Source organism: Spirillospora sp. NPDC049024, assembly GCF_040649235.1.
In the GTDB taxonomy this organism is placed as follows: Bacteria; Actinomycetota; Actinomycetes; order Streptosporangiales; family Streptosporangiaceae; genus Spirillospora.
The window spans coordinates 167,004-279,379 of sequence record NZ_JBEZFD010000008.1 but is presented as its reverse complement, the minus strand read 5'-3'; the positions used below and the strand labels follow the sequence as shown (position 1 = coordinate 279,379).

At 72.8% G+C, this 112,376-nt stretch carries 101 protein-coding genes and 1 pseudogene (2 of these 102 cut by a window edge); 48 read left to right on the top strand and 54 right to left on the bottom strand.

The window, feature by feature from the left end; translation table 11 throughout:
* Positions 1-1,930, bottom strand: partial view of a sensor histidine kinase gene (locus AB0C21_RS17735; RefSeq protein ID WP_500205244.1) — the 5' portion only. 401 nt of this gene lie to the left of the window's left edge; the window shows 1,930 of its 2,331 coding nt (coding positions 1-1,930); its start codon is at positions 1,928-1,930; its stop codon lies off the left edge, out of view.
* Positions 1,931-2,332: 402 nt separating this feature from the next.
* Here AB0C21_RS17735 and AB0C21_RS17730 point away from each other — a divergent pair, with 402 nt between their 5' ends.
* The 3 genes from AB0C21_RS17730 to AB0C21_RS17720 are packed head-to-tail and all read left to right on the top strand — an operon-like array spanning position 2,333 to position 3,773.
* The gene (locus AB0C21_RS17730; protein ID WP_500205242.1) at positions 2,333-2,728 is read left to right on the top strand and encodes a rhodanese-like domain-containing protein; all 396 of its coding nucleotides are present in this window, start codon (positions 2,333-2,335) and stop codon (positions 2,726-2,728) included.
* On the top strand, positions 2,725-3,333 hold the full coding sequence (locus tag AB0C21_RS17725; RefSeq protein ID WP_500205241.1) for a carboxymuconolactone decarboxylase family protein: 609 nt from the start codon (positions 2,725-2,727) through the stop codon (positions 3,331-3,333). Before AB0C21_RS17730 ends, AB0C21_RS17725 begins: the two co-directional genes overlap by 4 nt.
* A 23-nt stretch (positions 3,334-3,356) precedes the next feature.
* Positions 3,357-3,773, top strand: coding sequence for an LppU/SCO3897 family protein (locus tag AB0C21_RS17720; protein ID WP_500205239.1), 417 nt, complete (start codon positions 3,357-3,359; stop codon positions 3,771-3,773).
* 71 nt (positions 3,774-3,844) lie between these two features.
* Here AB0C21_RS17720 and AB0C21_RS17715 read toward each other — a convergent pair whose 3' ends face one another.
* From AB0C21_RS17715 to AB0C21_RS17705, 3 genes are all read right to left on the bottom strand, one after another.
* A complete protein-coding gene (locus AB0C21_RS17715) occupies positions 3,845-6,337 on the bottom strand; it encodes an ATP-binding protein (protein ID WP_500205238.1) in 2,493 nt (830 codons plus the stop codon).
* Positions 6,338-6,378: 41 nt separating this feature from the next.
* Entirely contained in the window at positions 6,379-7,896 is a 1,518-nt protein-coding gene (locus tag AB0C21_RS17710) for an acyl-CoA synthetase (RefSeq protein ID WP_500205236.1), read from the bottom strand.
* Positions 7,897-7,958: 62 nt separating this feature from the next.
* Positions 7,959-8,699 carry an amidohydrolase family protein gene (locus AB0C21_RS17705; RefSeq protein ID WP_500205234.1) on the bottom strand — a complete coding sequence of 247 codons (741 nt, stop codon included), beginning with the start codon at positions 8,697-8,699 and terminating at the stop codon, positions 7,959-7,961.
* A gap of 211 nt (positions 8,700-8,910) precedes the next feature.
* On the opposite strand from AB0C21_RS17705, the gene AB0C21_RS17700 reads away from it, so the two are divergent.
* The 3 genes from AB0C21_RS17700 to AB0C21_RS17690 all read left to right on the top strand — a co-directional run bounded on the left by AB0C21_RS17700 (position 8,911) and on the right by AB0C21_RS17690 (position 11,049).
* A complete protein-coding gene (locus AB0C21_RS17700; RefSeq protein WP_500205232.1) occupies positions 8,911-9,369 on the top strand; it encodes a MarR family winged helix-turn-helix transcriptional regulator in 459 nt (152 codons plus the stop codon).
* Positions 9,370-9,423: 54 nt separating this feature from the next.
* Positions 9,424-9,897 (top strand): HIT family protein, encoded by a 474-nt coding sequence (locus tag AB0C21_RS17695; protein WP_500205231.1) that lies wholly within the window; start codon positions 9,424-9,426, stop codon positions 9,895-9,897.
* Between the two features lie 345 nt (positions 9,898-10,242).
* Positions 10,243-11,049: an SAM-dependent methyltransferase gene (locus AB0C21_RS17690; RefSeq protein ID WP_500205229.1), complete on the top strand. Its 807-nt coding sequence runs from the start codon at positions 10,243-10,245 to the stop codon at positions 11,047-11,049.
* Between the two features lie 21 nt (positions 11,050-11,070).
* On the opposite strand, the gene ligA is transcribed toward AB0C21_RS17690, so the two are convergent.
* The 3 genes from ligA to AB0C21_RS17675 all read right to left on the bottom strand — a co-directional run bounded on the left by ligA (position 11,071) and on the right by AB0C21_RS17675 (position 14,700).
* Positions 11,071-13,062, bottom strand: coding sequence for an NAD-dependent DNA ligase LigA (gene ligA / locus AB0C21_RS17685; protein ID WP_500205227.1), 1,992 nt, complete (start codon positions 13,060-13,062; stop codon positions 11,071-11,073).
* 79 nt (positions 13,063-13,141) lie between these two features.
* On the bottom strand, positions 13,142-14,287 hold the full coding sequence (locus tag AB0C21_RS17680) for an RNA polymerase sigma factor (protein WP_500205343.1): 1,146 nt from the start codon (positions 14,285-14,287) through the stop codon (positions 13,142-13,144).
* Between the two features lie 5 nt (positions 14,288-14,292).
* On the bottom strand, positions 14,293-14,700 hold the full coding sequence (locus AB0C21_RS17675) for a YciI family protein (protein ID WP_500205225.1): 408 nt from the start codon (positions 14,698-14,700) through the stop codon (positions 14,293-14,295).
* 178 nt (positions 14,701-14,878) lie between these two features.
* On the opposite strand from AB0C21_RS17675, the gene AB0C21_RS17670 reads away from it, so the two are divergent.
* From AB0C21_RS17670 to AB0C21_RS17655, 4 genes are all read left to right on the top strand, one after another.
* Positions 14,879-15,631 carry an AraC family transcriptional regulator gene (locus AB0C21_RS17670; RefSeq protein ID WP_500205223.1) on the top strand — a complete coding sequence of 251 codons (753 nt, stop codon included), beginning with the start codon at positions 14,879-14,881 and terminating at the stop codon, positions 15,629-15,631.
* A 49-nt stretch (positions 15,632-15,680) separates the two neighbouring features.
* The gene (locus AB0C21_RS17665; protein ID WP_149256934.1) at positions 15,681-16,061 is read left to right on the top strand and encodes a VOC family protein; all 381 of its coding nucleotides are present in this window, start codon (positions 15,681-15,683) and stop codon (positions 16,059-16,061) included.
* A gap of 95 nt (positions 16,062-16,156) precedes the next feature.
* Positions 16,157-16,699: an NUDIX hydrolase gene (locus AB0C21_RS17660; protein ID WP_500205220.1), complete on the top strand. Its 543-nt coding sequence runs from the start codon at positions 16,157-16,159 to the stop codon at positions 16,697-16,699.
* A 108-nt stretch (positions 16,700-16,807) separates the two neighbouring features.
* On the top strand, positions 16,808-17,359 hold the full coding sequence (locus AB0C21_RS17655; RefSeq protein ID WP_500205218.1) for a dihydrofolate reductase family protein: 552 nt from the start codon (positions 16,808-16,810) through the stop codon (positions 17,357-17,359).
* Between the two features lie 107 nt (positions 17,360-17,466).
* Here the strand turns inward: AB0C21_RS17655 and AB0C21_RS17650 are convergent, their stop codons facing one another.
* The 8 genes from AB0C21_RS17650 to AB0C21_RS17615 form a co-directional block, all read right to left on the bottom strand.
* On the bottom strand, positions 17,467-18,321 hold the full coding sequence (locus AB0C21_RS17650; RefSeq protein WP_500205217.1) for an alpha/beta fold hydrolase: 855 nt from the start codon (positions 18,319-18,321) through the stop codon (positions 17,467-17,469).
* Between the two features lie 297 nt (positions 18,322-18,618).
* A complete protein-coding gene (locus tag AB0C21_RS17645) occupies positions 18,619-19,980 on the bottom strand; it encodes a dihydrolipoyl dehydrogenase family protein (protein ID WP_500205215.1) in 1,362 nt (453 codons plus the stop codon).
* A complete protein-coding gene (locus tag AB0C21_RS17640; protein WP_500205214.1) occupies positions 19,977-20,960 on the bottom strand; it encodes a carbamate kinase in 984 nt (327 codons plus the stop codon). The genes AB0C21_RS17645 and AB0C21_RS17640 overlap by 4 nt, the downstream gene beginning before the upstream one ends.
* Positions 20,957-21,892 (bottom strand): ornithine carbamoyltransferase, encoded by a 936-nt coding sequence (gene argF / locus AB0C21_RS17635; protein WP_500205212.1) that lies wholly within the window; start codon positions 21,890-21,892, stop codon positions 20,957-20,959. The genes AB0C21_RS17640 and argF overlap by 4 nt, the downstream gene beginning before the upstream one ends.
* Positions 21,889-23,118 (bottom strand): arginine deiminase, encoded by a 1,230-nt coding sequence (locus AB0C21_RS17630; protein ID WP_500205211.1) that lies wholly within the window; start codon positions 23,116-23,118, stop codon positions 21,889-21,891. The genes argF and AB0C21_RS17630 overlap by 4 nt, the downstream gene beginning before the upstream one ends.
* Positions 23,119-23,132: 14 nt before the next feature.
* A complete protein-coding gene (locus AB0C21_RS17625) occupies positions 23,133-24,557 on the bottom strand; it encodes an amino acid permease (RefSeq protein ID WP_500205209.1) in 1,425 nt (474 codons plus the stop codon).
* Positions 24,558-24,961: 404 nt separating this feature from the next.
* The gene (locus AB0C21_RS17620; protein ID WP_500205208.1) at positions 24,962-26,206 is read right to left on the bottom strand and encodes a PucR family transcriptional regulator; all 1,245 of its coding nucleotides are present in this window, start codon (positions 26,204-26,206) and stop codon (positions 24,962-24,964) included.
* A 16-nt stretch (positions 26,207-26,222) separates the two neighbouring features.
* Positions 26,223-26,873, bottom strand: coding sequence for a TetR/AcrR family transcriptional regulator (locus AB0C21_RS17615; protein ID WP_500205206.1), 651 nt, complete (start codon positions 26,871-26,873; stop codon positions 26,223-26,225).
* A gap of 101 nt (positions 26,874-26,974) precedes the next feature.
* Here AB0C21_RS17615 and AB0C21_RS17610 point away from each other — a divergent pair, with 101 nt between their 5' ends.
* Positions 26,975-28,588 (top strand): carboxylesterase/lipase family protein, encoded by a 1,614-nt coding sequence (locus AB0C21_RS17610; protein ID WP_500205204.1) that lies wholly within the window; start codon positions 26,975-26,977, stop codon positions 28,586-28,588.
* Between the two features lie 130 nt (positions 28,589-28,718).
* Here the strand turns inward: AB0C21_RS17610 and AB0C21_RS17605 are convergent, their stop codons facing one another.
* Together AB0C21_RS17605 and AB0C21_RS17600 are read right to left on the bottom strand one after the other, a co-directional pair.
* Positions 28,719-28,964: a DUF2630 family protein gene (locus AB0C21_RS17605; RefSeq protein WP_500205202.1), complete on the bottom strand. Its 246-nt coding sequence runs from the start codon at positions 28,962-28,964 to the stop codon at positions 28,719-28,721.
* Between the two features lie 34 nt (positions 28,965-28,998).
* Positions 28,999-29,310, bottom strand: a complete 312-nt coding sequence (locus AB0C21_RS17600) for a hypothetical protein (protein ID WP_500205200.1) — start codon at positions 29,308-29,310, stop codon at positions 28,999-29,001.
* A 300-nt stretch (positions 29,311-29,610) separates the two neighbouring features.
* Between AB0C21_RS17600 and AB0C21_RS17595 the strand changes: the two genes are divergently transcribed.
* The 6 genes from AB0C21_RS17595 to AB0C21_RS17570 all read left to right on the top strand — a co-directional run bounded on the left by AB0C21_RS17595 (position 29,611) and on the right by AB0C21_RS17570 (position 36,902).
* Entirely contained in the window at positions 29,611-30,444 is an 834-nt protein-coding gene (locus tag AB0C21_RS17595; protein WP_500205198.1) for an alpha/beta fold hydrolase, read from the top strand.
* Positions 30,445-30,480: 36 nt separating this feature from the next.
* Positions 30,481-31,488: a zinc-dependent alcohol dehydrogenase family protein gene (locus AB0C21_RS17590; protein WP_500205196.1), complete on the top strand. Its 1,008-nt coding sequence runs from the start codon at positions 30,481-30,483 to the stop codon at positions 31,486-31,488.
* 153 nt (positions 31,489-31,641) lie between these two features.
* Complete coding sequence (locus AB0C21_RS17585; RefSeq protein ID WP_500205194.1) at positions 31,642-34,452, top strand: ATP-binding protein; 2,811 nt, start codon at positions 31,642-31,644, stop codon at positions 34,450-34,452.
* Between the two features lie 113 nt (positions 34,453-34,565).
* On the top strand, positions 34,566-35,303 hold the full coding sequence (locus AB0C21_RS17580) for an SDR family oxidoreductase (RefSeq protein ID WP_500205192.1): 738 nt from the start codon (positions 34,566-34,568) through the stop codon (positions 35,301-35,303).
* Between the two features lie 174 nt (positions 35,304-35,477).
* The gene (locus AB0C21_RS17575) at positions 35,478-36,026 is read left to right on the top strand and encodes a TlpA family protein disulfide reductase (RefSeq protein WP_500205190.1); all 549 of its coding nucleotides are present in this window, start codon (positions 35,478-35,480) and stop codon (positions 36,024-36,026) included.
* 3 nt (positions 36,027-36,029) lie between these two features.
* Positions 36,030-36,902 carry a cytochrome c biogenesis CcdA family protein gene (locus AB0C21_RS17570; protein WP_500205188.1) on the top strand — a complete coding sequence of 291 codons (873 nt, stop codon included), beginning with the start codon at positions 36,030-36,032 and terminating at the stop codon, positions 36,900-36,902.
* 1 nt (position 36,903) lies between these two features.
* Here the strand turns inward: AB0C21_RS17570 and AB0C21_RS17565 are convergent, their stop codons facing one another.
* Positions 36,904-40,344 carry an ATP-binding protein gene (locus AB0C21_RS17565; RefSeq protein ID WP_500205186.1) on the bottom strand — a complete coding sequence of 1,147 codons (3,441 nt, stop codon included), beginning with the start codon at positions 40,342-40,344 and terminating at the stop codon, positions 36,904-36,906.
* 208 nt (positions 40,345-40,552) lie between these two features.
* On the opposite strand from AB0C21_RS17565, the gene AB0C21_RS17560 reads away from it, so the two are divergent.
* Both AB0C21_RS17560 and AB0C21_RS17555 read left to right on the top strand, forming a co-directional pair.
* Positions 40,553-41,941, top strand: a complete 1,389-nt coding sequence (locus tag AB0C21_RS17560; protein WP_500205342.1) for an FAD-binding oxidoreductase — start codon at positions 40,553-40,555, stop codon at positions 41,939-41,941.
* Positions 41,942-42,478: 537 nt separating this feature from the next.
* Positions 42,479-43,309, top strand: a complete 831-nt coding sequence (locus AB0C21_RS17555; protein ID WP_500205184.1) for a hypothetical protein — start codon at positions 42,479-42,481, stop codon at positions 43,307-43,309.
* Between the two features lie 10 nt (positions 43,310-43,319).
* Here the strand turns inward: AB0C21_RS17555 and AB0C21_RS17550 are convergent, their stop codons facing one another.
* Entirely contained in the window at positions 43,320-43,724 is a 405-nt protein-coding gene (locus AB0C21_RS17550; RefSeq protein ID WP_500205182.1) for a hypothetical protein, read from the bottom strand.
* Positions 43,725-43,924: 200 nt separating this feature from the next.
* On the opposite strand from AB0C21_RS17550, the gene AB0C21_RS17545 reads away from it, so the two are divergent.
* Genes AB0C21_RS17545 through AB0C21_RS17530 form a run of 4 tightly spaced genes read left to right on the top strand, consistent with a single transcriptional unit; the run spans position 43,925 to position 49,010 of the window.
* A complete protein-coding gene (locus tag AB0C21_RS17545) occupies positions 43,925-44,626 on the top strand; it encodes a response regulator transcription factor (protein ID WP_149256956.1) in 702 nt (233 codons plus the stop codon).
* A complete protein-coding gene (locus AB0C21_RS17540) occupies positions 44,623-46,020 on the top strand; it encodes a sensor histidine kinase (RefSeq protein WP_500205180.1) in 1,398 nt (465 codons plus the stop codon). The genes AB0C21_RS17545 and AB0C21_RS17540 overlap by 4 nt, the downstream gene beginning before the upstream one ends.
* Positions 46,021-46,056: 36 nt before the next feature.
* Positions 46,057-46,809: an LmeA family phospholipid-binding protein gene (locus AB0C21_RS17535; RefSeq protein ID WP_500205179.1), complete on the top strand. Its 753-nt coding sequence runs from the start codon at positions 46,057-46,059 to the stop codon at positions 46,807-46,809.
* A complete protein-coding gene (locus AB0C21_RS17530; protein WP_500205177.1) occupies positions 46,803-49,010 on the top strand; it encodes an MMPL family transporter in 2,208 nt (735 codons plus the stop codon). Before AB0C21_RS17535 ends, AB0C21_RS17530 begins: the two co-directional genes overlap by 7 nt.
* 13 nt (positions 49,011-49,023) lie before the next feature.
* On the opposite strand, the gene AB0C21_RS17525 is transcribed toward AB0C21_RS17530, so the two are convergent.
* Both AB0C21_RS17525 and AB0C21_RS17520 read right to left on the bottom strand, forming a co-directional pair.
* A complete protein-coding gene (locus tag AB0C21_RS17525; RefSeq protein WP_500205175.1) occupies positions 49,024-50,667 on the bottom strand; it encodes an AMP-binding protein in 1,644 nt (547 codons plus the stop codon).
* 80 nt (positions 50,668-50,747) lie between these two features.
* Positions 50,748-51,179, bottom strand: coding sequence for a type II toxin-antitoxin system Rv0910 family toxin (locus tag AB0C21_RS17520; protein ID WP_149256961.1), 432 nt, complete (start codon positions 51,177-51,179; stop codon positions 50,748-50,750).
* 81 nt (positions 51,180-51,260) lie between these two features.
* Here AB0C21_RS17520 and AB0C21_RS17515 point away from each other — a divergent pair, with 81 nt between their 5' ends.
* On the top strand, positions 51,261-51,926 hold the full coding sequence (locus tag AB0C21_RS17515) for a TetR/AcrR family transcriptional regulator (protein WP_500205174.1): 666 nt from the start codon (positions 51,261-51,263) through the stop codon (positions 51,924-51,926).
* Here the strand turns inward: AB0C21_RS17515 and AB0C21_RS17510 are convergent.
* The gene (locus tag AB0C21_RS17510) at positions 51,902-52,747 is read right to left on the bottom strand and encodes an SDR family NAD(P)-dependent oxidoreductase (protein ID WP_500205172.1); all 846 of its coding nucleotides are present in this window, start codon (positions 52,745-52,747) and stop codon (positions 51,902-51,904) included. The genes AB0C21_RS17515 and AB0C21_RS17510 overlap by 25 nt on opposite strands.
* A 20-nt stretch (positions 52,748-52,767) precedes the next feature.
* Complete coding sequence (locus tag AB0C21_RS17505; protein ID WP_500205170.1) at positions 52,768-53,955, bottom strand: lipid-transfer protein; 1,188 nt, start codon at positions 53,953-53,955, stop codon at positions 52,768-52,770.
* Positions 53,956-54,085: 130 nt separating this feature from the next.
* Here AB0C21_RS17505 and AB0C21_RS17500 point away from each other — a divergent pair, with 130 nt between their 5' ends.
* The 4 genes from AB0C21_RS17500 to AB0C21_RS17485 are packed head-to-tail and all read left to right on the top strand — an operon-like array spanning position 54,086 to position 58,206.
* Positions 54,086-55,264, top strand: coding sequence for an acyl-CoA dehydrogenase family protein (locus tag AB0C21_RS17500; RefSeq protein WP_500205168.1), 1,179 nt, complete (start codon positions 54,086-54,088; stop codon positions 55,262-55,264).
* 40 nt (positions 55,265-55,304) lie between these two features.
* Positions 55,305-56,480, top strand: coding sequence for an acyl-CoA dehydrogenase family protein (locus AB0C21_RS17495; protein WP_500205166.1), 1,176 nt, complete (start codon positions 55,305-55,307; stop codon positions 56,478-56,480).
* Positions 56,477-57,322: a MaoC/PaaZ C-terminal domain-containing protein gene (locus AB0C21_RS17490; RefSeq protein WP_500205164.1), complete on the top strand. Its 846-nt coding sequence runs from the start codon at positions 56,477-56,479 to the stop codon at positions 57,320-57,322. The genes AB0C21_RS17495 and AB0C21_RS17490 overlap by 4 nt, the downstream gene beginning before the upstream one ends.
* Before the next feature lie 20 nt (positions 57,323-57,342).
* Complete coding sequence (locus tag AB0C21_RS17485) at positions 57,343-58,206, top strand: SDR family oxidoreductase (RefSeq protein ID WP_500205162.1); 864 nt, start codon at positions 57,343-57,345, stop codon at positions 58,204-58,206.
* A gap of 88 nt (positions 58,207-58,294) precedes the next feature.
* On the opposite strand, the gene AB0C21_RS17480 is transcribed toward AB0C21_RS17485, so the two are convergent.
* Complete coding sequence (locus tag AB0C21_RS17480; protein ID WP_500205160.1) at positions 58,295-60,199, bottom strand: TolB-like translocation protein; 1,905 nt, start codon at positions 60,197-60,199, stop codon at positions 58,295-58,297.
* Positions 60,200-60,372: 173 nt separating this feature from the next.
* Between AB0C21_RS17480 and AB0C21_RS17475 the strand changes: the two genes are divergently transcribed.
* Positions 60,373-62,274, top strand: a complete 1,902-nt coding sequence (locus AB0C21_RS17475) for a carboxypeptidase-like regulatory domain-containing protein (protein ID WP_500205159.1) — start codon at positions 60,373-60,375, stop codon at positions 62,272-62,274.
* A gap of 73 nt (positions 62,275-62,347) precedes the next feature.
* On the opposite strand, the gene AB0C21_RS17470 is transcribed toward AB0C21_RS17475, so the two are convergent.
* The 7 genes and pseudogenes from AB0C21_RS17470 to AB0C21_RS17440 all read right to left on the bottom strand — a co-directional run bounded on the left by AB0C21_RS17470 (position 62,348) and on the right by AB0C21_RS17440 (position 69,327).
* Positions 62,348-63,328, bottom strand: coding sequence for a DUF4190 domain-containing protein (locus AB0C21_RS17470; protein WP_500205157.1), 981 nt, complete (start codon positions 63,326-63,328; stop codon positions 62,348-62,350).
* A gap of 301 nt (positions 63,329-63,629) precedes the next feature.
* The gene (locus tag AB0C21_RS17465) at positions 63,630-64,601 is read right to left on the bottom strand and encodes an ABC transporter substrate-binding protein (RefSeq protein WP_500205155.1); all 972 of its coding nucleotides are present in this window, start codon (positions 64,599-64,601) and stop codon (positions 63,630-63,632) included.
* 36 nt (positions 64,602-64,637) lie between these two features.
* A complete protein-coding gene (locus AB0C21_RS17460; RefSeq protein WP_500205154.1) occupies positions 64,638-64,982 on the bottom strand; it encodes a 4Fe-4S binding protein in 345 nt (114 codons plus the stop codon).
* Positions 64,979-66,547, bottom strand: coding sequence for an FAD-dependent oxidoreductase (locus tag AB0C21_RS17455; protein WP_500205152.1), 1,569 nt, complete (start codon positions 66,545-66,547; stop codon positions 64,979-64,981). The genes AB0C21_RS17460 and AB0C21_RS17455 overlap by 4 nt, the downstream gene beginning before the upstream one ends.
* 191 nt (positions 66,548-66,738) lie before the next feature.
* Positions 66,739-67,461: pseudogene (locus AB0C21_RS17450) on the bottom strand (ABC transporter ATP-binding protein); the annotation flags it as partial.
* A complete protein-coding gene (locus tag AB0C21_RS17445; protein WP_500205150.1) occupies positions 67,434-68,282 on the bottom strand; it encodes an ABC transporter permease in 849 nt (282 codons plus the stop codon). The pseudogene AB0C21_RS17450 and the gene AB0C21_RS17445, both read right to left, overlap by 28 nt.
* An 814-nt stretch (positions 68,283-69,096) precedes the next feature.
* Positions 69,097-69,327 (bottom strand): hypothetical protein, encoded by a 231-nt coding sequence (locus AB0C21_RS17440; RefSeq protein WP_500205148.1) that lies wholly within the window; start codon positions 69,325-69,327, stop codon positions 69,097-69,099.
* A gap of 389 nt (positions 69,328-69,716) precedes the next feature.
* Between AB0C21_RS17440 and AB0C21_RS17435 the strand changes: the two genes are divergently transcribed.
* Positions 69,717-69,926, top strand: a complete 210-nt coding sequence (locus tag AB0C21_RS17435) for a DUF397 domain-containing protein (protein ID WP_353818869.1) — start codon at positions 69,717-69,719, stop codon at positions 69,924-69,926.
* A gap of 87 nt (positions 69,927-70,013) precedes the next feature.
* Here the strand turns inward: AB0C21_RS17435 and AB0C21_RS17430 are convergent, their stop codons facing one another.
* The 4 genes from AB0C21_RS17430 to AB0C21_RS17415 all read right to left on the bottom strand — a co-directional run bounded on the left by AB0C21_RS17430 (position 70,014) and on the right by AB0C21_RS17415 (position 77,954).
* Complete coding sequence (locus tag AB0C21_RS17430) at positions 70,014-70,223, bottom strand: DUF397 domain-containing protein (RefSeq protein WP_353818868.1); 210 nt, start codon at positions 70,221-70,223, stop codon at positions 70,014-70,016.
* Between the two features lie 350 nt (positions 70,224-70,573).
* Positions 70,574-75,025: an FxSxx-COOH system tetratricopeptide repeat protein gene (gene fxsT / locus AB0C21_RS17425; RefSeq protein ID WP_500205340.1), complete on the bottom strand. Its 4,452-nt coding sequence runs from the start codon at positions 75,023-75,025 to the stop codon at positions 70,574-70,576.
* Between the two features lie 20 nt (positions 75,026-75,045).
* Positions 75,046-75,957: an AAA family ATPase gene (locus tag AB0C21_RS17420; RefSeq protein ID WP_500205147.1), complete on the bottom strand. Its 912-nt coding sequence runs from the start codon at positions 75,955-75,957 to the stop codon at positions 75,046-75,048.
* Between the two features lie 416 nt (positions 75,958-76,373).
* Positions 76,374-77,954, bottom strand: coding sequence for a VMAP-C domain-containing protein (locus tag AB0C21_RS17415; protein WP_500205146.1), 1,581 nt, complete (start codon positions 77,952-77,954; stop codon positions 76,374-76,376).
* A gap of 211 nt (positions 77,955-78,165) precedes the next feature.
* On the opposite strand from AB0C21_RS17415, the gene AB0C21_RS17410 reads away from it, so the two are divergent.
* A complete protein-coding gene (locus AB0C21_RS17410; RefSeq protein WP_500205144.1) occupies positions 78,166-79,170 on the top strand; it encodes an effector-associated domain 2-containing protein in 1,005 nt (334 codons plus the stop codon).
* An 11-nt stretch (positions 79,171-79,181) separates the two neighbouring features.
* On the opposite strand, the gene AB0C21_RS17405 is transcribed toward AB0C21_RS17410, so the two are convergent.
* The 7 genes from AB0C21_RS17405 to AB0C21_RS17375 are packed head-to-tail and all read right to left on the bottom strand — an operon-like array spanning position 79,182 to position 85,968.
* Positions 79,182-80,339 (bottom strand): cytochrome P450, encoded by a 1,158-nt coding sequence (locus AB0C21_RS17405; RefSeq protein ID WP_500205142.1) that lies wholly within the window; start codon positions 80,337-80,339, stop codon positions 79,182-79,184.
* Positions 80,336-81,049, bottom strand: a complete 714-nt coding sequence (locus AB0C21_RS17400; RefSeq protein ID WP_500205140.1) for a TcmI family type II polyketide cyclase — start codon at positions 81,047-81,049, stop codon at positions 80,336-80,338. Before AB0C21_RS17400 ends, AB0C21_RS17405 begins: the two co-directional genes overlap by 4 nt.
* A 58-nt stretch (positions 81,050-81,107) precedes the next feature.
* The gene (locus AB0C21_RS17395) at positions 81,108-82,607 is read right to left on the bottom strand and encodes a methyltransferase (protein WP_500205138.1); all 1,500 of its coding nucleotides are present in this window, start codon (positions 82,605-82,607) and stop codon (positions 81,108-81,110) included.
* On the bottom strand, positions 82,604-82,879 hold the full coding sequence (locus tag AB0C21_RS17390; RefSeq protein WP_500205137.1) for an acyl carrier protein: 276 nt from the start codon (positions 82,877-82,879) through the stop codon (positions 82,604-82,606). Before AB0C21_RS17390 ends, AB0C21_RS17395 begins: the two co-directional genes overlap by 4 nt.
* Before the next feature lies 1 nt (position 82,880).
* Entirely contained in the window at positions 82,881-84,215 is a 1,335-nt protein-coding gene (locus AB0C21_RS17385) for a ketosynthase chain-length factor (RefSeq protein WP_500205135.1), read from the bottom strand.
* Positions 84,212-85,495: a beta-ketoacyl-[acyl-carrier-protein] synthase family protein gene (locus AB0C21_RS17380; protein WP_500205134.1), complete on the bottom strand. Its 1,284-nt coding sequence runs from the start codon at positions 85,493-85,495 to the stop codon at positions 84,212-84,214. The genes AB0C21_RS17385 and AB0C21_RS17380 overlap by 4 nt, the downstream gene beginning before the upstream one ends.
* Positions 85,492-85,968 (bottom strand): cupin domain-containing protein, encoded by a 477-nt coding sequence (locus tag AB0C21_RS17375; protein WP_500205132.1) that lies wholly within the window; start codon positions 85,966-85,968, stop codon positions 85,492-85,494. Before AB0C21_RS17375 ends, AB0C21_RS17380 begins: the two co-directional genes overlap by 4 nt.
* An 804-nt stretch (positions 85,969-86,772) precedes the next feature.
* Between AB0C21_RS17375 and AB0C21_RS17370 the strand changes: the two genes are divergently transcribed.
* The gene (locus AB0C21_RS17370; RefSeq protein ID WP_500205131.1) at positions 86,773-87,576 is read left to right on the top strand and encodes an SAM-dependent methyltransferase; all 804 of its coding nucleotides are present in this window, start codon (positions 86,773-86,775) and stop codon (positions 87,574-87,576) included.
* Between the two features lie 108 nt (positions 87,577-87,684).
* Here AB0C21_RS17370 and AB0C21_RS17365 read toward each other — a convergent pair whose 3' ends face one another.
* Positions 87,685-88,299 carry a DUF305 domain-containing protein gene (locus tag AB0C21_RS17365; RefSeq protein ID WP_500205130.1) on the bottom strand — a complete coding sequence of 205 codons (615 nt, stop codon included), beginning with the start codon at positions 88,297-88,299 and terminating at the stop codon, positions 87,685-87,687.
* A 76-nt stretch (positions 88,300-88,375) separates the two neighbouring features.
* Positions 88,376-88,813, bottom strand: a complete 438-nt coding sequence (locus AB0C21_RS17360) for a DUF6153 family protein (protein ID WP_500205128.1) — start codon at positions 88,811-88,813, stop codon at positions 88,376-88,378.
* Positions 88,814-89,082: 269 nt separating this feature from the next.
* Here AB0C21_RS17360 and AB0C21_RS17355 point away from each other — a divergent pair, with 269 nt between their 5' ends.
* Both AB0C21_RS17355 and AB0C21_RS17350 read left to right on the top strand, forming a co-directional pair.
* Positions 89,083-89,553: a ribosomal protein L7/L12 gene (locus AB0C21_RS17355; RefSeq protein ID WP_500205126.1), complete on the top strand. Its 471-nt coding sequence runs from the start codon at positions 89,083-89,085 to the stop codon at positions 89,551-89,553.
* A 164-nt stretch (positions 89,554-89,717) separates the two neighbouring features.
* Positions 89,718-91,202, top strand: coding sequence for an OmpA family protein (locus AB0C21_RS17350; protein ID WP_500205124.1), 1,485 nt, complete (start codon positions 89,718-89,720; stop codon positions 91,200-91,202).
* A 77-nt stretch (positions 91,203-91,279) separates the two neighbouring features.
* Here the strand turns inward: AB0C21_RS17350 and AB0C21_RS17345 are convergent, their stop codons facing one another.
* A complete protein-coding gene (locus tag AB0C21_RS17345) occupies positions 91,280-91,924 on the bottom strand; it encodes a maleylpyruvate isomerase family mycothiol-dependent enzyme (RefSeq protein WP_500205123.1) in 645 nt (214 codons plus the stop codon).
* A gap of 59 nt (positions 91,925-91,983) precedes the next feature.
* Positions 91,984-92,106 (bottom strand): hypothetical protein, encoded by a 123-nt coding sequence (locus AB0C21_RS17340; RefSeq protein ID WP_500205121.1) that lies wholly within the window; start codon positions 92,104-92,106, stop codon positions 91,984-91,986.
* 166 nt (positions 92,107-92,272) lie between these two features.
* On the opposite strand from AB0C21_RS17340, the gene AB0C21_RS17335 reads away from it, so the two are divergent.
* On the top strand, positions 92,273-92,878 hold the full coding sequence (locus tag AB0C21_RS17335) for a TetR/AcrR family transcriptional regulator (RefSeq protein WP_500205120.1): 606 nt from the start codon (positions 92,273-92,275) through the stop codon (positions 92,876-92,878).
* A gap of 3 nt (positions 92,879-92,881) precedes the next feature.
* Here the strand turns inward: AB0C21_RS17335 and AB0C21_RS17330 are convergent, their stop codons facing one another.
* Genes AB0C21_RS17330 through AB0C21_RS17320 form a run of 3 tightly spaced genes read right to left on the bottom strand, consistent with a single transcriptional unit; the run spans position 92,882 to position 96,169 of the window.
* On the bottom strand, positions 92,882-94,228 hold the full coding sequence (locus AB0C21_RS17330; RefSeq protein ID WP_500205118.1) for an oxygenase MpaB family protein: 1,347 nt from the start codon (positions 94,226-94,228) through the stop codon (positions 92,882-92,884).
* Positions 94,229-94,264: 36 nt separating this feature from the next.
* On the bottom strand, positions 94,265-94,618 hold the full coding sequence (locus AB0C21_RS17325; protein ID WP_500205116.1) for a twin-arginine translocase TatA/TatE family subunit: 354 nt from the start codon (positions 94,616-94,618) through the stop codon (positions 94,265-94,267).
* A gap of 15 nt (positions 94,619-94,633) precedes the next feature.
* On the bottom strand, positions 94,634-96,169 hold the full coding sequence (locus AB0C21_RS17320; RefSeq protein ID WP_500205114.1) for a flavin-containing monooxygenase: 1,536 nt from the start codon (positions 96,167-96,169) through the stop codon (positions 94,634-94,636).
* 68 nt (positions 96,170-96,237) lie between these two features.
* On the opposite strand from AB0C21_RS17320, the gene AB0C21_RS17315 reads away from it, so the two are divergent.
* The 6 genes from AB0C21_RS17315 (at position 96,238) to AB0C21_RS17290 (ending at position 101,160) form a co-directional block, all read left to right on the top strand.
* Complete coding sequence (locus tag AB0C21_RS17315; protein ID WP_500205113.1) at positions 96,238-96,822, top strand: TetR/AcrR family transcriptional regulator; 585 nt, start codon at positions 96,238-96,240, stop codon at positions 96,820-96,822.
* Between the two features lie 127 nt (positions 96,823-96,949).
* Complete coding sequence (locus AB0C21_RS17310; RefSeq protein ID WP_500205111.1) at positions 96,950-98,818, top strand: hydroxysqualene dehydroxylase; 1,869 nt, start codon at positions 96,950-96,952, stop codon at positions 98,816-98,818.
* 89 nt (positions 98,819-98,907) lie between these two features.
* Positions 98,908-99,621 (top strand): hypothetical protein, encoded by a 714-nt coding sequence (locus AB0C21_RS17305; protein WP_500205110.1) that lies wholly within the window; start codon positions 98,908-98,910, stop codon positions 99,619-99,621.
* A 107-nt stretch (positions 99,622-99,728) separates the two neighbouring features.
* Positions 99,729-100,064 (top strand): ArsR/SmtB family transcription factor, encoded by a 336-nt coding sequence (locus tag AB0C21_RS17300; RefSeq protein WP_500205108.1) that lies wholly within the window; start codon positions 99,729-99,731, stop codon positions 100,062-100,064.
* Complete coding sequence (locus AB0C21_RS17295; RefSeq protein WP_500205107.1) at positions 100,061-100,537, top strand: SRPBCC domain-containing protein; 477 nt, start codon at positions 100,061-100,063, stop codon at positions 100,535-100,537. Before AB0C21_RS17300 ends, AB0C21_RS17295 begins: the two co-directional genes overlap by 4 nt.
* Entirely contained in the window at positions 100,534-101,160 is a 627-nt protein-coding gene (locus AB0C21_RS17290; RefSeq protein WP_500205106.1) for a dihydrofolate reductase family protein, read from the top strand. The genes AB0C21_RS17295 and AB0C21_RS17290 overlap by 4 nt, the downstream gene beginning before the upstream one ends.
* A gap of 13 nt (positions 101,161-101,173) precedes the next feature.
* Here AB0C21_RS17290 and AB0C21_RS17285 read toward each other — a convergent pair whose 3' ends face one another.
* Together AB0C21_RS17285 and AB0C21_RS17280 are read right to left on the bottom strand one after the other, a co-directional pair.
* Positions 101,174-102,247 (bottom strand): L-type lectin family protein, encoded by a 1,074-nt coding sequence (locus AB0C21_RS17285; protein WP_500205105.1) that lies wholly within the window; start codon positions 102,245-102,247, stop codon positions 101,174-101,176.
* A 199-nt stretch (positions 102,248-102,446) separates the two neighbouring features.
* A complete protein-coding gene (locus AB0C21_RS17280) occupies positions 102,447-103,478 on the bottom strand; it encodes a hypothetical protein (RefSeq protein WP_500205104.1) in 1,032 nt (343 codons plus the stop codon).
* A gap of 159 nt (positions 103,479-103,637) precedes the next feature.
* Here AB0C21_RS17280 and AB0C21_RS17275 point away from each other — a divergent pair, with 159 nt between their 5' ends.
* The 4 genes from AB0C21_RS17275 (at position 103,638) to AB0C21_RS17260 (ending at position 107,403) form a co-directional block, all read left to right on the top strand.
* Positions 103,638-104,159, top strand: coding sequence for a MarR family winged helix-turn-helix transcriptional regulator (locus tag AB0C21_RS17275; protein WP_500205103.1), 522 nt, complete (start codon positions 103,638-103,640; stop codon positions 104,157-104,159).
* Between the two features lie 2 nt (positions 104,160-104,161).
* On the top strand, positions 104,162-105,499 hold the full coding sequence (locus tag AB0C21_RS17270) for an MFS transporter (protein ID WP_500205102.1): 1,338 nt from the start codon (positions 104,162-104,164) through the stop codon (positions 105,497-105,499).
* Positions 105,500-105,633: 134 nt separating this feature from the next.
* Positions 105,634-106,116, top strand: coding sequence for a cation:proton antiporter regulatory subunit (locus tag AB0C21_RS17265; protein ID WP_149257001.1), 483 nt, complete (start codon positions 105,634-105,636; stop codon positions 106,114-106,116).
* Positions 106,117-106,125: 9 nt separating this feature from the next.
* Positions 106,126-107,403: a cation:proton antiporter gene (locus AB0C21_RS17260; protein ID WP_500205101.1), complete on the top strand. Its 1,278-nt coding sequence runs from the start codon at positions 106,126-106,128 to the stop codon at positions 107,401-107,403.
* Between the two features lie 95 nt (positions 107,404-107,498).
* Here AB0C21_RS17260 and AB0C21_RS17255 read toward each other — a convergent pair whose 3' ends face one another.
* Positions 107,499-108,791, bottom strand: coding sequence for a cytochrome P450 (locus AB0C21_RS17255; RefSeq protein WP_500205338.1), 1,293 nt, complete (start codon positions 108,789-108,791; stop codon positions 107,499-107,501).
* A gap of 152 nt (positions 108,792-108,943) precedes the next feature.
* Here AB0C21_RS17255 and AB0C21_RS17250 point away from each other — a divergent pair, with 152 nt between their 5' ends.
* Both AB0C21_RS17250 and AB0C21_RS17245 read left to right on the top strand, forming a co-directional pair.
* Positions 108,944-109,594, top strand: a complete 651-nt coding sequence (locus AB0C21_RS17250; protein ID WP_500205100.1) for a TetR/AcrR family transcriptional regulator — start codon at positions 108,944-108,946, stop codon at positions 109,592-109,594.
* 117 nt (positions 109,595-109,711) lie between these two features.
* Positions 109,712-110,608, top strand: a complete 897-nt coding sequence (locus AB0C21_RS17245; protein ID WP_500205099.1) for an RNA polymerase sigma-70 factor — start codon at positions 109,712-109,714, stop codon at positions 110,606-110,608.
* 15 nt (positions 110,609-110,623) lie between these two features.
* On the opposite strand, the gene AB0C21_RS17240 is transcribed toward AB0C21_RS17245, so the two are convergent.
* Both AB0C21_RS17240 and AB0C21_RS17235 read right to left on the bottom strand, forming a co-directional pair.
* Positions 110,624-111,094 (bottom strand): CBS domain-containing protein, encoded by a 471-nt coding sequence (locus tag AB0C21_RS17240; protein WP_200841634.1) that lies wholly within the window; start codon positions 111,092-111,094, stop codon positions 110,624-110,626.
* 33 nt (positions 111,095-111,127) lie between these two features.
* Complete coding sequence (locus AB0C21_RS17235) at positions 111,128-111,460, bottom strand: histidine kinase (RefSeq protein WP_500205098.1); 333 nt, start codon at positions 111,458-111,460, stop codon at positions 111,128-111,130.
* Between the two features lie 223 nt (positions 111,461-111,683).
* Between AB0C21_RS17235 and AB0C21_RS17230 the strand changes: the two genes are divergently transcribed.
* Positions 111,684-112,376: the 5' portion of a universal stress protein gene (locus AB0C21_RS17230; RefSeq protein WP_500205097.1), read on the top strand. The gene runs 246 nt beyond the window's last position; the window shows 693 of its 939 coding nt (coding positions 1-693); it begins with the start codon at positions 111,684-111,686; its stop codon lies off the right edge, out of view.

Below are 112,376 nucleotides of genomic sequence, written 5' to 3'. Positions count from 1 at the left end.
GCTCGCCGGAGCCGTCCTCGGCGCTTCCCTCCCCCATGGCGGGCGGTTCGACGACGAGCTCGTGCGGGATGAGCACGATCGCGACGACGCCCCCGTAGGGCGAGGAGCGCAGGACCACCCTGATGCCGTGCCGGGCCGCGAGCCGCGCCACGACGAACAGCCCCAGCCGGACCGAGTCGTCGAAGTCGAGCTCGGGATCGGTGGCGAGCAGCCCGTTCAGCCGCTCCAGTTCCTCGGCGGAGAGCCCGAGCCCGCGGTCCTCGACCTCGATCGCGAAACCGTGCGCGGCCTCCCCGCCGGTCACCCGGATCCTGGTGGTGGGCGGGGAGAACACGGCGGCGTTCTCGATCAGTTCGGCCAGCAGGTGGATGGTGTCGGCGACGGCGCGGCCGGACAGGGCCGTGCGTCCCATCGGCACGACCTCGACCCGGGTGTAGTCCGCCACCTCCGACGCCGCCGCGCGCGCGACGTCCATCAGCCGGACCGGGTGGCGCCAGCTCCGCCCGGACGGCCGTCCGGACAGGATGACCAGGCCCTCCGCGTGCCGGCGCATCCGGGTCGCCAGGTGGTCGAGCTCGAAGAGGGCCGCCAGGGCGTCCGGGTCCTCGGTGTCGCGCTCCATCCCTTCCAGGAGGCCGAGCAGGCGCTGCAGCAGGGACTGGTTCCGCCGCGCGAGGGTGAGGAACACGTCGTTGATGCGCTTGTGCGCGGCCGCCTCGCTCTCCGAGGCACGGACGACGGCCATGCGCGCCTCGGTGAACGCGGCGTCGATCCTGCCGATCTCGGTGACGGCGAACTCGGTCGCCGGCCCGGGTTCCTCCCCGGGCACGGGCTCCCCGCGGCGGGCCCGCTCGCTGATCGCCGGGATCCGGTCCCGGGTGAAGGCGGCGACCGCGTCGGCGATGCCGCGGCTCTCCCGGATCAGCCGGTGCCCCATCCGGACCGCGATGACGATGGCGGCCACCACGGCGAGGAGCCCGACGCCGCCGGCGAGCGCGAGGCGGAGCAGCACCGCGTCCGCCTTGTCGGCCGCCCGCGCCGCGGTGGCCGTGCGGATCCGGGACGAGAGCTCGGCCAGCTGGATGTCCACCGCCTCCGTGGAGGTGTGCCAGGCTCCGACGTCCACCGGCGGGCGCCCCTCGGTGGGGCCCACCTGGATCAGCCGGCTCTCCAGCTGCTGGAACAGGGTGAACTCGGGCCCGGCGATGATCGCCTCGTACCGCCGGCGGTCGCCGTCGGCCAGGGCCCCGGTCGAGTCGCCGTAGAGGAAGCGCCGGGTCCCGGCCAGCTCCACCAGCCACCGGTGCTCGTCCTCGCTCAGCCTTCCCGCCGTCAGCGCGCCGGTGATCAGCGCGTCCTCCCGCGACAGGCTCTCCCTCGCCCGCTCCAGGAGGTCGAGGACCCGCGTGTCGCGCAGGATGCGCTCGTCGGACGAGCGGGTCTCGTCGTAGATCTCGGCCGCCTGGTCGATGAACCCGGTGTAGCGGGCCAGGGCCTGCGCGCGGTTGATCTGCCGCCGGTCGACCGAGTCGCGGACGTTCTCCAGGTCGGTCAGGGAGGCGGCCAGAGCGACCATCCGCCGCCGGGTCTCGGGGGTGGCCGCGCCGCGGATGGACGGGTCCGCGGCCGACCTGCGGAACGCCGCCCTGGTCCGGTCCGTCTTCGCCCGCTGGGCGTCGAAGCCCGACCGGCCGATGGTGGAGTCGTCCCCGAGGTAGGACAGCGACATGCGCCGCTCGTCCTGCAGCGTGTCGATCATCGCGTCGGTCGGCCGGACGACCTTCTCGGTGAAGGTCCGCGACCGCGCCTGCCGCAGGGCGTCCCCGAGCGTGGTGGCCGCCGCGAAGGCCCACAGGGCGACCAGCGCGATGATCGGGGGAACGAGGAGGGTGACGATTCTCGTCCGGACCGAACGTGCTCGCCGCGCCATCACGCCTCCCGTCGCCGGCAGCGTCCGCGTCCCGCCGATCCGCGCTTGATCACTGTGACGCAGCTCACTTTTGCGCTGCCGAACGTAGCCCACCATGGCGAACCACTCGCCCTTTTTGCGCCATTGGCTTGGATTGTTACATTCGTGTTATTTGGCGATATGCCAGGTCAATGGCGCGATCCGGCCAGCGGTCCACCGGAGGCAAGGGGCCGCCGGACGCCGGGAGGTCCAATCCCGAAACCGGCGTGGCCGGCCATCGCGGGACCAGGACCGCGCCCGCGATTCCCGGGACGCGCGCGGCGGCGCTCCACGGAGGCCGTCTCCGTACTGAGCACGGATGCGCCTCGTGCCGGACCCCTGTCAGATGGAAGGCAAGGACACCCGAGAGTTCGAGGTGAGGCAATGAGCGGTTCCGTCCGGCACCTGGTCGCTCGCGCACGGGACGAGGTGCGCAACATGTCGGTGCCAGAGGTCGCCGACGCCCTGGAGGGCGGCGGGGTGACGCTGGTCGACCTCCGCGAGCCCGACGAGGTCCGGCGCGAGGGCGCCATTCCGGGCGCGGTGGCGGCACCCCGCGGAATGCTGGAGTTCTGGGCGGATCCGGCCAGCCCATACCACCGCGAGGAGTTCGTCCCCTCCGCGCGGACGATCCTCTACTGCGCCTCCGGCGGCAGGTCGGCGCTGGCCGCGCAGACGCTGCAGGCACTCGGCTACACCGACGTCGCGCATCTCGACGGCGGGCTGGCCGCGTGGAAGGAGCAGGGGCGGCCGGTCACCTTCGCGGCGGAACGGCGATGAAGGAGATCGGCTTCCTCGCCGCCCCTCCCCCGACCGACGAGGCGCGGCGCATGTTCGACGAGGACGTCGCCGACACCGGTCACGTCATGAACACCTCCAGGCTGTGGGCCTACCGGCCCGACCTCGTCGCCGGGCTCTTCGAGCTGCTCCGGGAGGCCGGCACGGCGGCCGGGCTGAGCTTCCGGGAACGGGGCGTCCTCGTCGCGGCGTGCGCGTCGGCCGCCGGCGACTCGTACTGCTCGCTGGCCTGGGGCTCCCGGCTGGCGGAGGCGGGCGATGCGGACACGGCCGCCGCCGTGCTCCGCGGCACCGACACCGGGCTGACCGCCCGGGAGCGGGCCATGGCCGGCTGGGTGCGGAAGGTCGCCGGCAGCCCCCACGCCACCGCCGGGGAAGACGTCCAGGAGTTGCGCGACGCCGGTTGGGACGATCCCCAGATCTTCGCGATCACGGTGTTCGCGGCCTTGCGCATCGCGTTCTCGACCGTCAACGGCGCGCTCGGCGCACGTCCGGACGCCGCCTTCCGCACCACCGCTCCCCCGGCCGTCCTCGACGCCGTGACCTACGGCCGTCCGATCGAGGACGAGCCCTCGAAGCCCAGCTGACGACTCCGATGAAGGTGGCCGTGATGGCGAACCCTCCGACTCCGTACCCGACCTCTGGTCAGCCGTATCAGTACCAGCCGCCGGTTCCGCCGCGCGCACGCAAGGGAAGGGCCGCGAAGCGCATCGCCGGGCTGGTGTTCCTCCTCGCGATCGTCGGTGCTCTCGTGCTCGTCCGGATTGCCACCAAGAACGCCCCTGAATCGGCCAAGGCCGGGGACTGCGTCGCCCGGGACGGCGACAGCGTCAAGGTCGTGAGGTGCACCGACTCCAACGCCGCGTTCAAGGTGGTGGGCAAGGTCGAGAACAAGACGCAGGTTCAGTTCTCCGTCGGCTCGAGCACCATCTGCCGTCCCTTCCCGGGTGCCACGAGCGCCTTCTGGAAGGGCGAGGTCGGCGGCGAAGGCTATGTCCTGTGCCTCGGCCGCCTCACGGGGCCGTGACCGGACGGTTCCTCGGCCACTCGGGCGCACGGTAGCGAAAGACAAGAACTACATGAGCGCCGCCGACTCCCTCACAGTGAGCGCAGTGCGGTGAGCGGGGTGCTTCGGCCGGTGGCGAGGGCCGTGGCGAAATCGGTGGGTCCCAGGCGTTCGCGGAGGGCGGTCCGGAGCGGCGGCTCCGGGGTCTCGGTGGGCGTCGGGGCGAGATTCTCGGCGGCGCCCAGCAGGATGGCGGCGCGGTCGGGACGCCCCGTCGCGTGGTCGGAGTCGGCGAGCAGGAGCAGGCTCGTCACGAGCACGTTCCGGTCGCCCAGGCCCACGGCGATCTCGAGGGCCTCGGCGAAGTGCCGCCGGGCCCGTCCGTGGTCGCCCGCCGAGGCCGCGGCGCCGCCGAGGCCGTGGAGGCACCGCGCCGCGCAGCGCAGGTCGCCGATCTGCCGGAACTCGGCGAGCAGCCGGGTGAACCGGGGTTCGGCGGCGGCGTGGTCCTCGCGCGCCTGGTCGAGCCGGGCGAGGGCGATCTCGGCGTGCAGGCGCTCGTGCTCGTTGCCGCTGGTCCCGGCCAGCCGGCCGGCCTCGGCCAGCCAGGTCGCGGCCTCGTCGAGACGGACGCGGTCCTCGATCGCGAGGTTGGCCATATGGAAGAGGCAGTTGGAGCGTTTGACCGGGTTGTGGAGTCGGTCGAAGAGGTCGGCGGCCTCCGCCAGCCGGGTCAGGGCGGCCGGGGTGTCCGGCACGGCCAGCCCGAGGCGGAACAGCGCCAGCGCGCGGTGCCAGTCGTCGTCCAGCCGCTCGAAGAGGGCGGCGGCCCGTTCGAGGACCTCGAACTCGCTGCCCTGCGCCACCGCCGCCGCCCTCGCCGTCCAGCCGAGGGCGAGGAGGGCCAGCGCCCGGTCGTGCTCCGAGGCGTTCTCGGCGCGCTCGTACGCCTGCTCGGCGTACGCCCGCGCCCGTTCGGTGTCCTGGTAGTCGAGCAGGAAGGCGCAGGTGATCGCGGCTCGGACGCCCAGGGAGCCCTGCGGGAGCGGACGCTCGAGCAGCGTGTCGAGCCATTCGAAGAGCTCGCCGCGGGCGCCGAGCACCTCCCATCCGGTGCAGATGCCCGCGAGGAACTCCCACGCGACGGTCGGCTCCGGCTGCTGGAGGGCCCACCGCATCCCGGCCCGCAGGTCCGCCCAGTGGCGCCCGAACCAGCGGAGCGCGGCGGCCTGGTCGCGCCCGCAGAGGCCGGTCAGCGCGGCCACGCCCTGCCCCAGGTGGTGGCGGGCGTGCTGCTCGTGTGCCCGTTCGGCGGCCCCGCTCTCCTCCAGTCGCCGGTGCGCGAACTGGCGGACGCTGTCGAGCAGCCAGTACTCGGTCGCCTGGTCCTGCCGGCGTCGCGAGATCAACGAGCGGTCCAGTAGGCGCGGGAAGACCTGGACGAGGACGGCCGGGCTCAGCGGCGGGTAGCCCAGGACCCGGGTCGCGGTGTCGTAGTCGAACGCCGCCGGGAACACAGAGCAGCGTTCGAACAGCAGCCGCTCCTCCCCGCTCAGGAGCTCGTAGCTCCAGTTCAGCGCCTCCTCCAGGGTGCGGTGCCGGGCCGGGGCTCCGCGCGCCCCGTCGGTCAGCACCGCGAACCGGTCGTCCAGCCGGGCCCGCAGCTCCGCCGCGGAGAAGACGCGGGTCCGGGCGGCCGCGAGTTCGATCGCCAGCGGCAGGCCGTCGAGCCGGCGGCAGATCACCGCCACGTGGCGGGCGTTGTCCGAGGTGACCGCGAAGCCGGGCGAGACCGCGGCGGCGCGGTCGGCGAACAGCCGCGCGGACGCCGCGCTCAGCACGGCGGCCGGATCGTTCCCCTCCCCAGGGACGGGCAGCGGCGGGATCTCGTACACGACCTCCCCCGCCACCCGCAGCGGCCCGTGGCTGGTGGCCAGCACATGAAGGCCGCGGGTGGTGGCCAGCAGGTCCGCGAGCAGCGCCGCCGCGCCGTCGGCCACATGCTCGCAGTTGTCGACGAGGAGCCAGTGCCGCCCCTTCGCGAGCGCGGCGCGGATCCGGGCGCGCGGGCGGCCCCGGTCCCCGGCGACGAGGCCGAGGGCGTCGGCGAACTCCCGTTCTCCGTTCTGCCCGCGCGGGACGCGGGCGAGGTCGACCAGGACGGCGGGCGGCAGGGCGGTCACCAGGTCCGCCAGTCGCAGCGCCAGCCGGGTCTTGCCGGTCCCGGCGGGCCCCGTCAGCGTCACCAGCCGGTTGGCGCCGACGAGCCGGCGCAGGTCGTCGATCTCCTCGTCCCGTCCGACGAACGAGGAGATCGGCTTGGGCCGGGGCGCGGCGTCCCGGAGCGCCTTCAGCCGCTCCGCCGCCTCGACCAGGACCTGCCGGTTCGGGGAGGCCTGCCGGTCCGCGCCGCCGAGCTTGCGGAGGAGGGCCGACACGTGGCTCTCCACGGTCCGTTCCGACACGTGCAGGGCGTCGGCGATCTCCCGGTTGTGCAGGCGGTCCCCGACGAGCCAGAAGATCTCCAGCTCGCGGGGCGTCACCCCCGCCGCCCGCAGCTCGTCCGGAAACACGTCCGATCCCACTCTTGGAGTATCCCGTTCTCAGCGGACGGATCCCCACAGGTTCACGCGGTCGGTGGACGGGATGCGGTCGCGTACCGGGCTCGCAGGGCGGACTTCCTCACCTTGCCGGAGCCTGTGCGCGGCAGCTGCTCGACCAGGTGCACGTGGGACGGCACCTTGAAGGAGGCCAGGCGCTCGCGCAGGAAGGCGCGGAACTCGTCGGGCACGAGCGACGCCCCCGGGCGGACGACGACGAAGGCGGCCCCCGCCTCGCCCCACTTCTCGTCCGGGACACCGACCACCGCGCACTCCGCGACGGCCGGATGGCCGGCGGCGACCGCTTCGATCTGGACGGGGTAGACGTTCTCACCGCCGGAGATGTACATGTCCTTGAGCCGGTCCACGATCGTGAGGTGGCCGTCCTCGTCACGGAAGGCCACGTCGCCGGAGCGGAACCAGCCGTCGGCGGTGAACGCGGCCGCGGTCGCCCCGGGGTCGTCCCAGTAGCCGGGGGTGACGCTCGGCCCGCTGATCAGAACTTCGCCCGGTTCGCCGGGACCGGCCTCGGACAGGTCCGGGCGGACGGTCTTGACGTCGGCGAAGAAGCACGGGGTGCCCGCGGAACCGGCCTTCTCGATGCTGCCCTCGGCGCCGAGGAAGGTGGCACCCGGCGCCGTCTCGGTCAGGCCGTAGCCCTGGCAGAACACGATGCCGCGCTCCTGGTACGCGCGGATCAGCGACGTGGGGATCGGCGCGCCGCCCGACATGACGTGGCGCAGCGAGGACAGGTCGGCCGCGGCCCAGCGCGGTGACTGGACCAGCCCCGCGAACATCGCCGCGACGCCGAAGACCCACGTGACGCCCTGCTGCTCGATCGCGTCGAAGCAGCCGTCGACGTCCCAGCCGTCCATCAGCAGCGACGTGCCGCCCTTCATGAAGGTCGGCAGCAGCAACTGGTTCAGGGCCGCCACATGGAAGAGGGGCGCGGCCACGAGCGCGACCTCGTCCTCGCGGATGTCCACGTCGATGAACATGTTGAAGGTGTTGAACGCCAGGTTGCCGTGGGTGAGGACGGCTCCCTTCGGCCGGCCGGTCGTGCCCGAGGTGTAGAGGATGAGCGCCGGGTCGTCGAGCCCGAGCGGGACGTCGATGGGCTCGGCCGCTCCGCCGGCGAGGAGGCCCTCGTACTCCGAGGCCAGCGGCACCCTGGCTCCGGTGTACGACTCCAGTTCGCGGACCGCCGTGTCGCACTCGGGCGCGTGGATCAGCATCTCGGTCCCGGACTGCCCCAGCATGTAGTCGAGTTCGGGGGCGGCCAGCCGGAAGTTCAGCGGCACGAAGACCGCGCCCAGCAGGTGGGCCGCGAACATCGACTCGACGAACGCGGGATGGTTGTGGCCGAGGTAGGCGACCCGGGCGCCTTTCTCGAGGCCCCTTTCCGCGAGGGCGTGGGCCAGCCGGGTCGACCGTTCGGCGACCTCGCCGAAGGTGATCTCCCGGCCCCGGTAGCGCAGCGCGACCCGCTCCGGTGCGCGCCGCGCCCTGCGCATGGGCCACGAGCCCGTTCCCAGGTTCAGCATCTCGTCCCCCTATCCGGGACGCCCCGTTCAGGCGTTGTCTCGTCCATCCCGGTTGCGGTGGGTCATCGGTGCTCCTTGCCGGCGCCGAGGCCGAGCAGGCGGGCGGCGTTGTCCTTGAGGATCTTGGGTCGTACCTCCGGCTTGATCTCGAGCGCACCGAAGTCGGCGAGCCAGCGGTCCGGGGAGATGACGGGATAGTCGGAGCCGAAAAGCACCTTGTCCTTGAGAAGGGTGTTGGCATAGCGGACGAGCTGCGGCGGGAAGTACTTCCGGATGCCGCCACCGCCCGGCACCCCCGCGCCGATGCCGGTCTGACCGGTGTGGAACAGCGCCGGGACGCCCAGCTCCTCGATCGCCTCGTACAGCGGGTAGGCGAGCGGGTCGTCGGGGGCGAAGCCCTGAATGCTCGGGTGGAACTTGAACCCGCGCACGCCGTGCTCCTCGACCAGGCGGCGGGCCTCGCGCACGCCGGCCCTCCCCTTGTGCGGGTCGACGCTCGCGAACGGGATGAGGACGTCGGGATGCTCGGCGCAGCTCTCGGCCACCTCCTCGTTGGAGATGCGCAGCCACCCGGTGGCGTGCTCGGCGTCCACGGTGAACACCACCGCGGCCAGCTTCCGCTCCCGGTAGTGGGCGGCCATCTCCTCGATCGTCGGCTGCCGGTGCCCGTGCGCCTTGAAGTACTTCTCCGAGGCCCCGAGCAGTTCCGGGCTCAGCGACGCGTGCCCGTCCCTGGACACCTCGGCGTGGGTGTGGACGTCGATCGCGATCAGCTCGTCGACGTCGATGGCGAGGCCCGCCATGTCAGGCTTCCGGCCCTTCGGCGCAGGCCGCTCCGAGGCCGCGCCCGCCGCCGCTCACGATCGCGGCTCCGCCGTCCGACCGCACACCGTCACCTCTCCCCTGCCGGCGGGATTCCCGTTACTTCGCAGTGTCATGTCGAACAGGATTCCTGTCAATTGTCTACGCTGGACCGGTGAGAGGATCGGCGCCGTGGAACCGGGGAGCGGGCGAGTGACGGACGGCCGGCCGGGCGGGCGGACGATGGCGGGCGCCAAAGCGGCCCCGTCGCTGCTCTACATGGTGAAGCGGTTGGAGCTGGCCGTGCGCTCCGGCCTGGACGACATCGTCCGACCGGCGGGCATCACCGCATTGCAGTACACGGCCCTCACCGTCCTGGAACGGCACGACGGGCTGTCCACCGCCCATCTCGCCCGCGACTCGTTCGTCACGGCCCAGTCGATGGCCGACATGGTGCGCACCCTGGAGACCCGCGGCTTCATCGAACGCAAGCGCAATCCCACCAACCGCCGGGAGTTGACCATCCACCTCACCGGCACCGGACGCGCGCTGCTGGCCGCCCTCGCCGAGCCGGTCCGCCGACTGGAGGAGCGCATGATCGACGACCTGTCGCCAAGACAGGAGGAGCAGTTCCGCCGAGCGCTGTCCCGAGCCTGGCGCGCCCTCTCCTGAACACCGCGTACGAGGCGCCGCCTCATCGGCGGCGAAGCATGGAGGATTGCGCCCATGGAACCTGTCGCCGAGTGCCTCGCGTGCGATCTTCTTGCCGGGGTCCGTCCTCTTCCGGGAGGCCGTCTGGCGGAGTGGTCGGGTTGGGTCGTCGAGCACTCGGTGGGCCCCCTCGGCCTGGGGACGTTGGTGGTCAAGCCTGTGCGGCACGTCGTCCATGTCGCCGAGTTGAACGATGTCGAGAGTGCGGCCCTGGGGCCGTTGCTCCAGCGGGTGGCCGCAGCGGTGACGAAGGTCGTGCAGCCGGAGCAGGTCTATGTATGCCTCTGGTCCCATGCAAATGCCGTGCCGGGTCACTTGCATTTCGTGGTCCAGCCTGCGGTGAAGGCTGACATGGCCCGGTTCGACGCGTTCGGACCCGCACTGCAGATGGCGATGTTCCGCGAAGGGGCGGTGCCGGACGAGACCGAAGTGGAAGCGGTGTGCAGGCGGCTCCGAGCCGTCTTGTCCCGCTCGCTGGACGAAGCGTGAGACAGCGCCTCAGCCGAGCGCACGCAGCAGCACAGCGGACCGTGCGCCGTCCGGGCCGCCCCCGGCGCCTGCTCCCCGTCCCCTGCCGCACCGGCACCGTCCGCGAGCTGCCGGCCGCCCTCGCCGAACGGTCCGCCGGTGAATGTGGACTTTCGTTTCGTCCGGCACCTCATCGTCGTAAGGAATCGCGCTATATTCCTTATCGGAGACCATGAGGTCTCGTTATGTCCCGTCCGTTGCAGGGTGCCGCACCGGGCGCGATCGACCGTTCCGGGTGACCGGCCGCCTTGCGGAAGGCGGGCCGGGCTCGCTTCGGCAATAACTTGATCTTGAGCGGAGGCGCACGTGGCCGAGGGTGGTTCGACACCGGAGATCGATCTCACTCGGCCGAGCGTCGCTCGCATGTACGACTACTACCTGAACGGGAAAGACAACTACCAGGTCGACCGGGAGGCCGCGGAACGGGTCGCGCGGGCCATGCCGGAGATCGGCGAGCTCGCCAAGGAGAACCGCTCCTTCCTGCGCCGCTCCGTGCGGTACATGGCGCGCCGGGGAATCCGGCAGTTCCTGGACATCGGCTCCGGGCTGCCGACCGTCGGCAACACCCACGAGATAGCCCACGAGATCGTCCCGGACGCCCGCGTCGTGTACGTCGACAGCGATCCGGTGGTCCTGGTGCACGGGCGCGCACTCCTCGCGACCAACGAGTTCACCACGGTCGCCCAGGCCGACATGCGCCGGCCCGCCGACGTCCTCGACCACGCGAGGAGCACGGGGCTGATCGACTTCGCCGCTCCGGTCGGCGTGCTGATGATCGCCATGACCCACTTCCTCACCCTGGAGGAGCGGGAGGGCGTCATGGCCCCCCTGCGCGAGGCCCTGGCGCCGGGCAGCCACCTCGCCGCGACGCATGTGACGACGGAAGGGCACGCCCCGGCGGCCGTCGAGCAGATCGAGAACGCCTACGCGGCCACCCCCACCCCCATCTACTTCCGCAACAAGTCAGACATCGCGCTTTTCTTCGACGGCTTCGAACTCGTCGATCCCGGCCTGGTCACCATCGACACCTGGAACCCCGAAGACGATGAAACAGACAAACCGGCCAAGCAGGTCGGCAAATGGCTCTACGGCGGCATCGGCCGCCTGGGCTGAATTCCGGGGCGGCGGGTGGGGTCAGATGACGCCGGATTCGGTCAGCCAGCGCCATAGTTCGTCCTGGTGGACGACCGTGACTCCCAGTTTCTCGGCCTTGCCGGTCTTTGCGGCGCCGACGTTGTCTCCGGCCAGCAGGTAGTCGGTGTTGGCCGAGACCGACGAGGCGGTCGTGGCCGCGGCCTGCTCGACCAGGCGCGTGACGTCCGGCCGGCTGATCTTCGCGCCTGAGCGCGGGTCGGTGAACGCGCCGGTGATGACGACCGAGCTGCCCTTGAGCGGCGAGTCGCCGGCGGCGGCCGCGTCGACCGGCCGGTCCTCGTCCAGGACGTCGAGGTCGACGCCGCGCTCACGCAGCGCGGCGATCTCCTCCAGGACGTCCGGGCGGGCGAAGAAGGCCACGATGCTCTCGGCGACCTTCGGTCCGATGTCGCGGATCGCCACCAGGTCCTCGGCCGTCGCCGCCGCGACGTCCTCGATGCGCTCGTAGCCGGCCAGGCACAGGCGCTTGGCCGTGCCCTCGGAGGCCATCGGGATCGCCAGCCCGATCAGCGCGCGCCGCAGCCCCATCCCCTTGGACGAGGCGATCGAGTCGACCATGTTCCTGGCGCTGACCTCGCCCATCCGCTCGTAGTCGAGCAGTTGCTCGGCCGTGAGGTCGTAGAAGTCGCTGCGGCGCTTGAGCACGCCGTCCTCGGCGAGCTTCTCGATCCAGACGTCGCCGACGCCCTCCATGTCGGCCGCCGGGCGCGAGGCCCAGTGCATCAGCCTGCGCGTCGCCTGTGCCGGGCACTGCAGGTTCACGCACCAGCGCTCCTCGCCGGTGCCGCGGACCTCCAGTTCGGAACCGCACGACGGGCAGTGCGTCGGCGGGACGATCTCGACCTCGCTCCCGTCGCGCCGCTCCGGCAGCGAGCGGCCCGCGAACGGGATGACGTCGCCGCGCCGCACGACCGCCACCGTGTCGCCGATCCGCAGGTCGCGCTCGCGGATGAGCCGGGGGTTGTGCAGGGTGATGTTCTCCACCGTCACACCGCCGACGAACACGGGCGCCACCTTGGCGCGCGGCGGGACGCGGCCGATCTTGCCGACCGGCCACTCGACCGACAGCAGCGTGGTCAGCTTCTCCTCCGGCGGGTACTTGAACGCGATCGCTCCGCGCGGCTCGGCGCTGTTGAAGCCGGCCGCGTCGAACGCCGCCGGCTCGTGCAGCCGCACGACCGCGCCGTCGATGTCGTAGTCCAGGCCGTCGCGGCGGCCGCCGATCTCGTGGATCGCGTCCATCACCTGCTCGGCGCCGCCGCCCAGGTACTGGGCGACCGGCTCGAAGCCCGCCGGGACCTCGATCGCGACGCCTTCGCGGTCGGCGCCGAACGCGAAGAACCGCAGCAGCCGCTTGGCCTTGGCCGCAGCCTCCGGGTCCTTCAGGACCAGCGTCCCGGCGGCGCCCGACCGGGGGTTGGTCAGCGTCCGCTCCGGGTGCGCCTCGTTGTAGGCCGCCCACACCGACCGCAGCATCACCGCCTCGCCGCGGACCTCCACGCGCCCGGGCTCCTCGATCCCGGCCGGCAGGCCGGGGATCACGTGGCGCACCTTCTCGGTCACCAGCTCGCCGACAGTGCCGGTGCCGCGCGTCGCGACGTAGTCGAGCCTCCCGTCGGTGTAGACGACGCTGAGCGAGAGGCCGTCGAGCTTCTCCGACACGCGGAAGACCTGGCCGCCGAACCGTTCGCAGAACGCGCGGATCTGCTCCTCGCTCGTCGCCTTCGCCAGCGAGAGCATCGGGCGCGCATGGCGCACGGTCGGCCCGGTCAGCTCCGCCGGCGCGTTGACCTTGCCGAGGGGGCTGTCGGCGGGCTCGAGTTCCGGGTGCTCGGCGACGAGCGCCGCCAGCTCGTCCTTCAGCGCGTCGTAGTCGGCGTCCGGCAGCGGGCTGTCGCCGGCGCCGTAGTACAGGTCGTTCAGCCGCTTGACCTGGGCGGTCAGCTCGGCGATGCGCTCTCCAACGTCCACGCCTCGATTAAACGCGATGGCACCGACAGTCCGCTCCGCCCGAGCCCCGGCCCGGGGCGGGAGGCCTGCCGTGCGTGCTTCAACCGCGCAGTCGTGCGTTGAGCCGTGCGGCCTGTCGGGTGAGGTGTTCGTGTTCGGGAAGGTTGGGCGCTGATCGCGCGGCCTCGGCGTAGAGCCGTGCCGCGGTGACCAGATCGCCGTCCCGCTCGTGCAGGTAGGCCGCGGCGGCGGTGTGGCGGGGCAGGGCGGGGTCGAGCTCCGCCAGCGCGGCCAGCCCGGCCCGCGGGCCGTCGGCCTCGCCGACCGCGACGGCCCGGTTGAGGCGGACCACCGGGTTGCCGGTGAGGCGCACCAGTTCGTCGTACCACTCGACGATCTGCACCCAGTCGGTCTCCTCGGCCGTCGGAGCGTCGGCGTGGAGCGCGGCGATCGCGGCCTGGGCCTGGAACTCGCCCAGGCGGTCGCGGCTGAGGGCCGCCTGGAGTATGCGGACGCCCTCGCTGATCATGCGGGTGTCCCACCGGCCGCGGTCCTGCTCGGCGAGGGGCACGAGCCTGCCGTCGGGGCCGGTGCGGGCCGGGCGCCGCGCGTGGTGGAGCAGCATGAGCGCGAGCAGGCCCGCGGCCTCCTCGTGGCCGGTCATGGCCGCCAGCTGCCGGGCGAGCCGGATCGCCTCGGCCGCGAGGTCGACGTCGCCGGAGTAGCCCTCGTTGAAGATCAGGTAGAGCACGCGCAGCACGGTGGCGACGTCGCCCGGCCGGTTGAACCGGGCGTTCGAGACGGTCCGCTTGGCCCGGCTGATGCGCTGGGCCATGGTCGCCTCCGGGACGAGGTAGGCCTGCGCGATCTGCCGCGTGGTCAGGCCTCCGACGGCGCGCAGCGTGAGCGCGACGGCCGAGGCCGGTGTCAGGGACGGGTGCGCGCACAGGAAGTACAGCCGCAGCGTGTCGTCCACGGCCTCGCCCGGGCCGGGCGCGGGCTCCGCGTCGACGCTCAGCTCCCGGTGCCGCCGCGCGGCGTCGGCGCGGGCGGCGTCGAGGAACTTGCGCCAGGCCACGGTGACCAGCCAGCCCTTGGGGTCCTGCGGCGGGTCCCGCGGCCATACGCGCACGGCCTCGACCAGGGCGTCCTGAACGGCGTCCTCGGCCGCCGCGAAGTCGGCTCCGCGGCGGACGAGGACACCGATCACGGTGGGGGTGAGGGTCCGCAGCCGGGCCTCGTCCAACTCTGTCACTCCGTGATGGTCGGGGGCGCGGCGAAGAACGGGCGCACCTCGAGCCACTCGTGGATCGGCCTCCCGCCCGCACCCGGGGCCGCGGACAGCTCGCCGGCCAGTTCGATCGCCCGCTCCCGGGTCTCGACGTCGATCACGTACCAGCCGGCGATCAGGTCCTTGGTCTCCGCGAACGGGCCGTCGGTGACCGGCGGCCGGCCCTCGCCGTCGTACCGGACGAACATGCCGTCCGGGGAGAGCGCCTGCATGTCGACGAACTCGCCGGTGGCCTCCAGCCGGGCGGCGAAGTCCTCCATGTACTGCACGTGGGCCGAGATCTCCTCCGGCGTCCACTGCTCCATCGGCACGTCGTTGACCGGTGCCGGCGCGCCCCGGTAGTGCTTGAGCAGCAGGTACTTGGCCATCAGGTCCTCCTCGGTGCGGTCCGGCCGCGGTGGCCGTGTCCGCTGCGGGGACGGAGCCGGGCACGGATTCTCGACATCCCCGCCAGATTATTCTTCCCCCACTTTCCGCCGCGCGGGTGCCATCTCGCCGGTGCCGTCCGCCCGGGGGCCCGGCGCCGGCCGCGTTTAGGCTGGAGGCGTGCAGGTTCATCGCGGGCCTTCCCATCCGGCCCTCGCACCGTTCGTTGCGGGCCTCGGCTATTGCGAGTCGGACGGCCCGGCCGTCCGCGAGCGGTCCATCCCGACCGGCTGCGCCCAGCTGTTCGTCAACCTGCACGCCGACGCGTTCGCCGGGGGCGCCGGCGGGGCCGCCTTCCTCGGCGCGACGTCCCGGCCCTCGGTGATCGACACGGCGGACCAGCGGGCCCTCGCCTGGGTGGTGTTCAAGCCAGGGGGCGCGTTCCCCTTCTTCCCGGCGGAGCCCGGCCTTGTCGTCTTGAGCGACCTCTGGGGCCGCTCCGGGGCGCTCGTGCGGGAACGCCTCCTGGAGGCGGGCGGCCCCGCCGAGATCCTGGACTCGCTGGAGTCGGTCCTCCTCAAGGCGGGCGGCCTGGACCGCGATCCCGCCCTAGAGGCCGCGGTCGCGGCGCTCGATCGGGGCGCCCCCGTCGGGGAGGTGACGGACCGGCTCGGCTGCACGCGCAAGCGGCTCATCGGCCTCTTCCACGACCGCGTCGGGCTGACGCCCAAGCGCTTCGCCCGCGTCCGGCGGTTCCAGCGCACGCTCCGGCGGATCCCCTACGACCGGCCGGTCGACTGGGCCGAACTGGCGTCCGCCTCCGGGTACGCCGACCAGTCGCATCTGATCCGCGACTTCCACGACTTCGCCGGGCTGCGGCCGACCGAGTACCGGCCCCGCTCCCCCGGCCAGCCGAACCACGTACCGCTCTGAGGGAAATTCGTCCAATACGGGGCTCGCGGGCGGCCGCCACGATGGAGCCATGAACCTCTTTCCGAAACTCGTCGTCGACGACGCGGTCCGTGCCGTCGAGTTCTTCACCACCGCGCTCGGCGTCAAGGAGACCGAGCGCTCCGAGACGCCCGACGGCAAGATCGTCAACGTGCGGCTGGCCCTCGGGGACGTCCAGTTCACGCTGAAGGACGAGGACTCCGTCGACGCCGGGCCGACCGCGCTCGGCCTCGACCGCTCACCCGTGATCATCAACCTCGAGGTGCCCGATCCCGACGAGGTCGCCGCCCGCATGGAAGCGGGCGGCGCCACCGTGATCTACCCCGTCGAGGACCACCCGTACGGACGCATGGGCCGCCTGCGCGACCCGTTCGGCCACGTCTGGATCGTCCGCAGGACCCCCTCCGGGTGAACCTGCCGCGGTGAGGGCGGCCTCGTCTTCGAGGCCGCCCTTGCTTCGTCGGGTCGTCGATGGCCGCGAGACCCGGCATACGCCAAGATTGCGGCATGGGATCGGTGGCTGCGAACGGCACGGACGAGTACCAACCCGACCAGTACCGGCGCCGCTCCGCCAGGGTGCTGCTTGTGGACGACGCCGAGCGCATCCTGCTGTTCCGGTTCCCTCGCGTCCACCGCAAGCCCGAGGCGGGCCACTGCTGGATCACCCCCGGCGGTGGCGTCGACGACGGTGAGACGCTCGCCGAGGCCGCCGCCCGCGAACTCTCCGAGGAGACCGGCCTGGTGGCCGCCCCCGGCGACCTGGGTCCCGTCGTCGCCTTCTCGTCCGGATACGCCGACTTCCCCGGATGGGTGAGCGGGGTCTTCCGTGACGACTACTTCCTGTACCGGACGGCCGCCACCGACATCGACACCGCGGGGTTCACCGACGTGGAACGCCGCCACATCAGCGAGCACCGCTGGTGGCCGGTCGGCGATCTGGAGAAGGCACCGGAACCCGTCTACCCGCTGCGGCTCGCGGCGCTCCTCACCGACCTGCTCGCCGGACGAGGCGGCGTGTCTCCCGTCCGCCTTCCCTGGCATCACCCCTGACGCAGAATTCTTCGGCGCCGTGTCGATCCGCCGGGACGCCGTTCGACCTGTGGATGACGGTCCTCGTCCATGGCCCCGGCCGTGGACGCGAGCAGAAGGAGCATCCCGATGGGATCCATCAAGTCCAGCCTCTTCATCTCCCTCGACGGTGTCATCGAATCGCCGGAGACCTGGCACCTGCCCTACTTCGACGACCAGATGGGCGCCGTCGTCGGCGAGTTGATGAGCGGAGCCGAGGCGACCCTCCTCGGCCGGCACACCTACGAGGGGTTCGCCTCCTACTGGCCCACCGCCGACCCGGCCGACCCGATGACCAAGGCCATGAACAGCGCGCGCAAGTACGTCGTGTCCACCACGCTGACCGAGGCGGCCTGGGAGAACTCCACGCTGATCAACGGTGACGTCGCCGCGGAGCTGACCAGGCTCAAGGCCGACACCAACCTCGGCACGACGGGCAGCGCCGCGCTGGTGCGCTGGATGCTCGGGCAGGGCCTGGTCGACGAACTGCACCTGCTCGTGCACCCGATCGTCGTCGGACACGGCGCCAAGCTCTTCACCGACGGCGACACCGTCCCCCTGAAGCTGGTCTCCTCGACCACCTTCGAGAACACCGGCGTGGTGCACCTCGTCTACACCAACGCCGACGCCCCCGAGGCCTGAGCCCCGCGAGACGGCTCGACGTCGCAGACCGGCAACGGCCGTCCGGTCCCGGGTCCGACGGGACCCGGAACCGGACGGCCGTTGCTCATGGCCGGCCGAGGCGGCTCCTACTGGACGGCCCTCGCGGCCCGCTCGATCCCCTGCGTGACGGTCCTGGGGGCCGAGAGCAGACCGAGATGCCCGGCGTCGTACTCGGTGACGGTGGAGCCGGCCCGCTTGGCCATGGCCCGTTCGGCACCGGGCGGGATGATCAGGTCCTGGGTGCCGATGAGGTACCAGGACGGGATCTGCTTCCAGGCGGGGGCCCCGGACGGCTCGTTCAGCGCGCCGAGCGTGGCCGGCCGCTGGGTGGCCGCCACGAGCGCCTTGTCCTGCGCGCTCAGGCCGGTCGCGAACGAGGTGAAGACGGTCGACTTCTTGAGGTAGAGGTCGGTCGTCGCGGTGGGCGGAAGGGTGGCGGGCACGAAGTCGAACACCGTGGTGGGGTCGGGGACCGAGAGTGCGGAGTCCGGCCCGGCGAGCGCCGTCCCGCTCTCGCCCTCGTCCGGCGCGAAGGCGTTGACGTAGACGAGCGCCTTGACGTTCGGGTTCCCCGTGGCCGCGTTGGTGATCACCGCACCTCCGTAGGAGTGCCCGACCAGGACGATCGGGCCCCGCAGCGACTCCAGGAAGGCCCTCAGGTACGCGGCGTCGCCGGACAGCGATCGCAGCGGGTTGGCCGGCGCGACGACCGTGTACCCGTCGCCCTGGAGCCTGGGGATGACCTTGCTCCAGTTCGAGGCGTCGGCCCAGGCTCCGTGGACGAGCACGATCGTCGGCTTCGCCGAGCGGCGTTCCTGGGAGAAGGCGCTCGACGCCGGGCTGAGGCTCGCCAGGACGAGCGCCACCGCGGCAAGAACGATCACGGTCGTGTAGGGGCGCCTTCTGATACTGAAAGCCGAGTGGGTGGGCGGACTGGTCATGGTTCTCTCCATTCTGCTTCGGACGGCCACCAGGCCCGGAATGGCGAAGAACATTTCTCTCCGCGCCATGACGGAATCCCGCGCCGGAGGCGAGCACCTGGTGGGCGATCCATATATATGACCGGACACCCCTCTGTTCTGTGACACTTCTCGCGTGAACCCATTTGTCAGCAAGAAACCCGCAAAAAGGAGCCCGCACACGGCCGGGGTGAGGGCCGAGGGGCTCCTTGAGGGGATCGGTCGTGGTCCCGTGGCGGCGGCCCGGTGCGGTCACGGGTCGCCGCCACGGCGCGGGGATCAGCGGAGGGCGTCCAGCGCCGCCTCCACGGCCCGGTGGAAGGTCGGATAGGTGTAGATCATGTGCTTGAGGCGGTCGGTGGGGACCTCGGTGTGGACGGCGACGTTCAGCCCGTACAGCACCTCGCCGCCCGTGGGGCCGGCGGAGGTGGCGCCGACCAGGACGCCGCGGTCGGCGTCCTCGACGAGCTTGACGAACCCCTCGTTGCCGGGTCCGTGGATCATGCCGCGCGCGGACGAGGCGATCGGGACCGAGCCGGTGCGCACCCGCAGGCCCCGGTCGCGCGCCTGCCGCTCCGTCAGTCCCACGGCCCCGATCTCCGGGTCGGTGAAGGTGACGCGGGGCAGCGCCCGGTAGTCCGCGTCGGGTCCGGGGGTCCCCAGGATGTCGCGGACGGCGATCCGCGCCTGGTACATCGAGACGTGGGTGAAGGCGCCGCGACCGGTGACGTCGCCGACCGCCCACAGCCCTTCCCCGGCCCGCAGCTGCCCGTCGGTGCGCACCGCCCGCGCGGCGGGATCGATCCCCACGGTGTCGACCGCCAGCGCGGCCAGGTCCGTGACCCGGCCCGTCGCGACCAGGAGGCGTTCGGCTCGGATCGGCTCCAGACCGCCTTCGAGGAGCGCCTCGAAGGTCGTGCCGTCGTACTCGATCTGGACGGCCCGGGTGCGGGTGCGCACGATGACACCGTCGGCCCGCAGCGCCTGCGCCGCCAGGTCTCCCGATTCCGGCTCCTCCTGCGAGAGCAGCCGCTCCTGGCCTTCCAGGACGGTGACCGTGCAGCCGAAGCGCGCGAACACCTGGGCGAGCTCGACGCCGATCGCGCCGCCGCCGAGCACGAGCATCGAGGCGGGCACCTCATCGGCCGCGATGGCGTCCCGGTTCGTCCAGTACGGCGTCGTCTCCAGGCCCGGGATCGGGGGGATGCGGGGACGGGAGCCGGTGGCGAGGACGACGCCGCGCGCGGCCTCGAACGTGCGGTCCCCCGTGGTCACCCTGCGCACGCCCGCGAGCCGGCCCCTTTCCCGGACCAGCCGCACGCCCTTGGCCGCCAGGCGGTCGGCGGCCGGCTGGTCGTTCCAGCCGCCGGTGGCCTCCGACCGGACGCGGTCGGCGACCTTGCCCCAGTCGGGGACCACCTTGGCCTCGCCGGCGAGGCGGCCGACGCGGCCGGCCTCCGCGATGGCGTTCCCGGCGCGGATCATCGTCTTGCTGGGGACGCATCCCCAGTACGGGCATTCGCCCCCGACGAGTTCCGCCTCCACCCCCACCACGTCCAGGCCCGCTTCGGCCAGCGCGCCCGCGGCGTACTCGCCGCCCGGCCCCAGCCCCACCACGACCACGTCGGCCTTGTCGCTCATGCCGTTCTCCTCTCCGTTGCCCGGCCTTGCCGCCGGCCGTCGGCGCCCGGGCCCGGGGACGCCGTGCTCCTCGGACTCGGGTGACGGTTCTCGATTCGTGTGCCTGCGGCTCCGGACAGGAGCGCGGGCGCGTCGGCGAGCGCGCCGACCACGGCGACGGCGCCGGGGCGGTGCTCGGCGAAGCGGCACGCCGCCTCCGCCTTCGGGCCCATCGAGCCGGCCGGCAGCGGCAGGCGCCGCAGCAGGCCGGGCGTGATGTGGCCGATGGGCCGGGCGTGCGGGGTGCCGTGGTCACGCATGATCGCGGGAACGTCGGTGAGGAGCAGCAGCGCGTCGGCCCCCAGCCTCGTCGCGAGCAGCGCCGCGGCCAGGTCCTTGTCCACCACGGCCTCGATGCCGCGGTGGTCTCCCCCGGTGGGAACGCCGCCTCCGCCGACGGCGACGACCAGGCAGCCCGCGTCGGTGAGCCTGGCGATGGTCGGCAGTTCGACGATGTCGCGCGGCTCGGGGGACGGGACGACGCGGCGCCAGGCGGCGCCGTCCTTGCGCATGGCCCACCCGTGCTCGGCGCGCATCCGCTCGGCCTCCGAGTCGCCGTAGGAGCGGCCGATGAACTTGGTCGGGGCGCCGAACGCGGGGTCGCGGGGGTCGACCGCGGTCTCGGTGAGGAGGGCGGCGATCTCGCGGTCGGGCAGGGCGCGGCGCAGCTCGCGGACCAGCCAGTAGCCGATCATGCCCTGCGTCTCGGCGCCGAGCACGTCGAGCGGGTACGGGGCCGACAGCGCGGGGTCGGCGGCGCTCTCCACGGCCAGCAGCCCGACCTGCGGGCCGTTGCCGTGGGTGATGATCAGCTCGTTGCCGGCCGCCAGCGCGGCCAGCCCCTCGACGGCCTCGCGGACGTGGGCGACCTGCACGGCCGCTTCCGGCGGCTCGCCGCGGCGCAGCAGCGCGTTGCCGCCGAGTGCGGCGACGATCCTCACCGCCGTCCCTCCAGCCGCTCGGTGAGCAGCGCGCTCAGCACCGCCTGCGTGGCGGGGAGCCGGTTGGCGGCCTGCCGGAAGACCAGCGAGCGTTCGCCGTCGATGACCTCTGCGGCGACCTCCTGGCCTCGGTGGGCGGGCAGGCAGTGCATGAAGACGGCGTCGTCGCGGGCGTGGCCCATGAGCCGCTCGTCCACCCGGTACGGCGCGAGCGCCCTGACGCGGCCTTCCCGCTGGTCGTCGGGATCCCCCATGGACACCCAGACGTCGGTGTAGACGACGCTCGCGTTCTTGACCGCTTCGATGGGCTCGTTGGTGAGCGTGACGGCTCCGCCGCTTCGGTCGGCCTGGGCGGCGGCGAACGCGACGGCCTCGTCCGGCGGCGCGTAGCCCGGGGGCGTCGCGACGGTGACGTCCATGCCGGCGATGGCCGCGGCCTCCATGAGGCTGCGGGCGACGTTGCCGCCGTCTCCGACGTAGGCGATGCGGCGGCCGCGCAGGCGTCCGAAGTGCTCCTGGACGGTGAGCAGGTCGGCGACGGCCTGGAGGGGGTGGTGGCCGTCGGTCAGGGCGTTGACCACCGGGACGGGCGCCGCCGCGGCCAGGTCGGCGACGTCGGTGTCGGAGAAGGTGCGGATCACGATGGCGGCGGCGTAGGAGCCCATGACGCGGGCGGTGTCGGGGATGGTCTCGCCGCGCCGGAGCTGGAGTTCGTCGGGGCCGACGCTGACGGGGGTGCCGCCGAGGCGGGTCACCGCGGCGGCGGTCGAGAGCCGGGTCCGGGTGGAGGGCTTGGCGAAGTACATCGGCACGATGCGGTGGGCGAGCAGGTCGGGCGCCGATTCGGGCGCCGTCTGGAAACCGGCGGCCAGCCGCAGCAGGAGGGTCAGGTCGTCGCCGGTCAGGTCGGCGGCGCGCAGCAGGTCTTTCACGGTGTCACCTCGCCGGTGGGGATCGCTTCGTCGCGCTGGAGGGGGCAGCTCATGCAGCGGGGGCCGCCGCGGCCGCGGCCGAGTTCGCCGCCGGGGATGGTGACGACCTCGATGCCCTGGTGGCGGAGCATGGTGTTGGTGGTGATGTTGCGCTCGTAGGCGATGACGACGCCGGGCTCAACGGCCAGGACGTTGTCGCCGTCGTCCCACTGCTCGCGTTCGGCGGCGCGGACGTCCTGCTCGGCGGTCAGGACGCGGACTCGGGGCAGGTCGAGGGCGCGGGCGATCGCGGGGAACAGCGCCTCGTTCTCCTGGACCAGGACCTCGTCGCCGTGGTGGCCGGGTGTGAGGGTGTAGGACCGCAGCGGCGGCAGCCCGCGGTAGACGGTGAAGGCGTCCCGGTCGACCATGGTCATCACGGTGTCCAGGTGCATGAACGCCCGCCGCTTGGGGAGTTGCGCCGCGATGACGCCGCGGGCCGCGCCCGCGGTGAACAGCCGCTGGGCGAGCAGCTCGATGGCCTGCGGCGTCGTCCGCTCGCTCATCCCGACCAGGACCAGGTCCCGGCTGAGGACGTGGATGTCGCCGCCCTCGATCGAGGGCAGCGCGAAGTCCGCGCCGGGGTACCAGACCGGGGGCTCCCGGTCGGTGAACAAGGGGTGGTGCCGGTAGACGGTGCTGAGGTGGAGGGTCTCGCGGCGCCGCGCCGGTTTGGCCATGGGGTGCAGGGTGACGCCGCCGTGGATCCAGGCGGAGGGGTCGCGGGTGAACAGGTGGTTGGGCAGGGGCGGCAGCACGAAGTCGCCGTCGTCCAGGGACGCCAGCAGCAGGCTGTGCGCGGCCAGGCCCATCTCGGCCTTCGTGAGTCCGCCGATGAGGTGGCGGGCGAGGGCGGCGGGGTCGAGGTCCTCCAGCGCGGCGCGGACGGGCCCGGCGAGGGTCGGGCCGAGGGCGGCCTCGGACGCGGTGTGGTCGAGGACCTGGGCCCGGGCCTGGTCCAGCTTGAGGGTCTCGGCGAGCAGGTCGGCGAGGTAGTGGACCTGGACGCCGCGCTCGCGGAGGGTGTCGGCGAACACGTCGTGCTCCTGCCGGGCGCGCTTGGCCCACAGGACCTCGTCGAAGAGCAGGTCGTCCTTGTTGGCCGGGGTGAGGCGCAGCAGTTCCAGGTCGGGGCGGTGCAGCAGGACCTGCCGCAGCCGCCCCACCTCAGAGGTGACGGTGAACACAGGAGTCGGTCCCTTCATGCGACCTGGACGGGCGGTTCGGGCTTGTCGGGGAGGCCGGGCGGCGGGCCGTACTCCTCCGCCTCCTCCACCGCCTCTTCGACCTCGGCCTCCACGACCTGGTCGTGGGCATGGTGGTCGCGGTACTTCAGCCAGGCGTAGACGGGCATCCCCGCGAGGATCAGCAGCGTGCCCTTGTAGACGACCTCGTAGCCGGACCCGGCGACCGCCCAGACCGAGTAGCCGAACGCCAGCAGCGCGATGACCGCGTCCCGCGCCAACCGCCCGCCGGAGAACGCCACGCGGTCGGTGGCCAGCAGCACCAGCTCGGCGACCGCCGCGTAGGCGTACGGGATCACGGTGGTCAGGGTGGCCAGCAGGATGATGAAGGTGAACTGGTCGACCAGGCTCGCGTTGTAGTTCATCAGCATCAGCCCGGTCACCAGGACGCTGGAGACCACCAGGCCGACGATCGGGACGCCGCCGCGCCCGGTGCGCGCGAACACCCGGGGGAACAGCCCGTCGCGCGCCGCCGCGAACGGGATCTGGCCCTGCAGCAGGATCCACCCGTTCAGGGCGCCGAACGCGCTGATCGCCGCGCCCCCGGCCACCAGGTCGGCGGCCCATCCCCCGAACGCGGCGTCGGCGGCGTCGGCGAACGGCGCGGTGGAGTTCGCCAGCGCGGCGGCGGGGACGAGGCCGAGGACGGCGACGGTGCCGAGGATGTAGACCAGGGCGGTGAGGGCGGTCCCGGCGACGGTCGCGCGGGGAATGGTCTTCTGCGGGTCCTGTACGTCCTCGGCCGGCACCGTCGCCGACTCAAGACCGATGAACGACCACAGGGTGAGCGCCGCCGCGGCCGTCACCGCACCGAAAGCGCCCTGCCCGCTGGCGTTGAACTCCCCGAAGTTCCCCGACTTGATGAAGAACAGCCCGCCGACGGCGATCAGCAGCAGCGGGACGAGTTTGATGACGGTGGTGACGAGCTGGACGGCCCCGCCATGGCGGACCCCGTAGGCGTTGACGGCCGTCAGCCCCCAGATCGCCGCGAGGCCGGTCGCCGCCGCCAGGACCTTGTCATCGGCCAGCGAGGGCCAGAAGTGGGCCATGTAGCCGACGAACGCCACCGCGATCGCCGCGTTCCCCGCCCACACCGCGATCCAGTAGCCCCACGCGGTCTGGAAGCCGACGAAGTCGCCGAACGCGCGGCGCGCGTAAGCGTAAGGACCACCCGTGCGCGGGTAGGCCCGGGCCAGGCGCGCGAACACCAGCGCCAGCAGGATCGCCCCCGCCGCCGTGAACCCCCACGCGACCAGGCTGATCGGCCCGAACTCGGCCAGCGAGCTGGGCAGCAGGAACACACCGGACCCGATCATGTTGCCCACCACCAGGGCCGTGGCCATCCACGGTCCCAGCCTCCGGCGGGCCGGCTGAACACTCATGACTGCCTCCTCCGGCGCGGCGAGGCGCCGCGGCTCCCCTCGGTCAACGGCCCGCGCGGACGCATTTCGATGAATGCGACGGCGGCCCGCTTGGGGGAACCCGTCTGGTCTTGTCCTTCACGATGCATGCTCATTCGCGCCTTCAAAGTGATGGGGTCGATAGCACCCCTTCACCATCTCCTGGCAGCCGAACTGGGGCATGACACGAATGCATGAGATCGGCGGACGACAGTTAGCGACCTCGTCCGCCTACGTGAAGGAATTGTTCTGCCGCCGGTTTTTCGCGGGCATGCGAAAGGACGGAGCCGCCCGGGCGGCCGGGCTCACGCTCGGACGGCGGCTGCGCCCGCCGTCCACCGCGCGGTAGTTTCCTAATGTGACGGAACGCTTACGCAGGGGTGAGGTCAGAGCGCCGTGCCACCGCGCGGGTCTTCGCCGGAGCGCGAGAGCAACCGATGGGCGCGGATGGCGAGTTCCATCTCGAACCGCCATGCGGGGTCGTGGAGTCGCCGCCCGAACAGTTCCTCCAGCCGACGCATCCGGTAGCGGACGGTCTGGGGATGGAGGCGGAGCCGGACGGCGGCCTGTGCGTGCGATCCCGTGGTCAGCCAGGCGAGGAGGGTCTCGGTGAGCCGTTCGCGCGGTTCGCGTTCGAGCTCGTCCATCGCGGCCAAGCGGCGTCCCACCAGTTGCCGTGCCAGGTGCTCGTCGCTGAGCAGGAGCAACGCGGGCAGATGGTCGTCGCAGCGGACGTGGTCGAGGTCGGAGAAGGTCCCGTTGCGAAGGAGCGCGAGGGCGCGTTCGGCGGTACGGAGCGACTGCGCCGCCTCCTGCACGGGAACCTGGGTGCCGACGGCGAACCGCGTGCCGCGCAGTCCCCGGCGGAGCCGGTCGATGCGGCCCGGCCGGTCCGGCCCGGGCAGGATCAGGAGTGGTTCGGGACGGTGCAGGTCGCTGAGCACGTCGGGACCGAGCGGCGGGGAGAGCTGCCGCTCGGCTTCCCATGGCCGGTCGAGGACGACGCAGGCGACCGACCCTGGGATGGTCCACTGCGCGGTGCGTGCCGCCTGGACGAGGACCTCGGGGGTGACGGCGCCGTTCCCGGCCAGGATGACCCGCAGGAGGCGCCGACGCTCGCCGCGCAGGACGTCGGCGTCAGGGTGCGACAGGTCGGTGTAGGCGGCGAGTGCATGGGCCGACAGTTCTTCGGCGGTGGCGAGAACCGATTCGGTCAGGCCGTACAGCTGGTCGGCGGTCGCGCCGACCGTCCGGGCGACGTCGGCCAGGCGGCGCCAGGCGAAGCGCGCGCCCGCGTGGTAGGCACTTTGCAGCAGGTCCGGGCCGATGCCGTGCAGGTAGGCGCTGCGCCCCAGCGCACGATGCGTCCTCGCCTGCTCTTCAGGCGGTCCCGTCAGGTCCGAGAGGCCCCTGACGAACGTGCGCAGTTCCTGGTCGATGACGGGCATGGCCTCATGCCCGTAGGCGCGGGCGATCACGGGCAACGCTCGCCAGACGTCCTCCGTGACTCTTTCCGGCAGGTCGGGCAGGTGCACCCGGAGGTACTGAGCGAACTCCCGGCCGCCGAGGGCGCACTCCACAGGCGAGGAGGACGGTGCTGGTGTCGAAGCCGCGCTGAAGAACCGGCTCATTTGCGCCTGCTCGCGTTCACCCGCCCGGCCGCTCGTCCTGGCGGCCGGTACAGGGCCCTGCGATCACATCGATGGCGGCGGACACCATCCGTACGAGCCGGTCGGTGAAGCGCGCGGGGTCGAGGGGGTCGTCGCCGTCCGCGATCCAGTCGTTGATCAGGGCGGCCCAGCCGCCGGTGAGGAAGGCGGCGAGGTCCTCCGCCTCCTGGGGGCCGAGGCGCCCGCCGCCCAGCAATCGCACGATGTGCCGGTTGTACGGGATGAAGAAGCCGGTCAGCGCCTTGTTGAGGCCGAACCCGGAGGACCCGGTCAGGACCGCGCGGTAGAACGGCCGATGGTCGGCGAAATGCCCGGCCACCGCCAGCACCGGGACCCGTACGTCCGAGATGTCGGCAAGCTCGCCGAGACCGGGCAGCAGCTCCCGCCGGGCGAGGTCGAGCGCGGCCTCCAGCAGGAGGCTGTCGCGGTTGCCGAACTGCTGGTACACCACCTGCCGGCTCACGTCCGCCGCCTCGGCGATGTCGGACAGCGGCACCGCCGCCGTCCCCCTCTCGGACACCAGGGCGATCGCCGCCCGGATGAGCGCGGAGCGCGAACGTCGTAACCGTCCCGCCCCGGCCACGGCCTCGATCGGGCAAGGGCCCTGCTGCGACGGGGTCGTTGTCACGCTTGTGACAGTGCGGGCGCCTTCGATTCTTGGATTGGGGCGTGGTCACCGGTCAGGGACGGTGCCTAAGGTCGGCGGACCCGTCGATCAGGAGTGTGGTGATGGAACTCCCCCGCCGCCGGCGCCCGAGAATCGTCCCTGCGATCGTGTCCCTTCTGCTGCTCGGGACGGTGGCGGCCATGAACCCGGCGGCCGCGTCCGCCCTGGACCGGGGCAAGGGGGAGCTGGTCCACGTCGCGGACGGCACGGTGCGCGGCAAGGCCGATACCGCCGGCCGGACCTTCTTCGGCATCCCGTACGCGGCGCCGCCGACGGGCGCCCGGCGGTTCAGGCCGCCGCAGCCGCCCGGGGCGTGGGCGGGTGTCCGGGACGCCACCCGCGAGCCCGCGCTGTGCCCGCAACCGGTACCGCTGGGCAGGACGAGCGAGGACTGCCTCTACCTCAACGTCCACACACCGCCCGCCGCCGAATCGCGCCATCTGCCGGTGCTGGTGTGGATCCACGGCGGCGCCTACATCCTCGGCTCCGGCGCGGGCTACGACCCGGCCCCGCTCGTCGCCGCGGGCCGGGCCGTCGTCGTGTCGATGAACTACCGCCTCGGGCCGCTCGGCTTCATGGCGCTGCCCGGCCTGGCCCGCGAGTCCGGCACCACCGGGAACCACGGGCTCCTCGACCAGCAGGCGGCGCTGCGGTGGGTGCGCGCCAACATCGGCGCCTTCGGCGGCGACCCCCGCAACGTCACCGTCTTCGGCGAGTCGGCGGGCGGCCACAGCGTCTGCATGCAGTTGATCTCCCCTGCGGCGAGGGGGCTGTTCGACAAGGCGATCTCCCAAAGCGGCGGATGCGTCGGCACGCCCCTAGGCCCGGTGTCCCGGGAGAAGGCCTACGGCAACGGCCAGAGATTCGCCGATTCCCTCGGCTGCACCGATCGGCGGACGGTGGTGGCGTGCCTGCGCGGCAAGCCCGCGGACCGGTTCGTCGGCGACTTCGCCGGCATGTTCGGGCGGAACCTGGAGTGGACACCGGTCATCGACGGCCGCGTCGTCAGGGAACCCGCCGCTTCGGCGATCAGGGCCGGCCGCTACCAGAAGGTGCCGCTGATCATCGGAAGCAACGGGAACGAGGGCCGCCTCTTCACCGCCTTCGGCTACCACCTGCAGAAACTCCGGCGCGCGAAGGCCGGGGACCTCGATGAGGCGATCAGGCTCAGCGCACCCGGGGCCGCCGGCGCGATGCGCGCCGCCTACCCGCCCGCCTCCGCGGACAACGCGGACCTCGCCCTGTCCGACTTCACCACCGACGGTCTGTTCGCGTGCCCGGCGCTGTTCACCGCCCAGGGGGCGGCGGCCAACGCCGGGCAGCGGGTCTACCGGTACGAGTTCGCCGACCCCGGCCCGCCCCTGTCGGGCCTCGACCCGCTGATGCCGCTGGGCGACTACCACGCGTCCGAGCTGTTCTACCTGTTCAGGACCGTCCAGAACCTCCCGCCGCTGCCCGGTCTGAACCCGGACCAGCAGCGGCTGTCGCGGCAGATGCTGAGCTACTGGACGGCGTTCGCCAGGACCGGCGACCCCAACACCTCCGGCACCCCCGCCTGGCCCGCCCTCACGTCCGGGACGTCACCGACACAGCGCCTTACCTCCCAGGGAACGGGACCGTTCGGCACGTTCGCCCGCGACCACCACTGCGACCTCTGGGCAGCACTCCCCGGCTGAGCCGACCGCCCCCGCGCCGCCCGGCTACCGGTTCGAGGGCGGCAGGTTCGACCAGAGTCATCGAATCCGCCTGCGCGACGTCACGCTCCCGGCACCTGCCGGGAGCGTGACTCGCCGATCTGCGGAGGTGTCATTGCCAGTAGTGCTCGACCACCGAGGGCGGGCGCGGTTCCGCCTGCCCGGGGTCGCGTCCGAACTCACGCTTGGCGCGGCGTTGCCGGAGCAGGTCCCAGCACTGGTCGAGCTGGATTTCCGCGTCGGCGAGCTCGCGCAGCTCGGCGTGCCCGGTCGCTCCTCCGCTCTCCCGGGCGGTGCGCAGCTGGTGCTCTCGCTCGATCAGGGCCGAGATCCGGCGCAGGATTCCGGTGTCGTCCATGGTCAGGGTCCTAACTCCGAGGGGGCGGGCTGCCTTATGCCGGTCCTGGCACGTGCTGGAGCACGGTGGTGATCTGCCAGTCGACGCTGGAGTGGTCGATGGTGTCGTGCACGGGCGAACCCGCCATCTCGCCGGTGATGCCGGCCGCGCCCGAGCGGGCGTGCTCGGGGCTGTCGTAGGCCACGATGTCGATGACGCGGCCGTCCGCGGTCTCGACAATGCGGCGCCAAAGGAACCCGGGCCGGCGCTTCAGGTACTCGTTGATGTCATCGTTCGCCTTGACGAAGTCGGCGGACGTGAGACCGTCGGCCGGCCGCAGGGTGGTCACTTCCAACGTCTCGGTCATCTCTGCTCCTGGTCGCTGTTCGTGGCGGTGGCCTCGGAGTGCCGGCGCCGGATGAGCGCGCTTCCGAGCGGCCTCGCTCATCGTGTGCCGCACGAACGCGCTCCAACATCGGTCAAATGACCGCATGTCCCGTCGGGGCGGCAGCGGCGCCCGGTTCCGTGTGCGCGTCGTGCGCAGCGCCGTCCTCTGACCGGCGGCTACGGGCAACGGCCGGTCCCGGTTAGGTCATCCAACTGATGCTGGGCGTCCCCGCCGCGCGAAGACTGGTCGCACCAACCGCAGCGGCCAGGAGGGCACGTCATGACCAAGCTGAGCGTCGGCCAGGAGAACGGCCACGACATCGAGATCCACTTCGAGGACCACGGCGACGGCCGGCCCGTCGTCCTCATCCACGGGTTCCCCCTCGACGGCCGGTCCTGGGACAAGCAGGAGCGCGTCCTGCTCGAGGCCGGGCACCGGGTCGTCTCCTACGACCGCCGGGGGTTCGGCGAGTCCAGCCGCACCACGGTCGGGTTCGACTACGACACCTTCGCCGACGACCTGCACGCGCTGCTCGAACACCTCGACCTGCGCGACGTCGTCCTGGTCGGGTTCTCCATGGGGACCGGCGAGGTCGTCCGGTACCTCGGCCGCCACGGCTCCGACCGCATCGGCAAGGTCGCGCTGCTGGCGACGGTCCCGCCGTACCTGCTCAAGGCCGACGACAACCCCGAGGGCGTGGACCGCGAGGTGTTCGAGGGCATCAAGGCCGCGATCGTCGCCGACCGCCCCGGCTACTTCAAGGACTTCCTCGACGACTTCTTCAACGTCGACATCCTCGGCGGGACCCGGATCAGCGAGCCCGCCTGGCAGGCCGCCTTCGCCATGGCGCTGCAGGCCGGCCCGTACGCCGTGCACGCGTGCGTGGACACCTGGCTCACCGACTTCCGCGCCGACCTCGCGGCGATCGACGTGCCCGCCCTGGTCGTCCACGGCGACTCCGACCGCATCCTGCCCTACGAGGCCACGGCCGCGCGCCTGCCGGCGCTCATCCCCGGACTGACGTTCGTCACCGTCAAGGACGGCCCGCACAACATCGCCTGGACCCACCCGGAGGTCGTCAACCCCGCCCTCCTCGACTTCATCAAGGCCTGACGGCCGCGGAGCCGCGACACCGAGGAGACCCGAACCATGAGCACATCGTCCCCGCCCTTCATGCGGGCCCAGATCCTGGCCGCCTTCGGCGAGCCGCTCCAGCTCGCCGAACTGCCGGTGCCCTCGCCGGGCCCCGGCGAGGTGCTGGTCCGGATCGCGGCGGCCGGCCTCAACCCCCTGGACACCAAGATCGCCGCGGGCGAGGCCGCGCACGCCCGGGTGCGCCCGCCGGCGGTCCTCGGGCTCGACGCCTCCGGCGTCGTCGCCGCCACCGGGCCGGGGGTGAGCGGCTTCGACGTCGGCGACGAGGTCTACGGGATGATCGGCGGCGTCGGCGGGGTGCAGGGGAGCCTGGCCGAGTACGCCGCGGTGGACGCCTCGCTGCTGGCGCGCAAGCCGGCCCGGTGGACGATGGAGGAGGCCGCCGCGGCGCCGCTGGCGATCATCACCGCCTGGGAGGGGCTGGTCGACCGGGCCCGGGTGGGCGGCGGGGACACGGTCCTCGTCCACGGCGGCGCCGGCGGAGTGGGGCACCTGGCGGTCCAGCTCGCCGCGGCGAGGGGCGCGCGGGTGTGGGCGACGGGGCACGCCTTTCAGGCCGCTACCCTGCGCCGGCTCGGTGCGGTCCCGATCGACTTCGAACGCTCGCCGGTCGAGGAGTACGTGCGCGAGCACACGGGCGGGCTGGGCTTCGACGTCGTCTTCGACACGCTGGGAGGCCCGAACCTGGACCGCTCGTTCACAGCGGTCAAGCGCTACACAGGTCACGTCGTCAGCAGCCTCGGCTGGGGCACCCACAGCCTGGCGCCGCTTTCCTTCCGGGGTGCGAGCTACTCCGGGGTGTTCACCCTCCTCCCGCTTCTGGAGGGCGAGGGCAGGGCCGCCCACGGACGGATACTCGCCTCGGCCGCCGCGCTCGCCTCCGAGGGCGCGCTGCGTCCGATCCTCCACGGAGACGGATACGGGTTGCAGGACGCCGACATCGCGCTGAAGGAGGTCGCGCAGGGCGTCCCGGCCGGCAAGGTCGTCGTCCGCCTCACCTAGCCGGAGAGCCGCCGCCGCGGGTCCGGGCCGTCGCCCCGTGACGCGCGGCGGGCGGCGTGCCGACGAGCAGGAGACCGTGGAGCATGCCGCCCGGCACTTCGAATACGCTGGTGGCGGTCAGGTTTCCGGTCTCTCGGCCCGTGTTCGAGCCGCATGCCGGGGCTGCGGCCCGACTACGCGGGGGTGCTCGTGGCCGACCACGAATCCGGCGGTGGCGCGGCAGAGAGCCTCATAGTGGGGCGGGCGCCGGAGACTGCGGCGCTCACCTCGTTCCTGAGCACCGCAGTCCGCGAGGGCGGCGCGCAGCTCCTCACCGGCGACCCGGGCATGGGCAAGACCGAACTGCTCAACGCCGCCGCGCGGCAGGCCGAGTCGACGGGCGCCCGCGTCCTGCGGGCATCCGGCTCCGAGTACGAGACCGGGCTGAGCTTCGCCGGGCTCCACCAGCTCATGCTGCCCGTCGTGGACACTCTGCCGGAGCTGCCCGGGCACCACCGCACCGCGCTGGCGACCGCGCTGGGACTCGATCGCGGAGATCCCCCCAGCCGACTGGCGCTGACCAGCGCGCTGCTGGACTGGTTGCGCCGCCTGTCCTCGACGGCGCCGCTGGTGCTGGTGGTCGACGATCTGCAGTGGGTCGACCGTCCGAGCGTCGTGGTCCTCAACCTGGTGGCCCGCAGGATCGGCGGTCTCCAGGTCGGCCTGCTGCTGTCCCAGCGCACGGGGCACGAGAGCTTCTTCGACCGCGAGTCGGTCCCGGAACTGCAGCTGCCGCCCCTGGGCGACGACGACGCCCTCAGCCTGCTGCGCCGCCACCATCCGAACCTGCACTCGTCGGTCCGGCACCGCATCCTCGCCGACGCCGGGGGCAACCCGCTGGCCCTCATCGAACTGCCCCGCTCGCTGACCGCGGCACAGGAGAGCGGAGCCGACTTCCTGCCGCCCACCCTGCCGCTCAGCGTCCGGCTGACGTGGCTGTTCGAGCGCCGGGTCTCGGCGCTGCCCGCGCCCACCCGGCGGCTGCTGCTGCTCGCCGCGCTCGGCGACGGGGACGGCACGGGCCTGACGGAGGTCGTCGCCGGGTCCTCGGCCGACCTGGCCCCCGCCGAGGTGAGCGGGCTGGCCTCGGTGGACCGGCGGGCCAACCGGCTGCTCTTCGCGCATCCGCTCATCAGGTCCGCGGTCGTCGACCTGGCCACCGCGCCGGAGCGCAGGGCCGCCCACCAGCGGCTCGCCCAGCTGGCGGCGGGCCAGGACGTGCGGGCGCTGCACCTGGCCGAAGCGGCCCTCGGCCCCGACGACAGGGTCGCCCACCTGCTCGTCGAGGTCGCGGACGCCGCGCTCGAACGCGGTGACACGGTGCAGGCGGTGTCGCTGCTGCTGCGCGCCGCCGACCTGAGCCTCGACCCGTCCGAGAAGGCCCGCAGCCTGGCCCAGGCCGCCTACATCGGGGCCAACTTCGCCGGCACGCTCGCGGGCGCCCGCGCGCTTCTGGAGCGGGCCCGGACGGCCGATCCGGCGGTGACGAGCACGCTGCAGGCGTCGAACGCCGCCGCGGCCCACCTGCTCAACAGCGAAGGCGACATCGACACCGCGCACAAGATGCTCGTCAGCGCCCTGGACCACGCGGACCCCGTCCCGGAGCACGCCTCCGAGCTGGAAGAGGCGCTGCGCACCCTCATGATGATCTGCACCTTCGGCGGGCGCCCGGAGCTGTGGAAGCCGTTCGACGACGCGGTCGCCCGGCTGGCGCCGCTGCTCACCGCACCGTTCAGGCTCGCGGCGGCGACGTTCGGCGATCCGGTGCGGTCCACGCCGGAGCAGTTGGGCGAACTGGACGCGCTGGTCGCGGGCCTGGACGGCGAGACCAACGCGATCCGGGCCGTCACGGTCGCCCTGGCGGGCCAGTACGTCGACCGGTTCCCCCGCGCCGCGCTGGAACGCGCGGCGACCGAGGGCGGGAGCGGAGGCGCCGTCGCGCTCGCCGTCCAAGCCCTGATCATGCTGGCGGTCGGCGCCTTCCTCGAAGGGCGCTGGGAGGAGGCGGGCGGCCTGGCCGACGAGGGCATCGCCCTCTGCCAGGAGCACGGCTACGAGATCCTGGTCTGGGGAGCGCAGAACCCGCGGATGCTGCTGGCCGCCGCCCGGGGCGACTTCGAGTACATCGCCCGTGCGCGCGCTCGGATGCACCAGTGGGCGATCCCGCGCAACGCCATGGCCGTGCGCACCTTCACGTCCAACATCGAGGGCCTGGCCGCACTCACCCAGGGACGCCACCAGGACGCGTACGACCACTACACCTCGATCTGCCCGCTGGGCACGTTCCCGCCGCACGAGCAGGTCACGGTCTGGACGGTCATGGACGCCGTCGAGGCCGCCGTGCGCAGCGGGCACGCCGACGAGGCCCGCGCGCACGTCCGCGCCGCCGCGGAGGCCGGCCTGGCCCGCATCTCGCCCCGGCTCCGCTTCCTGTGCGACGCCTCCGCCGCGCTGGTGGCGGACGACGACTCCTATCCCGATCTGTTCGAGCCGCTCGTCTGCGACCCCGGGTCGGCGCGATGGCCGTTCCCGCTGGCCCGCCTCGAACTCGCCTACGGCGAGCGCCTCCGCAAGGACCGCGCGATGCGAGCCGCCCGTCCTCACCTGGAACGCGCGGGAAGGCTGTTCTCCGATCTCGGCGCGACACCGTGGGCCGAGCGAGCCGAGGCCGCGCTGCACGCCACCGGCCAGAAGCGGCGCACGTCCGCCGCAGGACCGGCAGCGGCGCTCACACCCCAGGAACGGCAGATCGCCGAGCTGGCGGCGACCGGCATGACCAACCGGCAGATAGGCGAACTGCTGTCGCTGTCCCCCCGGACCGTCGGCGCCCACCTCTACAGGGTCTTCCCCAAACTAGGCATCGCCTCCCGCGCCGCCCTCCGTGACGCCCTGACCGACCTGAGCGACGGGCAAGCCTCTCCGTAGCGCCTGGACGGCGCGGCGCCGCCCGGCCTTCATCGAGTCGTTTGACCGATGTTCGCCGCCGCTCCACCGCCGAGGCTGGTCTTCCCTGACCGGTCACACCGCGAGGAGCCCCGATGGACACCGCTACCGAAGGCAAGATCGTTCTCATCACCGGCGCGAGCAGCGGCATCGGCGCGGCGACCGCCCGCCGGCTTGCGGCGGACGGCCACCACGTCGTGCTCGGCGCGCGGCGCCTCGACCGGCTCAAGACGCTCGCCGACGAGATCCGCACCGCCGGCGGCCGGTGCGACGACCGGGAACTCGACGTGACCAGCCTCGGCAGCGTCCGCGCCTTCGCCGAGGCCGCCCACGACCGGCACGGCCGCGTCGACGTGCTCGTCAACAACGCCGGCGTGATGGCCCTGTCGACGCTGGAGGCCCTGCGCATCGACGAGTGGAACCAGATGATCGACGTGAACCTGCGGGGCACCCTGCACGGGATCGCCGCCGTCCTCCCCCTCATGCGCGCCCGGGGCACCGGTCACATCGTCAACGTCGCCTCGACGTCCGCGCACCGGGTCGACCCCACGGCCGCGGTCTACTGCGCCACCAAGTACGCGGTGTGGGCGCTCTCGGAGGGGCTGCGGCAGGAAAGCCGGGACATCCGCGTGACCGTCGTGAGCCCCGGATTCACCCAGTCGGAACTCACCGACCGCGGCGGTGCCCCGGAGGCGCAGGCCGCCGCCCGGGCCGCCGCCGAACAGCTCGCCATCCCGGCCTCCGCCATCGCCGACTCCATCGCGTACGCGATCGCCCAGCCGGCTGACGTCGACGTCAACGAACTAATCATCCGCCCCACCGCCCAAACCTGACCTAGGTATCAGGGACAACACCGCCCCTGCACCGCCCCACATGCCGCGATGGTCGGCCGTACGCATCTCCGGATCGCCATCCAAATCTCGCCGGCCCTCCTGAAGGGCGAGGATGGGGCGGGCGTCATCGGTTCGTAAGGGGCATCTGGCGGTTCTGTGGTTAGCGTGGCCTGCATGAAGAAGTTGATCGTGGTCGGGGCCGTGTTGCTCCTGGCCGGGTGCGGGGGCGGCGGGGCCACGACCGCCGCCGAACCGGGCGGTTCGGCGGCCGGGAGCCCGTCCGCGGCGGCGTCCGGCGCGGCGGGCGAGCGCGTTCCCGCACCGTTGCGCTTCGAGGGCGAGACGCTGGACGGCAAGCCGTTCGACGGCGCGAGCCTGGCGGGCAGGCCGGTGGTGTTCTGGTTCTGGGCGCCCTGGTGCCCGAACTGCCTCGCCGAGGGCCCGGACGTCGCCGAGGCCGCCGCGAAGTACGGGGACAAGGTCTCCTTCGTAGGCATCGGCGGCCTGGAGAAGGACGCGGGCAAGCTGAAGGGGTTCGTCTCGCGCACGGGCACCCGGGACCTCGTCCAGCTGGACGATCGCACCGGCGAGATGTACTCCCACTTCGGGGTGACCACGCAGTCGTCGTACGTGTTCATGGCGCCCGACGGGACGAAGAGCAAGGCCTCCGGCCCGCTCGACGGCGCCGCGCTGCGCCGGCACGTCGACGCGCTCCTCGGCTGACCCGTGGAGAGGGAGATCTCGCTCGCGCTGGCCGCCGGGTCGGTGGCGGCGTTCAACCCGTGCGGCTTCGCGCTGCTGCCGTCCTACCTGACGCTGCTGGTCGCGGCGCCCGGCGCGGGCGGCGTCCGGCGGGCGCTGCGGCTGTCGGCCGCGATGACCGCGGGGTTCGTCACCGTGTTCGGCGCGTTCGGGCTGCTGATATCGGTGGCCACGACCTCGATCCAGCAGTACCTGCCCTGGTTCACCATCGTCGTGGGCGTGGCCCTGGTCGCGCTGGGCGCATGGCTCGCGGCCGGGCGGGAGCTCCTGCTCCGGCTGCCGCGGCTCCGCGTGGGCGGGCTGTCAGGATCCTTCGCGGGGCTCTACGGGTACGGCGTCTCCTACGCCGTCGCCTCGCTGTCGTGCACCATCGCACCGTTCCTGGCCGTCACCGGGCTGGTGTCCGGGGGGACGGGGGTGGTCGCGGGGCTGGCGGCGTTCGCCGCCTACGGCGTCGGCATGGGACTGGTCGTGGGCCTGCTGTCGATGCTGGTGGCGCTGGCGCGCGACGCCGCCGTGGCGCGCACCCGCCGGATCCTGCCGCACGTCTCGCGCGCCAGCGGCGTCCTCCTGGTGGTGGCGGGACTCTACGTCGCCTACTACGGCTGGTACGAGGCGCGGGTCCTCGCGGGCGCCCCGGCCCGCTCCTCCGTCGTCGGCGCGGCCGCCGAGATCCAGGGCGCGCTGTCGGGCTGGGTGGACCGGCTCGGGGTCTGGTGGATCGCCGCGGCCTTCGCCGCCGTCACGGCCGGGACCGCGGCGGCGCGCATGCTGCGGCGGCGCCACCGGACGGCCGGACCGGCCGCGGAGGCGGAACCGGTGGGCCGTCCGGGCTGAGTCACGGGGTTCGGGGGCCGGGCGCGGCGGCGGCGCGCGCGAGGTGCTCCGCGGCGGCGTCCGGGCGGCCGATCCGCTGGGCGAGCTTCGCCAGGACGGCATGGTTGGAGCCGGCGCAGGCCAGGGCCGAGCCGACGACCTGGAGCCGGTCCCGGTACGGGTGCAGCAGCCGGTACATGGCCGCCGGGTCGGGGGTCCCGAGTACGGCGGCGATCTCCCCGAGCTGGCCGTGCTCGAAGTCCGAGGCCCAGGTCCGCTCGCGGGGCACCCGGTCGAGGCCCCAGCGGCGGAGCAGCCGCTCGGCGCGCTCCCGCTCGCCCGCGTCCAGCAGCGCCAGGACGGCGGTGGGGCGCAGCGCCGTGTTCTCCGCGTGCGGCGCCGCGGCGAGGAGTTCGTCCAGCCGGCCGGGGACCCGCCCCCTCGTCCGGTCCAGGACGGTGAGCTGCATGAGGCGGGCCCACTGCGCGCCCCACACGCTGGTGCGGCGGTGCTGCCGGTACGCCTGCTCGATCAGTTCGAGGGCCGTGTCGCCGTCGCCGCGGAAGATCGCGTACCCGGCCTCCTGGTAGGTGTGCTGGAGCTCCAGCTCGGGGATGCCGAGGCTCTGCACCATGCGCCCGGACCATTCCAGGCCGTCCTCGTACTCGGCGATCCGGCCGAACTTCAGATGCACCGAGAGCAGGTGCATGCGCGCGATCACCTCGGTGTCGGCCGGCAGCCCGGCGCCCGCGAGCGCGAGCGACTCCTCCAGCGCGGCGATCCTGGCGGGCTCCCGCTCCGGGACCCAGGAGGCGATGACGTAGTTGTTCAGCGTCCGGCCGCGCAGCACCGGGTCGCCGAGCCGCCGGGCGATCTCCACCGCCTCCTCGGCCAGCCGCTCCCCCTCCGGGCGCTCGGGGCCGTAGTACAGCTCGACGGCCAGGGTGCCCAGCAGCTCCGCACGCCGGCGCGGGTCGCGCGTCTCGGCGATCAGTTCCCGCAGCAGCGCGACGAAGCCGGGGTCGACGGTGCCGTAGGCGCGCCAGTTCCACAGCGTCACCCCGCCCAGGATCGACACCGCGTCGGCGAGCCGCTCCCGGTCCCCGGCCCGCCGGGCGATCTCCACCGCCTCGTCCAGCACCGCGTCGGCGCCGCGCACGTCGCCCGAGAGCCGCAGCTCCTCGACGAGGGTGATCAGCGTCCGGTAGCGGCGGTCCTCCCCGCGCCCGCCCGGCGGCAGCACCGCCAGGGCCCGCTCGCGGTGCCGGGCGGCCTGGTCGAAGGCGAGCCGCCTGCGGGCCTCGTCGGCGGCGCGGGAGCAGGTGCGGAAGGCGGGCTCGGACGCGGTGCCGCCCGCGGCGTGGAAGCGGTGCCGCGCCAGGTCGTCCAGGCGGCCGTCCCCGCCGTGGACGGCCTCGATGGCGTCGGCGAGGAGCGCGTGCAGCTGCGTCCGCTCGCCGGGGGCCAGCCGCGCCGCCAGCGCGTCCCGGGAGATGTCGTGGACGAACCGCCACTTCCACGTCTCCTCGTCGTGCCGGAGCAGCCCGCTGTCCAGCGCCGGCTCCAGCGCGGTCACCACCTGCGCCGGTTCCATCCGGACGGCGTGGGCGAGGATCCCGACGTCGATCTCGGCGCCCGCGAGCGCCGCCAGCCGCACCAGGACGCGGGTGCGCTCGGGCAGCCGCTCGAACCGGCGTTCCACGACGTCCCGGACGGTGGCGGGCACCTGCGACCGGGACCGCCCGTCCGCGTCGTCGTGGAACCGGAGCAGCTCGGCGAGGAAGAACGGGTTCCCGCCGGTGCGCTCCCGCACCGCCGCCGCGTCCGGGAGCCCCTCGCCGTGCCCGCCGAGCAGGGTCTCGATCTCGGTGACGGAGAGCCCGGACAGCGGGAGCCGGTGGACGGCGCGCTCGCGTCCCAGCAGGGCGAGCGTGTCCTCCAGCGCCGCCGGGTCGAGCGCGTCGGTGGACCTGCACGTCGCCACGACGCCGCACGGCAGGCCCCGCAGGCGCCCGATGAGCAGCCGCAGCGCCTGCAGCGATCCCGCGTCGGCCCATTGCAGGTCGTCCAGGACGAGCAGCAGCGGACCGGTGCGGGCGGCTTCGACGACCGCGCGGGCGATGGCCTCCAGCAGGCGGAAGCGCTCGATCGCGAGGTCCTGGGTCCGGGTGGCCGCGCGGCCTGCGGCGAGGCCGGCCGGACGGTCATCCGCGCCGGCCGCGAAGGCGGGACGTTCCACGCCCAGCTCCTGGAGCACCTGTTCCCAGAGCCAGAAGGGCGGGGCTCCGAGGTCCTCGACCGCCCGCGCCCACACCACGTTCATGTGCCGCTCGCGGGCGAGCCGCGCGGCGGCCTCGGCGAGCGTGGTCTTGCCGATCCCCGCCTCGCCTTCGAGCAGCACCATCGCCCCGGTGCCCCGGAGGGCCGCCTCGATCCCGGCCCGCAGCTCGCCGAGCTCGCGTTCGCGTCCGACGAGCCCCGGCACGGCACCCGCGGCCTGCGGCGCCGCCGGCTCGACGTCGGCACCGGCCGTCTGCTCAGTGCTTCCGAACGGTACGGGCTGCGGGACGGCCGGCGGAGTCCGCGCCTCCAGTACGGAGGCGGCCTCCGGGACGGAGGCGGCCCTCTGGACGGGGGCCGCGGTGGCGACCTCGCCGAGTGAGGGGTCGCGGCGCAGGATCGCGCTCTGCAGGTCGTCCAGTTCGGGCCCCGGGACCAGCCCGAGTTCCTCGTCCAGCAGCCGGCGGCAGTCCTGGTACGCCTTGAGCGCGTCGGCCTGCCTGCCGTCGCGGTAGGCGGCGAGCATGAGCCGCGCCCAGTACCGCTCACGGAGCGGCTCTTCGCGGACGAGCGCCTCGGCGGCCGCGGCGGCCATGTCCGGGCGGCCGCATCCGAGCAGCGCGGCGGCCCTGCAGTCGAGCGCGCGGAGCCGCAGCTCCGCCATGGCCTCGGCCTGCCCGGCCAGGTCGGGGTCCTCCGCGACGTCGGCGAAGGGACGGCCGCGCCACAGCGCCAGCGCGCGGTCGACGGCCTCCAGTGCGGTGGGGTGGGCGGCCCGCTCCACCAGCCGCTCGCCGTCCGCGACCAGGGCGGCGAACAGTTCGGTGTCGACCTCGCCGTCCGCCGCGCTCAGCAGGTACCCGGGCGGACGGGTCACGATCGCGCCGGTGCCCGCGCGGGCCTTGCGGGACGGGTCGAGCAGCCGCCGCGCCTGGGAGACGTAGACCTGGAGCGTCCCGACCGCGGAGGCCGGGGGCTCACCCGACCACAGCCGGTCGATCAGCCGGTCGACCGACACGACCCGGTTGGCGTCCGCGATCAGAAGCGTCAGCAGCGCGCGCAGCTTGCCCGATCCCACGACGACGGGCGCGCCCGCCGCGTCGGTCACCTCCAGCGGCCCCAGGACCCGGAACCGCGGCGGCCCGGTGGCAGCGCCGGCCCCCCGCTCGAAATCGCCTTCCACCCGCCCCCGCCGTGGTGCCCCGTGTCCCCCGTGCCGGCCGCCCGGCCGCCGCTTAAGGACGGCTTGTGTCCGGCCTAAACCGCACCGAACAGGCCAAATGTAACCCACCCGAAAGGGTGCCCCAAGTGCCGCCTGCGAGAACAGATGCGCCGCCCGCCGCTCGGCACCGCCGAGAAGATCCCGAACAGGAGAGATCACCGTGACCACCATGTCCCTCCCGGACCTCGACGGCCTTCGCGAGCAGGTCTTCGGCCCGGTCCTCACCCCCGGCCACCCCGGCCTCGACCGGGAGGTCGCGCCGTTCAACCTGACGGTCCGGCACCGCCCCGCCGTCGTCGTCGGCGCGACGGGCGCGGCCGACGTGGCGGCGGCGGTCGGGTTCGCCCGGCGGTACGGGCTGCCCGTCGCCGTCCACGCCACCGGACACGGCTCGGTCGCCCCCGTGGAGGGGGCGCTCGTCGTCAACACCAGCCGGATGCGGGCCGTCGCCGTCGACTCGGCCGCCGGGACCGCCCGGGTCGAGGCGGGCGCCACCTGGGGCGAGGTGATCGAGGCCGCCGCGCCGTTCGGGCTCGCCCCGCTCTGCGGCTCGGCGCCCGCCGTCGGCGCCGTCGGCTACACGCTCGGCGGCGGCCTGGGACCGATCGCGCGGACCTACGGCTTCGCCGCCGACCACGTCCGGTCCCTGGAGGTGGTGACCGCCGACGGCCGCAAGCGGATCGCGGACGCGGACACCGAGCCGGACCTGTTCTGGGCCCTGCGCGGCGGCAAGGGCGACTTCGGCGTCGTCACCGCCATGACGATCGACCTCTTCCCGGTCGCGAGCCTGTACGGCGGGGGGATCTTCTACGCCGGCGAGGACGCGTCGTGGGTCCTGCACGCCTACCGCGAGTGGTCCCGCGACCTGCCCGAGTCGACCACCACGTCCGTCGCGCTGCTCCGGCTGCCGCCCGTGGACGAGCTGCCGCCGCCGCTGCGCGGCCGGTTCGTCGTCCACCTGCGCGTCGCCCACGTCGGCGACCAGGCCGAGGGCGAGCGGCTGCTCGCGCCGATGCGGTCGGTCGCCCCGGCGATCATCGACACGGTCGGCGTGATGCCGTACACGGCCATCGGCTCCATCCACAACGACCCGACCGACCCGATGCCCGTGTGGGAGCGGGGCGCGCTGTTCCGCGAGCTGACCGTGGAGGCGGTCCAGGCGCTGCTGGAGACGGCCGGACCGGGCGCCGAGTTCCCGCCGCACATGGTCGAGGTGCGCCACCTCGGCGGCGCGGTGGCCCGCGCGCCGCGGGTCCCCAACGCGGTCGGCGGGCGCGGGGCGGCGTACTCGCTGCTCGTGCTCGCCCCGCCGCCCCCGCAGGAAATGGAGGCCCTGGTGCGGCCGCTCGGCGAACGCGTCCTCGACGCCGTCCGCCCGTGGACGACCGGCGGCGCGCTGCTCAACTTCCAGGGCGCGGCCACGGCCCCCGAGCAGGTCGCGACCGTCTGGGCGGCCGACGTCCACCGGCGCCTCACGGAGTTGAAGGCCGTCTACGACCCGACCGGGATGTTCCGGTTCGGCCACTCACTCGGCGTCCCGGGTTCCACCCTCGGTTAACGAGCGGCGATCGTCCTGGAGGAGCCGCCCGGCTCCTCCAGGACGCAGTGCCCGCCCGTACGGATCGCCTCTCGGCGCGGGTGGAGCGCGCGTCGTCGAGCGCCGTTCGGGCTGCCGGGGGTTGCTGTACGGTTGAGCGCCATGATCGCCGGAGGTGCCGCAAGGGTCGCGGTCGCCGGGATTCTTCTTGCGGCTCTCTGCTCGTGCGCCGGCTCGTCCGTCCGCCGGCCGCCAGGTGGCGCGGCCGCGCCGGGATCCGCTGCGCCGTCCGGGCCGGCTCCGGTCTCGGCCGCGTGGGCGCGTGTCCCGGGCCGCGGACTGGCTGGAGACTCGGGCCTGATCGACGTTTCCGCGACCGGCCCCCAGGACGCGTGGGCTCTCGGATACCAGGACGCCCGGGAGAACGACTCGGGTGCGACCGTTCTCCTGCACTGGGACGGTCAGCGCTGGCGTGAGGCTCTGCCACCGCGAGCCGCCAGTGGCGGCAAGGGGCCTTTCGCGACGGGGCTCAGCGCCGCGCGTCCGGATGACGTGTGGATGACCGGGGCGGCGTACGCGGGGCCGAGCCCGGCGTTCGCCTCCCACTGGGACGGGCTGCGCTGGAGCGACCACCGTCCGTTCGGCGACCGGGACGGCTATCACCTGGCGGATGTGACCGCGACGGGCGGCAAGGCGTGGTTCGCCGGGTCCGGCCGGGACGGCGGGGTCGTCGCCGAGTGGGACGGGCAGGCCTTTCGGCACGTCCGGACGGGGATCGGCGGCGGGCTCGGGCAACTCAACGCGGTCAGCGTCAAGGACGGACAACTCTGGGCCGTCGGATCTGCGGGCGACGAGAACGCTCCGCAGGGGCCGCTGGTCTACCACGAGGCACTCGACGGCAAGGGACCGGTGCGGCAGCAGGTGCTCGGCGTTCCGCAGGGCGAACTGACCGGGATATGGCAGGTCTCACCGTCCGATGTATGGGCGGTCGGGTTCCTCCACTGCTACGGGGACGACTGCGAGCGCCCTTTGGCAATGCACTGGGACGGCTCGGCATGGTCCCGGGTTCAGGTGCCCCTCAGAATCGGCGAACTCCGCGGAGTCGCGGCCATCGGCAAGGACCGGAACGACGTGTGGCTCAGCGGAGTCGACCTCGACCACAGGAACCAGATGCTTTTCCTGCACTACGACGGGAAAGCATGGACTCGCGAGTACGGCCCGCAGTTGATGACCGGCGCCTCCGCGGAGGACGACCTCAATCGCGTCAACCGGTCCGACCTCGCCCCTGTGCCCGGGACGAGCACTCTGTGGGCGGTCGGTTCGGTAGGAGCCGGAACCGACGACGGCGATCCGGAGGAGTACTTCGTCCTCCGCCGCGAAGGCCCCTGACCTCCCGCGTTCAGGCGCCTATGCCGCCCGTGCAGGCGGCGGCGATGTAGCCTTTGCGGCCCTTGTAATTGACCACCAGCCACTGGTTGTCCTTGGGCTCCCCGGCCGAGCACCGGTAGGTGCCCCCCTCGACCTGCGGGCAATTGGCCCCGTGCTTCCAGCCGATAAGCTTTTTGCCGTGATACTGGACGATAACGCCGGCACTGGTTCTGGGCGCCTTGCGGACGCGGAACGTGTAGCCGCGCCTCTTGTCCGTGTGGACATAGCACTTGACCTCTCGGGCGTCGTTACCGGCGACCGGGATCGAATGCGCCGTCGCGCCCTCCGGAGACGCGGGGACTTCCGCGTCGGCTGCATTGGCCGCCCCCGCGAGGGCCAGAGCCGCGACCCCCGTTACTAGCAATGCTCGCCTCATGCGGCCAATGTAGAACTGCGTCCCGCCGCGGGTCAATCATTTCGCGATCTTCAAAGAGAAAGTCGCGGTCAAATTGCTCGCAATTCGCCCGAAAAATGCGATTATGCATATTCGCGGCGCTCGGCCGGGCCGCACTCGGGACCGGCAGCGGCCGGCGCTCACAGGGTTCTCTCATCGAAGCGTGCTTTGATGGGCGCGTCATGCCTGGTCAGAAGATTCTCGTCGTCGACGACGAACCGAACATCGCGGACGTCCTGGCGACCGCGCTGGCCTTCCACGGGTTCGAGGTGACCACCGCGTCCACGGGCGCCGGGGCCATCGAACGGGCGGAGGCCGAGCACCCCCACCTCATCGTGCTGGACCTGATGCTGCCCGACATCGACGGCCTGGAGGTGTGCCGGACGCTGCGCGGCCGGGGCCACCGGTTCGGGATCGTCTTCCTGACCGCGCGCGACGGCCGGGCCGACAAGGTCTCAGGGCTGACCTACGGCGGCGACGACTACGTGACCAAGCCGTTCGCGCTGGACGAGCTGCTCGCGCGCGTGCGGGCGGTGCTGCGGCGGGTCGCCCCCGAGGACTCGCCTCCCGGGGCCGTCCTGAAAGTGGCCGACGTGGAGCTGGACGAGGACCTGTGCGAGGTGCGCCGCGGCGGCGCCCAGGTCCGCCTCTCCCCGACCGAGTTCAAGCTGCTGCGCTACCTCATGGGCAACCCGGGGCGGGTGCTGTCACGCGCCCAGATCCTCGACGCGGTCTGGGACTACGACTTCGGCGGCACCTCCAACGTCGTCGACACCTACGTCGGCTACCTCCGCAAGAAGCTCGATCCGCTGGGCCCGCCGCTGATCCACACGCAGCGGGGGTTCGGGTACGTCCTGCGCGAGGGCGGGGCGGGCGGCAGGTGACGCTGCGGACGCGGCTGCTGATCGCGATCGTCGTGCTCACCGCCGGCGCGCTGGTGGTCGCGGGGGCCACCAGCACGCTGGCGCTGCGCTCGTACCTGGTCGGCAGGGTCGACGGCCAGTTGCGCGCGGCCGCGATCGTGGCGCGGCAGAACGCGGTGGTCCGGTACGGATCCCGCGACGAACTGCGGACGGCGGTGGCGCCCACCGAGTACGTCGTGGAGATCCGCCGCGAGAACGGCGCGATCAGCGGGATCGGGGGGCCGCCCGAGCTGGCCCCCGGGGTGCTCAGCGAACGGGCGCCTCCGGCCCCGGCCGCCGGCACCTCCGCCCCGGCCGACGTCGACGCCGGGCGCGCGGGCCGGTTCCGCGTGGTGTCCTTCACGACGCCGAACGGCCGCGCCACGGCGGTCATCGGACTGCCGCTGCGCCCGGTCGGGGAGACCGTGCGGCGGCTGCTGCTGATCGAGGCGCTGGCCGGGCTGGCGGTGCTGGCGCTGCTGGCCGGCGCGGCCCGGCTGGTCATCCGGCGCGGGCTGCGGCCGCTGGAGACGATCACCGAGACCGCGGGCGCGATAGCCGACGGCGACCTGGACCGCCGGGTGCCGGTCTCCTCGCCGCGCACCGAGGCCGGGCGGCTGTCGATCGCGGTGAACGGGATGCTGGCGCGCATCCAGACCGCGATCGAGGCCCGCGCCCGCTCGGAGGAGCGGCTGCGGGAGTTCGTCGCCGACGCCTCCCACGAGCTGCGCACCCCCCTGACCTCGGTGCGCGGCTACCTGCAGATGCTGCGGCACGGTGTGGTGACGCTGGCCGACCGGCCGGACGCGGTGCGGCGCGCCGACGACGAGGCCGCCCGGATGTCCAAGATCGTCGACGATCTGCTGTACCTGGCCCGGCTGGACCAGGAGCCGATCCCGCGGCCCGGGCCGGTGGACCTCGCGGCGGTCGCCGCCGACTCCGTCTCCGACGCCCTCGCCGTCGAGCCCGACCGGCCGATCACGCTGCGCGCGCCGGAGTCCTGCGAGATCGTCGGCGACGAGGACGCGCTGCGGCAGGTGCTGGCCAACCTGCTCGGCAACGCCCGCGCCCACACCCCGCCGGGGACCCCGGTGACGGTGCGGGTGCTGGCGGAGGCCGGGACGGCGGTGGTCGAGGTGTCCGACGAGGGGCCGGGCATGCCGCCGGAGGCGGTGGCGCGGGCGTTCGACCGCTTCTACCGGGGCGCGGGAGCCCGCGGCGGGGCGTCCGGCAGCGGTCTCGGGCTGCCGATCGTCGCCGCCATCGCCCGGTCGCACGGCGGGTCGGCCGGGATCGAGAGCACCCGCGGCAAGGGCACCACGGTCCGGGTCCGGCTGCCCTCCCACGGACCTCTGAACGATCTCTCATCGTCCTGACGACGGGCTCTGAGATCCGGCTGGTCGGGTGGGGCCATGATTCCCAGACCCTCTCGCCGGACGGCCGTCGTGGCGGCCGTCGCCGTCCTGCCGCTGGCCCTGGCGTGCACCGCCGACCGGCTCGCCGCCGACCGGGCCGCGGACCGGCTGGCCGGCCGGGCCGGCTGCTACCTGCACACCGCCGACCGGCCGCAGGTCGTGCTCGGCGGCTTCCCGTTCCTGCCGCAGGGGCTCTCCGGCCATCTCGACGACGTCCGGATATCCGCGCGGAACGTGCGGCGCGGCGAGCTGACCGTCAGCAGCCTGGACGCCCGCCTGCGCGGAGTGCGCCAGGCGTCGGGCGGCAAGGCCGCCGTCGAGCGGGTCACCGCCGACGCGGTCGTCTCCTTCTCGTCGCTGAACTCCATGCTGGCCGGCAAGGGCGGGGACGGCGACGCGCCCCGCGTCCAGGGGCTCGGCTATGACAACGGCATGCTGGCGGTCGAGACGCGGGTCGCGCGAGCGGGCATGGAGCTGCCGGTCACCGTGCTCGCCGAGCCGAGCCTGAGCGGCCGCAGCCTGGACTTCCGGCCCCGTTACGTCAAGGTGCTCGGCCGCCTGGTGCCCGCCGAGCAGCTCATGAAGCGCCTGCCCGAGCAGCCCGAACTGGGCCGGGAGCTGCCGGAGCTGCCGGCCGGGCTGCGCTACTCGTCGGCCGAGGTGACCGGTGACGGGGTGCGGATCGGCATGACCGCCGACGACGTCAGCCTCACCGCCGGCGGGAAGGGCAAGGAGGGCCGCGCGTGCTGAGGCTCGTGGCCGCGATGTGCGCCCGCCGCCCCTGGACGGTGATCGCCGTCTGGCTCGTCCTGATCGGGGCCGTCGCGGCGGCCGTGCTGGTCTTCGGGCGGCCCACCGAGAACTCCCTGTCCCTTCCAGGCAGCGACGCCCAGCGGGCGGCCGAGGTCCAGGCGAAGGCCTTCCCGGGCGAGGCGGACGACGCGTCCGGGACGCTGGTGCTGCACGCCGCCGCCGGAACGCTGGAGGACCCCGCCCGCCGCGACGCGATGGCGCGGGCCGCCGAGCGGATCGAGGCCGTCCCGCACGTGCGGAAGGCGACCCCGGCCTCGCGGCAGGCCGGCACCGTCTCCGCCGACGGCCGCACCGGCTACCTGACCATCGCGCTCGACGTGCGGGCCCGCGACGTGGACCGCGCCCTGGTCCGCCGGATCGAGGACGCCGCGGCCCCGCTGGACGCGGCCGGCGTCGAGACGGTGCCCGGCGGGCGGCTGGCGGAGGCCGCCGAACGGTCGGGCGGCGCCGCCCGGGAGGCCGGCGGCCTGGTGGTGGCGGTCGTGGTGCTGCTGGCGGCGCTGGGCGGCGCCGTCGCGGCCGGGCTGCCGATCGCGATGGCCCTGGCCGGGCTGGTCTGCGGGGTCGGGGCCGTCGGGCTGCTCGGGCACGCCACGGCGATACCGCCGGTCGCGGCCACCCTCGCCACGATGATCGGGCTGGGGGTCGGCATCGACTACTCCCTGTTCGTGCTCAGCCGCTACCGGACACTGCTCGCGCGGGGATCGGGGGTCCCGGAGGCGGTGCGCGCGGCCGTCACCTCCTCCGGCGCGTCGGTGGTCTTCGCCGGGGCCACCGTGGTGATCGCGCTCAGCGGGCTGCTGCTCGGCGGCGTGCCGGTGCTGCGCACCCTGGCGTGGACGTCGGCGCTCGTCGTGGCCGTCGCCGTGGCCGTCGCGGTGACGCTGCTGCCGGCGGTGCTGCGGGTGCTGGGCGGGCGGATCGACGCGCTGCGTGTGCTCCGCGGGCGGGGCGGCTCGCACGCTCCGTCGGCGGTGTGGGAGCGGCTCGGCGGACGGGTGACCGCGCGCCCCTGGCGGGTGCTGATCGGCGCGGCGGCCCTGCTGGCCGTCCTGACCGCGCCGGTCACCGCCATGACGCTGGGCCAGGTCGACGCGGGCTCCGACCCGGCCGGCAGCGCGCCGCGGCGCTCCTACGAGCTGATGGCGGAGGGCTTCGGGCCGGGCTCCAACGGACCGCTCACCGTGGTCGCGGTGCCCGCCACCAAGGCCGCCGGCCCGGACGACGCCAGGATCACCGGGCTCGCCGACGCGGTCCGCCGCACCGCGGGGGTCGCCGCGGTCTCCGCGCCGAGGCTCGGCGCGGACGGGACGGCGGCGGTCCTGCGCGTCACCCCGGACACGGCGCCCGCCGACCCGGCGACGGCCGATCTCGTCCGGAGGATCAGGGCGCTGCCCGCCGCGGGCGCCGAGGTCCATGTGGGCGGGCCGGTCGCCGCGCACGCCGACCTCGCCGACCGGGCCGGCTCCCGGATGCCGCTGATCATCGGGGTCGTGCTGGCGCTGTGCGCGGCGGTGCTGCTGCCGGCCTTCCGCGCCCCGGTCGTGGCGGTCAAGGCCGCCGTGATGAACCTGATCTCGATCGGCGCCGCCTACGGGGCGCTGACCGCCGTCTTCACCTGGGGCTGGGGGGTGGAGCTGCTCGGCCTGGACGGGCCGGTGCCCATCGAGGGCTACGTCCCGATGATGCTGTTCGCGGTGCTCTTCGGCCTGTCGATGGACTACGAGGTGTTCCTGCTGACGGCCGTCCGGGAGGAGTGGCTGCGGCACGGGGACGACCGCCGCGCGGTCTCCGGCGGGCTGGCCGCCACCGGTCGGATCATCAGCGCGGCGGCGCTCATCATGGTCGGCGTGTTCGCCGGGTTCCTGCCGCACCACGACCCGGTGATCAAGATGTTCGGGCTGGGCATGGCCGTAGCGGTCGCCGTGGACGCCACGGTGGTGCGCGGGCTCCTGGTGCCCTCGGCCATGGTCCTGCTGGGCCGCGCCAACTGGTGGCTGCCCGGGTGGCTGGACCGGGTGCTCCCGCAGTCCGGCATCGGCTCCCATGCCCCGCCCCCGCCCGTGGCGGACGCCCCGCCGCCGGCGGCGGGGCGGCGCGAGTCAGGCGACCGTCCCCGGACCGCCGGCCTGCCCTGAGCGGGCCGGCCCGTCACCGCCTCTCCCCCGCCTCTCCTGGCAGGCCGAGGAGGCGGTGGCGCAGCAGCTTGCCGGTGGCGTTGCGGGGCAGTTCGGCGACGAGAAGCACGTCCCGGGGCACCTTGTGGCGGGCCAGGTTGGCCTTGACATGGGCGCGCACGTCCGCGCCGGTCAGCCCGGCGCCGTCGCGGGGCACCACGTAGGCGCGCAGCCGCTGCCCGAACTCGGCGTCGGGGACGCCGACGACGGCGGCCTCCACGATGCCGGGGTGCGCGGCGAGCAGGTCCTCCACCTCACCGGGGTGGACGTTCTCCCCGCCCGAGACGATCATGTCGTCGGCGCGGCCGTCCACGAACAGCCGCCCGGCGGCGTCGAAGTGGCCGACGTCCCCGGTGTCGAGCAGCCCGTCGCGCGTCTCCCGGCTCCGGCCGTCGGTGTATCCGGCGAAGCCGAGGCCGCTGCCCACGAAGATCCGGCCGCGCTCCCCCGGGCGGGCGACCGGCCCCCGCTCGCCGTACAGCCGGACCCGGCATCCGTGCGGCGGGCGGCCGACGGTCCCCGGGGCGGCCCGCCAGTCGGCCGGGGTCGCCACGGCGGCGACGGCGACCTCGGTCGAGCCGTACAGGTTGTAGAGGACCTCGCCGAACGCCGCCATCGCCCGGTCGCCCAGGTCCGGCGGCAGCGCCGAGCCGGCCACGAACACGATCCGCAGCGCGGACAGGTCGTGCCGGGACCGCGGATCCGGGCCGAGGTCGAGGATGCGCCGCAGCATGGTCGGCACCAGGATCACGGCGCTGCACCGGTGCCGCTCCAGGGCGCGGAGGGCGGCCTCCGCGTCGAAGCGCCGGCTGACGACGGCGGTGGACCCGAAGGCGAACGCGACCATCAGGTGCGCGAACCCGGTGCCGTGGAAGAGCGGGGCCGCGATGAGGGTCGACTCGCCGACGCGCAGCGGCACGCGGTCGAGCAGCTGCGCGATCACCAGCGGCGACCCGACCCGGCGCGGCGCGCCCTTCGGAGCGCCGGTCGTGCCGCTGGTCAGCAGCACGACGCCGCCGGTCCGGGCGGGCGGCCGCAGCGTCCGGGCGGGCGCCTGGGCGATCAGCGACTCCAGGGCGGGAGGCGCCTGCCGCCCGCCGGCTCCCCGCTCGCCGTCCGTCCAGGCCGTGAAGCGGCGGACGAACGGCGGGACGGACGCGGCGGCGGGGCCGAACTCGTCGTCGTGGACGAGGACCGTCAGCCCTTCGCCCTTCGCGACCTGGGCGACCTGCGGTCCGGCGAGCCCCGTGTTGACCAGGACCAGCCGGGCGCCCAGCTTCGCGGCGGCCAGGGCCGCGTCCACCAGCCCCCGGTGGTCGCGGCACAGCACGCCGACCACGTCGCGGGAACCGATCCCCAGGTCCGTCCAGGCGCCCGCCAGCAGGTCGGAGCGCCGGTCGAGGTCGGCGAACGTCAGCGGCCCGAGGTCGTCGACCAGTCCGGTCCGGTGCGGGGTGCGAGCCGCGGCGATGCGGATCGCCCCGGCGACCGGCCCCCAGCGGCGCACGTCCCGCCAGGCGGCGGGCAGCCCGCCGAGCGCCGGCAGGCTGATCATTCCGGTCCGGTGCAGCACCCGGAGGGCGTGCGCGCCGTCCAGTGCGGCGGAGATGCCGATCATCGCGTCCGTCTCCTCTCCAAGGCGGCGGGGGGCGTCCAGCGGTGCGGGGCGCCGCGGGGCACGCCCGCGGCGCCCCCGGGTCACGCGGCGAGGGCGCCGAGCTTGGCCAGCGACTCCTCGGTGTTCTTGGCGGCCTCCTTCTGGACCGACATCCCGAGGGGGCCCGCGAGCATGCCGCCGCTGAACTCCATGTCGCAGGTGACGGTCGACCCGGTGCCGGACGCCTCGACGGTGAAGGCGGTCCGCAGCGTGATGCCCATCGGTCCCTTGCCCGACATCTCCAGCCGGTTCGGCGCGTCGGCCGTCTCGACCGTCCACTCCACGTCGCCGGGCATGCCCATGATCTTCACGCCCTGCTTGAAGGCGGCCCCGGCGCTCGCCGCCGCGGGCGGCTCGGTGACGAACTTCTCGTGCATCGCGAACCACTCGGGCATGCGGGGCAGGTCCGCGAGCACCTCCCAGATCCGCTCGGGGGCGGGGGCGAGGTCGGCGCTGATGGTCGCCTTCGGCATCGTGCTCTCCTTTCCGGGCGGCGGCGCCGCCCGGTATTACATTCAGTTCGGCCTGTTTGTTTCTGGGTTAGACTCCGGCGCATGCCCGCGCCGACCGGAAGACCCGCCCGCACCCACCGCACCCAGGAGGAGCGCACCGCCGCCACGCGCCGGGCGCTGCTGGACGCGACGGTCGACTGCCTGGTCGAGTACGGCTACCACGGCACCACCACGACCCGGGTGGTGGAGCGGGCCGGCGTCTCGCGAGGCGCCCAGGTCCACCACTTCCCGACCAAGAACGACCTCGTCATCGGCGCCGTCCGGCATCTGGCGGCCAAGCGGACCGAGCAGCTGCGGGAGCGGCGGGGCGCGGGCCGGCTGCCCCGCGGCGACGACTGGGCGGGCGAACTCCTGGACGTCCTGTGGGAGGCCCATCAGGGGGCGCTGTTCGAGGCGTCCATGGAGCTGTGGAACGCCGCCCGCACCGACCCGGACCTGCGCGAGCACGTCTCCGCGCTGGAGCGCATGGTCCTCGACAGCGTCGCCGAGCTGGGCGGCATGCTGGGCCGCGACGCCGCCGACCCCGGGTTCCGCGGCGACCTCTACCTCGTCCTCGACGCGATCCGCGGCCTGCGGATGCTCGACTTCGTCAACCCGGGCCCGCCGGAGCGGGCCGCCGCGCGCTGGGCCCATGCCAAGGAGCGGCTCCGCCTGATCACCGACCGGTGGGCTGGGGACGCCGGTCATCCGGAGCCCCCGGCCCCGTAGCGGCGGTCGTAGGCGGCGCGCGCCGCCGGGTCGGCGCCGATGGCGAACCGGCCCAGCCCGGCGGCGCGGGCGAGCGGAGTCCGCAGCGGGCGGGGGCAGGCCAGCGTCAGGCGCATCAGCCCCCCGAACGCGGCGGGCACCCAGACGTCCGGGGTGTTCCGGCCCACCGCCGCCACGATCGCCCGCGCGACGTCCTCGGGCTCCACGGTGGCCAGGCGCCGCATCCCCCGGGGCACCGCCACCCCGGCCGACAGCTCGGTGCGCACGACGGCGGGGCGCACCACGGTGACGCCCACGCCCGTGCCGTGCAGCTCCGCCCGCAGCGCCTCCGACAGCCCGAGCACGCCGTACTTGGTCGCGCAGTAGGTGACCAGGCCGGGGAAGCCGGCGCTGCCCGCCATCGAGGAGACGTTGACGATGTGCCCCCGCCCGGCGGGGACGAGCCGCCGGGCGGCCAGCCGCGAGCCGATGAGGACCGCGCGCAGGTTGACGTCGACCATCCGGTCGGCGGTCGCGTCGGCCTCGTCCAGGAAGCGGCCGGTGGTCATGATCCCCGCGTTGTTGACCAGCACCCGCAGCCGCCGCCCGGTCCGCTCCTCGGCATCCGCCAGGAAGCGGGCGAAGCAGTCCGGGTCGGCGGCGTCGAGGCGGAGCCCGACGGCCCGGCCGCCCAGCTCTGCGGCCGCGCGCTCGGCCAGCGCGCCGTCCAGGTCCCCGATCGCCACCGGGGCTCCGGCGGCGGCGAACGCCGCCGCCGTCGCCCGGCCGATCCCGCGGGCGCCTCCGGTGACGGCCACCAGCGACTGCTCCGGCATCGCCATCACGCCTTCCGCCGGGCCGCTCAGCGGGCCGGCCGGTAGAGGGTGACGACGGCCGCGCCGCCGATGCCGATGTTGTGCTGGAGCGCCGCGGCGGCCCCCTCGACCTGGCGCTTGCCCGCCTCGCCGCGCAGCTGCCAGGTCAGCTCGGCGCACTGGGCCAGCCCGGTGGCGCCGAGCGGGTGCCCCTTGGAGATCAGGCCGCCGGACGGGTTGACGACGTACCGTCCGCCGTAGGTGTTGTCGCCGGAGTCGACGAGCGCGCCGCCCTCCCCCTCCCCGCACAGGCCGAGCGCCTCGTAGGTGATCAGCTCGTTGGTCGAGAAGCAGTCGTGCAGCTCGACCACCTGGACGTCGCGCGGACCGACGCCTGCCTGCTCGTAGGCGAGGTCGGCGGCCTTCTTGGTCATCTGGTGGCCGACCGCGTCGATGGCGTCGCCGCGGAAGCTGGCGGGGGTGTCGGTGACCAGCGACTGGCCGGCGATCTCGACGGCCCGGTCCCACAGACCGTGGGCGTCCACGAACCGCTCCCCGGCGATGACCGCGGCGGCCCCGCCGTCGGAGGTCGGCGAGCACTGCAGCTTGGTCAGCGGCTCGTAGACCATCGGCGCGTTCCGGACGTCCTCCAGCGAGTACTCGTCCTGGAACTGCGCGTACGGGTTGTTCACCGAGTGCCGGTGGTTCTTGTGGCCGATCTTGGCGAACTGCTCCGCCGTGGTCCCGTAGCGCTCCATGTGCTCGCGCCCGGCGGCGCCGAACATCCACGGCGCCGGAGGGGCCCCGGTGAAGTCGTACTTGGTCGCGATCGACTCGAAGTGCCGCAGCGTCGGCTGGGCGCGGTCGTCGTAGGTCATCGCCAGCGAGCCGCGCTTCATCTTCTCGAAGCCCAGCGCCAGCGCGCACTCCACCGCCCCGAGCCGCACCGCCTGCCGGGCCAGGTACAGGGCGGTGGACCCGGTGGCGCAGTTGTTGTTGACGTTCACCACCGGGATCCCGGTGAGCCCGAGTTCGTAGGCGGCGCGCTGCCCGGCGCACGACTCGCCGTAGACGTAGCCCACGTACGCCTGGCCGATCTCGTCGTAGGGGACGCCGGCATCGGCCAGCGCCTTGGTGCCCGCCTCGCGGGCCATGTCGGGGTAGTCCCAGTCGCGGCTGCCCGGCTTCTCGAACTTCGTCATGCCGACGCCGATGACGTATGTCCTGACGCTCATCGCTCTCCCTCGCGTCCCTGCCGCTGTCCGGCGGGACGACAGTAGGCCGGCAAAAGAAAAACAGTCAAGACTGTATTTAAGTTCAGCTCGGTATGTATCCTGCTCGCCAACGAATGCCGAGGGAGGACAGGTGGACCTCAACGACACCCCCGAACGGGCGGCCTACCGGGCGCGGCTGCGCGGCTGGCTCCGGGAGAACGCGCGCCACGCCCCGGCGGAGGCGCCCGGCCTGCACGTCGCGGACGTCGCGGGCTTCCGGGCCTGGCAGCGGCGGCTGGCCGAGGCCGGCTACGCGGGGATCATGTGGCCGCGCGAGTACGGCGGCCAGGGCCTCGGCCCCATGGAGCAGGCGATCGTCAACGCCGAACTCGGCGCGGCGGGCCTGCCCGGCGTGCTCGACATGATCGGGGTCGGCAACCTCGGCCCCACGCTGATCGCGCACGGCACGGCCGCGCAGAAGGAGCGGCACCTGCGGCCGCTGCTGCACGCCGAGGAGATGTGGTGCCAGCTGTTCTCCGAGCCGGCGGCCGGCTCCGACCTGGCCGCCGTCCGCACCCGCGCCGCCCGGACCGGGGACGGCGGCTGGCGGCTCGACGGCCAGAAGGTCTGGACGACCAACGCCCAGCACGCCGCCTTCGGGCTGCTGCTGGCCCGCACGGACCCCGCCGTGCCCAAGCACCGCGGCCTGACGATGTTCGTCGTGCCGATGCGCGCGCCCGGCGTCGCCGTCCGCCCGCTCCGGCAGATCGGCGGTGAGGCCGGCTTCAACGAGGTCTTCCTCGACGGGGTGGCGCTCGGCGCGGACGCGGTGGTGGGCGAGGTCGGCGCCGGCTGGACGGTGGCGATGACCTGCCTGATGTACGAGCGCTTCACCCTCCTGACCGCGATCGACCAGGTCGGCGTCGGCCCCGACACGTTCCTCGGGCCGCTGGTGGGGACCGCCGAGGTCCGCCGCCCGGACGTGCTGCGCCGCCTCGGCCGGCTGGCCGCCGACCTCTACGCGCTCCGCTACACCGCCTACCGGGCGCTCACCGCCGTCGACCGGGGCAGGGTCCCCGGCCCCGAGGCGGGGCTCGGAAAGATCACGCTGATCGACGCGGCCATGGAGGGGCTGCTCCTGCAGTTCGAGCTGCTGGGGCCGGAGTCCCTGGAGGGGCCGTCCGGACGGCTCATGCACGAGCTCCAGGGGCTGCGCTCGGGCGGCGGGACCCACGAAGTACTGCGCAACACCATCGGCGAACGCGTCCTCGGCCTGCCCGCCGAGCCCCGCGCCGACAAGGACGTGCCCTTCCAGGACCTGGCCTCGTGACCCGGCCCGCGTCCCCACCGGCCACCGAACGGGAGAGACCGTGAACTTCGAACTGTCCGAGGAGCAGGAGATGCTGTGCGAGGCCGCCCGCGAGGCGCTGGCCCGCACGGACACCCTCGCGGCGGCCCGCGCCGGGCTCGACGGGGGCCCCGGCGAGGCCGGCCAGGCGCCCGCCTGGGACGTCGCGGTGCGCGGCGGCTGGACCGGGCTGCTCGCCGACGAGGACGGCCGCCACGAACTCGGCGCGCTGAACGCCATGCTGGTGCTGATCGAGTGCGGGCGCCGGCTGGCCGCCACCGGACTGGTCGGCCACCTGGCCGCCGTGTCGGTGCTGCACGCCGCCGGGGCCGACCTGTCCGCCCTCGCGTCCGGGCGGCGGCGCGCCGTGTACGTCCCGGCCCGCCCGCCCGTCGCCGACGAGCCCTTCCTGGTGGAGACCGGCGACCCCGCCAGGCCGTACGGGCCGCTGCCGGAACTCGACGGCGGCCGCGTCACCGGGCGCGTCGCGTTCGTCCCCGACCTGCCCGGCGCCGACCTGCTCGTGGTGCCCGTCCGCAGGCCCGACGGGGTGGCCGCCGTGCTCGTCGAGGCGGGCGCGGGCGGCGTGAAGGTCGAGCCGCTGGTCCGCGGTGACGCCACCCGCCCGCTCGGACATCTCACCCTGGACGGCGCGGAGGCGGCGCCGCCGGCGGCCGAGCCGTCCGACCTGGAACGGGCCTGGGACCTCGCGCAGGCGCTGACGGCCGCCGAGGCGCTCGGCGTCTGCGAGGCCGTGCAGGAGATGGCGGTCGGGTACGCCCGGGACCGGTCGGCGTTCGGCCGGCCCATCGGCTCCTACCAGGCCGTCAAGCACCAGCTCGTGGACATCCTCAGGTACGGGGCGAACGTGCGGGCGCTGCTGTACTACGCCGGCTACGCCGCCGAGCACGCCCCCGAGGAGTTCACCCGGGCCGCCGGATGCGCCCGCGTGGCCGGCGAGCACGCCGCCGGATACGCCACCAGGACGTGCATCGCCGTGCACGGCGGCATCGGCGCCACCTGGGAGCACGACGCCCACCTGTTCTACCGGCGGGCGCTGCTGTCGCGGCTGCTGTACGGGGGCGAGGGCTTCGCCGCCGAACGCGTGGCCCTCGACCTGCTCGCCGGCGCCTTCGAACCGTCCCCCGAAGCCCTCGCCCGCCTCGGCGGGGCCCGTCTTCAGAGGAGAGACCCATGAGCGATCCGAAGTTCAACGCCGAGGCGCTCGGCGTGTGGTCCGAGCCGTTCGAGTTCGAGGTCGAGCGGGAGCGGACCGTCGCCTACGCGGAGGCCACCAACGACGACCACCCGCTGCACGCCTCCGGCGAGCTGGCGCCCCCGGTGTTCGCCATCGTGCCGGTCTTCCAAGGGCTGATCCCGTCGGTGCTGGCGGTGGCTCCGGGCGAACTCCTGCCGTTCGTCGTGCACGGCGAGCAGGACATGCGCTTCCACCGGCCGATCGTCCCCGGCATGACCCTGGTGTCGCGCGCCAAGCCGACCGGATACGCCGCCAAGCCGTCCGGCACCACCGTGTCGATCAAGGTGGAGACCCGCACCTCGGACGGGGAACCGGTCAACCAGCAGTGGATGACGTCGTTCTTCCGCGGCTTCACCGCCGCCGAGTCGGCCGGGGTGATGGCGCCCCCGCACGGATTCCCGCCCGCCCTGACCGGTGAGAAGCCGTTCGCCGAGGTCACCCAGCACATCGACGACGACCAGACGTTCCGCTACTCCGAGGCGTCCGGCGACCCGATGCCCATCCACCTCGACGAGGAGGTCGCCAAGGCCTCCGGCCTGCCCGGCATCATCGCGCACGGCCTGTGCACCATGGCGTTCACCTCCCGCGCGGTCGTGGCCGCCGCGGCGGGCGGCGACCCCACGCGGCTGCGGCGGCTGGCGGTCCGCTTCTCCAAGCCGGTCCTGCCGGGCCAGGACATCACCACCGCCCTGCACGAGACCGCCCCCGGGACCTTCGCGTTCCAGACCACCTCCAGCTCCGGCGACGTCGTCATCAAGGACGGCCTCGCCGAGATCTCCTGACACCGGAAGGGACACCAACCATGGGAGCACTGGACGGCCGCGTCGCCGTCATCACCGGCGCAGGCCGCGGCATCGGCCGCGAGCACGCGCTGCTGTTCGCGCGCGAGGGCGCCCGGGTCGTCGTCAACGACCTCGGCGGCACCGGCGACGGCAGCGGGTCCGACCTCGGCCCGGCCAAGCAGGTCGCCGAGGAGATCAACGCCGCCGGCGGCCAGGCCGTCGCGAACACCGACGACGTCGCGACCTGGGACGGCGCCGCCGCCCTCGTCCGGCAGGCCGTCGACGCCTTCGGCGCCCTGGACGTCGTCGTCAACAACGCCGGCATCCTTCGGGACCGCTTCATCGCCCAGCTCAGCGAGGAGGAATGGGACAGCGTCATCCGCGTCCACCTCAAGGGCCACTTCGGGGTGCTCCGGCACGCCGCCGAGCACTGGAAGGCCCGTTCCAAGGCGGGTGAGGCGGTGAACGCCGCCGTCGTCAACACGGCCTCGGGCTCGGGCACCTTCCTGCCCAACCCCGGCCAGGCCAACTACGGCGCCGCCAAGGCCGGGATCGCCGCGCTGACCCTGGTCGCCGCCGCCGAACTCGGCCGCTACGGCGTCCGGGTCAACGCCATCGCCCCCGTCGCCCGCACCCGGCTGACCACCGCCTCACCCGGCACGGCCGCCTTGATGGCCGCGCCCGACGAGGGATTCGACGCCTTCGACCCGGCCAACGTCTCCCCCCTCGTCGCCTACCTGGCCGCCGCGGACTGCCCCCTCACCGGGCAGCTGTTCGCCGTCCAGGGCGGGATGATCGCGCCCGCGGTCAACTGGCGGCTCGGCGAGCAGCACACCACCGACGGCCCTTGGACCATCGATCTGGTGCGGCGGATGCTCGGCTGATCCCCCCTTCCGAGGGCGTTCGGCGGTCACCGCCGCCAAGTACCCCGGGCGGGGCGAGAACGCGCCACTCGCCCCGCCCGGCTCTCGTTCAGCCGTGCACGACAGTGGACGCCGACCGGAACCCTCCGGCCGCGGCCACGACGCGGACCCCGCCGGGCCCGGCCGCCGGAACGCGCAGCCGGGCGATGCCGTCATCGCCGGTCACGGCCCGCATGCCCCCGGCCGTGACCGTGGCGCCGGTCACCGGGCGGGCCCGCGGATCCTCGGGGACCCGCGCGGTGACCCGGACGACGATTCCCTTGGCGCCCGCCGACACCGGGGCGACCTCCAGCGGCGGCTGCTTCACCCCCGGGCAGTCGGCCTGGGTCGGCAGTCCGCTGCGGCGCACACCGTCCACCTCGCTCTCGACCTTTCCCCGGAACCTGGCGGGCTTGTAGACCGTGAACCTGCCGCGCAGGTAGCCGGGGTGCTCGCCGGTGGCCTTCAGGTCGGCGGCCCACGTCCCGACGAGCGTCGGGCTCGGGGTGGTCAGCGACTCGGTCCCGGTGACGAACGTCCGGCCGTCGTCGGAGTACCGGTCGTAGCGCACCGACCAGCGCCCGGCCATGAACGTCCCCGTGAAGTCGAACGTCGCGGTGCCGGAGCGGCGCCCCTTGGCCTTCTTCCCGTGCACCTGCCGGGAGGCGAGGCCCCGGTAGTCCCCGTACGGCACCGACCAGCGCGCGTAGTCGACCGTGTCGAGGTCCACGGCCGGCTTCGGCGCGGTGGGGTGCCGGGACGGGAACCGGATGATCTCCATCCGGACGTCGCCGGGGCTCCCGCCGCCCGCCTTCGGGGTGAACGGCTCCTCGGTGACGACGGCCCGGGTGCCGTCGGGGAACCAGTCCCAGCCGCGGATCACCCAGCCGTCCCGCAGGACCACGGGCTGCCCGCCGTACCCGTCGCGCTGGCCCTCGCGGTCCATCAGCCAGCGCTCGTTCATGCAGCGGCGGTTGTTCCACAGCGCGGCCCGCCCGATCTGGGCGAACGCGGTGGTGTCCAGGAACGTCGGCCGCTGGAAGGCGGTGAAGGCGTCCATCCGGTCCAGGCCCCGGGCGGAGGCGTAGGCGCTGCTGCCGCCGTCGGGAGAGCCCTCGTAGATCTCGTTGTAGTCGAGATCCTCGGTGATCTTGCGGCGGGCGCCCGTCGCGAGGTCCAGTTCCCAGATGTCGTAGTTCAGCGCGGTGCCGGTCGCCCGGTACACCAGCGTGCGGCCCCCGTCGAGCCAGCCGCCGCCGGTCTCGTAGTAGCGGCCGCCCTCGATCCATCCGCCCGGGTCGGTCCCCAGGCGGTAGGCGGGGTTCAGGACGCGCGGCCGTGTGACCGTGTACCCGTCCGGGCGCCGCTCCAGGCCGCCCAGCAGCATCACCGGGCCCTCGGTCATCCTGACCTCGGTCCATGTCAGGTGCTTGCCGTCCGGGTGCAGTCGGGGCTCTCTGTTCTGCGCCCCCTGCTTGAGCCCGTCCCTCGGCAGCTTCACGGGGAGCACGGTGCGGCTGCGGCAGTCGTGCAGGCTGGGCGCGCACTCCACCACCTGGTGGTCGATGTCGCCGGTGCCGTCCGCGGCTCCCGACATGAGCGCGCGCCTGCCGTCCGGGAACGGGGACGCCTCCCGCGCGCCGTCCAGCACCCCGCAGCTGATGCAGCTGAAACCGCCGGAGCCGTCCAGCTTCACCGCGCCCACCTGGGCCTTCCCCTGGTAGGTGATGTTGGCGATGGCCCATCGGCCGTGGTCGATGAGCTTCACGGAGTTGGCCTGCCCGGAGTCGAGCGTGACCCCCGGCGGCATCTTCACCGTGGACGCCACCTCGATGGGTTCGAGCGGGGCGGGCACGGTCGTCCGGATCCGTCCGGCGAGGACGCTCGCGGACGGGCCCTCCGCGCAGCCGGCCGCCAGCGTCGCGGCGCCGAGGACGGCCACCGCCGGGATGAGACGAGAAAGTCTTCGGTTCATGCGGGGAGCCGACCAGACGCTGATCAGAACCGGTCGGCAACGCTATGGGAGTTCCGTGTGAGTTCCCCCGCGCCCGCTCATGCGCGTTTCCGGGGCTTCTCACGACCGATTCTCATCCGGCCCTGCTGGGGTGAGCGGCCATGAGGACCATACGATCCGCGAGGACAGGCGGCATGGTGCTGGGAGCCGCCGCGGCCACCGGCGCGCTGCTCGCCGTCGCCGCGGTGAACGGCCTGGCGCCCGACCGCCCGGTGTCGCTCGCCGCCGCTCCGCAGAACTCCGCCACCCCGCCGCTGGAGCCGTTCGAGGTCGAACGGGACGTGCCGCTGCCCGCGGGGGTGAAGCTGACCTCCTCCCAGGGCGTCACTCTCGCCCCGGACGGGCGGCACCTGATCCTGAGCGTCGTCTACCAGGGGTCCCAGCAGGTCGCCGCGATGAACACCGACGGGACCGGGTTCAGCTGCATCACCTGCGGAAAGCTGAAGACCGCCCGCGGCAAGGAGGTGTTCCCCGACGGCAAGCGCCTGTGGGTCGAGAAGGTGCCCGACGACTCCGGCGCCGGAGGCTCCAGCGGCGGCATCGGCGACGTCCAGTACGAGGTGCTGGAATGCAGGCCGAGCGTCTACGACTGCCGCTCCGGCACGACCCGGCCCGTCCGCTTCCCCATCCCCGGGCTGAAGGAGGGCGCCCAGAACCGCGCCACACAGATCCACCCCGACGGCAAGCACATCCGCTGGACCGAGGTCCGCACCCTCGAAGGCCCCCGGATGACGATCGGCCGCCTGGTGCGCCGCCCCGACGGCTACCACGTGGTCGAGCCCCGCGTCGTCAACCCCGCCTTCCGGCTCGGCGACGACCCCGCCGACTGGGCCGCCGCCGGCGCCTACTACGAGGCCGGCCAGTGGATGGACGGCGGGCGCACCCTCAAGATCGGCACGACCCTCACCGCCCTCAACTACGACATGGTCGCGCTCGACATGGCCACCGGGCAGCGCCGCCGGCTCACCACCGACCTCGACTACAACGAGATGATCGACCCGACCCCCGACGACCGGTGGCTCGCCTACACCTCGGCCCGCGGCCTGGACCGCATGGAGGTGTTCACGCAGCTCCAGCGCCCGCCGTTCATCGACATGGCGGCCTTCGCCCAGATCGGCCGGGTCGGGCTGTGGAACAACCGCCGCTGCATGAACGAGCGGTGGCTGATGGACCGCGCCGGCCAGCGCGGCACCTACGGCGGCCAGCCGATCGTCACCGCCGACGACTGGGCCATCCGCTCCTGGGCGTGGTTCCCCGACGGCACCCGCGCGGTCATCGCCGAAGAGCACGTGACCTCCACGACCGGCGGCAAGGACGACGATCCAGAGATACGTGTCCGGACGCTGCGCTTCCCCACGCGCAAGCCCGTCAAGCCCACCCCGGTCGTCGACCTGGACACCCTGGACCTGTCCAAGTCGACCGTTCCCTATCTGAAGTACCGGGGCGTGGCGTCACGCCAGATCCGCGACCGGACCGTCCACGGGGCCAAGGGCGGCACCGCCCGCCTGACCTTCACCGGCACCTTCCTGGCCGGATCGTGGAGCGTCCGGTACGACCGCTACTCCGACGACGGCCGCAGCTTCGTCACCGGCACCGAGTCGCTGACGACCCCGCTCTCGGCCGCGATCGCCACGTGGAAGGCCGACCTCAAGGCCACCGGCCGGAACCACGGTCACCTGCGCGGCTCGCTCACCGTCCGGCCGCCCGCGAAGTTCACCGGCACCGTGGAGAGCGAGATCAACGGACGCCGCCTGTCGGGCGTCCCCACCCAGGCCGACTGCCCGGGCATCCACCAGCCGCCGCTGGCGGTCGCCGCCGGCGGCCGGTCGCCTGCCGGAACCGTGCGGGTCCGCGTCACCGCGACCGTCCCCCGGGACCCGACCCCCCGTCCCGTCCGCGGCGCCGCGGTCTCCACCGCGTCCGGAACGGTCCCCACCGACGCGGACGGCGTGGCCTACGTCCCAGCCGGCAGCGCGAAGGTCACCGCCACGGCCGGCGGCTTCAAACCGGCCTCGACCCGTCCCTCGACCGGCTGAGCCGAGGACGAAGGACGGCAGCGCCGTCGCCGCGAGCACCGGTGGGGCACGCAGAACGCCCGCCCCACCGGTCTCACTCCGGGACCGCCGAGCGCCTGAGCGGGCCGTCCTTGCCCGCGACAAGGCAGAGGGCGTACTTCTCCCCGCCCGCCCACTCCCGCTCGTTCGGCCCTCCGAGGCGCAGCAGCAGATGCGCCGGCGGCTTCGGACCGAAGATCCGCCGTGCCCGCTCGGCGCAGCGCGCGTACACCTCCTCCTCGTCCGGGCCCTTCTCGCCCTGCAGCGTGAGCTTCGCGAACACCTGGGCCTCGTGCTCCGTCGTGCAGTCGACGATGTCCACTTCGGCCGTATCGCTCCAAGTCCCGACGCAGTCGCCGACGGCCAGCAAGGACCGCGGACTCCACTGCTTCTCCAGCCGGAAGTCCTTCGGGCCGCCGGTGTAGTGGAGGAGGCACGTCACGGTCCGCTCGCCGCTCTCCCACTCCTTCTTGTCCGGACGGGCGACGAACAGCGTGAACTCGTCGCCACGACCGGCCGCGTAGAGGGACGACGACTGAACCCGGCACGCCTTCTCGCCCTCGGCGGCCAAGCGCCGATCCCCGGGATAGTCGAGGACGGGCAGGTCCGGCTTGGCGGCAACCTCTCCCTGGTGGGGTCTCGTGCACGGCCCAGCCCGCGCGAAGACCTTCGCTCCCGCCTGCCGGAAGTCCGTGTAGCAGTCCCCCTCCGCCAGGGCCGAAGCCCGCGGCCCCTCCGCCGCTCGCGCGGGGGGCTCCTCGTCCGCGTCTCCCCCGATGGTGACCAGCAGCACCGTCACCGCGGCAAGCCAGACAGCCGACACGGCCAGGGCGGCGAGGGCGAGGCCTCGCCCCTTCTCACCACGCCGACGCGTCTGGACTAGTGCGGCGACGGCGAAGCCGATCGCGATCACCACCAACCCGACGGCACCGGTGACCAGCGCGATGACCGCTGACCGGTTCGGTCGGGCAGGGGCGGCCGGCGGGTCGGACTCCGCGGACTCCGGGACATCGTCGGCATCGGGCGGCTTCGCCATCGGAGGAGCCTACGGCGGCAAGATCACAAACTGGACGCGACGGAAGGGGCGGCTCAGGTAGGGGTTCGCAGTGTGGTGGTCGGCACTGAGCGGGAGTCTCCGAGGAGTCCGACGGTTCCGCGATTGCGGCGGTAGACGTAGACCGGAGGGTCGGCGAGGTCTCCGCGCGTCGAACTCGATCGTCCTTCCCAGTACCCGCACAGGGCCTGAGACGAAGCGGGAGGAGCGCCCCCCGAAACCCGCCGGCGCGGCGGCCGGTCAGACCTCGAAGGTCGACGGCGGGGCGCTCTTCCCGCTCGTTTCACGGCCTCGCCCCGGGCGCCGGCCAGGAGTCGAGCGTGTAGTCCTTCTTGATGAGCGCCTGCTGGACGAGGAACGTCTTGGTGCCTTCCAGCAGCTTCAGTCCCTCGGCGGGGAAGGGCTCGTCGGGCAGCTGCTCCTTCAGCGTCGTCTTGACCGAGATGTCGGCGGCGTACCCGCCGGTCCTGGCCACGTACGCGGTGTAGCCGGGCCAGTCGGCCTTGGCCGCCTGCGCGGCCTTGGTCTCGGCCTTCTGCCACACCCGGACGATGTCCTTGTGCCCGGCCAGGTACTTCTCCGTCACGACGGTGACGGACGTGCCGAGCAGGTCCGGATGGTCCCGGGACGCGACGTCGATCGACTTGTAGCCCTTCTGCTCCTGCGCGGCCTGGTCGGCGGCGACCAGGCCGCCCGCGTCGATCGAGTTCTTCTCCAGCGCCGCGATGATCGCCGGCGTGTACATGTGGATGATCTCCTTCGGCCGCACCCCGGCCTGCTCCAGCGCACCGAGCAGGTAGCGGTGGATGTAGGAGCCGGTCTGGACGCCGATGCGCTTGCCCTCCAGGTCCTTGAGGGACGCCGGGCCGCCGTCCTTCTTCGCCACGATCGCGGCGTCCAGGCGGACCGAGTTCAGCGACAGCAGGCGAGTCGGCAGGCCCTGCCCCCGGCCGATGAGCGCGGGGGTGTCCCCGTACTGGCCGATGTCGAGGGAGCCGCCGGCGAGGGCCTGGTTCAGGTCGGGACCGTTGGGGAACGTCGCGACCTTGATCTTCGTGATGCCGGCGGCCTTCAGCTCCGGCAGCAGCCCGCCGCGCTGGTCGAGGAACCCGACGGCGCGGGTCAGCTTGTTGCCGGCACCTGCCCCGATCACTCCGATGCGGAGCGTCCCGGAGCCGCTGTCGGCCTCGGAAGAGCCGCACGCCGCCGCGGCGAGGACGAGGAGGCCGGCGGCCAGAACTCTGGGAAGTCTCACGTTGTCGCCTTTCACAGTGATCTCTTGTCGCGGGGTTCAGGAGGTGAGGGGTGCGCCCGGCCGGCCCAGGGAAGGGCCGATCGCGAGCCTGGCGCCGGGGGTGCGTCCCCGGCCCCAGCCGATCTGCGCGCGGTAGGCGCCGAGCGTCCCGTCCGCGGCGAGCGCCGCCTCGTCGGGCGGCTCGGGCAGCGCGTGCGAGCGCGGGTCGACGAACAGGGCGTCGACCGGGCAGTACGCCTCGCACATGAAGCAGGTCTGGCAGTCGCTCTGGCGGGCGATGACGGCGATGCCGTCCGGGCCGCGGTCGAAGACGTTCGTCGGGCAGACGTCGACGCACTTGTCGCAGGCGATGCACCGCTCCCGCGAGACGATCTCGATCACGACGCCACCGCCGCGGTCTCCGGACGCGTCCAGACCTCGTCCAGGCCGCCGGTGACGAGCCGGTGGTGCTGGGCCGGGTCCTGGTCCGGGAGGTCCTGGCGCTTGTGCATGCCCCGGGTCTCGGTGCGGGTGAGCGCGGCCCCGTACATCCAGCGGGCGTGCGCGGTCATCGCGGCGGCCGACCGCGCCCGGACGACGCCGCCGCCCTCCTCGCGGAGCGTGCCGCGCAGTTCGCGCCACGTCCGGTCCAGGACGTCCAGCGCCGGGGCGAGGCGGTCGCCGTGCCGCAGCAGGTTCTTGTCGTAGGGCAGCACCTCGGCCTGGACGGCGGCGACGTAGTCGGCGTGCCCGCCGGACGCATGGCCAGTCGGCCTCACGCCCGCCTCGCCGAGGGCGTGCACGGTCCGCGTCCCGGCGCGTCCGCCGAGCCCGGCGGCGTACCGGGCGGCGCCCTGCCCGGCCCAGGTTCCGGACGACATCGCCCACGCGGCGTTGTGGCTGCCGCCGCCGGTGAAGCCGCCGCAGACCAGCTCGCGGGTGGCGGCGTCCCCCGCCGCGTACAGGCCGGCCACCGAGGTGGAGCAGTCCGCTCCGGTGATCCGGATGCCGCCGGTGCCGCGGACGGTCCCCTCGGCCAGCAGCGTGACCGGGAACAGGTCCGTGAACGGGTCGATGCCCTGGCGGTCGAACGGGAGGAAGAAGTTCGCCTGCGCCAGCCGCATCGCCCGCTGCTGGTCGGGCGTGGCCCGGTCGATGCGGCACAGCACGGGTTCGCTGAGCAGCGTCCGGGCGATCACCGACCTCCCCCGCTGGCTGCCCGCGCCTTCCAGAACCGTCCCGTCCGCGTGGTAGAAGGTGGCGAACGAGTAGAACGCCGTCTTGGTCACGGACGTGAAGGCCGGGGCGATCGCGTAGGCGTTGGAGAACTCCATTCCGGACATCTCCGCGCCCGCCTCCGCCGCGAACAGCGCACCGTCCCCGGTGTTGACGTCGCAGCCCAGCGCTTTGCTGAGGAAGGCGCACCCGCCGGTGGCGAGCACGACCGCTCCCGCCCGCACCCGGAACGGCCGGTCGTCCCGCAGGTGGTAGCCGGCGGCGCCGGCGACGGCGCCGGCGTCGTCCGCGAGCAGCTCGGTGATGGGGCTGTGGTCGAGGACCCGCACTCCCGACCGGCGGACCCGCACGCGCATCCGCCGCATGTACTCCGGCCCCTGCAGGCCGCGCCGGATCTGGCGGCCGTTCTCGTCCACCGGGAACGGGTACCTGGAGGTCTCGGCCAGCTCGTTCATGTTCGCGTAGGTCTGGTCGAGGACGCGGGCCATCCACCCGCGGTCGGCGAGGTAGCCGCCGAGGCCCTCGCGGCTGGCCATCGCGGCCTCCCGGGCCTCCGGGTCCGGCTCGACGTACCAGACGCCGGTCCCGGCCGACGCCGTCGCGCCGCTCGTCCCGAGGTACCCCTTGTCGGCGAGGACGACGTCGGCGCCGGCCTCCGCCGCCTTGATCGCGGCCCACGCTCCGGCGGGGCCGCCGCCCGCGACGAGCACGTCGGCGGTCAGGTCGGTCATGATGCCTCCTTGGCAGTCGCAGGGGTCGGTCGAGCGGAGCTCGTCGGTTGATTGGCGGCGGGCGGGGGCTGGAGGACGGTCGGTCGAGCGGAGCTCGTCGGTTGAATGGCGGCGGGTGGGGGCTGGAGGACGGTCGGTCGAGCGGAGCTCGTCGGTTGAATGGCGGCGGGTGGGGGCTGGAGGACGGTTCGCACTCCGAGCCCGTCCAGCAGGTCGCGCCGCAGCGCGATGAAACCCGGATCGTCCAGCGACCGGGGCCGGGGAAGGCCGACGGCGTACTCCCGCTCGATGCGGCCGTCCGCGAGCAGCAGCGCGCGGTCGGCGAGCAGGAGCGCCTCCTCGACGTCGTGGGTGACCAGCAGGACCGCGGGCCGGTGCTCGGCCCACAGGTCGGCGACGAGCGCCTGGGCGTTGAGCCTGGTGAGCGCGTCCAGCGCCCCGAACGGCTCGTCGAGCAGGAGCAGGTCGGGCGTCCGCACCAGCGCCCGGGCCAGCGCGACGCGCTGCGACTCGCCGCCGGACAGGGTGAGCGGCCACGCGTCGGCGCGGGCCGTCAACCCGACCTCGGCCAGCGCCGCCTCGGCCCGCTTGCGGAGGCCGCGTCCCCGCAGGCCGAGGACGACGTTGTCCCACACCCGGATCCACGGGAGCAGGCGGTGCTCCTGGTAGACGACGGCGCGCCTTCCGGGGACGCTGATCTCGCCGCTCCCCTCGCCGTCCAGCCCGGCCAGCGCGCGCAGCAGCGTGCTCTTCCCGGAGCCGCTCGCCCCGAGCAGCGCGACGAACTCGCCGGGCGCGATGTCGAGGTCCACCCCGTCCAGGACGGCGCGCTCGCCGAACACCCGCCTGAGACCGCGGACGCGGACCCCCCTCGCCACCGTCGTCGTCATCGCGCCACCAGTCCCCTGCGCCATGCCAGGGCGCGCCGCTCGATGATCCGCACCAGCAGGTCCGTCGACACGCCGAGCAGCGCGTAGACGACGAGCACCAGGAAGACCGTGTCCATCTGCAGGAACTGGGTGGCCTGGTTGATGACGAAGCCGATGCCGCTGGCCGTCGCGGACTGCTCCACGACGACGAGCGTCAGCCACGCGACACCGAGCGACAGGCGCAGGCCGACGAGGATCTGCGGGAGCGCGCCGGGCAGGATGACCTTCCGGACGAGGCCGAGGCGGCCGAGCCCGCAGGTCCGGGCCGACTCCACCAGCCGCTCGTCCACGCCCCGGATGCCGTGGAACACGTTGATGTAGAGCGGGAACACGACGCCGACCGCGATCAGGCCGACCTTGGACGTCTCACCGATCCCGAACCAGATGATGAACAGCGGCACCAGCGCGAGGTGCGGGAGCATCCGGACCGCCTGGACCGGCGCGTCGATGACGTCCTCGCTGATCCTGAACAGCCCGGAGAGCAGGCCGAGGACGAGCCCCGCCGGCAGCCCGATCGCCAGGCCCTTCAGGACCCGCGTCAACGAGACACCGAGGTTCTGGAACAGCTCGCCCGACGACGCCATCTCCCACCCGCGGACGGCGACCTCGCTGGGCGGAGGCGTCGTGCTGCCCAGCCAGCCCGCGCGGGCGCCGGCCTCCCACAGCGCGAGGACGACGACGAGGCCGCTGACCTTGCGGGCCCGCCGCAGCAGAGCCGGCAGCACGGCCCCGGAACGTGCGGCGATCTCGGGCGGCACCGCCGCGGGAATCGCCGAGCGGGGTGGATCGAGCAGGTCGGTGGACATGGGGCACCTCCGGAAGAGGGAAACGGAAGGAAGGCGGCACAGGAGGACGGCCGAAAGAAGAAGAGGGTGTTCGCCGGTCAGTGGCGTCGGCGCACGAAAGAGCGGCTCAACAGGACGCGCTGCACACGCGAAGAAGGTCGACGTGGCGCCTCGCCACCAGGACCTCCGCTGCGTTCATGCCCACAGCATGCACGCGCCCCCCGCCCCTGTGAACCCCCCAAAATCCCCCACCACCTGCGAAGACACCCGCAGCCGGCATATTTTCCGATAAAACCTACTGTTTTACCTGGGAATACATGAGAGACGCTCCCCCTCACCGCTCGTCCTCACGGTTACGCAGATCACACCACTCGGGAACCTCGGAGCAGACGCACCGTGACTCCACCTCTACGGACAGTCCACCCCAGATGTCCGTTACGGAGCACACGCCGCGATCTCACACAGGACCCCGTGTGCACCCCTCCCGCGACGCGGCGTCGGCGATCATGAACCAGCCGGCCGGACCGCACCGGCACCACCGGCACCAGCGCAAGGCCGCCCCGGCGCCCGGGCCGATGCCCCTGCCCCTGACGCCGTCGAATTCCTGATCGGGGAGTTCCTCTATGGATGCTCACCCAGGTTCCAGAGTCCGCCGATCGCGGTCGGCGGCTTCCCAGTCACTTTCTGCGGCCGGTGTCCGATTCGCCAAGGATTTTTTTCGGAGCGCGGCACTTTTGCGATACACCTGGCGCCTGAGATGGACGCAGCCCCCGTTCGGCTCATGAAAGGCGCTTCCCCAGTCGTCGGCGGCCATGAAGAATCAATCCGCTCCTGTCTACGGCAGGGATTCGCCCGGCCGACCGGCCGCGATCACTCGTACCGCCGACCCCAGTGCGGCGACCGTCTCACCCTCCTCGGTCCGCTCTGACAGGATCACCTCGCCCAGCAGCGAAGCGATGCCGCGGGTCACCGTTCCCTCCAGCCCCGCCCGGCCAAGGTCGTCGTCGAAAGACCTGAGATGGAGCACGAAGCCGTCCAGCTCGGCGATCTGGGAGGCATCGATCACTTTGGGGGAAGTGAAGCCTGGCGGCCCGATGGAACATCCGGCAGCCCCAGACGGCCTCCCGCAGTGACGGCCTCCCGCATCGGTGTCGCCGGCCCACGTTCACGCCGTCGGAGATGGCCTTGGCGATCCCCTCGGCCACGGCGAGCATGCCACAGACCGCCCCGCTCAGGATTGGAGATTTTCATTTCATCAGACATCTCCACCTTGCCGCGCAACACCAGACACTGAACTACTTCTTGCTCGAGAATGCCGATATCACCACGGCCTCACGATTCGGCCGTTCCGAATAGTGGGTTCCATACGATAGATTAATCTGGTCAAGCGCCGCCCGGGCATGCCCTTTCGCGCTTGCCGGTGGCGCCGGAGTTCTTCACAAGGAGCATTTACGCATGAGTCATCCTAATGCGCCCGCGCCCGTCTGGAGAAAGAGCAGCCGGAGCAGCGACCCCGACCTCGCGGTGTGCGTGGAAGTGGCGTCGATCGGCAGCACCCGCGCCATCCGCGACTCCAAGGACCCGGAGGGCCCGCGGCTGTCGCTGTCCATGGCCTCTTGGCGCGCGTTCATGGAAGCGGTCAAGTCCGACGGCTTCCAAGCCTGAGCAGACGGAGGCGGAGGCGCGGATCCCGCAGTGGACCTCGCGAGCGTACCGGCGACCGCCGCGCCTCCAACCGACAGAGCGACCACATCACCGCAGGTCAAAAGCTCCGCGCTTGATCTCGTCCAACATCCCGCGTAAGACGGCCTTGGGTAGGACGATGGTCGTCCGCTGAGGCTCCTTGGTATCCCGAATGGCTCCGTAGGACGCGGAAGCGGCAAGGGAGACGCACCCTGTGTCCGAGCCGGATCTCTTACTCTTGCGCCAAGACGCCTTGTCCCAGTCTCCTTGACCGCCCATTACCTCTTCCGTCCTCGGGGGAGCATCGCGGTGGTTCTCGGTGAGAGAGGACGGCGCTGTCCGCGAGCCCGATCCCTCGGCGGCCGGATCGGCTGGATTCCCGCGACGCTCACGTGATCGCCGACAATTACCGAAGATAAACAATCTGTGCGGGCATACAAAATTTGCTCCCCCACTATACGCGGGGAGCATAGTCGTGTCCAGATCCGGAGAATTACATCCCAACGCCCATCATCCGGGCGTCGCGTCGAGCATTATCCTTACCCAGTCCAACTGACATTGAAACAGTCCCGAGCCAGACTCAGGGGACCGGAACGCGCCTGCAGTTCCGGCCCCCTGTTCGGTTTCCGTCAGACCGGAATCGGATAGATATCGCAGTCCGCACGAACTCCCTCTTGAGCGGCCGCGGTGGCCGGATGCTGGGGTCCGTGCACCCTGCGCATGCCGTCGATGGCCCGCGCCGTCAACGCATCGGCCTCCTGCTCATCGCCCAGGGCGCGTAGATCGAGCCCGAGGTTGAACATGCATGCGAGCGCGGTGGGATGCTCCTCACTGAGGACGCGCTGCGCCCGCTCCAGGGTCCGCCGGTCCCTCTCCATGGCCTCTTGGAAATTGCCGATCGCGTAGTGGTCGCTGGCCAGGTTGATCGCACAGACGATGCTGCGCGGATGATCAGCACCGAGGACCCGGTTCAGGATGTCCAGCGCCGTCTCGTCCAGCTTCTTGGCCTCTTCGAGCTGCCCGTTCAGCCGGAGGGCGACCGCGAGGTTGATGTTCGCGCTCGGTGTGTTGGGGTGCTCGGGCCCGAACATCCGCAGGAAGTTCTCCGCCGTCACCCGCGCGAGGTGGATCGAGTCGGCGAGCCGGCCGACCTGGCGCAGGTTCACCGCGTGGTTCAGAGCGGCGGAGATCGAGCCGGGGTGATACCCCCCGTAGCGCTCGTTGTAGCGTTCGAGCGCCTCGGTGGAGAGGCCGAGTGCGCGCTCGTGGTCACCCGCTTTGCGCTCCATGACGGAGAACGCCGTCAGGCTCTCCGCGAGACCGGCGAAGCTGCTGCCGAAGGCGGACTCGAGACGCTGCGCGTTCTGTCTCGTCAACTCCCGCGCCACATCGAAGTTGCCCAGCTCCATCTCGTCCACGGCGATCGCCGCCAGCGACGACAACGTACGGGTGTGGTTCTCCCCGAAGATGTTCATCAGGTGCCCGTACGTCTGCCGGTCGACATTGAGCGCCGCACGGAAATCACCGTTGAGGCGGAGGCTGATGGCGTAGAGATGCGCCTGCTGCAACGTGATCGGGTCGTCCTCGCCGTACATGCGGCGCAGCGCCTCGAAGGAGCGCTTGTCGTACTCGAGCGCCTGCTTGAACTGCCCCAGGTAGCGCAGGTCGGCAGTAACGAAGCGCTGCGCCTCGATCGTGCGCTCGTCGTCCACCCCGTACTCTTCGGCACGCAGGTCGCGGACCCGGACGTGATGGCCGTACGCCTCCTCGAACCGACCCTGCAGGCGGAGGGCGCGGCCGAGGTGGAGCATGGCCTCCTGCGTCTGCTCGTTCCCCTCGCCCAGCGTCTCCGTCCAGGTCTTGACCGCGGTCTCCGCCAGTTCGAGGAAGCCGCGGTGGTCGCCCCACTGGAACAGGAAGTCGATCTCGTTGAGGACGAGCCGGCGCGTCCAGGGGTCGTCGAAACCGACGATGCCCGAGTAGTGGATGTGGGGCAGCAGGTCCGCGTAGCGCCGCCAGTTGGCCGGCAGGGCCGGGTCGCGCGGGTCGAAGTTGGCCATCAGCTGGTAACCGCACCGGCGGAGTTCCTCCGCGTCCCCGGCGGGGATCTGGCCGACGAGGACCCGCTGCACCAACCGGTGCAGCATGATCGTGTTGTGCTTGTGGCTGATCCTGGCCAGCGCGTACCGGTTGATCGCACGGATCGCACGCCCTCGCCTGACCGGATCCCCCAGGGCCTCTACCAGCTCGGGAGGACCTTCGACGTTGCGCGCGCCTGACAGCATCCGCAGCGAGATCGGCTCCGGCGCGAAGAACGCGCAGACCTGGAGCAGTTGCAGCGCCGCGGGGTCACTCGTCCGCAACCGGTCCAGCGAGACGTTCCAGGCGGCGGCGACCGGCAGCTCGTTGGCCACCAGCGCGGCGTCCGCCAGCAGTTCGGTCGCCTTCTCGTGCTTCTCCCGGAAGAGCTGCAGATACTCGTCGACCGGCATACCCGTCTCAGCGAGCCAGACTCCGGCCTGGGCGATCGCCAGCGGAAGGTCGCCGAGCACCTCCGCGAGCTCGTCCGCCTCGGCGTCGGCCAGCTCGGGCCCCCGGAGGCGGAGCAGCGCCTTGCTCTCATCCCGGGCGAACACGTCCACTTCGAGCGAGCTGGCGACCTTCGTCCACTCCTGGTTGCGGGAGGTGACGAGGATCTTGCCCGGGCCGTTGGTCGGAAAGAAGTCCCGGACGTCCTGCAGTTCCTCGGCGTTGTCGAAGACCAGCAGCCAATTGCGGTAGGGGCGGCCGAGGCGCAGCGCCTCGCGGACGGCCGGCACCGCGACGTTGACCTCCTGGCTGACAGGAAGGTCGAGTTCGGCGGCCAGTTCGGCGAGGTCCTGCTGGATCTGGCCGGGCCGTTCCGATCTGATCCACCAGATCACATCATAATCCGCCATATGGCGGTAGACATACTCGATGGCTATCTGGGATTTACCGACTCCACCCATTCCGTGCAACGCCTGGGGCAGGACCGCCGTCGTCCCCATCGAAAGACGCTCATGCAGCTGCTCCAGCAGCTCTTCTCGCCCGGTGAAGCTGATGTTCTGGGGAGGTACATTACCCCAGACGGGCGGCGGCTCGCCCGCCTTGCGCCCAACTTTCTCCGGGATATCTCGAACTGTCACACCGACTCCAAGGTGGGGGGGCTTGAGAGTATCCTCAGTTCCGGTGAGCTCGTCGAGAGCGGCAATATCCAGCGACTGCATGGAGCCAGTCCTTCCCGCATCCCGTACGACTCTATCCTTTTTTCCATAATAGGGGTCAAACTTGCCGTGGAGTTTTGCGTCCAGCACCTTGCCGTGCAGTTTGGCGTCCAGCACACTGGCAGGTCTCAGATAAGGCCCCGCAAGCGCTCGGAGCGCATGGAGGACCGGAACGGCGAACGGCACGAGTTCGGCGGTCAACTCCGGCATTTCATCCCGCTCCGGCGCGGTGACCAGGTCGGCCAACTCGCGGAGTCCGGCGACGCGGTCGCCCAGATGCCGGGCCACCGTGGTCAGCACCCGTGTCGTGTCGGAACGGCGCCCTCCGGCGAGGAGCTCGTCGCGGATCCCCGGACCGAAGTCGAAGACGACCTCGTCCCGCGCGTCGGCCTCCGGCCCGGGCTCGGGCCGTACCCGGTGCAGCAGCCCGCTGCCGACCAGTTCGACCAGGTCCGAGGGCCGCGACTCCGGAAGCATGGTGCGCTGGACGAGCCGCATGACGGGAGCGTTCAGCGGCGCCGCGGCCAGGTGCACCGCCAGGGCGTACACCGTCGGGCTGACCGCCGCGCGGAACCGCCGGACGATCTCGGGCGCCGACGCCTCCGTGGCCGGGAACTCCGGCATGTCCGCCATATCCGCGGCCGGAGAGGGCTCCGGTGGGGCTCCGCAGACGGCGACCGCGCCGTGCCAGTCGCTGCGGCGCGCCGCGGCGAACGCCGCCCAGCCGGCGAGCTGGCCGGGCTCCAGCTCGATCACCGGCACGTGGACCTGCGCACGGTCCGCCTGGGGCGCCGCGGTCCCCGGGTCACCGCCGAGCGGCGGCGCGGGGTAGCACACGCGGTAGAGGCGGTTGGCGATCGCGGGCGCCTCCGTGTAGAGCTTGGCCGGCCGGGTGGCGAGACCCGTGCGCCGCCACTGGCGCCGGGCGAGCAGATTGATCAACACGATCGGGGCGTGCCGCCCCCACCCGGCCAGCAGGCGCTGAGCGGCCCCCGAGTGCCAGGCGTCTCCGATCCCGTCCGTCAGCACCAGGATGAGCCGCCGGTCACGGCGGCCCCGGGAGGTGAGCCCCGCGGGATCGCGCGCCGCGGCCAGCGGTCCAGGCTCGCGCAGCGCCAGCGGCGCCGTCCCGGAGGCGTCGGTGTCGAGCAGGTGCGTACGGATCATTCCGAAGGCGCCGACGGCCCCGAGGCATTCGATGAACCGATCGGTCGTAGGCCGGTTGAGCGCGGCCAGGCGCCCGTCGTCCACGACGACGTCGAGATCGAGCCAGCGTTCGGGGACGGGCCGTGTCTGGGGCAGCCAGAGCCCGTCCTCGGCCGCGCGGACCGCGGTCGCCTCGTCGTCCAGCTCCAGTTCCCCCCGGCGGGACGCGACCGCCCGTTTGAAGGGGCGCAGCGCCTGTTCGAGGCGGCGGCGGTCGGCCAGCGGCCGTACTCCGGTGAACGGATCGCTCCGCACGGAGAAAGGAAAAGGCGCGGGAGCGCCATGCCCGTTCCGGCCCGGCCCTCGATGCGGCCGAGGGACCGGTGGACCAGCCGTCACTCCGTTACGCGTCGCCGGCGGCGTCGGCGGACCCGTGCGGCCGGAGGTGTCGCGCGACGCCCCGTTCCGGGCGTCGCCCTCCGCAGGGCCGGCGCGATCGGCGTCAGGGGATCCGCCGCCGGGCGCCCGCGGACGCTCGGCCCGAGGTGCGTGCCGGGCGGCGTCGCCGTCCTCGCGGCCCGCCGCGAGGGCGGCCGCGTTCATCTGCGCGGCCAGCCAGATGGCGTCGGAGACCTCGTGCCAAACGGGAGGACCGGCCGGGGCGTCGGAACGTCCCGCGCCCTGCGCCACTCGGTCTCCGATCCGTTCGCTCACTCAGGCGCCACTTCCAACCGTTGCCAGATCAGATCCAGAAGCCGTTCCCAGCCGGGGTCCGGATCCCGCGCGCCGGAGGCCGCGAGGTAGACGGCATTGAGCAACTGGTCGGCGGCGAGCCCGCGGTGGCTCCTGCGGTGCTCCAGGAAACTGCGCACCAGCCGCCGGGTGCGTTCGTCGGACCGCTCGGCGAAGTGCGCCGCCACCATATCGGCGAGCCGGGTCTCGTCGGGCTCTTTCATCGAGAACTGCAGGCACCGGCGCAGGAAAGCGGGCGGGAACTCGCGCTCGCCGTTGCTGGTGATGACCACGATGGGAAACGCGCGGCAACGCACGTTTCCCCGCACGATTTCCGCCGTGCCGTCCGGATCGGCGGTGTGGACTCTCACCACGGGTTCGCGGGCACTGATGCGGGAGAGTTCGGTGATTCCGTATTCGCCCTCCTCTAAAACGTCGAGAAGGTCGTTCGGTAGGTCTATGTCACTTTTGTCGAGTTCGTCGATGAGGAGCACACGGGGCAGCTCGTAAGGCAGCAGCGCGGTGCCCAGCGGGCCGAGCCTGAGGTAGTGCCCCACTCCGGCGTCGGTCAGAGCGGCGACGGCCGGATCATCCCCGACCTGTGCTTCCGGTAAGTCCCCGGCCTGGCCCGCGAGCATCCTGCGGCCCGTCGCGGCGTCCTGCGCCCTGCCGATCGCGTCGTACTCGTAGAGTCCGTCGCGCAGCGTGCTCCGGCTGCCGATGGGCCAGCGCAGCACCCGTCCGAGCCCCAGCTCGCGGGTGATCCGGTAGGCGAGGGTGGACTTCCCGACGCCCGGCTCACCGGTGACCAGAAGCGGCCGCCGCAGGAACAGCGCGGCGTTGACGGCGTCGACCTCCGCGGGGTCGGCCAGCCGCGGCCGCGCGCTCACGGGGCCGAGCCGGCGGACCAGGTCGCGCTCGTCGTCGGGCGGAGGCGGGAGCGGTGGGCCACCGTCGAAGGCGCGCCACGGGGGCGGCGGAGGCAGCGCCGCGGCGAACCGTCCGGCCGGCAGGGGGCGCCCGTTGCCGCGATAGATCCACCACGCGGCCCGGGCGTCCTTGGCGGCGTCCCCCGGGCCGGCGGGCATGGACGCGTCACGAGGGTGAGGGACCTCGGGCGGCTCGTCAGCGGCCATCGACGATGTCCCCTTCTGATGTGGCTATGGGTCCTTGCGATGGAGGTTCGAACTCGGGCAGAACCGGTGAAGGCCACCTTAGGTCGAGCATCCCCTTTGCGGCGACCCTTCGCAAGGTTTTGAAGGACGCGGACGGCCGCGACCGTTTATCGCTCACCTCGTGCCGACTGTCACGTCCGGGATGCCGGGGCCCGCAGAGCACGGGCATCGTCCAAGAAGTGGTTCGGGTCGTCCCATAGGAGGGTCACCTCCAAGGCGGAGCGACCATTATGGACCTCCGAGGACGGCGCGTTTCCCCGCAGCCGTTTGATGTCGGTGGGCAGGCCCCTGATGTCGGGACGGTCGACGACCTGCCGCACCGCCTCCCGCGTTTCCGGAGCCAGCTGATCCGCCCGGTGCCAGAGCACCACGGGCACTCCCGCACGCAGCGCCTTCCAGAGTTCGCTCCGGCCCGGCTCGCGATCGGGCGGACCGCTCAGCACGCACGCGACGATCTCCCGGCTGCTCAGCAGCCGATCGCCCATCGGACGCGGGTGGGCGGGCTCTCCCGGAGCGGCCCAGTAGGTGACGCCGTCGACGGCGTCGACGAGCACCTGCCAGCGCTGCCGCCAGGCGCGGTGGATTCCGAGCTCGCGCAGCCTCTCCTGGCACCGGACGAGGATCTCGTACTCCGCGCCGAGCGGAGGCGGATCGGGCATCTCGGAGACATCACGCGTCCACTGGTCCACATCGAGATTGATCATGTGCAGCGGCAGCACGAACTCCAGCACCAGGGAGTCGTCGAGCTCGTAGGCCCAGCCGCGCTCGGCCTCGTGGATCAGGTCGCCGACGTGCTCGCGCACCGCGCTCAGCGGGACCACCCGGTCCTCCCCCGGCTCGGGGCGCCATTCGAGCGGGTGTATCTGCCGCCAGTGCGAGAGCCGGCACATCATCTCGTCCCCGACGAGGTCCGGCAGCGGTTCGAGCTGGATGATGAGGTAGATGGGCTTGTCGGCGCGCGTCGCGAGCACCCCGGAACGGTCCCGCATCCGGTCGAGGTAGTCGGCCTGCGCGACGTTGCCGTCGCCGCGCAGCTGCTCCGTCTGCATCGCCAGCCACTCGCGCAGCCTTTTGAGCCGCCATGCCTCCTCGGTCCCGGCGCTTCCCGCCGACTGCCGTGTCTGCATGGTCTGCAGCAGCATCGCGACGAATATGAGGTGCGGCGAAGGTTTCCCGGGAGCCGTGTTGTGGTCGAGGAGGGCCGAGAACGCGTCCCATGCGTCGGTGAGCCGGAACGGGACGGTGGCGATGCTGTTCCCGGTGGCGGCCACATAGAGCCGGGTGAGGGACCGTATCCGCAGGCCGGTCAGGAGGTCCTCGATCTGGGTCTCGACGACCGGTTCCAAGTGGGCGCGGACGGGGCTCATCATGCGCTTCAGCCGCGCCACGGCCGCGGTCGGGCCGGCCACGAACTCGACCGCGCGGACCAGCAACTGCAGCCCGTCGGGAATTTCCCGGCAGGCGAGGACGAGGTTGTAGAGGTAATACCTCGGCTGCGGATGGTCCGGCAGCAGCAGCGGCGCGCGCACGTGCTCGCTGATGTAATGCACGACGATGGAGCGCCCGCCCGCCTCCCGCATATCCGGTATGTCGGTGAGCAGCGCGACGATGTCGGCGGTGGACGGCTCCGTGCGGATCTGCTCCTGCGCATGCCCCAAGGACATCGCCGTCTGCGGCACCAGGGCCGGTGACCTCGTCTCCTCGTCCGCCATGCGCCGTCTGCCTTCCCGCCCCTCGGCCGTTCCGCCAGTCAATGTAGGCCGCGATCATCCGGTAGTTCTGCGTCGCCGGACACAATGGGATTTACCACACAACCGCAACGGCGCCCATTCACCGGCACGGCCGCTCGGCACGGTACTTGCCGGAGCGAGCACCATGCGTGCACAGTTGGGGGCAATCCAACTTCAAGGGGCATCAGAGGTCATGCGGAACGGCTCCGGAGAAGCGGGGACCGGGTGGACCCCGACCGGCCATTGCACGCTCTTCGTCTGCGACATCATCGGTTTCGGCAAACGCCCCGACCACGTCCAGAGCCATCTGCGGGAGGTCCTCTACACCACCCTGCGGAACTGTTTCGAGGAGTCGGGCCTGCCCTTCGACGGCTGCTACCGGGAGGATCGCGGCGACGGGGCCATCGTCGTGCTGCCGCCGTCCTGCGACCCGTCCCGCCTTGTCCACCCGCTGCCCGACCATCTGCGCGGCGCCCTCCGCAGGCACAACGAACTCGCGGCGGAGCACGCGCGGATGCGGCTGCGGATCGCGCTGCACAGCGGGCCGCTCGAAACCGATGACAACGGCATGGTCGGTACCACCGTCAACCACGTCAGCCGGCTCCTGGACGCGCCGTCCTTCAAGGAGGCTCTCGCCGCCGTACCGGCCGACCTGGGGGTCCTCGCGTCCGACGAGTTCTACGGCGCGGTGATCCAGCATGGCCGCGGCGCCATCGACCCCACGGAGTTCAGTCCGATCGGCGTGCGCCTCAAGGAGACCGACACCACCGCCTGGCTCTGCGTTCGCGGCGGGGGCTCGCCGGCACCGGCGGGGACGCCCGCGCGAGTGGGGCCGCTTCCGGCCAACGGCGGCGGACCGGCGGCCTCCGGGCCCGAGGCCCGCCCTCTGCCGGACGAGGCGGACGGCCCGCGCGTCCCCGGGCTCTTCGAGATCGTGGACCGCCTCATGGACATTCCGCTGCTGACGACGGCCGAGGGCCGCCAGCAGATCGTCGACGACCTGCGCAAGGACATCGCGATCCGCATTCCGCGCCGCACGCAGCCCCACCTGGACGTCCATTCCATCGTCCGCACGTGCCTGGAGTTCCCCGGCGGGCTGGAGGAGTTCCTCGCGCTCGTCCACGCGTACGCCGGGGAGTCGTCACAGGTCCAGGCCCTGGACGCCACGGTGGCCAGACTGATCGGCCGCGCCCCCTGACATCGGCTGAATCACCAGGTCACGGGGAGTTCCAGGGGGCCGTGGAAGAGGGAGTCTTTGCGCCATTCGACGGCTGAGGGAGGGACGGCCAGGCGCAGGTCGGGGAAGCGCCTTGTCAGGGCGGTGAGAGCGGCTCGCAGCTCGGTTCGGGCCAGGTGGGATCCGATGCAGAAGTGCGGGCCGTGGCCGAAGGTGATGTGCTTGTTGTCGGTGCGGGCGAGGTCCGTCACCTCGGGGTCGGTGAAGACGGCGGGATCGTGGTTGGCCGCTATCGCCGACACCGCGACCACGCTCCCGGCGGGGATCGTCACCCCGCCCACCTCCACGTCCCGTAGGGCCAGGCGGGGGGTGGGGACCGGCACCGACGGCACCGTCCGCAGCAGTTCTTCGACGGCCGACTCCACCAGGCTCGGGTCACGGCAAAGCGCGGCGTACTTCCCGGGGCTCGTCAGCAGGGCGTGCGCGCAGCGGCCGAGCTGGTTCATCGTGGGGCCGTGCCCGGCGATCAGCAGGGTGACGGCGAGGCTGACCAGTTCCCGCTCGGTGATCCGGTCCTCCTGGTCGCGCGCGGTGAGCATCTCGCTGAGGAGGTCGTCGGCGGGTTCGGCGCGCTTGGCCGCGACCAGTTCGACGATGTAGCCGTAGATCGCCGCCCGGACGCGGTCGATCTCCTCCCGGGTGTGGCCGCGCACCGACACGATCGTCTCGGCCCAGGCGCGGAAGGAGGCGCGGTCCTTGTAGGGGACGCCGAGCAGCTGGCAGATGTCGGTGAGCGGCAGCGGCGCGCAGAGCGACTGGACGAGGTCGGCGGGCCGCCCGCCCGCGGCCATCTCGTCCAGCAGTCCGTCGACGGCGTCCGCGATGTCCTCCCGCATCGACTCGACGCGGCGGCGGGTGAACGCCCGGGCGACCACCCGCCGGAGCCGGGTGTGCTCGGGCGGGTCCATGTCGAACAGGACGCGGCCGGCGCCGACCGGGTCGCCGCCGGCGTCGGTGGGGGTGCGGGGAAGGAACGACGCCGCGCTGCTGAACGCCGGGTCGGCCAGGACGTGCTGCGCCTCGGCCGCCCGGGTCACCACGTACCCGATGTCGCCCGACGGCATCCGCACGCGCGCGACCGGGCCGGGCGTGCGGATGTCGCCGATCAGGGGCGGTGTCTCGGCGGTCACCGCTCTCCCTGCCTCGCCGTCGACGCCGGGGTGATGCCTTCTTCTCGGGCCGGGGTGTCCGAGCCGGCATGGTGGTCGCGGATGTGCGTGCGGGTCGCGCGGACGGTGGCGCCCAGTTCGCGGAACGTGTCGGCGACCGCTCGGTGCTCGGGCGACTCGACGAAGTTCGTGTGGGCCGCCTCGTCGGTCCAGTCGCTGACCAGGTGGTAGGCGCCGGGGTCGGCGGCGTCGCGCGACAGCGACTGCGCGACGCAGCCGGGGTGGCGGGCGGCGACGGCGGACATCCGGTGCCAGACCCGTTCGAACTCCGTGCCGCGCGCCTCGTCCATGCGGATCTCCAGCAGCAGCCGGTACGTCGCCTGCCGCCGGTCGTCCGACCAGTGGTAGAACTCCTCGGCCTGCGCCTGGCGCATGGCCGGGCGGTCCTTGTCATAGGGGACGAGCAGCGTCGCGAGCCTGGCGTCGATCTCGCGGAACAGCGGGTCGTCGGCCGCTGCGTACATGGCGTCCTTGAACGATGCGTCGCCTTCGACCAGGTGGATGTACAGGTCGTGGTAGGTCAGCAGGGTCCGGCGCGCGACGCCGATGCGGCGGGGCAGGTCGGTGCGGTCGTGCTCGCGGAACGCCGCCGCCACGGCGTCCCGGGCGCCGGGCGCGATCTTTCGGATCATGACCGCCCGGTGGGTCGGGGGCGGGGGGTACGGGAGCATGCTCGTCCTCCTCGGCTTCGGGTCCGGCCGGAGCCGGCCGCTGGCGCGACGCACTCGGTCACGCGGCTTCTTCGGTGCGGCATTCGAGAACGGTCCAGTGCCCCTCCGGGGGACGGTTGGCCAGCGCGAACCCGCACCGGGCCAGCAGCCGCCGCCAATCCCCCAGCCGCCGCTCCCGGCCGCCGAAAAGGACGAGCATGTCGAGGTCGAGGAACTTGGCGTGGTCCCACCCGTTGCCCTCCGCCACCACGTGCTCGACGATGAACAGCCGCGCCTCGCGGTCGCCGATCGCCTTGCGGACGGCGGTCAGCAGCTCGGCGGCCCGCTCGTCCGGCCAGTTGTGCAGGACGGCCTTGAGCACGTAGGCGTCGCAGTCGTCCGGCAGCGGGTCGGTGAAGAAGTCGCCGGCGACCGGGGTGACGCGCTCGGCGACCCCCTGTGCGTCGAGTACCTCCGCCGCTGCGGCGACGACGGCCGGCCGTTCGAACAGCACGCCCGACGCGTCCGGCGCCCGCAGCAGCGCCGCCGCGAGGAAGTGGCCCTGCCCGCCGCCGAGGTCGGCGATCCGGCGGAACCGCTCGGGCTCGACGACGTCCAGGTGCCGTCCGGTCTCCCAGCGGCCGAGGGTGGTCATGGTGCGGTCGAAGTGGGCGCCGTCCTCGGGGTTGTCCTCGAAGTAGTGCCAGATGTCGGAGCCCAGCGCGGGGACGGTCGCGGGCTCGCCGGTGCGGAGGCTGTGCGCCAGCGCCCCGAACGGCTTGGTCACGAAGGGCCGCGCGCTGTGCAGGACGAGCGGCAGCAGGCTGCGGGGGTCGTCGGCGCGCAGCGCGTCGGAGAGGGGGGTGCTCGCGAACCGCCCGTCCGGCCGCTCTTCCATGATCCCGACGGAGGCGGCGCAGCGCAGCAGGCGGTAGAGCGCGTCCGGCAGGGTGCCGGTGGTCGCGGCCAGGTCGGTGACCGACCGCGGTCCGGACGCGGTCAGGTCCGCCACGCCCAGCTCCGCCAGCGTGCTCACCACCGCGGCCAGCCGCATGCCGCACGTCAGGTACAGCAGGCGCCGCGCGTGGAGACCGCCGGGGCCGTCCCCGCCGGACCCGGCGCCTTCGCGGGCGCGGGCCCGGTCCTCCAGGACCGCCTTGATGTGCGCCATCTGCTCGACGGTGCCGCGGTTGATGCGGTCGCGCATCGCGTCCTCGCCGATCGGGGAGTCCGGCTTCATCGCGAACTCCTGCGTCCACCGCATCAGCACGCCCGCCGGCTGCTGGCGGTACTCCCAGCGGATGTTCATGAACGCGAACGGCCCGGTCTCCAGGCGGTGGGCGCGGACGGTGCGCGTCTCGGGGTCGGGGGTGCGCCGCGACACCCACGACCAGACCCTGCCCTGCTCGTCCGGGTGGGTGGTGAGCCGGAACGTCACCGAGGCGCCGTCCCGTTCGAGGATCTCCGCGGCGGCGTACTCGGTGAACAGGTCCGGCCATCCCGCCACGTCGTTGGTGTGCTCCCATACGAGGTCCATGGGGGCGTCCACCAGGATGTGGTTGTCGGTGCACGCGGTCATCGCACCTCCCCGTCCGCGGCCGCGGCCCGGTTGAGGCGGCTGAGCATCTCCGCGGGGGTCGCGGGGTCGGACAGCGCGTCCTCGTCGAGTTCCAGGCCGAAGCGCTCGGCCATCCGCGCGGAGACCTCCATCAGTGCGACGGAGTCGTAGCCGAGGTCGGCGAACTCCCGGTCGGCGATGTCGCCGCCGAGGTCGACGCCGTCGGCCTCGCCGGCGCAGGCGCGCAGCACGGTCACCAGGTCGGTCAGGGTTATCGGGCCGTCTTGGGCCATCTCAGCTCCAGCGTTCGGTTCCGGAAGGGGCACGGGACGTCCGTGGACCGGGTGGTCCGGCCTCGGACGGGTTCGCGGGCGTGCACGCGGCCAGGACGAGAGCGCTGTTGAATCCGCCCTCGCCGCGCGCGAGGACCAGCGCGTGGTCGATGCGGGCGGGCCGCGGCCGCCCGGTGACGAGGTCGAGCCCGTAGGACGGATCGGGCCGGACGTCGGCGGTGGGCGGGATCAGCCCGTCGCGCATGGCCAGCAGGCAGGTCGCCACGTCGACGGCGGCGCCGCCCGCCGACATCCGGCCGGTCATCGCCTTGGGCGCGGTCACGGGCACCCCGCCGGCGCCGAACAGGGCGGTGAGCGCCTCGGCCTCGGCCCGGTCGAGCGCCGGGCTTCCGGCGGCGTCCGCGAACACCACGTCGATCCGCTCCGGGGCGACGCCCGCGTCGGCGAGCGCGCGCGCCGCGGCGTTGCGCAGCGTCCCCGGACGGCCCGACCCGGGCGGCGGGTCCATCGTCGCGGCATACCCGGCGATCCGGCCGTAGAAGTGGCGGGCGCCGCGGGCGCGGGCGCGGCCCTCCCGTTCCAGCACCAGGACCGCGCCGCCCTCGGCGATCACATGCCCGGAGGCGTCGGCGGCGAACGGGCGGTAGGCGGTCGCCGGGTCGTCGCCCGTGGACAGCCGCGGAGCGGTCTGCGCGTCCCGGCCGACCGCCAGCGCCGTCACCGCGTACGAGCACAGCGGGGCCTCGAACCCGCCGGTCAGCACGCCGTCGGCGCCCCTGCGCAGCACGCGGCCGGCCTGCCCGATCGCGTCCAGCGCCCCGGCCTGGCCGCTGACCAGGACGCCGCAGGGGCCGCGCAGCCCGTGCCGGATGGAGATCTGGCCGGTGTTGACCGCGTAGAACCAGGCGTACGACTGGTACGCGCTGACCTTCTTCGGCCCCGCCGACCACAGCTTGCGCAGTTCGTTCTCGCCGAACTCGAACCCGCCCGCCGAATTGGCCAGCACGACGCCGTAGCGCAGCGAGTCCTCCGGGGACGGCGACAGCCCCGAGTCGGTGAGCGCCCATTCGGCGGCGGTCAGGGCCAGCTGGGTGACGCGGTCGGTCTGCGGCAGCAGCCGTCCGGGGAGGTGGTCGCCCGGGACGAACCCGGGGACCTCGCCGGAGAGCCGCACCGGGTAGCCGCTCGGGTCGAACCGGGTGATGGGCCCGACCGCGACGCGGCCGGCGAGCGTCGCGGCCCAGTGCCGCTCGGTGCCGAGGCCGCTCGGCGACACCACGCCGAGCCCGGTGATGACCGCGCGCTCCCCGTTCGCGGCCGCCGCGGTTCCGGTCATCCCGGCCACCGTCCCGGGGCGCTGAGCACCATCGCGCTCTGGAAGCCGCCGAATCCGCTGCCGACCGTGAGCACCGTGTCGACCCGCTGCTCCCGCGCCGTCACCGGAACGTAGTCCAGGTCGCACTCGGGGTCGCGGTTCCGGAGGTTCGCGGTCGGCGGGACGAGGTCGTGCTCGATGGCCAGCGCGCACGCCGCCACCTCGATCGCGCCGATCGCGCCGAGCGAGTGGCCCACCACCGACTTGATGGAGCTGACCGGCACCCGGTAGGCGTGCTCCGCGCCGAGCCCGCGTTTGAAGGCGGCCGTCTCGTGCCGGTCGTTCTGCCTGGTGCCCGACCCGTGCGCGTTGACGTAGTCGACGCCGCTCGCGGGGACGCCCGCCTCGGCCAGCGCGCTCCTGATCGCCTCCGCCATCTCCGCGCCGTCGGGCCGCAGGCCGGTCATGTGGTAGGCGTTGCAGCGGGACGCGAACCCGCGGATCTCCGCGTGAACGTGCGCCCCCCGCGCGCGGGCGGCGGCGGAATCCTCCAGCACCAGCATCGCCGCGCCCTCGCCGAGGACGAACCCCGCCCGGGTGGCGTCGAAGGGGCGGCAGGCCCGCTCGGGGTCGTCGTTGTCGGGGGAGGTCGCCCGGATCGCGTCGAAGCAGGCCACCGTGATCGGGGAGATGGGCGCTTCGCATGCTCCCGCCAGCACCACGTCCGCGGCGCGCTCGCGGATGATCTCCACACCGTGCGCGAGGGCGTCCAGTCCGGAGGTGCATCCGGTCGACACCATGCAGGCGGGACCTTCCGCGCCGACCTCCCAGGCGACCTCCCGGACCACGGACGTCGGGACGAGGTAGTCGGGCAGGTGCGGCGATCCGTACGACGGATCCACCACCGCGAGCCTGCCGCTGTCGCTGACCACGCTGTACTCGCGTTCCAGGGAGGCCGTGCAGCCGACCGCGCTGCCGACGACGACGCCGGCGCGGGCCGGGTCGAGGCCGCCGGAGCCGAGCCCGGAGGCGGCCAGGGCCTCGCGGACGGTGACGACGGCGAACTGGGCGGCGCGGTCCATCCGGCGCCGCTGCCGGGGCGTCAGCCCGTGCCGGCCGGCGTCGAAGTCGATCTCCGCCGCCACCTGGGACCGGTACGGCCCCGGGTCGAACGCGGTGATCGTGCGGAAGGCGGGCTTGCCGCCGGTGACGGTCTCCCAGAACCCGCCCGTGCCCGCAGCGCCCGGCGTCAGGACCCCGATCCCGGTGATCGCGACGGGACGGGCCGGGCACCCGCTCATGCCCGCTCCCGCGTGCCCGCGCCGGACGGCGTCGCGTCCCTCGACGGCCCGGGGTCCGCGTCCACCGACGGGGGCGGCCCGTCGCCGGGCGGCTCCGCGGTCTCCACATGCCCCATCTCGGGACTCGGCGCCAGCGGCCCGAGGAACAGCACGGCCGTCACCGGCCGGTCGCCGCGGTTCTCGTAGCGGTGGCGGGCGCCCCGCCGGATCAGCAGCGACTCCCGGGGGCCGACGGTCTGCTCCGCGCCGTTGACGGCGACGAGGAGCCGCCCGTCGGAGACGTAGACGTGCTCGTCGGTGTACGGGTGGTAGTGCTCGCTGACGCGCTCGCCCGGCTCCAGTTCGAGAAGCGCCAGGAAGCCCGCCGTAGTCCGGGCCGTGCCCGGCGACAGGAGCACCCGGACGGTGCCGCCGAGCCGGTGGTTGGGGACGACGTCGCCGGCGCCGACCTTGACGGCTTCGAGAGCGGTCACGTCGTCCCGCCCCGTCTTCTGGGCGAGACCGGGCCGGCGGAGCGGGGGGCGAGGGGGCGGGTCATCAGGGGCGTTCCTTTCAGAGAACCGCGCGAACACACTTCTTATAACCAGGAATTGGCGATCAATTACTGAGCGCAGGTAGATTGTTGCGAGGCGCTCCGCAAAGCCACCGGCACCCCCTAAAAGGGCATTTTATTTGAGTCGATTACTCCGTATGCCCGAGCTAGGCGGCTCGTCAGATGGACGCGGTTCGCTGGCTTTTCAGCCATGGAGGTCGTCGATCATGTCTCTTGCGATCACTGCGTCTGAGCTGCCAGGAAGACCATCATGGCCGCGCGCCGAAGATCGGGGGCCACGGCTCGATCCAAATCGCCTCGCCATAAGCCGATCGCATCGGACGACACGAGAAACACGGGCGTCGCTTTCGGCGTAAACGGCGGCGGCGATGCCACCCGGAACGGTTGCACGTTCAATGAAGGCGTTCTCGAACCACTCTCGCCCAAGTACTTTCACCGGGGCGGATCAAATGTCGTCGGGGCGGCCTGGCAGGCAGGGTCTCATGACGGTTCGCGGACACCCGAAAGCGGAATGCCCGGGCTTCCCGCCGACACCGTGGCGGTCGGCCGCGGCAGCCGGGGACCGAGGGCGACGGCCGCCGCGGCTGGCACTGGGCATGGGCACCGGCTCGGGCTCACCGATGCGGGTGAATGCGGGGTGAATGCGGGTGAATCCGTGCGCTGGACGCCGATGCGGCCTCTAGGATGATCTTGAGCGGCAGTCGGGACGATCCGGGGGGCAGACGTGACCGAAGACCAGGTGGACCTGAACACCGGGATCCCCCATTCCGCCCGGGTCTACGACTACATCCTCGGCGGCAAGGACAACTACCCGGCGGACCGGGCGGCCGCGGCGAACATCGTCGGCGATTGGCCCAACCTCCCGAAATCCATGCGCGCCAACAGGAACTTCATGGCGCGGATGACCCGCCGACTGGTCGACGAGTTCGGCATCCGGCAGTTCCTGGACATCGGCACCGGGCTCCCCACCTCCCCCAACCTGCACGAGGTGGCCCAGGCCGTCGCGCCGGACTCGCGGATCGTCTATGTCGACAACGACCCGATCGTCCTGGTGCACGCCCGCGCTCTGCTCACGAGCACGCCGGAGGGCAGGACCACCTACCTCGACGCCGACTTCCTCGACCCCGACGCGATCCTGGGCTCCAGCCGCCTGGGCGAGACCCTCGACCTGAGCCTGCCCGTCGCGCTGAGCCTGATCGCGATCGTGCACTTCATGCCGGACGACGCCGAGGTCCAGCGGATCATCGACCGCCTGATGGAGCCCCTGGCTCCGGGCAGCATGCTCGCGCTGTCGACCTGCACGGCCGACAGCGCACCGGAAGAGGTCGCGGCGGGCGTGGCGGCCTACAACGCCAACGGCATCCCGCTGGTGGCGCGGACGAAGCCCGAGGTGGAGCGCTTCTTCGGCGGCCTGGAGATCCTCGACCCGGGCATCGTGCTCGTGAACCACTGGCACCCCGACCAGGCGGCGTCCGAGGTCGCGGACGCCCACGTCCACATGTACGGGGGCATCGGCCGCAAGCACTGACCCGTCCCGCGCCCGACGCATAGTGCGCGAGCAGGAGCGCACCATACGGCGGGGCCTGCAACGAGGCGGGCGGGGCACGGGCCCCACCCGCCTCGTGCAGGACGGGCGTTACTGCTTCAGCAGGGTCCGCATCTTCGCGATCTCGGCGGTCTGCGAGGAGACGATGCTCCCGGCCATCCGCTTGGCCGGCGGGAACATCCCGGCGGACTCCTCGGTCCTGGCCATGGCCACGGCGCCCTCGTGATGCTCGATCATCATCTCCAGGAACGCCTTGTCGAACGCCTCGCCCTTGGCCGCCCCCAGCTCCTTCATGTCCTGCTCGCTCATCATGCCGTCCGTGCCGCCATGGTGCATGCCGCCCATGCCGGTCATGCCGGGTGAGGGAACCGGGGCGCCCCAGTCCTTCAGCCACCCGGAGAGCTGCTCGATCTCCGGCGCCTGCGCCTTCCTGATCTCGGCGGCGAGGGACTTCACCTCCGCGGACGAGGCCCGGGTGGCCGCGAGGTCGGCCATCTCGACCGCCTGCCGGTGATGCGGGATCATCATCTGCGCGAACATGACGTCCTGGGCGTTGCGCCGGCCCGCCTGCGCGCCGCCCGGAGCGGGTGACGAGCTCGCGGCCGTCGAGTGCCCCGTCGTTCCGTGGGAGTCCTTGCCGTCACCGCACGCGGCCAGAGCGATCGCCATGGCCGGGACGGTCACGAGCGCGAACGCTCGCTTCATCGTGGTGTGCCTTTCGTGTCGAGTCCTGTGATCGGTGGTAGGCGACGACGCCCATGCGGGCATCGCCGAAGACCTGTCACAGCCTCAGCACGCTCAACCGATGCAGGGACGGTCGCGGCGGCGGCCGCCCCGCCAGCAGGATCCGAACCCGTGTCCGCCGGGGCGCGGCCACGGCGGGCGACGCCCGCAGGTGCAGCGCCAGGATGGCCGCGGCGACCGCGAGCACGGTCAGCATGGCCAGGCAGAGCTGGCCGCCGGGATGGTCGGGGTGGTCGGAGTGGGGACCGCCCGTTCCCTCACCATGAGGCGAGTGGTGCTCCGCCATCGCGACCCCGATCGGGGTTGCGTGTCCGGCCGCCATGGACGTCAGTGGAACGCCGCTCATGTCGGCCGGGTTCGAAGCGGCCTGGAAGCCGTGCATCGCCAGCAGGCCGAAGAGCACGCACAGGCCGAACGCCGACCGGAGGACGCGCCGGCGCGGAGAGCGCTCCGTCGACCCCTTCAGCCGTCCCACCCGCCGTTCCGCTCGTACCGCCCCGGGATGCCGCGCTCTCTCTGCGCCGTGCTCCCCGATCCTTGGGAACAGCGTAGCGATCGGCAGGCGTCGGCTGAGGCCATACTTCCCCGCCACGCCGGTCGTGCTGGACGAGCGCGGGTGAGAGGGCCGACAGGTATCAGCCTGGCAACCGTATTCAGCGCGCGACCGTCAAACGGGTCGTCCGCCTTTCGTCCGCACGAGTCGCCGCACGAGAATCGGGCGACCGCCTACGGAGGAGTGATCGAGTGAAGCAGCCCGTCCCGTACGTCCTTCCCGAGGCCAGGGAGAAGGCGATCGCCCTGGTCGCCGGAGGCGACATGATTCCCGCCATCAAGCTGATCCGGCAGGTCACCGGGCTCGGGCTCAAAGAGGCCAAGGATTACGTGGACGGCCTCAAGGGCGAGGCGTATGCGCGGTCGGTTCCGGTCGACGTCCAGGCCAAAGCGCGCGCGCTGATCGCCGAAGGCAGAGGGAAGGACGCGGTGAAGCTCGTCAGGCGGGAGACCTCTCTCGGGACGAGAGGGGCCAAAGAGTACGTCGATGCCGTCCGAGCCGGTTGGGTCCCCGCAGAGCCGCCCGCGGAAAGGCCCGTGCTGTCGGACCGGGTACGGGCCTTCAAGGCCGCCGGAGACTACGAATCGGCCATCGCGCTCGTCTGCGCCGAGACCGGAATGCAGCGCGAGGAGGCGCACCGCTTCATCGAGGCACTCCGCTGACCGGTGCGGCAGCACCGCACGAGGGGCCTGGCGCTGACCGTCGGCAGCGGGAACACGGAAGAGCCGCCGTCAAGGCGCTCCTCCGCCGGTATCACCACCCTTCCAGTGGAACGGGGAGCAGGGAAATGCGTGAACGTGGTCGGGGGCAGGCCCGAGCCTGCCGGGTGGGAGCGGGGGCGTTAGCCCTTCTCTTGGCTCTCTCCGCATGCGGGGATGGAGGTGACGAAGATTCCGGCGGCCCGAAGAAGACCGGCAAGGCGGCCGCCGAGGCCGGTTTCGCGGTCCCGATGGCGCACGACTCGGGCCCGGCGCACGTCGAACTCCTGAAGCTGAGCAGGACCTCCGCCAATACCGTCACCGGGCAATTCCGCATAGCCAACGATGGACAGAGCGAACTGAAGCTGCGGATCAGTCTGTTCGAGGGCGGTCGTGAAGGCGACATCCGCAGTCTGGAGGCGAACGGGATCGGATTGCTCGACGGGATCGGCGGCAAGCTCTACATGCCGCTGAGGACGGCCGACGGCACGTGCCTGTGCACCGCGCTCGGCGCCGAAGGGCTCCCACCCGGTGCCTCGCTGGACGTCTACGCGGTCTTCCCCGCTCCGCCCGCCGCGGTGAAGAGGGTGACGGTGACGCTCCCCCTGACCGTGCCGATGCAGGACGTGCCGATCAGTGACGGCCCGCTGCGGGCGCTGCCGGACCAGAAGGATCCGGCCTCGGTGTCGCTGGCGCCGCCCCGCATCCTCACCGTGGCCGGGGTCGCCCAAGGCGACGACCAGTCCGTGGACGACGACGGCGACAACCGTGCCGTGCGCCTGTCGTCGGACGTGCTGTTCGCCCTGAACAAGGCCGATCTGACACCGCAGGCCGACAAGCTCCTGCGCGGCGTGGCCCAGCAGGTCGACGCCTCCCGAGGCAGCACGGTCAAGGTCGACGGCTACACCGACTCGAGCGGCGACGACGCCATCAACCGACCGCTGTCGGAGCGGCGCGCCAAGGCCGTCGCCGACCGGCTCAAGCAACTGGTCACCCGCACCGGCGTCACCTTCCAGACCGCCGGACACGGATCAGCCGACCCCGTGGCGTCCAACGACAGCGAGAGCGGGCGCCGAAAGAACCGCCGGGTCACCGTCAGCTTCACCATGCCGCCTCCGCCGGCCGCCCCGGCGAGTGGAAAACCCTACCGCTGGGCGCCCGGCAAGCCGACCTCGTCCAAGACGGCGGCGTTCACCGCGCCGGAGGCCAAGAACCTGCAGGTCGAAGTGAACTCCATGCATCGCGACCAGGCAGGCCTGACCACCTTCGTCTGGACGCTCCGCAATAACGGTAAGTCCCAGGCGGACGTGGGCTCGGCGTTCGAGGTGGACCTCCAGTACCACGACATGACGACGCCCACGTCGCAGAGCACTGACGGCATCTCCATCCTCGACACGGCCAATGGCACCTGGTACTACCCGTTGCGCGCATCGAGCGAGGAATGCGTCTGCGCCTCCTTGATCCGCAGTGACGCGAAGAAGGTCCTCGACCCCGGGGAGAGCGTGACCTACTCGGGCGTCTACCGGCTTCCGGCCGAGGTCCGGACCGTGGACATCGACTTCCCCTGGTCCGGCCATGAAGGGCTCCGCATGAAGGGCGTCGCGGTCAATTAGCCGACGTCCCGCACACCGCCGACGGCGAAGGGCGTGGCCGCCTGACGCTCCGCTGCCCGTTTCCCGGAAGCGAAGCCTCAGGCGGCCGTCGCCAGGGCGGAGACCCCCGATCCGGCGAGCTCGTCCAGGGCCGCTTGTCGCCCGGAGATGGCGAGAAGCAGCGAGAGCGCGGTTCCGCTCACTTCCAGACCATCTCCGATGGAGAGGTCGGCGTCCGTCGCCGTCAGCCGGATCCGGGCCGTCAACTCCTTGGCTCCGCCGAAGGAAGCCGACGTGCGGGCCTGCAGACGGACTGCTCTGACGACGGCCTCCGAAGGATAGGAATGGACGAGCCCCAAGGGACGGCGGATGTCCTCGCCGTGGACGACTTCCTCGACGAGCCGGCTGTCGAGCGGCGCCGGAGGGGTCGACCTCCGCGGCGCCACCCGACGGAGGCGCTCCAAAGTCTCCTGCGGAGAAGCACCGCGCTCCCGCTCCACTCCCTGTGCGTTCTGCCGATGGAAGTCGAACCGGGCCTGCGCGAGGCGGACGACGAAACCGAGGCGCGTCGTACGGGCCGTGTCGACCAGATGGGCCACCACGTCATGCACCGTCCACCCGTCGCACAGCGACGGTTCCTCCCACTGCTCGGCGTCGAGGTGCGAGAGGTCCTCGATCAGCGCGGCACGCTCCGCGTGCACCATCGGCCACACATCACTCACGGCTTCTCCCAGGCTCGCCATCACGTCCGCACCTAGGACTCACGCCCCGACGAGAACTCATCGCAGGGCGGAACGCCGTGTCAGCGGTGGTCGTTCTCCTTCAGTTCGACGACCCAGGCGCGGCGCTCGGCGATCTTGCCGTCGCGCATGACGAAGACCTCCGCCATGGACATGCGCATCTCGCCGCCCGCGGCGCGTTCCACCGTCCCGGTGAGTTCCGCCGGTCGGTCGGAGCGGTCGGCGCGTTCTCGACATCGTTTCGCCTGCGAGTTCGGCGCGAAGGGCGCCGGTCCTCCTCGTCGGCGGGCGCGGTTCGGGCTGGCCAGGGACCATAATGGTCGTTCACCGTCCTACGGAGGAACTGCAGCGATGGCCGATGCCGCTCCCAAGCCGCGGTTGCGGGCGCCGGCCCGCAGGGCTCTGATCACAGCGGCGGCGGTCAAGGTCTTCGCCGAGAAGGGGTACCACGGCGCGGCCCTGGGCGAGATCGCGGCGGCCGCCGGGGTGGCGCGGACGGTCATGTACGACCACTTCCCCTCGAAGCGCGTCCTGCTCCTGGCGGTGATGCAGGAGGAGAACGCCTCGCTGATCGAGTACGTCGGGGCCCGCATCCGGTCGTCCGGCACCGCCGAGGACCGGATGCGCTCCACGATCGAGGCCTACTTCAGCTTCGCGCAGAGCCGTCCCGATTCCCGGCGCCTGCTGTTCGACCGCACCGGCGAGGACGACCCGGAGGTCCAGATCGTCCGGCAGGGCATCCGCGAGTCGCGGACCCGCGCGGTGACGGCGCTGCTGGCCGACGACATCCGCACGGTGGGGACCGAGCCCGGCGAGCCCATCGCCGAGGCCATGGTCGAGCTGATCATCTCGGGTCTGGACGGGGTGGCGCAGTGGTGGGAGCGCAACCCCGACATGCCCAGGTCCATGCTGGTCGAAGGTGCGATGCGGCTGCTCTGGACCGGGCTGGGCGCCTGAACGTCAGCCCACGCTGCCGTCGTGGTGGTCGTACGGGGTGCCGGTGACTCCGGACCGGGCGGCGATCTTGGAGATCGTGGCGACGCCCCTTCGCTGCCAGGCGTCGCCGTCGCGGGTTCGCGCCTCCATCCTGCGTTGGGCGTTCGGCAGGCGGTCGCCGACTCGGCGCATGGCCACGTTGAGGTGGACGAGGCGTCGGGCGATGCCCTGCCAAGGCTGGAGGCGCACCGTCGCGAAAGGGGAGGCACGCAGGAGGGCCCGGACGAGCGATTCGCCGGTGAGGGCCGAGACCAGGCCGAGCAGCGGGGCCGCGCCGTGGACCTGCAGGCGCCGCAGCACCGGGTTGCCGCTGAGGACGTGGTCGCAGGCGGCTTTGACCGTGACGTCGGTCCATTCCGTCGGGCCGCCCGCGGTGAGGATCATGTGGTGGGCCATCCGCAGGCCGTCGACGGCGTTCCGCGGGACGAGTTCGTCGGCCACGCCCATCAGGTGGGCGATGTAGGCCCAGTACAGCATGACGTCGTCCAGGTCGGCGGGCGCGATCCGGCGGCCGTGCGCGTGGTCGAACAAGGGTGGAAGCAGCCCGAAGGTGACCGCCGCCCCCATGGTCATGGCGTTGGAGATGGGGTTGCCGTGCCGAGCGAAGTGCTCGTCGCCCCAGATCCGGCGCAGGGCGAGTCGTGCCTGGGCGTGCATCAGCCTGACCTTGACGATGCTCTTGAAGACCGGGGAGTGCCGGTCGGCGCCGCCGGGGCGGGTGACGTTGTGGAACCAGGTGACGGTCTCCAGTTCGCGTCTGCGGAAGTCAGCGAGGAACCGGCGGGTCTGGCCGGTCGCGGAGGACACCTCGGCCCCCACGAAGGTGCCCATGGCGTCGCTGAGCATCATGGTGAGCTTGCCGGAGAGGGACGCGTTGATCCACAGCCGCCGTCCCCTCTCCCAGGCGCCGGCGTCGAACCACTCAGGGGGATGGTCCAGGTGGCGGAACAGGTCGACGAGCGCGGGCGGCGGGTCGGCGACCGCGTCGATGCCGTGGTCGAGTGCCTGGTCGAACATCCGGCGGCCTCGCGACATCCCGGTCTTGGTGAAGGCGAGGACGACGGCGTCCATCAGTTCGTCGCCCTGCCAGCGGTGGTCGTCGAACAGCCGGGTCAGCGGTGTCTGGACGGGAACGGCCCGCACCGGGATCCAGGGCGAGAACTGCTCGATGTGCGGTTCGGTCAGCCAGAGCGGTGAGACCGCCGCGGTCTCGGGCGGGGGCCGCAGGAGCATGCCTTCCCGGTAGTAGTAGTCGTAGGGGTGCCGGTCGGCGTCCGGCCGGGCGTCCGTTCCGCTGTTCAGCGTTGACATCGGGTTCTCCAGGTGGCGATGAGGCAGGGGATCCCGCTAGCCCGCTCGTTCGGTCTCGCTGTATCCGGCAGGTGGAGCGCTCGCGCTCGGTCGCCGTCCGGGCGGGAGGGCGGCCCGCCGTCCGGGCGGCGGCTGCGGGCCGGCCTCGCGTTCCAGGCGGGCCGCCTCCTCGCGCAGCCGTGCGGCGTGTTCCCGTGCGTCGGCCGGCTGCGGGCCGCCCTCGGCCGGGCGGTCGGCGGGTTCGTCGTCGTGCAGCCCCTGGGTCTCGGTCTTGAGGATGCGTGCCGAGCGTCCGAGCGAGCGGGCCAGTTGCGGGAGTTTCGCCGAACCGAAGAGCAGCAGGACGACGGCCAGGATGATGAGCGTTTCGCTGGCGCCGAGGCCGGCCATGGCGGTCCCCTTCCGTCAGTGTGCGAGGTGGTAGTCGGTCGGATCGAGGCGGCGGGTGCGGCGGCGGTAGCCGGTCATGGAGCCCGGCCAGTTGTTGGTGTTGCGGTGGTCGGCGTCCAGGTACCAGCTGTCGCAGCCGCCCTGGTTCCAGACGGAGGTGGCCAGCCGGTTCTGGGCGGCGGCGTCGAAGCGGTCGAGGACGTCGGCGCGGACGTCCATCGAGGTCACCCCTCCGGCGAGGAGGCGGGCCGCCTGGACGATGTAGGCGGCCTGGCTTTCGAGCATGTGGACGATGGAGCCGGACCCGACGTTGGTGTTCGGCCCGTACATGAGGAAGAAGTTGGGGAAGCCGGTGACGGCGAGGCCGAGGTAGGCGCGGGCGCCGTCCTTCCAGGCGGCGTTGAGCTCCTGCCCGTGGGCGCCGAAGACGCGCATCGGCGCGACGAAGTCCTGGGAGCGGAACCCGGTGGCCCAGATGAGGGTGTCGAAGACGTGGCGGCCGCCGTCGGCGGTCCGGGCCCCGTCGGGGGCGAGCTCGACGATGGGGCTGTCCACCACGGCGACGTCCGGGCGGTTGAGCGTCGGGTAGTACTCGCTCGAGGTGAGGATGCGCTTGCAGCCCGGCTCGTAGCGGGGCGTGAGGCGCCGCCGGAGCTGCGGATCGCGGACCGACCGGAGCGCGTACCGGCACAGCAGGCGGACGGGCAGCGACAGGACGCGGCGGCCGCGCGGGGAGATCAGCGCCGGGTTGAGGACGCACTCGAACCAGAGGAACACGCCCAGCCGCGAGAGCCGCTGCACCGCGGGCAGGCGGCGGTTGAGGGCGTGCCGCCAGCGCGGGTAGAGCCGGTCGGGCTTGCGGCTGATCCAGTGCACCTCGATCTGGAAGACCGTCAGCCGCTCGGCGGCGGGGGCGATGAGCGGGACGAACTGGATCGCGCTGGCCCCGTTGCCCACCACGGCGACGCGCCTGCCCGCCAGGTCGTGGTCGTGCTTCCAGCGGGCTGAGTGGAACATCGTCCCGCCGAACCGGTCCTGTCCGGGCAGGCACGGCACGGACGGGTTGGACAGCTGCCCGCATGCGGCGACGAACAGGTCGAACTCGTGGACCTCGCCGTCGCTCGTGTGCAGGCGCCAGCGCTCGGTCTCGGCGTGGAAGTAGGCGTCGGTGACCGTGGTGCGGAACCGGAAGTGCGGCGTCAGGCCGTACTTGTCGGCGCAGTGGCGCAGGTAGGCGAGGATCTCGGGCTGCTCGGCGAACCGGCGCGCCCAGTCGGGCTTGGGCTCGAAGGAGTAGGAGTACAGGTGGGACGGCGCGTCGCAGGCGGCGCCGGGATAGGTGTTGTCGCGCCAGACGCCGCCCGGCCCGTCGGCCCTGTCGAAGATCGTGATGTCCTCGAAGCCCGCCTTCTTCAGGGCGATGGCCAGGCCGATCCCGCTGAACCCGCTGCCGACGACGGCGATCGAGACCGGGCGGCGGCCGGTCTCGGGCCCGCCTCCGCGCCGCGGCGGCCGTCCGGCGTCCGCGGCTCGCGCTTTTCCGACACTCATGTCGGTTAGGGTGACCGCACCGGAGGACGGGAGTCAAGACGATGCGGAAAGATCCGCCAAGGACGCGGATGCGGGGGCCGGCGCGGCGGGCGCTCCTCACGGCAGCGGCACTGGAGCTCTTCGCCGGCAAGGGCTACCACGGCACGTCGCTGAGCGAGATCGCCGCTCACGCCGGAGTCGCGCGAACGGTGGTGTACGACCACTTCCCGTCGAAGCGCGGCCTGCTGCTGGCCGTCATGCAGGAGCAGAACACGGCGCTGATGAGTCACGTCGGCGCCCGCATCACCGCGATGGGACCCGCCGAGGAGCGGATGCGGTCGACCATCGACGCGTATTTCAGCTTCACCGAAACCGGGTCCGCCGGGCGCAGACTTCTCTTCGACCACGCGAACGAGGACGATCCGGAGATCCGGATCGTCCGCCAGGGCATCCGGGAGTCCCGGGCCCAGGCGGTGACCGCCCTGCTCGCCGACGATATGCGGGCGATGGGCGTCGACCCCCGCGAACCGATCGCCGAGGCGATGGTGGAGCTCGTCATCACCGGCCTGGACGGGGTGGCCCAGTGGTGGGAGCGCAATCCCGAAATGCCCAGAACCCTGCTGGTCGAAGGCGTGGTGAGGCTGCTGTGGAACGGACTCGGCAGACCGCGGTGACCCGGCGCGCCCCCCCCGGAACGAGATCACGCGAAGGGGTTGACGCCGCGCGGCGGCGTGCTCATAGTGAGGGGCCATCCGCAACCGACATGAGTGTCGGTTAGCAACCACCCCCAAGGAGTGCGCCGTGGAGGACAGGACTCCATCGCAGACCCCGTCGTCGCAGAGCGAGCCGCCGGCGAGCGGGCAACCGGGCGCCGGCGGCGGGCTGGGCCGCCGCCAGTTCGTCACCGGAGCGATCGCCGCCGCCGGAGCCGTCGCCGCCGCCGGAGCCCTCGGCTCCGGGGCCGCGCAGGCCGCCGTCCCCGCCGCCCGCCGCGCCCCGCGGACCGGCCGCGCGGCCGCCGGACGCCGTGTCGCGATCTTCGGCGGCGGGATGGGCGGGCTGTCGACCGCCCACGAGCTGGCCGAGCGCGGCTTCCAGGTGACCATCTACGAGCGCAAGGCCTGGGGCGGCAAGTGCCGCAGCATGCCCGTCCCGAACACCGCGAGCGGAGGCCGGCAGGACCTGCCCGCCGAGCACGGGTTCCGGTTCTTCCCCGGCTTCTACCAGAACCTCCCCGACACCATGTCCCGGATCCCACTGCCGGGCGGGGGCAAGGCCTTCGACAACCTTGTCGCGGGCGACCAGGTCGCCGCGTTCTACAAGGGCACCAAGTTCACCTTGCCCGCCAAGGGCAGCATCATCGGCACGCTCAGCCCGGACTCGCTGCTGGCGTTCCTGCAGACCGCGCTCAACGTGGCCGGGGCCGTCCCGGCGGTGGAGGTCGGCTACTTCCTCCAGAAGATGATCGCGTTCGTCACCAGCGGACCCAAGCGCCGCTACCAGCAGTGGGAGAACATGAGCTTCTCCCAGTTCGTGCACGCCGAGAAGATGTCCAAGGCCTACAACGAGCTGCTGGTGGAGATGTTCACCGGCACCCTCGTGGCGGCCAAGCCCGACAAGGCCAACGCCCACACCATGGGCCTGATGGCGGAGGCGTGGGTCTACAGCACCCTCGGCCTGGGCGGCTACAAGGCGCCCGACCGGCTGCTGAACGCCCCGACCAACGAGGCGCTCATCGACCCGTGGGTGGCCTACCTCAAGTCGCTCGGCGTGACCTTCCAGTCCGACGCCACCCTCACGCGGCTCGACGTCACGGACAAGAAGATCAGCGGCGCGCAGATCACCGGCGCATCCGGCACCAGCAATGTCGACGCCGACTACTACGTGCTGGCGGTGCCGGTCGAGCGCGCCGTGCCGCTGCTCAACGACCAGATCCTGGCCGTCGACCCGAGCCTGAAGTCGCTGCGCGAGCTGACGACCGACTGGATGAACGGGATCATGATCTACCTGCGGCAGCCGATCGACCTGGCCAAGGGGCACGTCGCCTACGCCGGGCAGCCGTGGGCGCTGACCTCCATCAGCCAGGCCCAGTTCTGGAAGAAGAAGTTCGGCACGACCTACGGCAACGGCCAAGTCAACGAGTGCCTGTCGATCGACCTGTCCGCCTGGGACAAGCCCGGCATCCTGTACGGCAAGGCGGCCAAGGACTGCACCTCCGACCAGATCTTCAAGGAGGTCGTCGCCCAGCTCCGCAAGGCCCTGCCCTGGAACGGGATCATCCTCCAGGACGCCAACATCCACTCCTACTTCATCGACCCGGCCATCACGGGGAACGGAACCCCGCAGGTCGCCAACGACGAGCCCCTCCTCATCAACAGGCCCAGCTCCTGGAACTACCGGCCCGAGGCCGCCACCGCCCTGCCCAACCTGTTCCTGGCCTCCGACTACGTCCGCGCCGACATCAACCTGGCCACCATGGAGGGCGCCAACGAGGCCGGACGCAAGGCCGCCAACGCCATCCTGGACGCCTCCGGCGCCGACGGCACCCCGGCCAAGCTGTTCAAGCTCTACCAGCCGAACGAGTTCAAGGGCTTCTTCGACGACGACGACCGCCGCTTCGACCGCGGCGAGGCCAACTTCTTCGACCTGTACGACCCGGCCAAGCCGTAGTCCGGCCGGTTCCTCCAGTGAGCCGCCGCCCGCGGCCCGGCCTAGCGCGCCGACAGGCCAGGGCCGCGGGCGGCCTGGGAGGTCGTGCCATGAACATCCCGCACATCGGGTTCCAGTCCCTGCCCTTCCTGTCCACCGGCATCTACTTCTGCGGGCTCGCCTGGTGCAAGATGGCCGCCGCCGCCATGCCTCCCCTGCGCGGCGACCGGCCCTGGCGGCTCGCATGGGCGCTGGCGGGCAGCCGGATGTGGTTCTTCGGCGCCGTCGTGATCGGCGCCGGCGCCGCCGTCCAGACCGCCGCCCTGCACGGCCTGTCGCTGTTCCAGGCCCAGCCGATGCTGCTGGCCGGGCTCTCGATCCTGCTCGTGCTGGCGGTTCCCGTGCTGCGCGAGCGCCTCACCCCGCGCGAATGGGCATGCGTGGCCCTGCTCGCCGCCGCGACGGCGTTGTTCGTCCATGCCGCGCCGACCGGCCAGGACGCGCCGCTCCTGACCAGGACCGCACCGCCCGCCCCCGTCGTGGTGGCCGTCGCCCTGCCGTCCCTGCTGGTGCCGTGCCTGGGCCTCCTCACGGGCGACCTCCGCCGCGGCGGGATGCACGCCCGGCCGCTGACCGGCGTCGCGCTCGCCGTCAACGTGGGCCTCCTGACGACCGGGTCGCTGCTGCTCGGGGAGCCCTGGCCCGGCGACAGGAGGCCGGCGTTCCTGGCCCTCGCGCTGTCGGTCCTGGCCATAGCCGCCATCCCGCACCACGAGCGGACGGCTTCCCACTCGCGCTTCCTCCGGGTGCCGACCACCCGCTGACCACGGCCGCTCTCGCGGCGTCGGCTCGACGGCCTCGGCCGGTGCCGCGCACCCCCCCGATACTTAGCCCTTGCGCTAACCATCGCGGGGACGCAATACTTAGCCACATGGCACAGTATTCGGCGGAACTGGACGGCGTGTTCGTCGCCCTCGCCGACCCGACCCGGCGCGCCGTCGTGCGGCGCCTCGGCCGCGGGCCCACGAGCGTCGGCGACCTCGCCCGCGAGTTCCCCATGACACTCCCCTCGTTCATGAAGCACGTGCGGACCCTCGAATCGAGCGGGCTCATCCGCACCGTCAAGTCCGGCCGGGTGCGCACCTGCGCGCTCAACCGCGAACGGCTCGCCCTCGTCGACGACTGGCTCGCCGAGCAGCGCCGGATCTGGGAGGGGCGCACCGACCGCCTCGACCAGTTCGTCACCGACCCGGAGGAAAGGCAATGAACCCCGAACTCGACCTCGGCCTGGAGCGGATCATCCGCGCACCGCGCGCGGCGGTCTGGCGCGCCTGGACGGACCCGTCCCAGCTGGCGCAGTGGTGGGTCCCGGCCCCGGCCCGCTGCGTGGTGGACCGCCTGGAACCGCGGCCCGGCGGGGCGTTCGTCACGCGGTTGAGCGAGGACGGGTCCGCGTTCGTCCCGCACATGGACGCGTGCTTCCTCGCCGTCGAGGAGGCCCGCCGGATCGTGTTCACCAACGCGGTCGACAGCACATGGCGGCCCGCGCACCCCGCGCCGGTCCCGATGACCGCCACGATCACGCTGGACGACCATCCGGACGGCACCGACTACCGGCTCGTCGTCCGGCACGGCGACCCGGAGGCCCGCGCCCACCACCACGAGCTCGGCTTCGCCGACGGCTGGGGCACGGTCGCCGGCCAGCTGGCCGCCTTCACCGAGAGGACGACCGCACGATGAAGATCACCCTTACCGAGTTCGTCACGCTCGACGGGGTCAGCCAGGGCCCCGGCTCGCCGGACGAGGACACCACGGGCGGCTTCGCCCGCGGGGGCTGGCTCGTCCCCCACCTGGACCCGGCGTTCGTCCGGCGCGTCTCCGACTGGCTCGACCTCGCCGACGGCCTGCTCCTCGGCCGGCGGACCTACGAGGCGTTCGCGCGCGACTGGCCGAAGATCACCGACCCGGCCGACCCGTTCGCCGAACGGATGAACACGCTGCCGAAGTACGTCGTGTCCAACACCCTCCCCGAAGGGACCTGGGACCCCACCACCGTCCTCGCGGGCGATCCGGTCGAGACGGTCGCGGAACTCAAGGCGCGGCCGGGGCGGGAACTGCAGGTGCACGGCAGCGCCCGGCTGGGAGACGCGCTGCTGTCGGCCGGCCTGGTCGACACGCTCCGCCTCGTGGTGGCACCCGCAGTGCTGCGGGCCGGCCGGCGCCTGCTGGACGCGCCGGGCGTCCCGACCGGTCTGCGGCTCGTCCACCACGAGGCGACCCCGAAGGGCCTGCTGCTCCTCGAATACGAGACCACGGGCCAAGCGCTCCAAGGCGAGTACGAAGGTGTCGCCGCGCTCGCCTGAGCCGCCGCCCCGGCTAGCGTCCCTGGGAGCGCACGACCACCCGGCGGATGAGCTGAACGTCGGTCAGCGGTCCCGTGGACGCGGCGAAACCGAACTTGACGGTGCTCGGGACGGGCTTCGGAGCGGCGAACCTCAGCACCCGCTTGAAACCGTCGCCGTTCCGGAAGTCGATGTCGACCGTCGCGACCGGGTTCCGTCCGCGTGAGATCGCCACGCGGACGATCCGCTTCACCGGTTCCAGGAGCTTTTCGGCCCTTTCCGGGGTGGCATTGGCGGGCATCTTCTTCAGGTCGCCGTGGAGCCGGCCCGGAAGCGACGACCGCCAAGGGCCGTTGCGCGTGGAATTCTCGGTGGAGGCGGCGAGCAGGCAATAGCCGGTGGTGCCGTTTCCGGGGCCGCGCGCGGTCACGATGTTGGGGCCGGGAGCGGGCGGGCGGAACGCCGTCCCGGCGGGAGAACGGCGGTCGCAGCCGTTCCCGCGCCCCTCTCCGTCGCCGAAGTACTCCCCGAGGACGTCGAGGCCGATGCCGAGATAGCCGCCGTCCACTCCCGGGACGAACTGCGCGTCGGGGCTGCCGCCCGGCTGCTTCTGGGCGTAGCCGAGGCTTCCGCCGAACGCGCCCGGCGTGGCGAGGCGCCGGGCGCCGTCGGTCAGGAAGAACGAGATCCCGTCAGCCGGCCCCCGCGTGGTGTTGCCGTACTGCCACTGCTCGAAGGTCACCTCCAGGCCGTCCTTCGCCGGGATCGGCGAGTCGAACATCACGGCGCCGGTCTGCTCGACGTGGGCGTCGGTGAGCTGGAGGTATCCGCGGGGCGCCGCGCCGCCCGGCGGCACGGGACCGACCGGATCCCGGCGGCAGCCCCCGAGCGGATGGTTCGCGGCCTCCGCCGGGGGGTCCCCGCGCCGCGCGCCCGTCAGGCAGGCCGACCCGTACCCGATGAAGCGCGAATCCGCGGTGGCCCCGGTGAACGGTTCCTCGGCCAGCACCGGTCCCGGACGCCGGTCCGCGGCCGACGCGTGACCGAACGACGCGACGACGGCGGCGACACCGACCGCCGCCGCAATGCAAGCTCCCCGATGCCTCATGCCGTTGTCCCCCCACGCGGGTCCGAAGTGATCCTTCTTCCGCCTCATCTGAACACAGGCTCGCGACGAGACGCCCGCATTGCCGATATCGCTGCGCAATGCGAGATCATTCTTTACCGGAACGCATGGCGTCCCATGTGCCGGAAACCTGTTTCCCGCGAGTGGCCAGAAATAGGCCGTTCTTCGAAATTCACCATTTTTAGCGATACGCCGGGGAGACGGCGCAGCGGGGGCGGGTGCGGAGCTGGTAGGACACGGCGGCGATGGCCAGGGCCCAGCCGTATCCCCCGAAGGCCAGCGAGGCCGCCTCGCCGAGAGACGGCCAATGAGGGTCGGAGCCGACGACCCCGGTGTCGAGGAGGATCCCCAAGACCATGCCTCCCGCGCCGTACAGGGCCAGCGTCGGGGCGACCAGCCAGACCGGCGCCAGCGGGAGGAACCTGGGCACCCGCCTGCCCGCCAGCCACGGCGCCCAGCGCGGGAACACCATGCCCCAGGGGCGGACCAGGCCGAGCAGGAGAAAATCCGCGAGGCCGATGAGCAGCAGCAGGACCAGCAGCATGTAAGGGCGTGGCCCGTCGGTGTAGTGGTCCTTGACCTCGGCCCAGCCGCCGAGAGTGCCCAAAGCGTGCAGGGTGAAGTAGGGCGCGAACGCCGCGCAGCCGGCGTAGGCGGTCCAGCGCACCCTGCGCGGCGCGGCCTGGGGCGCCGGACGTTCCACGCCCGCCGTCCGCCGGGCGTGCACCCGTCCGCAGCGGGTGCAGGCCGAGGCCGTCCGGCGTCGCCACGACACCGCCGAGGCCGCGAAGAGGGCACCGACCGCGGCGAAGCACAGCCGCTCGGCGAAGCCCGACCAGTCGCCGTCCCCGCCGCGGTCGCGGACGGAGCCCGTCAGCGCCAGCTCGACCAGGTTCAGCAGCACGAAGCAGCTGCCGGCCAAGGCCGACGCGGCCGCGGTCCACACTCCCGCGGAGACGACCCGGACCGGGAGCGCCCGTCCCCACGGGCGGACGGTGGCGGCCGCGAACACCGCGCCGACCAGCAGCACGGCGGTCGCGGGCAGGGCCGAGCGGGGCACGCCGACCACCGAGAGGCGTCCCGCGAGCGCGCCGCCCAGGAGTGCCGCTCCGTACAGTGCGGCGCATCCGGCTGCGGCATATCCCGCCCACGAAGGCCACCGCCGCCACCATCCGGTCAGCGGCAGGGCACGGCCGGCCGGCGCTTCCGTCATGTGATCCCTCGCTCTCAACGCCTCGACGAACGTCAGGGCACAGCCTCATCCGCGACCGGCCGGCCGGCCTCCCCCGGCAGAGGGAGGCGCCTCCCCTCCAGGTCTCGGCGCGCCCCCGCGGCCAGGTCGGGTGAGTATTAGCGCTGTTATATTAGCGCTGTGACATCTTCGGACCCGACCGCGGCACCCGGGCGGTGGAGCGGCCTGTTCGCCCTGCTGGCCGGCATCGACGCCCAGATCGAATCGCTGTACACCGAGCGCGGCATCCGGGGAGTCCGCCCCCGGTTCGCCTACCCCCTGATCCGGCTCGCCCATACCGGCCCGCTGACGATCCGCGAACTGGCCGAGTCGCTGGACCGCTCCCACTCGGCGATGAGCCAGACGATCGCGGCGATGCGCCGCGAGGGACTGGTCGACTCCGAGCCCGGCGCGGACGCCCGCACGCGGCGCGTCACCCTGACCGACCGCGGTCGCGGCCTCGTCCCCTTCCTGGAGGCCGAATGGCGCGCGACCGAGGCGGCGGTCGCCGAACTCGACGACGAGGTGCCCCATCCGCTCAGCGGCGTCGTCGCCGAACTGGAGCGCGCGCTGGCCCGGCGGCCGATGCGGGACCGGATCCTCTCCCGCCTGGAGGCGCCGCCCCCCGATCCCGCGCCTCCGGCCGCCCCGGCCGAGCCGTAGCCGTGGTCTGGCGCGAGACGGTCGTCGACGTCCGTCCGCTGCGCGGCAGCCGGGCGTTCCGCGACCTGTGGCTCGGGTCGTCCCTCGCTTCGATCGGCGGGCAGATCGCCGTCGTCGCCGTCCTGCAGCAGGTGTGGGAGCTGACCCGCAGCCCGCTGTGGACCGGGGCCATCGGGCTCGCCACGGGTGTGCCGATGCTCGTCCTCGGCCTGGTCGGGGGGACGCTGGCCGATGCCATGGACCGCAGGAGCCTCGTCCGCGCCACCACCGGCGGCCAGACGCTCGCGGCCCTGGCCCTCACGGCGCAGGCCGCCGCGGGCAACCGGTCGGTGGCGCTGCTGCTGGCCCTGGTCGCCGCCGGCGCCGGCTGCGCGGCGCTCGGGGCCCCGGCCCGGCGCACCTTCCCCGTCCGGCTGCTGCCCGCCGACCAGGTCGCCGCGGGGCTCGCGCTGCAGAACATCGCCTTCCAGGCGGCCATGCTGGTCGGGCCCGCGATCGCGGGCGTCGTGCTCGCGCAGTGGCGCTACCCCGCCGCGTACGCGATCCAGGCCCTGGCCGTCACCGCGTCGCTGGCCGCCGTGCTCCGGCTGCCCGCGATGCCCGCGCCGCGCGCGGACGGCTCCCCGCAGGCGGGACGGCCCGGTCGGGGGCCGCTTCCGGGAGGCTGGGCGATCGTCTTCCGGCACCCCATCCTCTGCGGGTCCTTCAGCATCGACCTCGCCGCCACCGTCCTGGCCATGCCCGTCGCGCTCTTCCCCGTGGTCAACGAACTCCGTTTCGGCGGCGATCCCCGGACGCTCGGGCTGTTCCTGTCCGCGCTCGCGGTCGGCGGGCTCGCGGCGGGCCTGCTCTCGGGGACGGTCACCCGGCTCCGCCGCAGCGCCCTGGTCCAGCTCGTCGCGGCCGCGGTCTGGGGCCTGGCCCTCGCCGGCTTCGGCCTGGCCGGGCCGCTCTGGCTCGCCCTCTGCTGCCTGGCCGCGGCCGGCGCGGCCGACACCGTGGCCGTGGTCACCCGCGGCGCGCTGGTGCAGATCGAGACGCCCGACCACTACCGGGGCCGGGTCTCCTCGGTCGAGCACGTCATCGGCGTCGCCGGCCCCGAGATCGGCAACTTCCGCGGCGGGCTCCTCGCGTCCCTCACCTCCGCGCCGGTGGCCCTCCTCGCGGGCGGTCTGGCCGCGGCGGCCGCCGTCGTCTCCGTCGGCCTCTCCAACCGCCCCCTGCGCCGGCACCGGCTCGCGCACGAGCGCGGCGACGGCCGACCGCCCGCGATCCAGGCCCGGCCGCCGGTCACGGAGGGACCCGGAAGAGGGCTGGCGAGGCCCTCGCCCCGTCCGTGAGCTGCACTGGCCGCCGTGGAATTCGCCTAATGTCGTGTTCCGGTCGGCTCTGAAATCATGTTCGGAACCTCATTGGCGGCGATCAGGGGCGGCCGGGCCGGCCACGGAGATCACGGAGCAAACAGGAGAGGGCCATGGACGTCGAGCGGACATCGCTGCCGGGCATCGGGCTGCGGCATGTGTTCACCACCGGGCGGGGCCGCCAGATCGGGGTGGTGTCGCACCGCACCGGCCGCCGGGATCTGGTGATCTACGACAAGGACGATCCCGATACCTGCGTGGTGTCGGTGGCGCTCGCGGACGAGGAGGCCAACGCCCTGGCCGAGCTGCTGGGCACCGGCCGCGTGGTGGAACGGCTGGCCGAGCTGAACCGGCAGGTCGACGGCCTGATGACCGAGCAGATCCCGCTCACGGCCGCCTCGCCGTACGTGGGCCGCCGGATGGGCGACACCCGGGCCCGGACCCGCACCGGCGCCTCGATCGTGGCGGTGGTCCGCGAGGGCGAGGTCATCGCCAGCCCGCGACCGGACTTCGAGTTCCGCGCCGAGGACGTCGTGGTGGTGGTCGGCACCGACGAGGGAACGGCCGCCGTCGCGGCCATCCTGCACGGCGGGTGAGAGGGATCTATGCACGCTGCGACACAACTGATCGAACTGGGCGCGATCGTCCTGGCGCTGGGCCTGCTGGGCGCGATGGCGGTCCGCTTCTCCATCTCCCCGATCCCGCTGTACCTGGTGGCGGGGCTGGCCTTCGGCTCAGGCGGCATCCTGCCGCTCGGCGCCAGTGAGGAGTTCGTGGCGCTCGGCGCCGAGGTCGGGGTGATCCTGCTCCTGTTCACCCTCGGGTTGGAGTACACCGCCGGGGAACTGGTCGGAACGCTGCGGACCTCGGCTCCGGCGGGGCTCGCCGACCTGCTGCTCAACGCCACGCCGGGGGTGGCGGTGGCGCTGGTGATGGGCTGGGGGCCGGTGGCGGCGGTGGCGCTCGGCGGCGTCACCTACGTCACCTCCTCCGGGATCACCGCCAAGGTGATGGGGGACCTCGGCTGGCTGGGCAACCGGGAGACCCCGGCGGTGCTGTCGATCCTGGTGTTCGAGGACCTGGCGATGGCCGCCTACCTGCCGATCCTCACCGCGCTGCTGGCCGGGGCCTCCCTGGTCGCCGGGGCGACCACCCTGGGCATCGCCGCCGCCACGATCACCCTGATCCTGTTCATCGCGCTTCGCCACGGCAAGCTGGTGGAGCGGTTCGTGGCGAGCCCCACCGACGAGGTGCTGCTGCTGAAGGTGCTGGGGCTGACCCTCCTGGTGGCCGGCCTGGCCCAGCAGCTGCAGGTGTCGGCGGCGGTCGGGGCGTTCCTGGTCGGCATCGCCCTGTCGGGCCCGCTGGCCCACACCGCCCGCGACCTGCTGGCACCGCTGCGGGACCTGTTCGCCGCGGTGTTCTTCGTGTTCTTCGGCCTGCACACCGACCCCGGCCAGCTGCCCCCCGTGCTCGGGGTTGCCGCGCTGCTCGCCGCGGCCGGGATCGCCACCAAGCTCGCCTCGGGATGGCTGGCCGCCCGCCGCGCCGGGGTGGCCTCCCGCGGACGCCTGCGCGCCGGGGCCGCGCTGGTCCCGCGCGGAGAGTTCAACATCGTCATCGCGGGGCTGGCCGTGTCCGCCGGCATCAATCCCCGGCTCGGGCCGCTGGCCGCCGCCTACGTGCTGATCCTGGCGATCGCCGGACCGCTGATCGCCCGCGGCGTCGAGCCCCTCCTCCGCTGGCGCCGCACCCGGCCGGCCCGCGAGGACCGCGAGAAGCGCGTGCCGGTCCCCCGGTCCGGGGGCACCGCCGACGACCGCGGCGACGAACGGGACGACATGGGCACCGTGAGCGGCTCGGCGGCGCCCCGCGGGCAGTGAACCGCTCCCGCCCCGCCTTCTGGACCGACCACCGCGGGCGCGGCCTCGGCTTTCGCCGGCGCGCCGCGCCCGGGGCGGGGGCGCCCGCCGCCGCTTCAGCCCCGGGGCCGCGGAGGCGTGAAGGTGCAGGGGAGGCGCTTGTACCCGTTGATGAAGCCGGACTGGAGGCGGTCGGGCTCCCCCGCGGTGATGTCGGGCAGGCGGGTGAACAGCTCGCGGAACATCACGGTGATCTCCCGCCGGGCCAGGTTGGCGCCCAGGCAGAAGTGCGGGCCGGGTCCGCCGAACCCGACGTGCGGGTTCGGTGAGCGGGTGATGTCGAAGCGGTCGGGGTCGGTGAAGACCGACTCGTCGCGGTTGGCGGACCAGTAGAGCAGCGTCACCCGGTCGCCCTTGCGGAAGGTGTGCCCGTTCATCTCGTGGTCGCGGGTGAGGTTGCGCCGCATCGAGATGACGGGGCTGCTGTAGCGCACGATCTCCTCGACGGCCCCGGCGATGCGCCCGTCGAAGTCGGCCAGCAGCAGCTCGCGCTGGTCCGGGTGGTCGGTGAACAGCTTCAGGCCGTGCGCGATCGCGTTGCGGGTGGTCTCGTTCCCGGCCACCACCAGCAGCAGGAAGAACGTGGCGAACTCGCGCGGGCTCAGCCGCTCGCCGTCGACGTTGGCGTTCACCAGCGCCGAGGTCAGGTCGCCGGTGGGCGACGCCCTGCGCTCGCGTCCGAGCTGGGCCGCCAGCCGGTGCAGCCGGATGCCCGCCGACGCCACCGTGCCCAGCATGCGGAGCGCGCCGAGCCGGCCCATCCGCGCGGTGCCCCGGCTGTACTCGACGGTGGCGCCCACGTACTCGGCGTCGCTGTAGCCGACGATGATGTTGGTCAGGTCCACCACCCGCCGGTGGTGGCGGGCGGGGATGCCCAGCATGTCGCAGATGACCTCGACCGGCAGCCGCGCGGCGGCCCGGGACACGAAGTCGCCGCCGCCCGCCTCGATCAGCTCGTCCACGATCCGGGCGGCCCGCCGCGCGATGTCGTCCTCGGCCTTGGCGAGCATCTTCGGGCTGAACGCCCGGGACACGATCCGGCGGATCTTGGCGTGCCGCGGATCGTCCATGTCGATCATGGAGTTGAAGTAGCCGTCCATCCAGCGGGGCATGTCGGCCGGGCTGGTGGCGCTGGGCTCGCTGCTGAACACCTCCGGGTTGCGGCTGGCCTCCGCCACGTCGGCGTGGCGGACCAGCGCCCACGACCCCGGGCTCTGCCGGAGGAACGGGATCTTGGGCAGGGTGAAGAGCACCGGCGCGGGCTGGGCGCGCAGCACGGCGAACGCCTCCGCCCGCTCCTCCAGCGGCCGGGTCCAGAACCGCAGATCGCCCAGGTCGATGTCCGCCATGGTCAGCTGTGGGGGGATCTCCGTGGCCACCGACCTCACGCTCCCGTCTCGTCGCGACCGAGATTTCTGGTGAAGCGACACACCAGATATTTCTGGTGTGTACCGTCTCCAGAATTAGGGGCGAAGTCAAGGGATGCGGCACAATCGGGGCTGTGACCGAGACCTCCCGTGCGCGCCCCTACGGCGGCGTGCCCGCCGAGCAGCGCCGGTCCCGCCGCCGCGCCGCGCTGATGGCGGCCGGGCTGGAGCTGCTGGGCACCCAGGGGTGGGCCGCGACGACCGTGCGGAAGGTCTGCGCCGAGGCCGGGCTCAACGACCGCTACTTCTACGAGAACTTCCCCGACCGGGAGGCGCTGCTCCTGGCGATCGTCGACGACCAGGTCGCCCAGGGCACCGACGTGATCCTGTCCGCCGCCCGCGGCGCCCCCCGCCACCCGCAGGCCCGCACCCGCGCCGTGGTGACCGCGATCCTCGACTTCCTGACCGGCGACCCGCGCCGCGCCCACATCCTGACCCACGCGTTCCCGTCGTCCCCCCTGCTCCAGGGGCGGCGCATCGAGATCTTCCGGAGCATGGCCGCGATCTTCACCGCGCAGACCCACGAGACCCTCGACCAGGTCCTCCTTCCCGACATCGACGTCGAGCTGACCGGCCTGACCCTGACGGCCGGCCTCTGGGAGCTGTTCAGCACCTGGTTCCGCGGCGAACTGGACGTCGACCGCGACCACCTGATCGACTACACCGTCGCCCTCATGATGAGCACGATCGAGCTGGCCGCGCCCCTCCACCACCGCCTCCGCTGAGGGGCGGCACCGTGCCTCCGCCACGCCGCCGCTGTGACGGAGCGCACTCGCGCGGACGTCACGAACGGCCCGCCGCCGGTGTCCAGTGAACGAGCGCGCGAACGGGAGGACCATGCCATGAGCGACCACTCCGCCGACCCGGCGACCGAGGACTTCGTCGCCCACCGCAAGCTGCTCTTCACGGTCGCCTACGAGATGCTCGGTTCCGCGGCCGACGCCGAGGACGTCCTCCAGGAGACGTGGCTCCGGTGGGTCAAGGTCGAGCTGGGGCAGGTGCGCGACCGGCGCGCCTACCTGGTCCGGATCACGACCCGGCAGGCGCTCAACCGGCTGCGCACGATGACCCGCCGCAAGGAGTCCTACGTCGGCCCCTGGCTGCCCGAGCCGCTGCTCACCTCACCGGACGTGGCGGAGGACGTCGAGCTCGCCGAGAGCATGTCGATGGCGCTGATGCTCGTCCTGGAGACGCTGTCGCCGACCGAGCGCGCCGTCTTCGTGCTGCGGGAGGTCTTCGCCGTCGGCTACGACGAGATCGCGGACGCGGTCGGCAAGAGCCCCGCGGCCGTCCGGCAGATCGCGCACCGCGCCCGCGGGCACGTGGACGCGCGCCGCCCGCGCGAGGCGGTCTCGCCGGGCGAGACCCGGGCGGCCCTGGAGTCGTTCCGGCGGGCGGTCGAGACCGGCGACCTCCAGGGCCTGCTCGACGTGCTCGCGCCCGAGGTCGTCCTGATGGGCGACGGCGGCGGCCTCAAGCAGGCCGCGCCGCGGCCCGTCACCGGGGCGGCGAAGGTGGCCCGCTTCATCATCGGCGGCACCGGCCGGGTCCGGCACAAGATCACCACCGAGATGGCCGTGGTCAACGGCGGCCCGGCCCTCGTCCTGCGGCTGGACGGCGAACTCGACGGCGTCCTGGCGGTCCGCGTGGAGGGCGCCCGCATCTCCGGGCTCTACTACGTCCGCAACCCCGAGAAGCTGACCCGCGTCGAGTCCGAGACGGCGCTCACCCTCCGCTGAGCACCGGCCGCGGTCTCAGCTCGGCGGACGGTCGGGGAGGATCCGGTCGAGGAAGTGCGCGACGGTGATGACGCCGATCATGGGCGCGTCGGTGCGGTCGGCCTCGCCGCTGACCGCGACGACGGGGCTGCGGTCGGCCGCCATGACGCTGGCGATCTCCATGACGGTGGCGTCGGCGTCCACGACGGGCAGCGCCTTGCGGTCCTCGACGAGGAGGTCCGCGACGGTCCGGTCGCCGAGCCTGGCGCACAGCTTGTCGGCGTGGCGCTCGTCGTAGACCCGGGCCAGCGCGGGATCGTCCCGGACGTGCGGCGGGATGATGGCCCGCAGGAGCCGCGACCCCGGGATCACCGCGACGGGGCGGCGGTCGGGGTCGACGACGATCAGCCCCGCGAGCGAGTGCTCGGCCACGAGCCGGGCCGCGTCCAGGGCGCTGTCGTCCGGCGTGACGGTCGGGTAGTCGACGGCGAGGTCTCGTGCGCGCACCGCTCCAACGTAGCCGACCGCCCCGGCGCGGCCTCAGCGGTCCGGGGCGTCCGGGTGCCGGGGGGCGGTGCGCAGGTCGAAGACCACGCGGCGCAGTTCGGCGATGGTGTCGTCCAGTACGGCCAGGGCGGTCTGGACGCCCTGGCCCGCTCGGGGGTCCTGGATGCGGGCCAGCGCGCCGTTCAGTTCGAGGCCGATGGCGAACAGCCGGCGGGTGATCTGGTCGGCGAGGTCGCGGGCGACGCGCTGCGCGTCGGAGCCCAGCTGCCGGGCGAGCGCGTCGGCGGCCTGCTGGGCGGGCGGGGCGCGGCCGGCGACGTCACCCGATCCGTAGGCGCGCCCGGGCGCAGGTGACGGGTAGGTCATCTGGGAGAACTACCCGGACCGCGCCGCGAGCCACGCCCGCACTGTCCGAGTTTGTAGGCGTTTTGCCGAGCCTGTCCACAATTCGGGGGCTCCGCTCCACGGCGGCCGGCCTCCGGGGTCGAAGCGGAGGGCCGAAGGTCCCCCGAACCGGGGACAGCGGCCCCTACCTGCGCCTTCTCCTCGCCGGGAAGGCTGGACGCACCGACAGGGGGAGGGATCGGCCATGAACGATCGAGAGAGGACGGGCACCGTCCTGGTCGGATACGACGGGTCGCCCGCCGCCGACGAGGCGCTCCGCTGGGGGGTGCGGGAGGCTCTGTCCCGCAGCCTGCCCCTCACGGTCTGCCACGCCTGGCACTGGCCCTATCCGTTGCGTCTGCCGGACAAGGACACCCTGGAGGTCCTCCGCGGCGCGGGGGCCATCGTGGCGGACGACGGCGTGCGCAAGGCCCACGGCCTCGCCGAGGGCCTGGACGTCCGCTGGCGCCTGGACCGGGGGTGGGCCTCGGCCGTGCTGCTGGAGGCGTCCCGGGAGGCCGACATGGTCGTACTCGGCTCGCGGGGGCACGGCGGGTTCGAGGGACTCTCGGTGGGCTCCACCGCGGTCCAGGTGGCGTCCCATGCCGATCGCCCGGTCATCGTCGTCCGGCCGGACCTGCCGCCCGTACCGCCCGACGGCGAGCGGCTCGTCGTCGGGGTGGACGGCTCGCCGGGCGCCGAGTCGGCCATCGGCTTCGCCTTCGAGGAGGCCGCGCTGCGCGGCGCGTCCGTCACGGCCGTGTGCAGCTGGTGGGACCCCTCCGCGTTCCGCGGACCGGACCGCGTCCCCTTCAGCGATCCCGAGGTGATCAGGCACGAGGCCATGGCGCGGTTCGAGGAGGACATCGCCCCCTGGCGGACCCGGTACCCGCAGGTG

What these genes read in the sequence shown, in the direction of transcription:
- AB0C21_RS17330 (WP_500205118.1), bottom strand. Translation starts at nt 94,228, where the DNA reads ATGTCAACGCTGAACAGCGGAACGGACGCCCGGCCGGACGCCGACCGG.
- AB0C21_RS17625 (WP_500205209.1), bottom strand. Translation starts at nt 24,557, where the DNA reads ATGAGTGTTCAGCCGGCCCGCCGGAGGCTGGGACCGTGGATGGCCACG.
- AB0C21_RS17295 (WP_500205107.1), top strand. Translation starts at nt 100,061, where the DNA reads ATGAACCCCGAACTCGACCTCGGCCTGGAGCGGATCATCCGCGCACCG.
- AB0C21_RS17710 (WP_500205236.1), bottom strand. Translation starts at nt 7,896, where the DNA reads ATGCTGAACCTGGGAACGGGCTCGTGGCCCATGCGCAGGGCGCGGCGC.
- AB0C21_RS17410 (WP_500205144.1), top strand. Translation starts at nt 78,166, where the DNA reads ATGCGGAACGGCTCCGGAGAAGCGGGGACCGGGTGGACCCCGACCGGC.
- AB0C21_RS17470 (WP_500205157.1), bottom strand. Translation starts at nt 63,328, where the DNA reads ATGGCGAAGCCGCCCGATGCCGACGATGTCCCGGAGTCCGCGGAGTCC.
- AB0C21_RS17695 (WP_500205231.1), top strand. Translation starts at nt 9,424, where the DNA reads ATGGAACCTGTCGCCGAGTGCCTCGCGTGCGATCTTCTTGCCGGGGTC.
- AB0C21_RS17480 (WP_500205160.1), bottom strand. Translation starts at nt 60,199, where the DNA reads ATGAACCGAAGACTTTCTCGTCTCATCCCGGCGGTGGCCGTCCTCGGC.
- AB0C21_RS17320 (WP_500205114.1), bottom strand. Translation starts at nt 96,169, where the DNA reads ATGAGTGTCGGAAAAGCGCGAGCCGCGGACGCCGGACGGCCGCCGCGG.
- AB0C21_RS17285 (WP_500205105.1), bottom strand. Translation starts at nt 102,247, where the DNA reads ATGAGGCATCGGGGAGCTTGCATTGCGGCGGCGGTCGGTGTCGCCGCC.
- AB0C21_RS17650 (WP_500205217.1), bottom strand. Translation starts at nt 18,321, where the DNA reads ATGACCAGTCCGCCCACCCACTCGGCTTTCAGTATCAGAAGGCGCCCC.
- AB0C21_RS17305 (WP_500205110.1), top strand. Translation starts at nt 98,908, where the DNA reads ATGAACATCCCGCACATCGGGTTCCAGTCCCTGCCCTTCCTGTCCACC.
- AB0C21_RS17725 (WP_500205241.1), top strand. Translation starts at nt 2,725, where the DNA reads ATGAAGGAGATCGGCTTCCTCGCCGCCCCTCCCCCGACCGACGAGGCG.
- AB0C21_RS17555 (WP_500205184.1), top strand. Translation starts at nt 42,479, where the DNA reads ATGACCGGGGCGGCGTACGCGGGGCCGAGCCCGGCGTTCGCCTCCCAC.
- AB0C21_RS17730 (WP_500205242.1), top strand. Translation starts at nt 2,333, where the DNA reads ATGAGCGGTTCCGTCCGGCACCTGGTCGCTCGCGCACGGGACGAGGTG.
- AB0C21_RS17705 (WP_500205234.1), bottom strand. Translation starts at nt 8,699, where the DNA reads ATGGCGGGCCTCGCCATCGACGTCGACGAGCTGATCGCGATCGACGTC.
- AB0C21_RS17335 (WP_500205120.1), top strand. Translation starts at nt 92,273, where the DNA reads ATGGCCGATGCCGCTCCCAAGCCGCGGTTGCGGGCGCCGGCCCGCAGG.
- AB0C21_RS17380 (WP_500205134.1), bottom strand. Translation starts at nt 85,495, where the DNA reads ATGAGCGGGTGCCCGGCCCGTCCCGTCGCGATCACCGGGATCGGGGTC.
- AB0C21_RS17580 (WP_500205192.1), top strand. Translation starts at nt 34,566, where the DNA reads ATGGACACCGCTACCGAAGGCAAGATCGTTCTCATCACCGGCGCGAGC.
- AB0C21_RS17585 (WP_500205194.1), top strand. Translation starts at nt 31,642, where the DNA reads ATGCCGGGGCTGCGGCCCGACTACGCGGGGGTGCTCGTGGCCGACCAC.
- AB0C21_RS17400 (WP_500205140.1), bottom strand. Translation starts at nt 81,049, where the DNA reads ATGCTCCCGTACCCCCCGCCCCCGACCCACCGGGCGGTCATGATCCGA.
- AB0C21_RS17550 (WP_500205182.1), bottom strand. Translation starts at nt 43,724, where the DNA reads ATGAGGCGAGCATTGCTAGTAACGGGGGTCGCGGCTCTGGCCCTCGCG.
- AB0C21_RS17260 (WP_500205101.1), top strand. Translation starts at nt 106,126, where the DNA reads ATGCACGCTGCGACACAACTGATCGAACTGGGCGCGATCGTCCTGGCG.
- AB0C21_RS17435 (WP_353818869.1), top strand. Translation starts at nt 69,717, where the DNA reads ATGAGTCATCCTAATGCGCCCGCGCCCGTCTGGAGAAAGAGCAGCCGG.
- AB0C21_RS17610 (WP_500205204.1), top strand. Translation starts at nt 26,975, where the DNA reads ATGGAACTCCCCCGCCGCCGGCGCCCGAGAATCGTCCCTGCGATCGTG.
- AB0C21_RS17245 (WP_500205099.1), top strand. Translation starts at nt 109,712, where the DNA reads ATGAGCGACCACTCCGCCGACCCGGCGACCGAGGACTTCGTCGCCCAC.
- AB0C21_RS17595 (WP_500205198.1), top strand. Translation starts at nt 29,611, where the DNA reads ATGACCAAGCTGAGCGTCGGCCAGGAGAACGGCCACGACATCGAGATC.
- AB0C21_RS17655 (WP_500205218.1), top strand. Translation starts at nt 16,808, where the DNA reads ATGGGATCCATCAAGTCCAGCCTCTTCATCTCCCTCGACGGTGTCATC.
- AB0C21_RS17720 (WP_500205239.1), top strand. Translation starts at nt 3,357, where the DNA reads ATGGCGAACCCTCCGACTCCGTACCCGACCTCTGGTCAGCCGTATCAG.
- AB0C21_RS17390 (WP_500205137.1), bottom strand. Translation starts at nt 82,879, where the DNA reads ATGGCCCAAGACGGCCCGATAACCCTGACCGACCTGGTGACCGTGCTG.
- AB0C21_RS17430 (WP_353818868.1), bottom strand. Translation starts at nt 70,223, where the DNA reads ATGGGCGGTCAAGGAGACTGGGACAAGGCGTCTTGGCGCAAGAGTAAG.
- AB0C21_RS17645 (WP_500205215.1), bottom strand. Translation starts at nt 19,980, where the DNA reads ATGAGCGACAAGGCCGACGTGGTCGTGGTGGGGCTGGGGCCGGGCGGC.
- AB0C21_RS17255 (WP_500205338.1), bottom strand. Translation starts at nt 108,791, where the DNA reads ATGGCGGACATCGACCTGGGCGATCTGCGGTTCTGGACCCGGCCGCTG.
- AB0C21_RS17510 (WP_500205172.1), bottom strand. Translation starts at nt 52,747, where the DNA reads ATGGCGATGCCGGAGCAGTCGCTGGTGGCCGTCACCGGAGGCGCCCGC.
- AB0C21_RS17505 (WP_500205170.1), bottom strand. Translation starts at nt 53,955, where the DNA reads ATGAGCGTCAGGACATACGTCATCGGCGTCGGCATGACGAAGTTCGAG.
- AB0C21_RS17600 (WP_500205200.1), bottom strand. Translation starts at nt 29,310, where the DNA reads ATGACCGAGACGTTGGAAGTGACCACCCTGCGGCCGGCCGACGGTCTC.
- AB0C21_RS17365 (WP_500205130.1), bottom strand. Translation starts at nt 88,299, where the DNA reads ATGAAGCGAGCGTTCGCGCTCGTGACCGTCCCGGCCATGGCGATCGCT.
- AB0C21_RS17665 (WP_149256934.1), top strand. Translation starts at nt 15,681, where the DNA reads ATGAACCTCTTTCCGAAACTCGTCGTCGACGACGCGGTCCGTGCCGTC.
- AB0C21_RS17265 (WP_149257001.1), top strand. Translation starts at nt 105,634, where the DNA reads ATGGACGTCGAGCGGACATCGCTGCCGGGCATCGGGCTGCGGCATGTG.
- AB0C21_RS17560 (WP_500205342.1), top strand. Translation starts at nt 40,553, where the DNA reads ATGTCCCTCCCGGACCTCGACGGCCTTCGCGAGCAGGTCTTCGGCCCG.
- AB0C21_RS17485 (WP_500205162.1), top strand. Translation starts at nt 57,343, where the DNA reads ATGGGAGCACTGGACGGCCGCGTCGCCGTCATCACCGGCGCAGGCCGC.
- AB0C21_RS17535 (WP_500205179.1), top strand. Translation starts at nt 46,057, where the DNA reads ATGATTCCCAGACCCTCTCGCCGGACGGCCGTCGTGGCGGCCGTCGCC.
- AB0C21_RS17345 (WP_500205123.1), bottom strand. Translation starts at nt 91,924, where the DNA reads ATGGCGAGCCTGGGAGAAGCCGTGAGTGATGTGTGGCCGATGGTGCAC.
- AB0C21_RS17315 (WP_500205113.1), top strand. Translation starts at nt 96,238, where the DNA reads ATGCGGGGGCCGGCGCGGCGGGCGCTCCTCACGGCAGCGGCACTGGAG.
- AB0C21_RS17490 (WP_500205164.1), top strand. Translation starts at nt 56,477, where the DNA reads ATGAGCGATCCGAAGTTCAACGCCGAGGCGCTCGGCGTGTGGTCCGAG.
- AB0C21_RS17395 (WP_500205138.1), bottom strand. Translation starts at nt 82,607, where the DNA reads ATGACCGCGTGCACCGACAACCACATCCTGGTGGACGCCCCCATGGAC.
- AB0C21_RS17620 (WP_500205208.1), bottom strand. Translation starts at nt 26,206, where the DNA reads ATGAGCCGGTTCTTCAGCGCGGCTTCGACACCAGCACCGTCCTCCTCG.
- AB0C21_RS17525 (WP_500205175.1), bottom strand. Translation starts at nt 50,667, where the DNA reads ATGATCGGCATCTCCGCCGCACTGGACGGCGCGCACGCCCTCCGGGTG.
- AB0C21_RS17235 (WP_500205098.1), bottom strand. Translation starts at nt 111,460, where the DNA reads ATGACCTACCCGTCACCTGCGCCCGGGCGCGCCTACGGATCGGGTGAC.
- AB0C21_RS17455 (WP_500205152.1), bottom strand. Translation starts at nt 66,547, where the DNA reads ATGACCGACCTGACCGCCGACGTGCTCGTCGCGGGCGGCGGCCCCGCC.
- AB0C21_RS17475 (WP_500205159.1), top strand. Translation starts at nt 60,373, where the DNA reads ATGGTGCTGGGAGCCGCCGCGGCCACCGGCGCGCTGCTCGCCGTCGCC.
- AB0C21_RS17300 (WP_500205108.1), top strand. Translation starts at nt 99,729, where the DNA reads ATGGCACAGTATTCGGCGGAACTGGACGGCGTGTTCGTCGCCCTCGCC.
- AB0C21_RS17325 (WP_500205116.1), bottom strand. Translation starts at nt 94,618, where the DNA reads ATGGCCGGCCTCGGCGCCAGCGAAACGCTCATCATCCTGGCCGTCGTC.
- AB0C21_RS17545 (WP_149256956.1), top strand. Translation starts at nt 43,925, where the DNA reads ATGCCTGGTCAGAAGATTCTCGTCGTCGACGACGAACCGAACATCGCG.
- AB0C21_RS17515 (WP_500205174.1), top strand. Translation starts at nt 51,261, where the DNA reads ATGCCCGCGCCGACCGGAAGACCCGCCCGCACCCACCGCACCCAGGAG.
- AB0C21_RS17590 (WP_500205196.1), top strand. Translation starts at nt 30,481, where the DNA reads ATGAGCACATCGTCCCCGCCCTTCATGCGGGCCCAGATCCTGGCCGCC.
- AB0C21_RS17445 (WP_500205150.1), bottom strand. Translation starts at nt 68,282, where the DNA reads ATGTCCACCGACCTGCTCGATCCACCCCGCTCGGCGATTCCCGCGGCG.
- AB0C21_RS17660 (WP_500205220.1), top strand. Translation starts at nt 16,157, where the DNA reads ATGGGATCGGTGGCTGCGAACGGCACGGACGAGTACCAACCCGACCAG.
- AB0C21_RS17575 (WP_500205190.1), top strand. Translation starts at nt 35,478, where the DNA reads ATGAAGAAGTTGATCGTGGTCGGGGCCGTGTTGCTCCTGGCCGGGTGC.
- AB0C21_RS17280 (WP_500205104.1), bottom strand. Translation starts at nt 103,478, where the DNA reads ATGACGGAAGCGCCGGCCGGCCGTGCCCTGCCGCTGACCGGATGGTGG.
- AB0C21_RS17415 (WP_500205146.1), bottom strand. Translation starts at nt 77,954, where the DNA reads ATGGCGGACGAGGAGACGAGGTCACCGGCCCTGGTGCCGCAGACGGCG.
- AB0C21_RS17385 (WP_500205135.1), bottom strand. Translation starts at nt 84,215, where the DNA reads ATGACCGGAACCGCGGCGGCCGCGAACGGGGAGCGCGCGGTCATCACC.
- AB0C21_RS17520 (WP_149256961.1), bottom strand. Translation starts at nt 51,179, where the DNA reads ATGCCGAAGGCGACCATCAGCGCCGACCTCGCCCCCGCCCCCGAGCGG.
- AB0C21_RS17675 (WP_500205225.1), bottom strand. Translation starts at nt 14,700, where the DNA reads ATGGCCAAGTACCTGCTGCTCAAGCACTACCGGGGCGCGCCGGCACCG.
- AB0C21_RS17605 (WP_500205202.1), bottom strand. Translation starts at nt 28,964, where the DNA reads ATGGACGACACCGGAATCCTGCGCCGGATCTCGGCCCTGATCGAGCGA.
- AB0C21_RS17290 (WP_500205106.1), top strand. Translation starts at nt 100,534, where the DNA reads ATGAAGATCACCCTTACCGAGTTCGTCACGCTCGACGGGGTCAGCCAG.